The 115,343-nt window shown below is 52.0% G+C and carries 109 protein-coding genes and 3 pseudogenes (1 of these 112 only partly in view); 75 read left to right on the plus strand and 37 right to left on the minus strand.

Going from position 1 to position 115,343, the window contains the following annotated elements:
* The first annotated feature begins 214 nt into the window (after nt 1-214).
* The 27 genes and pseudogenes from EHW56_RS09450 to EHW56_RS09580 all read left to right on the plus strand — a co-directional run bounded on the left by EHW56_RS09450 (nt 215) and on the right by EHW56_RS09580 (nt 27,973).
* Entirely contained in the window at nt 215-1,231 is a 1,017-nt protein-coding gene (locus EHW56_RS09450; protein WP_152795928.1) for a TRAP transporter substrate-binding protein, read from the plus strand.
* Nucleotides 1,232-1,293: 62 nt separating this feature from the next.
* Nucleotides 1,294-1,851, plus strand: a complete 558-nt coding sequence (locus EHW56_RS09455) for a TRAP transporter small permease subunit (protein ID WP_077606753.1) — start codon at nt 1,294-1,296, stop codon at nt 1,849-1,851.
* Complete coding sequence (locus tag EHW56_RS09460; protein WP_152795926.1) at nt 1,844-3,160, plus strand: TRAP transporter large permease subunit; 1,317 nt, start codon at nt 1,844-1,846, stop codon at nt 3,158-3,160. Before EHW56_RS09455 ends, EHW56_RS09460 begins: the two co-directional genes overlap by 8 nt.
* A 79-nt stretch (nt 3,161-3,239) precedes the next feature.
* Nucleotides 3,240-3,740 (plus strand): gluconokinase, encoded by a 501-nt coding sequence (locus tag EHW56_RS09465; protein WP_152795924.1) that lies wholly within the window; start codon nt 3,240-3,242, stop codon nt 3,738-3,740.
* Nucleotides 3,737-5,227, plus strand: a complete 1,491-nt coding sequence (gene gndA, locus EHW56_RS09470) for an NADP-dependent phosphogluconate dehydrogenase (protein WP_152795922.1) — start codon at nt 3,737-3,739, stop codon at nt 5,225-5,227. Before EHW56_RS09465 ends, gndA begins: the two co-directional genes overlap by 4 nt.
* A 109-nt stretch (nt 5,228-5,336) precedes the next feature.
* Nucleotides 5,337-6,338, plus strand: a complete 1,002-nt coding sequence (gntR, locus tag EHW56_RS09475) for a gluconate operon transcriptional repressor GntR (RefSeq protein ID WP_152795920.1) — start codon at nt 5,337-5,339, stop codon at nt 6,336-6,338.
* Between the two features lie 449 nt (nt 6,339-6,787).
* Nucleotides 6,788-7,852, plus strand: a pseudogene (locus EHW56_RS09480) (phospholipase D-like domain-containing protein); the annotation flags it as partial.
* Between the two features lie 492 nt (nt 7,853-8,344).
* Nucleotides 8,345-9,190 carry a hypothetical protein gene (locus EHW56_RS09485; protein WP_152800407.1) on the plus strand — a complete coding sequence of 282 codons (846 nt, stop codon included), beginning with the start codon at nt 8,345-8,347 and terminating at the stop codon, nt 9,188-9,190.
* Entirely contained in the window at nt 9,187-9,618 is a 432-nt protein-coding gene (locus EHW56_RS09490; RefSeq protein ID WP_152800408.1) for a hypothetical protein, read from the plus strand. The genes EHW56_RS09485 and EHW56_RS09490 overlap by 4 nt, the downstream gene beginning before the upstream one ends.
* 267 nt (nt 9,619-9,885) lie before the next feature.
* On the plus strand, nt 9,886-10,185 hold the full coding sequence (locus tag EHW56_RS09500; protein ID WP_025675502.1) for a hypothetical protein: 300 nt from the start codon (nt 9,886-9,888) through the stop codon (nt 10,183-10,185).
* Entirely contained in the window at nt 10,182-10,460 is a 279-nt protein-coding gene (tnpB, locus tag EHW56_RS09505; protein ID WP_152800410.1) for an IS66 family insertion sequence element accessory protein TnpB, read from the plus strand. The genes EHW56_RS09500 and tnpB overlap by 4 nt, the downstream gene beginning before the upstream one ends.
* 1 nt (nt 10,461) lies before the next feature.
* Nucleotides 10,462-11,169, plus strand: a pseudogene (locus EHW56_RS09510) (IS66 family transposase); the annotation flags it as partial.
* A gap of 244 nt (nt 11,170-11,413) precedes the next feature.
* Nucleotides 11,414-11,737 (plus strand): hypothetical protein, encoded by a 324-nt coding sequence (locus EHW56_RS15405; protein ID WP_152800411.1) that lies wholly within the window; start codon nt 11,414-11,416, stop codon nt 11,735-11,737.
* Nucleotides 11,738-11,831: 94 nt separating this feature from the next.
* A complete protein-coding gene (locus EHW56_RS09520; protein ID WP_216644452.1) occupies nt 11,832-12,212 on the plus strand; it encodes a hypothetical protein in 381 nt (126 codons plus the stop codon).
* Nucleotides 12,213-12,332: 120 nt separating this feature from the next.
* Nucleotides 12,333-12,962: a recombinase family protein gene (locus EHW56_RS09525; RefSeq protein ID WP_152800413.1), complete on the plus strand. Its 630-nt coding sequence runs from the start codon at nt 12,333-12,335 to the stop codon at nt 12,960-12,962.
* A 41-nt stretch (nt 12,963-13,003) separates the two neighbouring features.
* Nucleotides 13,004-13,159, plus strand: coding sequence for a hypothetical protein (locus tag EHW56_RS15320; protein ID WP_172970615.1), 156 nt, complete (start codon nt 13,004-13,006; stop codon nt 13,157-13,159).
* Nucleotides 13,160-13,269: 110 nt separating this feature from the next.
* Complete coding sequence (gene mobI, locus EHW56_RS09530; protein ID WP_152800414.1) at nt 13,270-13,842, plus strand: conjugative transfer protein MobI(A/C); 573 nt, start codon at nt 13,270-13,272, stop codon at nt 13,840-13,842.
* A 188-nt stretch (nt 13,843-14,030) separates the two neighbouring features.
* Entirely contained in the window at nt 14,031-14,957 is a 927-nt protein-coding gene (locus tag EHW56_RS15550) for a WYL domain-containing protein (RefSeq protein WP_216644453.1), read from the plus strand.
* Between the two features lie 27 nt (nt 14,958-14,984).
* Entirely contained in the window at nt 14,985-17,243 is a 2,259-nt protein-coding gene (locus EHW56_RS09540; protein ID WP_152800415.1) for a class I SAM-dependent DNA methyltransferase, read from the plus strand.
* Between the two features lie 2 nt (nt 17,244-17,245).
* The gene (locus EHW56_RS09545; protein ID WP_152800416.1) at nt 17,246-18,607 is read left to right on the plus strand and encodes a restriction endonuclease subunit S; all 1,362 of its coding nucleotides are present in this window, start codon (nt 17,246-17,248) and stop codon (nt 18,605-18,607) included.
* Nucleotides 18,600-18,758 carry a hypothetical protein gene (locus EHW56_RS09550; RefSeq protein WP_194163157.1) on the plus strand — a complete coding sequence of 53 codons (159 nt, stop codon included), beginning with the start codon at nt 18,600-18,602 and terminating at the stop codon, nt 18,756-18,758. The genes EHW56_RS09545 and EHW56_RS09550 overlap by 8 nt, the downstream gene beginning before the upstream one ends.
* Before the next feature lie 103 nt (nt 18,759-18,861).
* Entirely contained in the window at nt 18,862-19,731 is an 870-nt protein-coding gene (locus EHW56_RS09555) for a DUF3800 domain-containing protein (RefSeq protein ID WP_152800417.1), read from the plus strand.
* A gap of 96 nt (nt 19,732-19,827) precedes the next feature.
* Nucleotides 19,828-22,866 carry a type I restriction endonuclease subunit R gene (locus tag EHW56_RS09560; RefSeq protein WP_152800418.1) on the plus strand — a complete coding sequence of 1,013 codons (3,039 nt, stop codon included), beginning with the start codon at nt 19,828-19,830 and terminating at the stop codon, nt 22,864-22,866.
* Between the two features lie 27 nt (nt 22,867-22,893).
* Nucleotides 22,894-24,993: a DUF262 domain-containing protein gene (locus EHW56_RS09565; RefSeq protein WP_152800419.1), complete on the plus strand. Its 2,100-nt coding sequence runs from the start codon at nt 22,894-22,896 to the stop codon at nt 24,991-24,993.
* Between the two features lie 815 nt (nt 24,994-25,808).
* Nucleotides 25,809-26,000 (plus strand): AlpA family transcriptional regulator, encoded by a 192-nt coding sequence (locus EHW56_RS09570; protein ID WP_370517634.1) that lies wholly within the window; start codon nt 25,809-25,811, stop codon nt 25,998-26,000.
* A 10-nt stretch (nt 26,001-26,010) separates the two neighbouring features.
* Nucleotides 26,011-27,738 carry a DUF927 domain-containing protein gene (locus EHW56_RS09575; protein WP_152800421.1) on the plus strand — a complete coding sequence of 576 codons (1,728 nt, stop codon included), beginning with the start codon at nt 26,011-26,013 and terminating at the stop codon, nt 27,736-27,738.
* Nucleotides 27,731-27,973, plus strand: a complete 243-nt coding sequence (locus EHW56_RS09580; protein WP_152800422.1) for an AlpA family transcriptional regulator — start codon at nt 27,731-27,733, stop codon at nt 27,971-27,973. The genes EHW56_RS09575 and EHW56_RS09580 overlap by 8 nt, the downstream gene beginning before the upstream one ends.
* An 8-nt stretch (nt 27,974-27,981) precedes the next feature.
* Here the strand turns inward: EHW56_RS09580 and EHW56_RS09585 are convergent, their stop codons facing one another.
* Both EHW56_RS09585 and EHW56_RS09590 read right to left on the minus strand, forming a co-directional pair.
* Nucleotides 27,982-29,223 (minus strand): site-specific integrase, encoded by a 1,242-nt coding sequence (locus tag EHW56_RS09585; RefSeq protein WP_152800423.1) that lies wholly within the window; start codon nt 29,221-29,223, stop codon nt 27,982-27,984.
* A 182-nt stretch (nt 29,224-29,405) separates the two neighbouring features.
* On the minus strand, nt 29,406-30,269 hold the full coding sequence (locus EHW56_RS09590; protein WP_069361928.1) for a YicC/YloC family endoribonuclease: 864 nt from the start codon (nt 30,267-30,269) through the stop codon (nt 29,406-29,408).
* Nucleotides 30,270-30,429: 160 nt separating this feature from the next.
* Between EHW56_RS09590 and rph the strand changes: the two genes are divergently transcribed.
* On the plus strand, nt 30,430-31,149 hold the full coding sequence (gene rph / locus EHW56_RS09595; protein ID WP_069361927.1) for a ribonuclease PH: 720 nt from the start codon (nt 30,430-30,432) through the stop codon (nt 31,147-31,149).
* 95 nt (nt 31,150-31,244) lie between these two features.
* On the plus strand, nt 31,245-31,886 hold the full coding sequence (gene pyrE / locus EHW56_RS09600; RefSeq protein WP_152795919.1) for an orotate phosphoribosyltransferase: 642 nt from the start codon (nt 31,245-31,247) through the stop codon (nt 31,884-31,886).
* Nucleotides 31,887-31,949: 63 nt separating this feature from the next.
* Here pyrE and slmA read toward each other — a convergent pair whose 3' ends face one another.
* Both slmA and coaBC read right to left on the minus strand, forming a co-directional pair.
* Nucleotides 31,950-32,540, minus strand: a complete 591-nt coding sequence (slmA, locus tag EHW56_RS09605; protein WP_077578225.1) for a nucleoid occlusion factor SlmA — start codon at nt 32,538-32,540, stop codon at nt 31,950-31,952.
* Between the two features lie 196 nt (nt 32,541-32,736).
* Nucleotides 32,737-33,987 (minus strand): bifunctional phosphopantothenoylcysteine decarboxylase/phosphopantothenate--cysteine ligase CoaBC, encoded by a 1,251-nt coding sequence (gene coaBC, locus EHW56_RS09610; protein WP_152795917.1) that lies wholly within the window; start codon nt 33,985-33,987, stop codon nt 32,737-32,739.
* Between the two features lie 245 nt (nt 33,988-34,232).
* On the opposite strand from coaBC, the gene radC reads away from it, so the two are divergent.
* From radC to mutM, 5 genes are all read left to right on the plus strand, one after another.
* Nucleotides 34,233-34,916, plus strand: coding sequence for a DNA repair protein RadC (gene radC / locus EHW56_RS09615; protein WP_046074694.1), 684 nt, complete (start codon nt 34,233-34,235; stop codon nt 34,914-34,916).
* Nucleotides 34,917-35,101: 185 nt separating this feature from the next.
* The gene (rpmB, locus tag EHW56_RS09620; protein WP_046074695.1) at nt 35,102-35,338 is read left to right on the plus strand and encodes a 50S ribosomal protein L28; all 237 of its coding nucleotides are present in this window, start codon (nt 35,102-35,104) and stop codon (nt 35,336-35,338) included.
* A gap of 13 nt (nt 35,339-35,351) precedes the next feature.
* Entirely contained in the window at nt 35,352-35,522 is a 171-nt protein-coding gene (rpmG, locus tag EHW56_RS09625) for a 50S ribosomal protein L33 (protein ID WP_046074696.1), read from the plus strand.
* A gap of 116 nt (nt 35,523-35,638) precedes the next feature.
* Nucleotides 35,639-36,118 (plus strand): hypothetical protein, encoded by a 480-nt coding sequence (locus EHW56_RS09630; protein WP_046074697.1) that lies wholly within the window; start codon nt 35,639-35,641, stop codon nt 36,116-36,118.
* Between the two features lie 17 nt (nt 36,119-36,135).
* Complete coding sequence (gene mutM / locus EHW56_RS09635; protein WP_152795915.1) at nt 36,136-36,948, plus strand: bifunctional DNA-formamidopyrimidine glycosylase/DNA-(apurinic or apyrimidinic site) lyase; 813 nt, start codon at nt 36,136-36,138, stop codon at nt 36,946-36,948.
* On the opposite strand, the gene coaD is transcribed toward mutM, so the two are convergent.
* Nucleotides 36,943-37,491: a pantetheine-phosphate adenylyltransferase gene (gene coaD / locus EHW56_RS09640; RefSeq protein WP_370517151.1), complete on the minus strand. Its 549-nt coding sequence runs from the start codon at nt 37,489-37,491 to the stop codon at nt 36,943-36,945. The two genes, mutM and coaD, sit on opposite strands and share 6 nt — an antisense overlap.
* A gap of 119 nt (nt 37,492-37,610) precedes the next feature.
* Here coaD and EHW56_RS09645 point away from each other — a divergent pair, with 119 nt between their 5' ends.
* Nucleotides 37,611-38,321, plus strand: a complete 711-nt coding sequence (locus tag EHW56_RS09645) for a 3-deoxy-D-manno-octulosonic acid kinase (protein ID WP_241828666.1) — start codon at nt 37,611-37,613, stop codon at nt 38,319-38,321.
* Between the two features lie 2 nt (nt 38,322-38,323).
* Here the strand turns inward: EHW56_RS09645 and waaA are convergent, their stop codons facing one another.
* The 6 genes from waaA to rfaD form a co-directional block, all read right to left on the minus strand.
* Entirely contained in the window at nt 38,324-39,583 is a 1,260-nt protein-coding gene (waaA, locus tag EHW56_RS09650; protein WP_172970013.1) for a lipid IV(A) 3-deoxy-D-manno-octulosonic acid transferase, read from the minus strand.
* Nucleotides 39,584-39,679: 96 nt separating this feature from the next.
* The gene (locus EHW56_RS09655; RefSeq protein ID WP_152795913.1) at nt 39,680-40,720 is read right to left on the minus strand and encodes a glycosyltransferase family 4 protein; all 1,041 of its coding nucleotides are present in this window, start codon (nt 40,718-40,720) and stop codon (nt 39,680-39,682) included.
* A gap of 1 nt (nt 40,721) precedes the next feature.
* Nucleotides 40,722-41,501, minus strand: coding sequence for a glycosyltransferase family 2 protein (locus tag EHW56_RS09660; protein ID WP_152795911.1), 780 nt, complete (start codon nt 41,499-41,501; stop codon nt 40,722-40,724).
* Nucleotides 41,498-42,535, minus strand: a complete 1,038-nt coding sequence (gene waaF / locus EHW56_RS09665; protein ID WP_152795909.1) for a lipopolysaccharide heptosyltransferase II — start codon at nt 42,533-42,535, stop codon at nt 41,498-41,500. Before waaF ends, EHW56_RS09660 begins: the two co-directional genes overlap by 4 nt.
* The gene (gene lpxM, locus EHW56_RS09670; RefSeq protein WP_152795907.1) at nt 42,532-43,512 is read right to left on the minus strand and encodes a lauroyl-Kdo(2)-lipid IV(A) myristoyltransferase; all 981 of its coding nucleotides are present in this window, start codon (nt 43,510-43,512) and stop codon (nt 42,532-42,534) included. The genes waaF and lpxM overlap by 4 nt, the downstream gene beginning before the upstream one ends.
* Before the next feature lie 45 nt (nt 43,513-43,557).
* Nucleotides 43,558-44,502 carry an ADP-glyceromanno-heptose 6-epimerase gene (gene rfaD / locus EHW56_RS09675; protein WP_152795905.1) on the minus strand — a complete coding sequence of 315 codons (945 nt, stop codon included), beginning with the start codon at nt 44,500-44,502 and terminating at the stop codon, nt 43,558-43,560.
* A 103-nt stretch (nt 44,503-44,605) separates the two neighbouring features.
* Here rfaD and EHW56_RS09680 point away from each other — a divergent pair, with 103 nt between their 5' ends.
* The 3 genes from EHW56_RS09680 to tdh all read left to right on the plus strand — a co-directional run bounded on the left by EHW56_RS09680 (nt 44,606) and on the right by tdh (nt 47,712).
* Nucleotides 44,606-45,274 (plus strand): TetR/AcrR family transcriptional regulator, encoded by a 669-nt coding sequence (locus EHW56_RS09680; RefSeq protein ID WP_046074708.1) that lies wholly within the window; start codon nt 44,606-44,608, stop codon nt 45,272-45,274.
* A gap of 193 nt (nt 45,275-45,467) precedes the next feature.
* A complete protein-coding gene (locus tag EHW56_RS09685) occupies nt 45,468-46,664 on the plus strand; it encodes a glycine C-acetyltransferase (RefSeq protein WP_046074709.1) in 1,197 nt (398 codons plus the stop codon).
* Nucleotides 46,665-46,683: 19 nt separating this feature from the next.
* A complete protein-coding gene (gene tdh / locus EHW56_RS09690) occupies nt 46,684-47,712 on the plus strand; it encodes an L-threonine 3-dehydrogenase (protein WP_100297960.1) in 1,029 nt (342 codons plus the stop codon).
* An 84-nt stretch (nt 47,713-47,796) separates the two neighbouring features.
* On the opposite strand, the gene EHW56_RS09695 is transcribed toward tdh, so the two are convergent.
* Together EHW56_RS09695 and gpmM are read right to left on the minus strand one after the other, a co-directional pair.
* A complete protein-coding gene (locus EHW56_RS09695) occupies nt 47,797-48,930 on the minus strand; it encodes a peptidoglycan DD-metalloendopeptidase family protein (protein ID WP_152795903.1) in 1,134 nt (377 codons plus the stop codon).
* Nucleotides 48,931-48,937: 7 nt separating this feature from the next.
* Nucleotides 48,938-50,476 carry a 2,3-bisphosphoglycerate-independent phosphoglycerate mutase gene (gene gpmM, locus EHW56_RS09700; RefSeq protein WP_046074712.1) on the minus strand — a complete coding sequence of 513 codons (1,539 nt, stop codon included), beginning with the start codon at nt 50,474-50,476 and terminating at the stop codon, nt 48,938-48,940.
* Nucleotides 50,477-50,954: 478 nt separating this feature from the next.
* Here gpmM and EHW56_RS09705 point away from each other — a divergent pair, with 478 nt between their 5' ends.
* The 4 genes from EHW56_RS09705 to cysE all read left to right on the plus strand — a co-directional run bounded on the left by EHW56_RS09705 (nt 50,955) and on the right by cysE (nt 53,972).
* Entirely contained in the window at nt 50,955-51,416 is a 462-nt protein-coding gene (locus EHW56_RS09705) for a rhodanese-like domain-containing protein (protein ID WP_046074714.1), read from the plus strand.
* A 97-nt stretch (nt 51,417-51,513) separates the two neighbouring features.
* The gene (secB, locus tag EHW56_RS09710) at nt 51,514-51,993 is read left to right on the plus strand and encodes a protein-export chaperone SecB (RefSeq protein WP_077459041.1); all 480 of its coding nucleotides are present in this window, start codon (nt 51,514-51,516) and stop codon (nt 51,991-51,993) included.
* Between the two features lie 9 nt (nt 51,994-52,002).
* Entirely contained in the window at nt 52,003-53,022 is a 1,020-nt protein-coding gene (gene gpsA, locus EHW56_RS09715; protein ID WP_077578239.1) for an NAD(P)H-dependent glycerol-3-phosphate dehydrogenase, read from the plus strand.
* Between the two features lie 116 nt (nt 53,023-53,138).
* Entirely contained in the window at nt 53,139-53,972 is an 834-nt protein-coding gene (cysE, locus tag EHW56_RS09720; RefSeq protein WP_231637427.1) for a serine O-acetyltransferase, read from the plus strand.
* Between the two features lie 130 nt (nt 53,973-54,102).
* On the opposite strand, the gene pfkA is transcribed toward cysE, so the two are convergent.
* The 3 genes from pfkA to EHW56_RS09735 form a co-directional block, all read right to left on the minus strand.
* Complete coding sequence (pfkA, locus tag EHW56_RS09725) at nt 54,103-55,065, minus strand: 6-phosphofructokinase (RefSeq protein ID WP_046074718.1); 963 nt, start codon at nt 55,063-55,065, stop codon at nt 54,103-54,105.
* A 186-nt stretch (nt 55,066-55,251) separates the two neighbouring features.
* Nucleotides 55,252-56,142: a CDF family cation-efflux transporter FieF gene (gene fieF / locus EHW56_RS09730; protein ID WP_152795901.1), complete on the minus strand. Its 891-nt coding sequence runs from the start codon at nt 56,140-56,142 to the stop codon at nt 55,252-55,254.
* 77 nt (nt 56,143-56,219) lie between these two features.
* Nucleotides 56,220-56,675 (minus strand): Spy/CpxP family protein refolding chaperone, encoded by a 456-nt coding sequence (locus EHW56_RS09735; RefSeq protein WP_152795899.1) that lies wholly within the window; start codon nt 56,673-56,675, stop codon nt 56,220-56,222.
* Between the two features lie 167 nt (nt 56,676-56,842).
* Between EHW56_RS09735 and EHW56_RS09740 the strand changes: the two genes are divergently transcribed.
* The 3 genes from EHW56_RS09740 to EHW56_RS09750 all read left to right on the plus strand — a co-directional run bounded on the left by EHW56_RS09740 (nt 56,843) and on the right by EHW56_RS09750 (nt 59,454).
* Nucleotides 56,843-57,538: a response regulator gene (locus EHW56_RS09740; RefSeq protein ID WP_152795897.1), complete on the plus strand. Its 696-nt coding sequence runs from the start codon at nt 56,843-56,845 to the stop codon at nt 57,536-57,538.
* The gene (gene cpxA, locus EHW56_RS09745) at nt 57,526-58,926 is read left to right on the plus strand and encodes an envelope stress sensor histidine kinase CpxA (RefSeq protein WP_077667436.1); all 1,401 of its coding nucleotides are present in this window, start codon (nt 57,526-57,528) and stop codon (nt 58,924-58,926) included. The genes EHW56_RS09740 and cpxA overlap by 13 nt, the downstream gene beginning before the upstream one ends.
* 63 nt (nt 58,927-58,989) lie before the next feature.
* Nucleotides 58,990-59,454, plus strand: a complete 465-nt coding sequence (locus EHW56_RS09750) for a tRNA (cytidine(34)-2'-O)-methyltransferase (protein ID WP_046074722.1) — start codon at nt 58,990-58,992, stop codon at nt 59,452-59,454.
* A 56-nt stretch (nt 59,455-59,510) separates the two neighbouring features.
* On the opposite strand, the gene tpiA is transcribed toward EHW56_RS09750, so the two are convergent.
* Nucleotides 59,511-60,278, minus strand: coding sequence for a triose-phosphate isomerase (gene tpiA / locus EHW56_RS09755; protein WP_046074723.1), 768 nt, complete (start codon nt 60,276-60,278; stop codon nt 59,511-59,513).
* A 264-nt stretch (nt 60,279-60,542) separates the two neighbouring features.
* Between tpiA and EHW56_RS09760 the strand changes: the two genes are divergently transcribed.
* Nucleotides 60,543-60,905 carry a 5-carboxymethyl-2-hydroxymuconate Delta-isomerase gene (locus EHW56_RS09760; protein ID WP_152795894.1) on the plus strand — a complete coding sequence of 121 codons (363 nt, stop codon included), beginning with the start codon at nt 60,543-60,545 and terminating at the stop codon, nt 60,903-60,905.
* Between the two features lie 2 nt (nt 60,906-60,907).
* Here the strand turns inward: EHW56_RS09760 and EHW56_RS09765 are convergent, their stop codons facing one another.
* The 4 genes from EHW56_RS09765 to glpX form a co-directional block, all read right to left on the minus strand.
* Nucleotides 60,908-61,261: a DUF3135 domain-containing protein gene (locus EHW56_RS09765; RefSeq protein WP_152795893.1), complete on the minus strand. Its 354-nt coding sequence runs from the start codon at nt 61,259-61,261 to the stop codon at nt 60,908-60,910.
* A gap of 237 nt (nt 61,262-61,498) precedes the next feature.
* A complete protein-coding gene (locus EHW56_RS09770) occupies nt 61,499-62,242 on the minus strand; it encodes a ferredoxin--NADP reductase (RefSeq protein WP_046074726.1) in 744 nt (247 codons plus the stop codon).
* Between the two features lie 9 nt (nt 62,243-62,251).
* Nucleotides 62,252-62,872 carry a metalloregulator ArsR/SmtB family transcription factor gene (locus EHW56_RS09775; protein WP_152795890.1) on the minus strand — a complete coding sequence of 207 codons (621 nt, stop codon included), beginning with the start codon at nt 62,870-62,872 and terminating at the stop codon, nt 62,252-62,254.
* Between the two features lie 119 nt (nt 62,873-62,991).
* The gene (glpX, locus tag EHW56_RS09780; RefSeq protein ID WP_152795888.1) at nt 62,992-63,999 is read right to left on the minus strand and encodes a class II fructose-bisphosphatase; all 1,008 of its coding nucleotides are present in this window, start codon (nt 63,997-63,999) and stop codon (nt 62,992-62,994) included.
* Between the two features lie 291 nt (nt 64,000-64,290).
* On the opposite strand from glpX, the gene zapB reads away from it, so the two are divergent.
* The gene (gene zapB / locus EHW56_RS09785) at nt 64,291-64,533 is read left to right on the plus strand and encodes a cell division protein ZapB (protein WP_046074728.1); all 243 of its coding nucleotides are present in this window, start codon (nt 64,291-64,293) and stop codon (nt 64,531-64,533) included.
* A 52-nt stretch (nt 64,534-64,585) separates the two neighbouring features.
* On the opposite strand, the gene rraA is transcribed toward zapB, so the two are convergent.
* From rraA to priA, 7 genes and pseudogenes are all read right to left on the minus strand, one after another.
* Nucleotides 64,586-65,104: a ribonuclease E activity regulator RraA gene (gene rraA, locus EHW56_RS09790; protein WP_046074729.1), complete on the minus strand. Its 519-nt coding sequence runs from the start codon at nt 65,102-65,104 to the stop codon at nt 64,586-64,588.
* Nucleotides 65,105-65,223: 119 nt separating this feature from the next.
* Nucleotides 65,224-66,129, minus strand: a complete 906-nt coding sequence (locus tag EHW56_RS09795) for a 1,4-dihydroxy-2-naphthoate polyprenyltransferase (RefSeq protein ID WP_152795886.1) — start codon at nt 66,127-66,129, stop codon at nt 65,224-65,226.
* 160 nt (nt 66,130-66,289) lie between these two features.
* Nucleotides 66,290-67,621, minus strand: coding sequence for an HslU--HslV peptidase ATPase subunit (gene hslU / locus EHW56_RS09800; protein ID WP_152799578.1), 1,332 nt, complete (start codon nt 67,619-67,621; stop codon nt 66,290-66,292).
* A gap of 2 nt (nt 67,622-67,623) precedes the next feature.
* On the minus strand, nt 67,624-68,160 hold the full coding sequence (gene hslV / locus EHW56_RS09805) for an ATP-dependent protease subunit HslV (RefSeq protein ID WP_069361883.1): 537 nt from the start codon (nt 68,158-68,160) through the stop codon (nt 67,624-67,626).
* A 150-nt stretch (nt 68,161-68,310) separates the two neighbouring features.
* Nucleotides 68,311-68,868, minus strand: a complete 558-nt coding sequence (locus EHW56_RS09810) for an SPOR domain-containing protein (RefSeq protein WP_077578246.1) — start codon at nt 68,866-68,868, stop codon at nt 68,311-68,313.
* 72 nt (nt 68,869-68,940) lie between these two features.
* A pseudogene (gene cytR / locus EHW56_RS09815) lies at nt 68,941-69,951 on the minus strand (DNA-binding transcriptional regulator CytR); the annotation flags it as partial.
* Between the two features lie 169 nt (nt 69,952-70,120).
* On the minus strand, nt 70,121-72,322 hold the full coding sequence (gene priA, locus EHW56_RS09820) for a primosomal protein N' (protein WP_172970012.1): 2,202 nt from the start codon (nt 72,320-72,322) through the stop codon (nt 70,121-70,123).
* A 216-nt stretch (nt 72,323-72,538) separates the two neighbouring features.
* Between priA and rpmE the strand changes: the two genes are divergently transcribed.
* A complete protein-coding gene (gene rpmE / locus EHW56_RS09825) occupies nt 72,539-72,754 on the plus strand; it encodes a 50S ribosomal protein L31 (protein WP_046074736.1) in 216 nt (71 codons plus the stop codon).
* Between the two features lie 254 nt (nt 72,755-73,008).
* A complete protein-coding gene (locus tag EHW56_RS09830) occupies nt 73,009-74,262 on the plus strand; it encodes a malic enzyme-like NAD(P)-binding protein (RefSeq protein WP_046074737.1) in 1,254 nt (417 codons plus the stop codon).
* 95 nt (nt 74,263-74,357) lie between these two features.
* Here the strand turns inward: EHW56_RS09830 and metJ are convergent, their stop codons facing one another.
* The gene (gene metJ, locus EHW56_RS09835; protein ID WP_046074738.1) at nt 74,358-74,675 is read right to left on the minus strand and encodes a met regulon transcriptional regulator MetJ; all 318 of its coding nucleotides are present in this window, start codon (nt 74,673-74,675) and stop codon (nt 74,358-74,360) included.
* 186 nt (nt 74,676-74,861) lie between these two features.
* Here metJ and metB point away from each other — a divergent pair, with 186 nt between their 5' ends.
* From metB to metF, 3 genes are all read left to right on the plus strand, one after another.
* The gene (gene metB, locus EHW56_RS09840; RefSeq protein WP_152799576.1) at nt 74,862-76,028 is read left to right on the plus strand and encodes a cystathionine gamma-synthase; all 1,167 of its coding nucleotides are present in this window, start codon (nt 74,862-74,864) and stop codon (nt 76,026-76,028) included.
* 61 nt (nt 76,029-76,089) lie between these two features.
* Nucleotides 76,090-78,531: a bifunctional aspartate kinase/homoserine dehydrogenase II gene (locus EHW56_RS09845; protein WP_152799574.1), complete on the plus strand. Its 2,442-nt coding sequence runs from the start codon at nt 76,090-76,092 to the stop codon at nt 78,529-78,531.
* Nucleotides 78,532-78,792: 261 nt separating this feature from the next.
* A complete protein-coding gene (metF, locus tag EHW56_RS09850; RefSeq protein WP_077638702.1) occupies nt 78,793-79,692 on the plus strand; it encodes a methylenetetrahydrofolate reductase in 900 nt (299 codons plus the stop codon).
* 60 nt (nt 79,693-79,752) lie between these two features.
* Here metF and EHW56_RS09855 read toward each other — a convergent pair whose 3' ends face one another.
* The 3 genes from EHW56_RS09855 to ppc form a co-directional block, all read right to left on the minus strand.
* Nucleotides 79,753-80,301 (minus strand): PadR family transcriptional regulator, encoded by a 549-nt coding sequence (locus EHW56_RS09855; RefSeq protein WP_046074742.1) that lies wholly within the window; start codon nt 80,299-80,301, stop codon nt 79,753-79,755.
* 64 nt (nt 80,302-80,365) lie between these two features.
* Nucleotides 80,366-81,643: an O-acetylhomoserine aminocarboxypropyltransferase/cysteine synthase family protein gene (locus EHW56_RS09860; protein WP_077638701.1), complete on the minus strand. Its 1,278-nt coding sequence runs from the start codon at nt 81,641-81,643 to the stop codon at nt 80,366-80,368.
* Between the two features lie 184 nt (nt 81,644-81,827).
* Complete coding sequence (ppc, locus tag EHW56_RS09865; protein ID WP_152799572.1) at nt 81,828-84,461, minus strand: phosphoenolpyruvate carboxylase; 2,634 nt, start codon at nt 84,459-84,461, stop codon at nt 81,828-81,830.
* Between the two features lie 529 nt (nt 84,462-84,990).
* Between ppc and argC the strand changes: the two genes are divergently transcribed.
* Genes argC through argH form a run of 4 tightly spaced genes read left to right on the plus strand, consistent with a single transcriptional unit; the run spans nt 84,991 to nt 89,972 of the window.
* Nucleotides 84,991-86,001: an N-acetyl-gamma-glutamyl-phosphate reductase gene (gene argC / locus EHW56_RS09870; RefSeq protein ID WP_077638699.1), complete on the plus strand. Its 1,011-nt coding sequence runs from the start codon at nt 84,991-84,993 to the stop codon at nt 85,999-86,001.
* 9 nt (nt 86,002-86,010) lie between these two features.
* A complete protein-coding gene (gene argB, locus EHW56_RS09875) occupies nt 86,011-86,790 on the plus strand; it encodes an acetylglutamate kinase (protein WP_152799570.1) in 780 nt (259 codons plus the stop codon).
* Between the two features lie 54 nt (nt 86,791-86,844).
* On the plus strand, nt 86,845-88,056 hold the full coding sequence (locus EHW56_RS09880; RefSeq protein ID WP_046074747.1) for an argininosuccinate synthase: 1,212 nt from the start codon (nt 86,845-86,847) through the stop codon (nt 88,054-88,056).
* Nucleotides 88,057-88,091: 35 nt separating this feature from the next.
* Nucleotides 88,092-89,972, plus strand: coding sequence for an argininosuccinate lyase (argH, locus tag EHW56_RS09885; protein WP_152799567.1), 1,881 nt, complete (start codon nt 88,092-88,094; stop codon nt 89,970-89,972).
* 14 nt (nt 89,973-89,986) lie between these two features.
* On the opposite strand, the gene EHW56_RS09890 is transcribed toward argH, so the two are convergent.
* The 3 genes from EHW56_RS09890 to EHW56_RS09900 form a co-directional block, all read right to left on the minus strand.
* Nucleotides 89,987-90,226, minus strand: coding sequence for a DUF3624 domain-containing protein (locus tag EHW56_RS09890; RefSeq protein ID WP_152799565.1), 240 nt, complete (start codon nt 90,224-90,226; stop codon nt 89,987-89,989).
* Between the two features lie 161 nt (nt 90,227-90,387).
* The gene (locus EHW56_RS09895) at nt 90,388-91,839 is read right to left on the minus strand and encodes a dihydrolipoyl dehydrogenase (protein WP_152799563.1); all 1,452 of its coding nucleotides are present in this window, start codon (nt 91,837-91,839) and stop codon (nt 90,388-90,390) included.
* Between the two features lie 52 nt (nt 91,840-91,891).
* Nucleotides 91,892-92,623: a glutathione peroxidase gene (locus EHW56_RS09900; protein WP_152799561.1), complete on the minus strand. Its 732-nt coding sequence runs from the start codon at nt 92,621-92,623 to the stop codon at nt 91,892-91,894.
* Nucleotides 92,624-92,770: 147 nt separating this feature from the next.
* On the opposite strand from EHW56_RS09900, the gene oxyR reads away from it, so the two are divergent.
* The gene (gene oxyR, locus EHW56_RS09905; RefSeq protein ID WP_152799559.1) at nt 92,771-93,679 is read left to right on the plus strand and encodes a DNA-binding transcriptional regulator OxyR; all 909 of its coding nucleotides are present in this window, start codon (nt 92,771-92,773) and stop codon (nt 93,677-93,679) included.
* Between the two features lie 87 nt (nt 93,680-93,766).
* Here the strand turns inward: oxyR and EHW56_RS09910 are convergent, their stop codons facing one another.
* Complete coding sequence (locus EHW56_RS09910; protein WP_172970011.1) at nt 93,767-96,259, minus strand: PBP1A family penicillin-binding protein; 2,493 nt, start codon at nt 96,257-96,259, stop codon at nt 93,767-93,769.
* Nucleotides 96,260-96,401: 142 nt separating this feature from the next.
* On the opposite strand from EHW56_RS09910, the gene pilM reads away from it, so the two are divergent.
* The 9 genes from pilM to dam all read left to right on the plus strand — a co-directional run bounded on the left by pilM (nt 96,402) and on the right by dam (nt 105,075).
* Complete coding sequence (gene pilM, locus EHW56_RS09915; RefSeq protein ID WP_152799557.1) at nt 96,402-97,316, plus strand: pilus assembly protein PilM; 915 nt, start codon at nt 96,402-96,404, stop codon at nt 97,314-97,316.
* The gene (locus EHW56_RS09920; protein ID WP_152799555.1) at nt 97,307-97,885 is read left to right on the plus strand and encodes a PilN domain-containing protein; all 579 of its coding nucleotides are present in this window, start codon (nt 97,307-97,309) and stop codon (nt 97,883-97,885) included. Before pilM ends, EHW56_RS09920 begins: the two co-directional genes overlap by 10 nt.
* On the plus strand, nt 97,882-98,493 hold the full coding sequence (locus tag EHW56_RS09925) for a type 4a pilus biogenesis protein PilO (protein ID WP_152799553.1): 612 nt from the start codon (nt 97,882-97,884) through the stop codon (nt 98,491-98,493). Before EHW56_RS09920 ends, EHW56_RS09925 begins: the two co-directional genes overlap by 4 nt.
* Nucleotides 98,490-99,002, plus strand: a complete 513-nt coding sequence (locus EHW56_RS09930; protein WP_046074758.1) for a pilus assembly protein PilP — start codon at nt 98,490-98,492, stop codon at nt 99,000-99,002. Before EHW56_RS09925 ends, EHW56_RS09930 begins: the two co-directional genes overlap by 4 nt.
* Nucleotides 99,003-99,015: 13 nt before the next feature.
* Entirely contained in the window at nt 99,016-100,764 is a 1,749-nt protein-coding gene (locus tag EHW56_RS09935; RefSeq protein ID WP_152795859.1) for a type IV pilus secretin PilQ, read from the plus strand.
* A gap of 144 nt (nt 100,765-100,908) precedes the next feature.
* Nucleotides 100,909-101,427, plus strand: coding sequence for a shikimate kinase AroK (gene aroK, locus EHW56_RS09940; RefSeq protein WP_025739049.1), 519 nt, complete (start codon nt 100,909-100,911; stop codon nt 101,425-101,427).
* A 19-nt stretch (nt 101,428-101,446) separates the two neighbouring features.
* The gene (gene aroB, locus EHW56_RS09945) at nt 101,447-102,526 is read left to right on the plus strand and encodes a 3-dehydroquinate synthase (protein WP_077578255.1); all 1,080 of its coding nucleotides are present in this window, start codon (nt 101,447-101,449) and stop codon (nt 102,524-102,526) included.
* Nucleotides 102,527-102,537: 11 nt separating this feature from the next.
* Complete coding sequence (locus EHW56_RS09950; RefSeq protein ID WP_152795857.1) at nt 102,538-104,172, plus strand: AAA family ATPase; 1,635 nt, start codon at nt 102,538-102,540, stop codon at nt 104,170-104,172.
* Nucleotides 104,173-104,244: 72 nt separating this feature from the next.
* Nucleotides 104,245-105,075: an adenine-specific DNA-methyltransferase gene (dam, locus tag EHW56_RS09955; protein ID WP_046074762.1), complete on the plus strand. Its 831-nt coding sequence runs from the start codon at nt 104,245-104,247 to the stop codon at nt 105,073-105,075.
* 23 nt (nt 105,076-105,098) lie between these two features.
* Here dam and EHW56_RS09960 read toward each other — a convergent pair whose 3' ends face one another.
* Complete coding sequence (locus tag EHW56_RS09960; protein WP_046074763.1) at nt 105,099-105,287, minus strand: DUF2970 domain-containing protein; 189 nt, start codon at nt 105,285-105,287, stop codon at nt 105,099-105,101.
* Nucleotides 105,288-105,437: 150 nt separating this feature from the next.
* On the opposite strand from EHW56_RS09960, the gene rpe reads away from it, so the two are divergent.
* The 9 genes from rpe to EHW56_RS10005 form a co-directional block, all read left to right on the plus strand.
* Nucleotides 105,438-106,112: a ribulose-phosphate 3-epimerase gene (gene rpe, locus EHW56_RS09965; protein ID WP_152799551.1), complete on the plus strand. Its 675-nt coding sequence runs from the start codon at nt 105,438-105,440 to the stop codon at nt 106,110-106,112.
* Between the two features lie 10 nt (nt 106,113-106,122).
* Entirely contained in the window at nt 106,123-106,803 is a 681-nt protein-coding gene (locus tag EHW56_RS09970) for a phosphoglycolate phosphatase (protein ID WP_077578257.1), read from the plus strand.
* Between the two features lie 60 nt (nt 106,804-106,863).
* On the plus strand, nt 106,864-107,877 hold the full coding sequence (trpS, locus tag EHW56_RS09975) for a tryptophan--tRNA ligase (RefSeq protein WP_077578258.1): 1,014 nt from the start codon (nt 106,864-106,866) through the stop codon (nt 107,875-107,877).
* Between the two features lie 199 nt (nt 107,878-108,076).
* Nucleotides 108,077-110,419 (plus strand): ExeM/NucH family extracellular endonuclease, encoded by a 2,343-nt coding sequence (locus EHW56_RS09980; RefSeq protein WP_152800424.1) that lies wholly within the window; start codon nt 108,077-108,079, stop codon nt 110,417-110,419.
* Between the two features lie 92 nt (nt 110,420-110,511).
* Nucleotides 110,512-111,087: an aminodeoxychorismate/anthranilate synthase component II gene (locus EHW56_RS09985; protein ID WP_077578260.1), complete on the plus strand. Its 576-nt coding sequence runs from the start codon at nt 110,512-110,514 to the stop codon at nt 111,085-111,087.
* Nucleotides 111,088-111,456: 369 nt separating this feature from the next.
* On the plus strand, nt 111,457-112,674 hold the full coding sequence (locus EHW56_RS09990) for an aspartate aminotransferase family protein (RefSeq protein ID WP_046074769.1): 1,218 nt from the start codon (nt 111,457-111,459) through the stop codon (nt 112,672-112,674).
* Between the two features lie 29 nt (nt 112,675-112,703).
* Entirely contained in the window at nt 112,704-113,726 is a 1,023-nt protein-coding gene (astA, locus tag EHW56_RS09995; RefSeq protein WP_046074770.1) for an arginine N-succinyltransferase, read from the plus strand.
* A 1-nt stretch (nt 113,727) separates the two neighbouring features.
* Complete coding sequence (gene astD, locus EHW56_RS10000; protein WP_152799547.1) at nt 113,728-115,209, plus strand: succinylglutamate-semialdehyde dehydrogenase; 1,482 nt, start codon at nt 113,728-113,730, stop codon at nt 115,207-115,209.
* A 10-nt stretch (nt 115,210-115,219) separates the two neighbouring features.
* On the plus strand, nt 115,220-115,343 hold the beginning of the coding sequence (locus EHW56_RS10005) for a DUF1338 domain-containing protein (protein ID WP_046074772.1). It continues 668 nt past the right edge of the window; only the first 124 of its 792 coding nucleotides appear in the window; its start codon is at nt 115,220-115,222; the stop codon falls past the right edge of the window.

The raw sequence follows: 115,343 nt of genomic DNA on the forward strand, positions 1-115,343 counted from the left end.
ACCGCCAATGTGGTGTGCCTCACACTTCTTCCTCTTTGCTTTATCCTTGTGACAGATTAATCAATAACTGTGAGTGCGATCTCTGTTCATGCATCAGTGTTACCGGTAACTTTACGACGTAGAACGTTGGTAACATAACTATTACATCCAGTGTTTCGACCAATCGCATTCCAGGACTTTGGAATAAGTGGAAATAAAACAAGGACATCCTACTATGAAAGCAATAACGAAAACCCTGCTCGCTGCCTCTATCTCTGGCTTGTTCTCTGTGTCAGCGATGGCGGCGGATTTTAATCTGAAAATCCAATCCTCTGATCCCTCTGGTGATCTCAACTTTAAGGTTCAGCAGCGCTGGGCGGATCGTGTTGAGACCATGTCTGATGGCCAAATCAATATCGATTTATTGCCTGTCGGCTCTGTGGTGAAACACACCGAGACTCTTGGGGCGATAAAAATGGGGGTCCTGGACGGCCATGTCACCGCCACGGGCTACTTTTCGGGCAAAGATCCGGCCTTTGGCTTGATTGGTAATATGGTCGGTGCCTGGTCCGATACCACCCAGCTGCTGCAATACATGAATTACGGTGGCGGGAATGAGCTGATGACTGAGCTTTACGCTCCGTACGGCGTGCAGTTTGTAGGCGCATCGACCACAGGCGTTGAGTCGTTTATTTCCAAAAAACCGATTGATGGCGTGGCTGATCTGAAAGGGCTCAAACTGCGTGCCCCGGAAGGCTTGGTGCAGCAAGTGTTTGCCGCCGCTGGCGCCACACCGGTTAACTTGCCGGGCTCGGAAGTCTTTACCGGTCTGAGTAAAGGGGTGATTGATGCGGCCGATTACACCGTGTTTTCCACCAACCAAAAAGCGGGCATGAATGATATTGCACCGCACCCAGTGCAACCAGGCTTCCACTCGCTGCCACTGATTGATATCTCTATTGCGCAGAAAAAATGGGACAAGATGCCGGAAGACTTGCAGACCATTTTGAAAACCTCTGTTCGTGACTTTTCTTACGACATGACCACCCAACTGAAAATGGCAGATATGGCAGCCGTGAAAGAGGCCAAAGCCAACCCAGAGATCACTATCCACGATTGGTCTGACGAAGAGCGCAAGAAGTTTCGTGAAATTGCCAAAACCCAATGGAAAGTGTTTGCCGAGCGCTCACCGAATGCGCAAAAAGTGTATGACTCAGTGACCGAGTTCTTAGAAACCAATGGCTTGTTGTAAGCATTCATCCTTGTCTTGTCAGTGATAGGAGGGCATCGCCCTCCTGATTGTGGACCTATTTTATGACTGAACAAACACCTCATACCCCGCCCGAGCCCGACGAGCACCCAAGAAACGTACTCGATAGAGCGATCATTAAGGTGAGCCACCTATTAAGTTGGTTGTTTATCGCCACCGTCTTTATCTCTTTTTATGAAGTGGTGATGCGCTACCTGTTTGATTCGCCCACCACCTGGGTGCATGAAACGGCCTCATTTATCGGCGGCTCTTTGTTCATTATCGGTGGGATTTATGCCTTCGCGGCCAATCGCCATGTGCGTGTCGTCCTGGTTTACGACGCGGTGTCGTCACAAACGCGCAAATACCTCAACCTAGTTCATCACCTCGTGGGGCTCGCGTTTGCCAGTATGCTGGCTTATTCATCCTACTCACTTGCCAAGGAAGCTTGGTTTGCACCTTGGGGCGAATTACGGCTTGAGACCTCGGGGTCTGTGCTTAATGCGCCCTATCCGGCGCTGCTTAAAGGGCTGATTTTTATCGCGCTGTGTATTCTCGTGATCCAGTTTGTATTGCATCTCATCCAAGAACTGATGGGACTGAGGAACAAAGACGATGTTTGATTTATCTTCGATTGGACTGGCATGGGGAAGCCTGCTCATGCTGGTGATGCTGATTGGACTGCTGCTCACTGGGATGCAATTGGCGTTTGTGTCTGGGTTTGTGGCGATCTTTTTTACCCTCTTTTGGTTTGGCCCCGAGGCGATGCCATTAATTGCCAGCCGTACCTACAGTTTTGCCTCTGGTTACGTCTTTTTAGCCGTGCCGATGTTCGTGTTGATGGCAGCACTGCTTGACCGTTCAGGCATTGCCAAAGATCTTTTCGATGCCATGAAGTCCCTAGGGCGCAAGGTGAGAGGCGGGGTCGCGGTACAAACCATTTTAGTCGCGGTGTTGCTGGCTTCTATGTCTGGCGTGATTGGCGGTGAAACCGTGTTATTGGGGATCTTGGCGTTACCGCAAATGCTCCGCCTTGGTTATGATCGCAAACTGGCGATCGGGACCACCTGTGCCGGGGGCGCGCTCGGGACCATGCTGCCGCCCAGTATCGTACTGATTATTTACGGCATGACCGCCAGTGTATCGATTGGCGATTTGTTCAAGGCATCCTTTCTCCCCGCCTTTATTCTTGCCGCCTGTTACATCGCTTATGTGTTGGTTCGCTGTAAGTTAAACCCATCTCTGGCACCGATCCCAAGCGACAGCGGCGAAGAAGAGGAGCCGCAAGTGAGCTACTTTAAGGCGCTGTTTTTCCCGCTTTTCTCGGTAGCGGTGGTGCTTGGCAGTATTTACACCGGGGTGGCCTCGGTCACTGAAGCCTCGGCGCTTGGTGTGGTGGGGATCATGCTGTCTGCGATTGTCCGTGGTGAGATGAACCTTTCGATGCTCAAAGAGAGCGCGATTGCCACTATGCGCACTTGCGGGATGATCATGTGGATTGGCATTGGTGCCAGCGCCCTGGTGGGAATCTACAACCTGATGGGCGGGATTGATTTTGTTGAACAAGTGATCCTGAGCCTAAGTGGCGGCAGTGCGATAGGTACCTTGCTTATCATGATGGTGATCTTACTCGTCTTAGGGATGTTTCTAGACTGGGTCGGGGTGGCGCTGTTAACCATGCCGATTTTTGTGCCCATCATCACCGGGCTTGGTTTTGACCCCATTTGGTTCGGGGTGGTGTTCTGCCTCAACATGCAGGTGTCGTTCCTTTCGCCACCATTTGGACCCGCTGCCTTCTACCTTAAATCGGTCGCCCCGAAAGACATTAGTCTTGGTGAGATTTTTACCTCACTCCTGCCTTTTATCGCCCTGCAAGTGTTCGTGCTGTCATTGGTGATTATCTTCCCTGAGTTGGCAATGTGGTGGCAATGATCATGGTATTAAAACAGCAATATCGAGTTATCAAGATGTTATCGCTGGCTTGTGGCCTGGCTAAGGGTTGTGGTGTGTAATGAAAGTAAAAAAACTATTAATCATGGGGGTTTCAGGGTGCGGCAAAAGCCTGATTGGCAGTGAAATTGCCCGTGCACTCGACCTGCCTTTTTATGACGGTGACGATTATCATCCCGCTGACAATGTAGAAAAAATGCGGCAAGGGATCCCACTGACTGATGCTGACCGTAGTGGCTGGTTGCGCACCTTGAACCGTCTGTACACCGACAACGAAGCGGCGGTGATTGCCTGCTCAGCATTAAAACCGGAGTACCGTGACGTTCTGCGACAAAACAACCCAGAGTTAGTGATTGTCTACCTGCAAGGGGATTACGCCACGATTTGGTCACGGCTACAAAATCGGGCTAACCACTATTTTCATGGTGAAGCCATGCTGCGTAGCCAATTTGACGCCTTGGTCGAGCCCAGTGCTGAAGAGGCTTTGTTTGTCGATATCTCTTACCCCGTCGACACCGTGGTCGCGCACGCGTTGCAACAAATAAAGGAGATGGAGTCATGATGCCATCACAGATAAGTCTGGTTGGATTAGGTGTGATGGGGAAAAGCCTGGCTTTAAACCTTGTCGATCATGGCTTTAATGTCGCAGGCTTTGATATTAACCCGCATCACCGGCAAGCGGCGCGCGAGGCCGCGTTACCCCTGAATCAGGCGTCGGGAAAAGGCCAGCTAACGGTGGTCGATTCGCTATCTCAGCTGCTGGCCAGTTTGCAAACGCCGCGTGTTATCGCCTTGTCGGTGCCCGCCGGCGAGGTTGTTGATCGGGTGATCGATGAGTTGTTGGCGGCGGGTCTTGCACCTGACGATATTGTTATCGATACCGGCAACAGCCTGTGGACAGATAGTGAGCGGCGCGCCCGCGACTACCAAGGGCAGTTGCGCTTTTTTAACACCGCCATCTCCGGTGGGGAAGTGGGCGCGCGTACCGGCCCCTCGCTGATGGCCAGTGGCGATGCGTCAGCGTGGGCGCAGGTTAAACCCATGTGGTTGGCGATTGCGGCAAAAGTGGATCACGCCGGTCAGCCTGTGGGCCAGTTTGAGCTGGGGGAGCCGTGTGCCGCTTACTTGGGCGGTGCGGGTGTGGGTCATTATGTCAAGATGGTACATAACGGCATTGAATATGCGGACATGCAGTTAATTGCGGAAGCGTATCATTTTATGTCGCAAGCACTAGGACTGTCGGCGGTAGAAATTGGCCAATGTTTTGCTCGTTGGAACCAAGGGCCGCTCAATAGCTACTTGATGGCAATCAGCGCCGAGATCTTACAAACCCCAGACCCTATCACAGGTAAGCCGTTCGTCGAGGTGGTGCTGGATAAAGCTGGCCAAAAGGGAACAGGCATGTGGACGGCAGTGAATGCGCTGCAAACTGGTGTCGCGGCCCCGACCATTGCCCAGGCGGTGTTTGCACGCGCCCAAAGTGGCTTAAAAGCGGTGCGAGTGGCGGCAGCGAAAACTCGTACCAACTCAGCGGCTGTTGCGTATGATGATATTGATACGCAGCTTGAAAACCTACACGACGCCCTGTATTGCGCCAAACTATCGGTGTATGCCCAAGGGTTTGATCTGATCAACTCCACCGCGCAGCAACAAGGCTGGACACTGGATTTTGCGCAAATTGCCAAGATTTGGCGCGCAGGGTGCATTATCCGCGCGCAATGTTTAAGCGAGATTGCCAGCGCGTATCAACAGACGCCAGATGTCGCTAACTTGCTTCTTGTCGCGCCCTTTGCCGAGGCGGTGAGTCGCCAAGCTTCCGGCTGGCGTGCGACCGTTGCCAGTGCCGCGCAAGCGGCGGTGCCTATTCCCGCGATGGCGGCGTCATTGAGCTATTTTGATGCTCTTCATAGCGAGGTGTTACCCGCTAACTTGCTTCAGGCTCAGCGCGACTATTTTGGCGCCCATGGTTATGCACGTGTCGATGATGATGGATCACGCCAGTACCATTTGACTTGGAGTGACCAGCCAAAGCGACAACAAACACGATAAGCCAACGCGCGCTGTGATGGGCGCGCCTTTTTGTTACACGTAACAACAAAAAGGGCCAAAGAGTGGGTATGATGGAGCCAAAACAAGACTGCATCAACGAAAGACCCAGATGGCGAATAAGAAAAAGCGACCGACATTACAAGACATTGCCGATCGAGTCGGCGTCACCAAAATGACAGTAAGCCGCTGTTTACGCGACCCGGCGATGGTCTCGGACGCCGCCCGTGAAAAAATCCAATTGGCGGTAGAGGAACTGGGTTACATTCCCAATCGTGCCCCCGATATTCTCTCCAATGCAAAATCCCATGCAATTGGCGTACTGGTGCCTTCCCTGACCAACCAAGTCTTTGCCGAAGTGATCCGCGGGATTGAATCCGTCACCTCACCAGAGGGCTATCAAACCATGATTGCCCACTACAGCTACAGCGCCGCGCTCGAAGAGCAGAGCATTGAGTCTTTGCTCTCGTATAACGTCGATGCGATCATTTTGTCCGAAAATGTGCATACCGATAGAGCGCGTAAAATGCTGCAAACCGCCTCGATTCCGGTGATTGAAATAATGGATAGCGTATCTCCACGCCTCGAGCAAGCGGTCGGTTTTGACAACACTAAAGCCTCGCGCGATATGACTAAGGCCCTGATTGAAAAAGGCCGCCAATGCATCGCGTATTTTGCCGCCCGTATGGATGAACGCACGCGCCTAAAGCTTGAGGGCTATCATCAAGCGATTGCTCAAACCCAGCAAACGCCGATCAGCCTGCAGACTGAAGACGCCTCATCATTTACCTTAGGGGCCAAGTTACTCGGTCAGCTGCTTGAATTACATCCCGAGGTGGATGGCATTGTTTGCACCAACGATGACTTGGCGATTGGCGCTTTATATGAGTGCCAACGACGCGGGTTCAAGGTGCCGGAACACATTGCGATTGCCGGTTTTCACGGCCACGACATCAGCCAAGCCATGCTCCCCAAATTGGCGACAGTGATTACCCCCCGAGAAGAAATCGGCCGCGTCGCCGCCACCGAGCTTATCGCCCGACTCCGCGGCGCCGACACCTGGCCGAGCCACATCGATCTTGGCTACCGCATCGAACACGGGGAGAGTATTTGAGGCAGGGATCATGACACAGCGATGAGGCGTTGTCTGCGAACGCGTTAACCGCTATTTATCGCTAGCGTGAGTATGGCTGCCAGCAAACGTACGAGCAAGCAAATCAGACTTGCCCCAGTGGCGATGATGCGGCATCACGCTATTTGCATCAGCTGCACGATTATTCTGCGTTCTTTTAATTGCGGTTTAAGCGCTTTGTAGCAGCCAATAGCCGTCGTGAAGCGTTGTTCGCAAAAAATATCGTTGAGTTTTGATTGGTTGAGAGTCTTTATGTCCGCCTATAGGTCTACACATTGTTACCTATGAAGTCACTTTGTGTAGACCTCAGACGAGAGTGTGACTTAACTCTTTGTTACTATTGTTTGAAAAGTATAGAAAAGTGATCTTTTCATAGTGCCTACAATCCGTGGTTTGTAAGGTGAAACTGGCTTACCGCGTGGAAGGAAAAAATGCAGCAGGTCGGAATTTATGAGCAGCTGGTAACGCAGCTTATTGAGAGCCGTATTGATCGAGAACGATTCTATGTGGGTGAGCGAGAGCTTACCAGCAACGAGGCGTCCGTTTGGTTGTCTCGCTTTTTATCGCATGTTTTACATCATGTGCTCGACGCGGTGCCCGCCAGTGACGATCGCCTAGCTCAGCAGATTTCGCTATCCAACCAATTCTTGCTGTGGCTGAAAACCCAGATCCACGATAAAGACATTATCGACGATAATCTGCTCGCGAGTCAGGGGAAAATACTGACGGCCCTTTATGAGTTTGAAAACCCGATAGCATCTGATTTACCGCGTTATGTGCAAGATGTTTTCCCGCTAACCGGCTTAACGCAAAGTGAGCTTTTTTGTGGCAGTAATGCGGGCCTTTCATTGGAGTCAGAGCTGAAAAGAGAGATTTTATCCGCAGACAAAATCTATTGGTTGGTGTCATTCATCAAATGGGCAGGGATAAGAATTTTCCGCAAAGAGCTGGAAGCCTTTACCCGTAGTGGACGCGAGTTAAAAGTTATCACTACGTCATACATGGGCGCGACAGATGCGAAAGCGGTGGAGTACTTAGCCAGCTTACCCAATACCGAGGTGAAGTTAAGCTACAATACTGAGCGCGAGCGCCTTCACGCAAAAAGCTATTTGTTTTTACGCGAGACCGGCTATCACACCGGTTATATCGGATCGTCAAACCTCTCTCATTCTGCACTGACGAATGGTTTGGAGTGGAACCTAAAAATTACCTCGCAAGAAATTCCCCACATTATCAATAAATCACTCAGCACCTTTGAAACGTATTGGGCGTCGCATGAATTTGAGCGGTTTGATGGAGATGTAAAAAGTACCGAAAAACTGAATCAAGCCCTTCGGCAGCAGCGCGGTGGCGAAGAAGATGGCGCTACGTTTTTCTTCGACCTGACCCCTTTTCCTCACCAGCGTGAAATCCTGGAGCAGCTGACGGTTGAGCGCCAGACGCATCAACGTTTTCGCAATTTAGTGGTGGCGGCAACAGGCACTGGTAAGACACTGACTCGCATAACGCTATAGGCGATACAAAACAACCCGACATGTAGAGCCGAGCTGTCTTTATATAACAGATAGTTGAGCGCCGCGAACCGCTATTTATCACTCAATATTCTGGATCTGCTCAAAGAATAAAAATTAAAAGCCTTTAAAAACAATCAATTAATACTATTTTTGAATTATTATACCCACAACTACCCACTATACTACCCATTGATAGAAATTTCATATCTGAGTAGCTTCTTTGTTCACTACCCATGATTATAAACTGGGATAAGTGGGAAACTGGGAATTCCTAAGCCTTTTCCTGTCACCTCGTCTCACCCGAAGAAAACCTACCCGCAAGTCTAGCAATAGCGGTGCTCCCAGCTCACATCTGCTGATATATTGAAGTTTGTGATAACAGAACAAAGTGTTGATTTAATTAACTATTTTTTGATTTTACTCTTGCGTGTTTGAAGATTCGTGCCAGTATTTTAGAAAATGCAGGAGTTCAAAATGACTAAATTGAAGACCATTTTTTTTGCTGCAACCACAGCCGCGCTGGCGGGTTGCGCAGCTACGCCTCGGAAGTATGACGACGAATCATCCCGTGCACTGAACCTGGCCCGAGCAGGCGGTGTCTATGATCAAGATCTGCGGGACTCATCAGATGGTACTCGCTCTTACCGCAAAGGCTTGTTCACAACGTTTTTAGATGTCGCCAGCTTGGCGACTTCATTTGATGCCCCACTTCGACATTTGTCTGGAACTCAGACTTTTATGTTCAACGCGACTGACATTATGGCGACGCCGGATAATCCTTCGGCGCGCCCCAGTCTTATTGGCTGGATGCCGGGATCACTGGCGGCGAATGAGGATGACGCCTATAAGCACTATGTTGCCGTCGTAGATAAGGCCATCACTCAAGCAGCCGAATCGATGGCAATTACGGCAACGAAACTCACAGACGTGAAGACGCCGGAGATTGACGGGCACCCTCTCATGCTGTGGTCGGTAACAGCCGAGCGATATGGCTGTGCCGATAGCAACTGCATCATCGCCTACAACATCCAACAACCGAATCACTGGAAGACTCCAAGCTATGTCACTGGGAGAGAAGCTGCCAGTTATAATATCGCTGCCAACCATCCCGAGGAATATTCTCGGCTGATATTTCGGCAGTCCGGTGACGAACGCACCTTTCCAGTAGGTGAGTTTTATAGTGCTGTCAGCGCCGACATGCCTCCCTGGATAGTGATGTACTTTCCACCAAAGCATGTGGTGAAGAATGGCCAATCTCTCCCATATCCAGTGTTGTATGAGCAAGGAGAACAACTGCTGTTTAAGGAGCCTGCATTATGAAAAGTGAATATCAGGATCTAGACAATATTGTTTTGGCGATGGATGAAGTCCAAACGGATCCCATAATTCTTACTTACCTGATCAGTCATCTATTGACGAGAAATTCGGTGTTTCATCAGCCTAGAGTTGGATGTGTCAAATGCAAGAGCACGGGAGAATTAGTCTATCCCCATAGCTGGATTGAGCTTCCAGGTGGTTGGACTGTTGATCTTAGACTGAATCAGGCTTTCAACACGTTCGACCGTTATCCGCAAGGCATTTTCGAGCCATCATCCTACCGGAACCTTCAGTATTTCGGTATGCCCCTTACCGTGCCCGAATTCGAACCATCTGAATTCGATGAAATGACTGATTTTATGTTTTCCAAGTTATTCAGTGTGCAAGGACTGGATACTCGAGTGAGCGGAGGTTGCTATGACTGCATTTGAGTGGGGAATGCTTGGGCTATTCCTATTTTTTAGTTTGGTCACCTTCTGGTGTCTTTACAGCTATAGGGCCAACCAGAAATTGTCAGGCCAAGGCAAACCTCAAGCTGAAGAGTGGGAGGGAAAACATGAGTCAAAATCTCAAAAATGATTTAGTAAATATAATGTTGCTTGGTGTTCTGCTATTCGGATTGATGGTAAGCGGTCAATAAACCCCACATACCCATAAGACACGGGCTTTGCCATAGTACCTTTTTAAGCGGAGGTACCATGAAACAAGCACAAAAACGCGCGCACTGGGCGGCGATCATTGAACAACAAAAGCAAAGCACAGTATCCATCAAGCAGTTTTGCCAAGACAATGCTATTCCCTATCAAACTTTCTATTATTGGTCGAAGCGATTACGTGAGCACGAGCAAGCGCAAACCGTGCAGCCGGTCGTGGTCGAGGCATCCGGTCACTTACCTGGGGCGTCCGTCGTGCTTGTCTTTGCCAATGGCATTCGCGCCGAGTTACCCGCCACGCTCAACGCGGCGCAAATCAAACACTGGGTGGATGCACTGCAATGACCCCTTCTGGCAAGGTATTCTTGGTCTCTGGCGTCACCGATATGCGCAAGTCGATTGACGGTCTATCATTGATCGTGGCCGAGCAGCTTGAGATGGATCCCTTTAGTGAAGCCTGGTTTATCTTCTGTAATCGTGGTCGCGATAAGCTCAAAATCTTATTCTGGGATACCAATGGGTTTTGGCTGTATTACCGCCGCCTAGAAAAGGGCACCTTCAAGTGGCCTCGCCCAAGCCCTGACGGCGTGATTACCCTGAGTAAACCTGTAGTGGCATAGTGAATTTACCGACCACCCAGTGGTGATTTATGATTATCAACTCAGTCGAGCCGGCGCGTGTGTGCGTGAGTTCCTGGGCGATTATCAGGGTTATCTTCTGTCCGATGGTTACAGTGCTTACGACACGGTAGACGGTGTGACGCAAGCAGCGTGTATGGCCCATGTTCGCCGTAAATTTACCGATGCGCAAAAGGCGTCGCCCTCGAAAAAAGCCGGCAAGCCAGAAAAAGCGCTGACCTTCATCAGCAAGCTTTACGGCATCGAGCGACGCGGGAAACACTTATCGGCCGAGGCTCGGCAACAACTCAGACAGCAAGAAAGTCTGCCTCTGTTAAATGACTTTAAACGCTGGCTTGATAGTATGCATGTGTTACCCAAAGGCGCCTTAGGCCAGGCCATCACGTATGCGAAAAATCAGTGGCCCAAGCTGCTGACCTATCTGGAAGATGGGCGTATTAGCATCGACAACAATGTGACAGAGCGAGACATCCGCCCGTTCGCCACGGGTCGAAAGAACTGGATGTTCTCGACATCTGTCGGTGGAGCAAAAGCGAGTGCTAATCTGTATAGCTTGGTAATGACATGCCGTGCCAATGACATCAATCCCTATTATTACTTCCGGTACCTGTTCGCTGAATTACCTAAGCGCTCGCCATCGGATGATATGTCAGATCTGATGCCATGGTGTGTGGAACTCAGTGATGTGTAGGCGTTCACCGGTTTATTGACCGCTTACGGAATTCCTGAGCCTTTTCCGGTTTCCTGTCACCTCGTCTCACCCGAAGAAAACCTACCCGCAAGTCTAGCAAGAGCGGTGCTCCCAGCTCACATATGCTGATATATTGGAGTTTGTTCCAACAGTACAAAGTATTGATTTAAATAACTATTTTTTGATTTTACTCTTGCGTGTTTGAAAATTCGTGCCAGTATTTTAGAAAACGCAGGAGTTCAAAATGACTAAATTGAAGACCATTTTTTTTGCTGCAACCACAGCCGCGCTGGCGGGTTGCGCAGCTACGCCTCGGAAGTATGACGACGAATCATCCCGTGCACTGAACCTGGCCCGTGCCGGTGGCGTTTACGATCAGGATCTGCGGCTCAGACAGTGGCTGGGCGATGAGGACGACCTCCCTCATGGCGTATTCCAGCAATCCAACTATCCGCGAGTTCGATATCAAGGCACTGCGTGGATGATTTCAAGCCTGGACACGGAGGATTTGAGGGCGATGACAAATGATGCTTATAGCAAGGTGAAACTTCCATGGCTGGCCGGGTAAGCCGCTGCGGCCTGACGCCGGGTAAAACTTGTATTTTCTCAGGTTCTGGTATCTTCGAAGTAAAGAGTTATCGGGGACTGAAACCATGGTGAGGGTGACAAAAATAGTAGCAGTGGGGCTCGCCGGGATCGGCGTTGTGGAGCTCGCCTTAAGGGGTACCGATGCAGCGCTTTACGCATGGTATCTATTGTTCGTGCTCTGGGTGGTCGCACTGTTCATTCGCTTCGCATTGGCCGTAGTCGATGCTTACAAGACGGTTTTCGCCAAGGGACCCGATGGGGAAATGACGATTCCTGAATTTGAGAAAAAGATGGCGTCGTTTAGTCGAGGCGGTGGTAGGGAAGAAAATGGTCCAAGTAGCACGACAACCTCCAGCACCGGGAGTCAAGAAGGCGCAGGCGATCTGTTCGATGACTTCAGAGTCAATCCGATCTTCCGGGAAGACGATCCGTTCGGGGAGTTTTTCGACTCTTGAGGTGGTTCCTGATGGGTACACATCAGGAGAACCAACAATGCAGGCCGTTCAACATGATAAGGAACCATTTAAAACAGACCGGCCAGGCGGAACCACTTATAACAGACTGAGGAGGCCTTAATGTTTATACGCGCCTATTTGAGAGCATCGACCCAGGAACAAAATGCCGCGAGGGCCAAAGCATCGCTAATCCAGTTTGCCGAGCAACACGATCAGCGCATTGCTGCCTTTTATACCGAGAACGTCTCCGGTGCCACGCTGCATCGCCCCGAACTGATGCGACTGATCGCCGAATCTGGTGAGGGTGACATTGTGCTGGTAGAACAGATAGACCGGCTTGCCCGTCTGAAAAAGCAGGACTGGGACACGCTCAAACAGAAGCTGGCAGCCAAGCGATTGGCGATTGTCTCGCCAGAACTGCCCACGAGTTGGCTTGCACTGGACAAGAAGGATGACTCCGGCTTTACCGATTCCATATTGCAGGCTGTCAACAGCATGATGCTCGACATGCTGGCAGCGGTAGCTCGCAAAGATTACGAGGATAGGCGTCGACGCCAGAACCAAGGGATCAACAAGGCTCGCAGCGAGGGTAAGTATCAGGGGCGTCAACCTGATCTGAAGAAGCGACAACACATCGCCAGTTTACTGCGCTCCGGTCATAGCTATAGTGAAATCCAGGACATCCTGGGTTGTTCGCGCCATCTGATTGCCTCTGTCGCAAAGGAACAAAGGGAGTCAGATGCAGCATAGGCTGAAATTTGCACTCAAAGAACGAAAACAGGAGAACTCACATGATCGATATGTCCGTCACACTCATTGCTTTCCTCGGCTTTGTTGCCGTTATCCTGGCGATCTGCGGCATCACATATCTGAATGCTGACAAGCTGGAAGCATTTCTCAACCGGAAGCTTAAAACTCGCCGCCCGGTCGATAAAAATTCCAGATAATTTGGGGTAAACGGCTACTTTTGCCCAAATTGGTAAATTAGGGAGCCGTGGGTTTGTCTGCACTACCAGTAGCATTTCTCTTGAACATCAACCAACACAGGAGAGAGCTAATGAACAAACCCAAAACTATCCAGGAAATTACTGAGCAGTGGCATGAGATGGCGCGTGCCAAGGAATTTGATCATTACCAGGGGCGGCGAATGGCGCTTGATCACTGTCGACAGTACTTACAATCGCTATTCAAAAGCTTGGATATGGAGCGAGCGCGTCTACGCTATCTCGCTCAGCGACTGTCGGACCATTTTTGGGCACACAATGAGGCTCATCGAACCAAGGAAACGAGAGGCTACCCTGGCCATCACGGCTGCCGGGTAAGAATGCTGCGTGGTAGTTTAGAAATGCATTGGTACTACAACACCTTTGTACGGGTGAAAAACGGTAAGGGACATGCAGTTTTCAGTGAACATATCCGCCGAGCCCTGAAGCACCGCTATTCAAAGCCCGCCTTTAACCGAGCACACGATTGGGAAAGGCCGATCATTGAGGAGACCGAAGCCGGATTTGAGATGGTGCGTATCATAAATGCAAACCTCACTCACATGCGACGTCTCGTCAGAGCAAACCTAAAGCAGTTGGATCGCTTGGAGGCGCATTTAGATAGCCTTCAGCCTCCGGAATCCTAAACAAAAGCCGTTCAGGCCCGTCCCCTTCCGGCGGGCTTTACGCACCCATTTTTTCCATCTGGAAAGGAGTCAACACTTTCACATGTGAAAGCTCTAAAGGACGAATCAAAATGATTGCATGATATAGGTTTGTGTAATAAGGTGGCTAACATTCTCGAATAGAAAGTTTAGTCAAAAAAGGTGCGAACGTGCCTGGAAACGCCGCCTTAAAGCTTAAAAATCACTCACACGCCCAGCGCGAGCGCTTGGCGTTCATTGATTTCTGCCTGCAATACCATGGCTCAGTGGGCCGTAGTGAGCTGATGGCGCACTTCGGCACCGCAGTCGCCTCCAGCACCCGGGACTTCACACTCTACCGTGAGCTAGCCCACGAGAACTTGATCCTCCGTCACGAAAACAAGCGCTACTACCGTACCGACAACTATCAGCCTCTGTTCTACCATGAGCCCCATGCCGCCTTGAAAACCCTGGCTCACGGCTTTGGCGACGGGTTATCGATGACTCCTGGCCAGTCTGGTTTCTGTGAGGATGCACCAGATTTGATCGCGCCACCACAGGATGTGCTGGCGACAGTGAGCCGGGCCATCAGCCAACAACAGGCTGTGCGGATGATCTACCAGTCCCTCAGTTCAGGCGCTAGCGAGCGTGTGGTTGTGCCGCACAGCATCGTCAACAACGGCCAGCGTTGGCACATGCGCGGCTACTGCCGAAAACGCGATGCGTTCCGAGATTTTGTCTGCAATCGCATCACCAGTGTGAGTATCGCCAAAGCGGATATCGCAGAGCATGAGCATCAAATGTCGGATGCCGAATGGAATGAGCAACTGACCTTAGAGCTCATCCCGCACCCGTGCCACAGCCATCCGGAGGCTATTGCGCTGGATTTTAACATGTCCCGGCAGAACAACCAGCCGGTCTGGCAGCTCAGCGTCCGTGCCGCTCGTGCTGGTTACCTGCTACGCCATTGGAACGTGGACTGTAGCCCCGATCATCGGTTGCCAGAGCAGGAATATCACCTGTGGCTGCGTAATCACAACATTCTTGAACACTGCGCTAACGCTGTCCTGGCTCCTGGCTATATCGACACGCATGGCAAGGCAGCGCCAAGTCGTTAACAACAGATATTAAATAGCGAGAACAGCATGCAACAAAACCATCATCAAAATCTTGTCGGCTTCATCTGGAACATCGCTAACAAGCTCCGAGGCCCGTATCGGCCACCCCAGTACCGGCGGGTAATGCTACCAATGATCGTCTTGCGTCGTTTTGACTTGGTATTGGCGGAAAACCAGAAAAAAGTACTGGCTGAGAAGGAACGCCTGGAAGCGCGTGGCATAACCGGCCCGGCACTGGAAAAGGCGCTTTCACGTATTGCCACCAGTGGCCGCAAACAGGAACTGTTCAATACCAGCGGCTTCACCTTCGATAAGCTGCTGGCCGATCCGCCTAACATTGCGGGCAACATGATTGCCTACATCCAAGGTTTCTCACCCCGCGCTCGGGACATCTTTGACAAGTTCGATTTCGAGGCGGAAATCGCCAAACTGGACGAGGCCAACCGCCTTTTTCTGATTCTCACAGAATTCTGTAGAAACGAAATTGATCTCTCACCTAAGGCCCTCAGCAACCTACAGATGGGCTATTTGTTTGAAGAGCTGGTCAGAAAGTTTAACGAACAGGCTAACGAAGAGGCCGGGGACCACTTTACCCCCCGCGAAGTCATCCGATTGATGGTGCAGCTGCTGTTTACCGATGAAGAAGGTGTCTTCGCGCCAGGCATTTACCGCAGCATTTACGACCCAACTGCAGGTACCGGTGGCATGCTCTCGGAAGCGGAAAAATACATTTGTGGCGATGGTACACACAACGGCTTAAACCCAGATGCCCACATCGAGCTTTTTGGCCAGGAGTACAACCCGGAATCCTACGCCATTTGTTGCTCAGACCTCCTGATCAAAGACGAACCCATCGACAACCTCATCTATGGGGACACGCTGGGCATGAAAGACGCCAAGAACAAAAACAATGGCTTCGTACCTTACGATGGCCACCAGGAGAATAAGTTCCACTACATGCTTTCCAACCCACCTTTTGGGGTGGAGTGGAAGCCAGAAGAAGGTTTTGTGCGTGAAGAATATAAGAATCAGGGGTTTTCTGGCCGCTTTGGTGCCGGTCTACCCCGCATCAATGACGGCTCGCTGCTGTTTCTGCAGCACATGATCGCCAAGATGCACAACCCGCCGAAAATAGTGGGTGATATCAATGAAGGTGGCGACGGCTCCAAGATTGCCGTGGTCTTTAACGGCTCCCCCTTGTTTACGGGCGATGCCGGTAGCGGAGAAAGCAATATTCGCCGCTGGATTATCGAAAACGACCTGCTTGATGCCATCGTGGCCCTGCCAGATCAGATGTTCTACAACACCGGCATTTACACCTACATCTGGATTGTCAGTAACCGAAAGCCAGAATACCGCCGTGGGAAAGTGCAACTAATCGACGGCACCCGTCATTACAAAAAGATGGACAAAAGTCTGGGTAACAAGCGAAACGAGCTGGCCGAGGAGCATATCCGCGAGCTGGTGCGCCTCTACGCCGAATATCAGCATGAGGCGACCTCTGTAGCGCCGGTACATACCAAAGGGTCATCAAAACCAACCGGAACCGAAACCCGTACCGCCAGCAAGATCTTTAATAACCACGAGTTTGGCTATCTGAAGATCACAGTGGAACGCCCTTTACGGCTGAATTTCCAAGCTAGTCCTGAGCGCATTGTTCGACTCGACGAGAAGATGGCTTTTGCCAACCTGGCTACCAGTAAAAAGCGTAAAAACCCAGCGGTCTATCAGGCGGAAATTGAGGCGGGCAAACAGACTCAAGCTGCCATCAAGGACCTGCTGGAAGAACTGGATGGCAACATCCTTTATCGGAACCGAGACGAGTTCGAAACTGTATTGAATAAGGCTTTGAAAAAAGCCGATCTCAAGGTGGGAGCTCCAGCCAAGAAGGCGATATTGGCCGCGCTGTCAGAACGAGATCCGCAAGCCGACATTTGCCGTGATAAGAAAGGCAATCCAGAGGCTGATCCAGAACTGCGTGATACCGAAAATGTGCAGCTACCTGCTGATATCAGCCTGCCCTTGCCGCTGAAATACGACAACGAAACCGGTCATGACAAGCTGCTTGCGTTGGTAAAGGACCATTGTGAGGCCTACCTCGCTGCGGAGGTTTTGCCGCATGTACCTGATGCCTGGATTGACCATAGCAAAACCAAAGTGGGTTACGAGATTCCGCTGAATCGCCATTTCTATGTCTATGAGCCACCACGTCCACTGGAAGAAATCGCTGGTGAGATTAGTCAGTTGGAAAAGGAAATCGTCGCTATGTTGGCGGAGGTGGTTTGATAATGAAGCAAGTAGGATACCCAAGCTATAAAACGACAAAATCTCCGTGGCTTGCATTTATACCGGAACATTGGGAAGAGAAGCGTCTCAAAGATGTCGCCACATACAATGACGAGAGTTTGGATGAAAAAACCGATCCAGACTTTGAAATTGAGTATGTCGATATCTCCAGTGTGTCATTGACACATGGTATCGAAAAAACCGAATTATTAGCTTTTGAGAAAGCGCCATCCCGTGCGCGTCGCAAAGTCAGACATGGCGATGTCATAGTTTCGACTGTACGCACATATCTCAAAGCAATTGCTCCTATAAAGAACCCTCCTCTCAATATGGTTGTCTCGACGGGATTTGCAGTAATTCGCCCTCGTCCGAGTTTAGATGCCCGATTTGCTGGTTACATGTTGCAGTCCAATGGATTCGTCGGCGACGTTGTCGCTAACTCGGTTGGAGTGAGTTATCCAGCGATCAATGCGAGTGACCTAGCTCGTTTACCATTTGCAGAACCACCATTGCCTGAACAAATAAGAATATCAGACTTCCTTGACCACAAAACTGCTCAGATTGATGCACTGATTGCCAAAAAGCAGTCTCTATTGAACAAGCTGGCTGAGCAACGCACGGCTTTAATCAGTCAGGCAGTTACCAAAGGGCTTGATCCCTCGGTATCTATGAAAGACTCAGGGGTTGATTGGTTGGGAGAGATTCCTGCGCACTGGAGTTATAAAAGACTAAAGTTTTTGGTTGCTGTGCAAGGTGGAGGCACTCCAAATACAGGCAAGCCTGAGTATTGGAATGGTGATATCCCTTGGGTTTCACCAAAAGATATGAAATACGATTTCATCGATACAACAGAGGATTACCTGACCCAGAAAGGCGTTGAAGAAAGTGCCACTAGGTTGATTAATTCGAATGCAGTATTGATTGTAGTTCGCTCAGGAATATTACGACACACGATTCCAGTCGCAAGAAATACGTGCGTGGTCTCGCTTAATCAAGACATGAAAGCTCTAACAACCAATACAGAACTTAATCCAGGTTATTTGCACTGGTTTATTAACGGGCTGCAAAAAGGTCTCTTACCTTTATGGAGTAAGCCAGGCTGCACAGTAGAAAGTATAGAATTAAACTATTTGCTGAACACCCATATCCCTCTACCGCCTCATGACGAACAACAGCAAATAGAGGATTATGTTGCCGATATTCGTGACGACTTCAATAATCGTATGGCGAAAGTTGAAAAAGTTATTCAAAAACTAAATGAATACCGCTCAGCCCTGATTACTAACGCCGTCACCGGCAAAATCGACGTGCGGGGCTTCTGCATACCCACTTCCGCTGAGCAAAAGGAGGTTGCCCATGGCTGATACACTGTCCACCAATACCCACCATGAAAGCTTTGAAGGCATCCGCAGAGAGGATGAGCATTGTAACGACGTCGCAGAGCATTTTGTCGATGTGCGCAAAATGGTTGGTATCGGCCGCGTCTTTAAGTTAAAGGAAACACTACATCTTTAGCTTAGCACCGGGTAAGTTAAGGCAATAGGATAGTAATAATATGCCAGATAACAACGCCAATAACACTGAAGAGCTGGCTTCAACGACATACGAAGGCTGAATAATGACTGATAAACAACAGCTACCTTTGTTCGAACAGGATCCCTCTGCTGGTTCAGATAATGAAGCAAAGCCTTCTGAAAAAGACCAGGCTGAAAGTATCTTCAGTAAATACATTGTGTACGTGGATGAAAGCGGTGACCATGGTATGGAAACCATTGATCCACAGTACCCCCTGTTTGTTCTGGCTTTCTGTGTGTTCCAAAAGCGACATTACAGTGAGCAGGTTGTCTCGGCACTGGAAAAGTTCAAGTTCAATCATTTTGGGCATGATCAGGTGGTATTGCATGAAAATGAAATTCGTAAGGAAAAAGGGCAGTTCAATATTTTTCGCAGCCGGGAACAGAAGCACCAGTTCCTACATGAACTGACTGAAATAATTGAGCACAGCAACTTCATTCTTATTAGTTGCGTCATTGATAAACGGCGCCTTAAAAAGCAGGATTCCGCGGAAGGAAACCCCTACCACATCGCCCTCGGCTTTTGTCTTGAAAAACTCTATGAGTTCCTGCTGGAAAAGGAACAGCAAACATTGCTAACCCATGTCGTGGTCGAACGGCGCGGCCCCAGGGAAGATGACGAGCTGGAACTCGAATTTCGGCGGATTTGTGATCGCAACAACACGAGAGGTATCCCATTGCCTTTTGATGTCTTGTTTGCTGATAAGAAAGTGATGTCGTCTGGGCTACAGCTTGCTGATTTGGTCGCCCGCCCTATAGGAATTAGCATTTTAAGACCCGAACAGATGAACAGAGCATTCGATGTACTCAAATATAAGTTTTACTGCGACGGAGGAAGGCATTGTGTTGGAGAAGGATATGAAGACATGGGCTTGATGATTTATCCGCCTCCAAAAAGCGAAAAGCCCCGATGAAACTCACCGAGGCCTAAACGCCGACCGGGCACCCCCAATCCATTTGAGTAGAATTATAGTCAGGGATTTACCCAAGATGCAACAGGAATTCATAAAATGCACAAAGAAATCGACTTTGAAAACGCCATCGAGCAGGCGCTGATCACCCAGGGTGGCTATCAAAAGGGAGATCCTACCAGTTTCGATGCTGAAACCGCCTTGTTCCCGGCGGATGTCGTAAGCTTTGTGCAAAAGACACAACCCAAGATCTGGGATCGGTTGAACAACCTGGATGCGAGCAAGGCCGAGAGCATGCTCCTTGATGCCCTAACTAAGGAACTGGCCACAAAAGGCGCCCTGACCGTGCTGCGCGAGGGCTTCAAGTGCGTCGGCAAGTCGGTGAAGCTGGCTTATTTTGCTCCCAATACCAGTATTGATACCGGCGCGGCTGAACGATACGCCGCGAACAGGCTTACCGTGGTTCGTCAGGTACATACTAAGACGGGCGCAATTCCTGACATGGTACTGGCTGTGAATGGTCTCCCAGTTGCCACACTGGAGCTGAAAAATGCCATGTCGGCGACCGGGTGGACCGTTGAAAATGCCAAGTCCCAGTACCGTTTCGAACGAAACCCTAAAGACCCGCTGTTCGCCTTCAAGAATCGCTGCCTGGTGCATTTTGCAGTAGATACCGAGCAAGCGTTTATGACGACCCACCTGGAGGGTAAGGATACCTTTTTCCTACCCTTCAACCGGGGTTTTAATCACGGCGCTGGCAATCCGCCCATGGAAGGTGATGTTCGTACCGCTTACCTCTGGGAAGAGGTGCTGGAGAGGGACAGCCTGATGGATATCCTCGCCCGTTTTCTGCACCTTCAGGTAGAGGAGAAAACGGTCGTGACCGAAAAGGGTATCAAGCGCCACCGCAAGGAAACGCTGATTTTCCCCCGGTATCACCAACTGGATGCCGTAAGGTCTCTGACCCAGCACGCAAAAGCCAAGGGCTCCGGCCATAACTATCTCGTACAGCACTCTGCGGGTTCCGGTAAATCCAACTCCATTGCCTGGTTGGCCCATCGCTTGTCCAGTCTGCACGATGCTAATAACGAGAAAGTATTCCATTCTGTGGTGGTGATTACTGACCGCCGGGTACTCGACCAGCAATTGCAGAACACCATCTTCCAGTTCGAGCACAAGTTGGGCGTTGTACAGAAGATCGACGAGAATACTCAGCAACTGGCCAAGGCACTGGCTGACGGCGTGCCTATCATCATCTCGACGATCCAGAAATTCCCCTTCATCAGTCAGGCCATCCGCACGCTGGAGCAAAAAGGCAAAGGCATCTCAATTTCGACGGAAGGCAAACGCTTCGCGGTGATTGTGGATGAGGCACACAGCTCGCAGAGTGGTGAAACCGCTATGGAGCTGCGGAAAATCCTCAACAAGGATGGCATCGAGTCAGCCATCGCTGAGCAGTTGCTGGACATGGAGGATGAGAGCCTTAGCGAAGAGGCGAAAAAGGAGCTCATCCGGGAGCAGCTCAAACGTGCCAAACAGCCCAACCTGAGCTTTTTCGCGTTCACCGCTACCCCCAAGTTTAAGACCATGGCTGTATTCAACGAGCCGGGACGAAACGGAGAAGCTCCGTTCCATCACTACAGTATGCGGCAGGCCATTGAGGAGGGCTTTATTCATGACGTTTTGGCCCACTACTCCTGCTACAAGCGTTATTACAAGCTGATCCAGAAGGTGGAGGATGATCCTGAAGTACCTCGTCGCAAAGCTGCGCGGGCGCTGGCTCGTTTTGTTTCCTTTCACGATTATGAGATAGCGCAGAAGGTTGAGGTGATCGTTGAACACTTCCGCACTCATACCCGTCACAAGATCGGTGGCCGTGCAAAGGCCATGGTAGTGACCAGCTCTCGTGAACATGCGGTGCGCTACAAGCTGGGCTTCGACAAGTACATCAAATCTAAAGGCTATACGGATGTGAAGTCCCTTGTAGCCTTCTCGGGAGAGATCGCGCTCAAGGAATATGCTGACAAGACATTTACCGAAGTCGGTATGAACGAGGGCATTAAGGAGTCTGAGCTACCGGATAAATTCAACACCGAGGAATACCAGGTATTGTTGGTTGCTGAAAAATACCAAACCGGCTTTGACGAGCCACTGCTTCACAGCATGTATGTGGATAAGAAGCTATCAGGCATTCAGGCGGTACAAACGCTGTCACGACTTAACCGAACAGCCAGGGGCAAGACAGATACCTTTGTCCTGGACTTCGTGAATGAGCCGGATGAAATCTACAAGGCGTTCAAACCCTACTACGAGGTGACCACCAAGGAAGAGGATACCGACCCTCAGCAGCTCAATAACCTGGCCCACACCCTGTCCACCTGGCAGATTTTTACGGAGGGTGAGGTGAGCGCTTGGAGCGAGATCTGGTTCCGTAACCGACTGAACTCGACGGGCGGCGAGCACAAGAAGCTGAACAGTCTGATTGACTTGGCTGTCGAGCGTTTCAAGAAATTGAGCGAGGAAGACCAAGCTCTGTTCAAGGGGCAGTTGGTCAGCTTTCGTAATCTGTATGGATTCGTTGCCCAGATTATTCCTTATCAGGACTCGGATCACGAGAAGCTGTACACCTATTCTCGTTTCTTGCTCACCAAGCTGCCTTATACTGCCGATACGCGCACGGTGCAGGTCGATGATGAGGTAGAGCTGAAGTACTACCGACTGCAGAAAATCAGTGAGGGAGCTATCGACCTGAAGACAGGAGAACCGGAAGCCCTGTATGGCCCGACAGAGGTCGGTACTGGCCAGGCAGACGAGGAAGTGCAGTTATCGACACTGGTTGACAAGCTAAACGACCGATTTGGTACTGAGTTTACCCCGGCGGATCAGCTGTTTTTCGATCAGGTGAAGGAAACTGCCGTTGCCAATGAACAGTTACGCCAAGCCGTCATGGCTAATAGCCTGGAGAACTTCGAACCGGTATTTAACAAGCAGCTTGAAAACTTGTTTGTAGAGCGAATGGACGGCAACGAGGACATCTTCATACGCCTGATGAACGACGAGTCCTTCCGCAATATTGCCTCTCAGTATCTGATGCGGGCTGTGTATAACCAAGTCAAAACCAACGTTGGCTCGCATTAACAGAACAAAAGAGGGATAACGTCCGTTATGAAAGCTACAGAAGCCAAGTTGCTCGACTTCCTGAAGAAGTCGCCACAATTTGTCATTCCGATCTACCAGAGAACGTATTCTTGGTCTGAGCAGCAATGTCGCCAACTGTGGGACGACATTATGCGAGCCGGTACCAACGATGATATATCAGCACATTTCATTGGCTCGGTGGTCTACATCGAGAAGGGGCTTTATCAAGTGTCCAGTCAATCACCATTGCTGGTCATTGATGGGCAACAGCGACTGACTACCACCATGCTGATTCTTGAGGCGCTATCTCGGCACCTTGGGAACACAGAGCCTCTGGAGGGGTTTTCGGCTAAGAAGCTGCGCAATTACTACCTGCTTAACCCTTTGGAAGACGGTGAGCGAGCTTACAAACTGCTATTGACCCAGACGGACAAAGAGAGCCTGCTGGCGTTGGTCACGCAGAAGCCGTTACCTGATGACGGTTCTCTTCGAATTCAGGAAAACTTCGAGTTCTTCAACAGCCAAATTGAGCGGCTAAACGGGGAACTGGAAACCCTCTGCCGGGGCCTTTCAAAGCTCATCATCGTTGATATTGCGCTGAGCCGAGACCAGGATAACCCGCAACTCATTTTTGAGAGCATGAATTCCACAGGAAAAGCTTTGAGCCAGGCTGACCTGATCCGGAACTATGTGCTGATGGGACTGGAGCCGGAGCATCAGACTCGGCTCTATCGCGATCACTGGCGTCCGATGGAGGTGGAATTCGGGCAAGAAGGCTATGGCGTTTACTTTGATAGCTTCATGCGCCACTACCTCACGGTTAAAACCGGGGAAATTCCACGGTTAGACGAGGTATACGAGGCTTTCAAACAGCATTCACGTCGCGCCGAAGTTGCGAGTGCTGGTGTCGATTCATTGGTTGCTGAAATACATGCTTTCGCTCGGTATTTTTGTGCGATGGCATTGGGGAAAGAAACAGATAAACAGCTCGGAATGGCATTTAAGGACCTGCGGGAGCTAAAAGTCGACGTGGCATATCCGTTTCTGCTGGAACTTTACCATGATTACCAACAGGACAATCTGTCCCGAGATGACTTTCATAGCGCTATTCGGCTGATCGAGGCTTATGTGTTCCGTCGTGCCGTTTGTGCCATCCCCACAAACTCGCTGAACAAGACCTTTGCGACCTTTCACAAATCATTGCAGAAGAACCGTTACCTGGAGAGCATCAAGGCTCACCTGCTCGGTTTGAAGTCATACCGGCGTTTTCCGAATGACGAAGAGTTCAAAAGGGAACTGGCAGTACGCGATCTCTATAATTTCCGCAGTCGGAGTTACTGGTTACGCCGCCTGGAGAATTTCGAGCGCAAGGAACGGGTTCCGGTCGACGAATACACGATTGAACACATCATGCCGCAGAATGAGAATCTGTCTGTTAGATGGAAGGATGAGCTAGGTCCGGAATGGAAGCGTGTGCATGAAACCTGGCTGCATACGCTGGGTAACCTGACTCTTACGGGCTACAACTCAGAGTACAGCGACCGAGCGTTCATCGAGAAGCGCGATATGCAGGGCGGATTCAAACAAAGCCCTCTACGGCTCAACGAGGGCCTGGGAGCTGTAGAAGCATGGAATGAGGACTCAATTAAGAATCGGGCCGCCAAGCTGGCCCAGGAAGCGGTGCGGGTTTGGGCGGCTCCGGTATTGCCGGACGAGATCCTCGATACCTACCGCAACGTGGCCGTTAAACCAGAAGCCTACAACCTTGAGGATCACCCTCAACTAGCAAACGGGACCCCAATGCGCGCTCTATTTGAGCAGCTCCGAAAGGAAGTCCTGGCGCTCGACCCTAGCGTCACTGAAGAAGTCCTCAAGCTCTATATAGCGTTCAAAGCCGAGACGAACTTTGTCGATGTGGTCCCGCAAAAGAGCCGTTTGCGACTGTCTCTGAATATGCCGTTTCACGAGTTGAGCGATCCGAAAGGGATGGCTCGTGACGTGACCAATCTCGGACGTTGGGGAAATGGCGATGTGGAAGTAGGGTTAAGTGAGGAATCTGAGCTGGCCTATGTAATGGGGCTCATTCGACAGGCGTTCGAAAAGCAGATGGGGAACGATGCTGATTGAGCAGTGAGAACAGCGCCCCGGCAACTGGGGCGGAAAGTAGTGGCTGGATGATCACAATGAGCGAGAGTTCTCCAACAGCGGTCGGGGACTCTCCTGGAGGACTTTCCAATCGCTACACATACCTATCTGATTTGGATAACTTTGAGCTCATTCCATGCGCGCTAATAGGCCGCCTCTTGGAGATATGAGCAGCACATACGCTATTAATCTGGATAAGCTGTCGCCGGAATCCCAGTGCGTAAGTTTTCCAAATCAGATGGAGCCGATGAGCGTTCAGTCCAGTGACCTCCCTACCAGCGCTTCTGCGACTGGTGCACCCTAAAGCGCCTCGAAAAAGACCCGCTGGGCTCTTGTTGATGTTTTCCAGACTCGGCGTTTACTGATAAGACGTGAATGGGCCTCTGAAAGGGCCTTCATGAGGCTGTTTGGGTAAGGGAGCACCTGTTGCTTTCAGCCTAGCTCGAAACGGCCTCACAAAGGCCTTTTTTAAAGAAGAATGTGTGGTTCGAACTCGTACAGTCATCAGTGAATCAAAATATGATTCTGAGACCGGAAAATGACTTTCACATGTGAAAGTCATGCAGCTAACTTGGTCATTAAATGTACAAAATACGCTCATGTAAGCCCTGATTTTGCGATTATGACGTTTTTTTCTGGTTTCTTGTGATTTTTATCTCTTAATAATCAATGATTTATTGGCCAGTCTCTCCTTTGCGCCCTTTTTGGGCAATTCCGCGGTTCTGGTGTTTCTTTATGATTATTCATAATCACTCCTGTCCGTTAGACAACGAATAAGGAGTTGCATAATGAAATACATGTTTTCCACCGACAACAACGAGCGTCTGCTCACCTATGAAGAGGTCTGTACCGTTACTCAGCTTTCCCAAGCCACACTGCGTCGCTATGTCCGCTCTGGTCGCTTTCCCGCTCCTATCAAACCCAACCCTAGTGGCCGAGCTGTCAGGTTTCGGATTCAGGACGTCCGTGACTGGCTCGATCAGCTATAAGGGGGGGCAAATGAAATTTCAATTGAGAGACTCTGGCCTGTACTGCTTCATCTCTGATGAATGGCAAAGAATTGGTGGATGGATTGAGATTATTGCCAGAACCCGACTTTCCAACAAGAAGCACGGCCATGGTGCACTCCTGCAGTGGAAAAATATGGATAACGTCCTTCTCCGCGAGGTGGTTTACGCGCGACACTTGAACGGCGATAACGCTCGTCAGATACGAGAGTTATTGGTGGACACCGGTTATCCGCTCGAACCAGGCACTACCAGCTGGGCACGCCTGCAGCGCTATTTGCTTGAGGAGATGGCAAAGGCGCCGCCGGCCACAACCGTCGACCGTACCGGTTGGCATGGCCCGGTGTTCGCAACGAGCAGCTGGACGGCAGGTCACGCGGATGAGCAGCACCACTTTGTCGGGCAGCTATCTACCTCGCCGCTACTGCAGGAAAGCGGGTCGCTGCAGGAGTGGAAAGATCAAGTAGGGAGTCTGTGTGACGGGAACCCGCTGGCGATCCTCAGCGTCGGGGTGGCACTCGCAGCGCCCTTGCTAAAGCATGCGGAGCTTGAAAATGGGGCCTTTCACTTGGTTGGTAATAGCTCCACCGGGAAAACGACGTTGCTGCAGGTGGCCGCGAGTGTTTGTGGAGCACCAGAATTTTTACGAAGCTGGGTATCCACTGCCAACGGACTGGCCGCTGTAGCGGCTGAGCATAATGATATGTTACTAGCTCTAGATGAGATCGGCTTGGCTCGGGCTGAAGATGTGGACGTCGCGATTTATCACATCATGAATGGTGCAAGTAAGCTTAGAGCGACTATTTCCGGCGAGCTGGCATCACAAGCGCACTGGCGGACACTGGCCTTGAGCTCTGGTGAGATCTGGCTTTCTGAGGTTTTTCAGCAGATGGGAAAATCGGTGAGGGCCGGGCAGGAGACTCGTCTAGTTGAGATCCCTGTTTTTGGACGATTTGGCGCATTTGATGAATTGCATGGGTTTGCCAGCTCCCAGGAACTGGTCGATGCACTGAAAAGTCGCTCCAAACATCAGCATGGCACGTTATTTCGGCAGTGGGTCGAGCTGCTGACAGAAAATACGGAGGAGTTGCCCGGCTATATCCAGAGTGAGGTTGCCCGGTTGACGGAGCAATGGAAGACCCCTCATATGGCCTCGCAAGTTGTCCGAGTGATCAGACGGTTCGCACTTATCACCGCTGCACTGTGCCTGGCCTGTCGAAATTACCTGTTGCCCTGGGCCGAGGCAGAATCTGAGCGAGCAATGTATCAAGTAGCTGACGCCTGGATAAAAAACAGGGGGCACATATTCAATAAGGAAGATCATCGGATCCTGTTGAAACTTAACGAGTATATGAATTCCCGGAAATTCAGCTTCGCCCCTATCGAGACGGGCATCGCCGAATCGCACTACGAAGGATTCAAGCGAACGGTGAACGGTGAAAAGCAGCTACTAGTAAAGAAAGCCAATTTCATAAGGTTTTTTGGGCTGCCCACTCGGTATATGCGTGAAATCGAATTCTTGATCCAGAAAGACCTGTTGGAAACCAACGAAAGGAGTCGTGGAACCCTGAGAGTCAAAATAAATGGTAAGTTTGAACGATTTTTCGCTCTATGGCCTGAGCGAATCAGAAACTATCTAAATTCGATGTCAGATCTTGACGGGCTTTCCCAGTTTCCCACTTATCCCAGTGTTGATTCGGAGGTAACGGAGAATGAGTGACAAAACCTTCAATTCGCCGTCGGAGGAGATGCGTACCAAGCTGCTGGCTCGTTCTGGACAGTGTGAGCGGCTGGTTCGGGAGCCGGACCGCCGAGCGATTACAGGTGTCAGCCGGACGCAGTGGTGGACAATGGAACGAAAGAAAGCGGCTCCTACACGACTCAAACTAGGCTGTAATTCAGTGGCGTGGCGGCTGTCAGATTTGCTCGCGTGGATTGACCAACAAGGGGCTTGAAAGTCCCTTTACTCTCCAGAACTAATCTCACCCTTGACGATGGGGGCAAGCCAGTCACAGAGCGCCTCGTGAGCCGCTCTTCGCTCTTCAAAATACGCATGCTTGTTATAAACCTGGTCCGTCCGGTTGCCAGGCAACTGATTTAGACATCGTTGGGCTAGGTTGTCGTCGAAACCGAGCTTGCCTAGCTTCGTTCGGGCCGTGCCACGCAGATCGTGCACGCGGCGGGTATCAAATGAGAAGAAATTGTCCTCAAAAAGTTTTTTAAGTGCGTGGTTCAGCGTGTTTTCGCATACGTGCGGAGTCCGGGCCTTTTTGCTGATCCTGCGGGCTGGGAAGACCCACTCACTGCCGCATGAGCGCATCTTCAGTTCATTTAGCCATTCCACTGCCGGTTCTGCCAAAGGAATATCGATGGCTCTTCTTTTTTTTGTCCTCTCTTCGGGCAGGTACCAAATACGGTTTTCCAGATCGAATTCTGACCAAGGCGCGGCCAGCAATTCCATCTTTCTCGTACAAGTCGCAATCAACAAAGCACAGGCCAGGTAGTTTTCACGACTGAACTGCGCTGGAATTAACCGGAGTTTGGAGAAGAATTCGGTGACTTCGTCTTCACTCATTGGGTAGTTGGCGGCCTTCTCCTCCCCACCGGCATCCCTGGGGCGGAATGGCGAGGCTGGATTGAACCTGGTGACGTCCAGTTTGATGCCATGATCAAACAGGTTCCTCAGCAGGCGCATCAAATCATTTGAGAGTGTCGGGCGGGCCTTTTTGTCGTCATAGCCATTGGCCACGTCGCGCAGGATTTCACTGATATCGACAGGACGGATCTTTTCCAGCTCCAACTTGCCAATACGCCAGGCTACCTCACGCTCGTACAGGCTCTTTTCTTTTTGGTGAGACGCGATCTCTCGTTTGCGAAGCGCGTAGTAGTCGGCGTAAAGATCATTAAGCGTTTTGAAGGGGTTTTGGTTGACCTTGTGCCGCTCCTGAACCGGATCAGCACCCTCACGCTTGATCGCCAACCTCAGTTTCGCCGCCTCATCACGAGCATCTGCCAGTGACCAGTCTTCCACCTTGCCGATGGTGTATTCCCGCCGGAGCTTTGTGGCCGGTGTGGTGTAACGCAGCATCCAGTAGGCATCGCCGCGCTTTGGTGTCATTAGGTAGAGGCCGTTACCGTCGGCATGCCGAACAGCTGGCTTTTCTCGGATAAGTTTCTTTACGGTTTTATCGTATAGCTTGCCCATTGCTCTGCCTTAAAAATTGGGGAGTACAATTTCGCCGCTACAATATAGCGAGAAAATACTCCCCAATCTACTACCCACTACTACCCAAACTAGGCAGAGCTTACACGAACACCATGACCGTCAAAAATAAATAAACATTTGATTATTATGACTTTAATGACATCAGCGAACACTGATAAACATCATTCGATATTCTGGATCTGCTCGCGCATTTGCTCGATAAGCACTTTGAGCTCGACGCCGGAGGCGGTGATTTCGGTGCTGATTGATTTGGAGGCGAGGGTGTTGGCTTCGCGGTTGAACTCTTGCATCATAAAGTCCAAGCGTCGGCCGCAGGCGCCGCCTTTTTTGAGGATTTTATGTGCTTCTGAAACGTGTGAGTCCAAGCGGTCAAGCTCTTCTGCGACGTCGACTTTTTGCGCCAGCATCACCATTTCTTGCTCAACGCGGGCTGGATCGAGTTCCACTTGTGCTTCTTCTAAGCGTGTGGTTAAACGTTCACGCTGCCACTCAATCACGGTGGGCATCTTTTCACGCACTTTGATCACTTCGGCGCTAATGGCATCGAGTCGCTGCTCAATCAGGGCTTTCATGTTCTCGCCTTCGCTGGCACGTGCGGCGATAAAGGCATCGAGTGCTTCATCAAGACCAGCTAATAAGGCGCGGTGTAGCTCGTCGGTGTCTTGCTCCGGCGCTTCCATCACGCCTGGCCAGTTCAGGACTTGAAACGGATTGATGTTGCCTTCACCCGCGGTCTCTTTCACCCATTTGGCGGCGTGAATCACTTGCTTGGCCAAGGCTTCATTGATGGTGAGCTTATCTTGGCTGGCTTGTGAGGTATCAAAGCGCAGGTTGCATTCCACTTTTCCGCGGGCTAGGCGCTTGCGGAAACGCTCGCGTACCACAGGCTCAAGGCTACGTAGCTGCTCAGGCATGCGAATGTAGGTTTCGAGATAGCGCTGGTTAACGGAGCGGATTTCCCAAACCGCGTTGCCCCAATCGCCCTTGAGTTCTTGTCGGGCGTAGGCGGTCATACTGTGGATCATGTGTACCTGCTCTTGTGTGCTGAAGGTGAATGGCAAAGATTATACGCATCCGCGCCCCTGTCGTCAGCTGTCTTGGTCTGTCGGGCGGACAGGGATCGCAAGCGGGCGGAGAAACACGTATAATCGCGCCCACATTCTGTCAGTCAATAAGGTAACTTGCATGCGCCCAAGTGGAAGAGCACTCGACCAAATTCGTCCCGTTAGCTTTACCCGAGGTTTTACGGCCCACGCAGAAGGCTCTGTGTTGGTGTGCTTTGGTGATACCAAGGTGATTTGTAACGCCACGATTGAAGAGGGCGTGCCGCGCTTTTTAAAAGGCAAGGGCCAAGGTTGGGTGACTGCCGAGTATGGCATGTTGCCACGTGCAACCCACACCCGTAACCGTCGTGAAGCGTCCAGCGGTAAACAAGGTGGCCGTACCGTCGAAATTCAACGTTTGATTGGCCGCAGTTTGCGCGCCGCGGTCGATTTAAAAGCACTGGGTGAGCGCACCATTACCGTTGACTGTGACGTGATTCAAGCCGACGGCGGCACGCGCACGGCGTCCATTTCGGGGGCGAGTGTAGCACTGGCGGACGCGCTTAACGCGCTGGTACGCGAGGGCAAGCTTGCGGCTAACCCGATGCGTGGGCATGTGGCTGCTGTATCAGTGGGCATTTATCAGCAAACGCCAATTTGCGATCTGGAATACGTGGAAGACTCGGCGGCCGATACCGATATGAATGTGGTGATGCTCGAAGATGGCCGCATGATTGAGGTGCAGGGCACCGCCGAAGCGGAGCCGTTTACCCCCGATGAGCTAAACGCGATGCTCGCGTTGGCCAGTAAGGGCATTGATGACATTGTCGTCGCGCAAAAATCGGCACTCGCCGACGCATAACAGATTGAATAGCTCCCACATCGGGGGCTATTTTTTTATCTATCCGACCCCGGGTGACATGTGGCGTGTCACCAAGACAACCAAGAGAGGAACGAATGAAAGCCTATCAGCGCCAGTTTATTGAGTTTGCCCTTGAGCGAGAGGCATTAAAGTTTGGCGAGTTTACGCTTAAATCAGGGCGGAAAAGTCCGTACTTTTTTAACGCCGGCTTGTTTAACACCGGGCGTGACTTGGCAAAACTGGGTGAATTTTATGCGGCCGCGTTGATGGATGCAGGGATTGATTACGATGTTTTGTTTGGTCCTGCGTACAAAGGGATCCCGATTGCGACCACCACCGCGGTAGCACTTGCTGCGCACCATAATGTGGATACGCCTTATTGTTTCAACCGTAAAGAAGCCAAAGACCATGGTGAGGGCGGCAACTTGGTCGGCAGCGCGCTGAGTGGCCGTGTGATGTTGGTGGATGATGTGATAACCGCAGGCACTGCCATTCGCGAGTCAATGACACTGATTCAAGCGCAAGGGGCGCAGCTTGCTGGGGTGTTGGTGGCAATTGACCGCCAAGAGCGTGGTCAAAGTGAGCTGTCGGCGATTCAAGAAGTGGAGCGTGACTTCGATTGTCAGGTGGTTTCTATCATTAGCTTGTCGGACTTGGTCGCCTATTTGGAGCAAAGCCAAGCGGATCCGGCTCATCTAGAGGCGGTGAAAGCGTACCAGGCGAGCGACGGGATTTAAGTTACAGGTGTGCAGCTGGCTGGCTTGAGTGCGCCAGCTGCACTACGCTCGTTGCACTGCTATTCACTGCAGTTGATTGGTGAGTAGTTGCCAGTATTGCTCGAAATTGGCGGTCGGCAGCTGTTTAAATGACGAGCGTACGTAGCGACAAAAGCCGCCTTCCACTTGGCTAATCAATTGGCTGGCAAGCACCGCCTCATCCAATGGAAACCCTTTTCCCTCACGTAAACGACGCTCGCGCAGTACTTGCTTAAGCTGTGCCTCGACGCGCTCAAACAGCTGGTTGATACGCGCTTGCAACCTATCTTGCTCAAACATCAATGCATGACCTGTCATAATGCGCGTGAGCCCCGGGTTGCGCTCACCAAAGGCCAGCAATAATTGCAAGATCAGTTTGAGGCGCACCAAGGTGTCCTTTTCTTCCTCAATGATCAGGTTGATGCGGGATAACAGTGAATCTTCAATAAATTCGATTAACCCCTCAAACATCCGCGCTTTACTGGGGAAGTGGCGATAGAGTGCCGCCTCAGACACCCCGACTTGTTCGGCGAGTTTGGCCGTGGTGATGCGTTGGCTGCCTTGGGTTGACTCCAGCATCTGCGCGAGCGCTTGGAGGATCTCTTCGCGGCGATTACTTTTTTTTGGGGCTGCCATGGGTGCGATTCCTTTGTCTTTTTATCTATCACACTGGCGACCAGTAAAGGAGGCATCATGGAGAGGTGCCGCCCAGTGTGAGTCTTTCCTCCTATCTTAGCGACGAGGTCTCTGTATTAAAAGCAAAAAGCGTGGCCATGGCGCACGCTTTTGAACTTGTATTTTTGCTCAATATAAGCTGTTTGTATTGTGTGGTTCAGGGTTGCTTCTGACAGGTTTGTTGTAAATAGCGCGCGTGAATGTGTGCCATGACATTGCGCGCTAATAAGCGTTTTTCCTCGACGGGCAGCGCCTGATCGCCGCCAGGCCAGAACAGATGTAAGGCATTGCGGTCGCTGTTAAAGCCTTGATCGGATTGAGACACATCGTTAGCACAAATCATATCAAGCTTTTTGCGCGCCAGCTTGTCACGCGCGTAGGTCGCGACATCTTGGGTTTCGGCGGCAAAGCCGACCGTAAATGGACGATGTGACGTTAAGCCCGCTACCGAAGCAATAATATCGGGATTTTTTACCATGGTGACGGTCATCGCGTCTTTATCCACTTGCTTTTTCATCTTCTGTTCGGCGATGTGCTGTGGACGGTAGTCCGCGACCGCGGCACAGCCGATAAAAATATCTTGGTCGGTGATGCGCTCATGCACCGCATCATGCATCTGTTGGGCGCTGGTGACATCAATACGCGTGATTCCTGCTGGCGCTGACAGCGCAACCGGGCCAGAGACTAAGGTGACGTCGGCCCCTAAACTGGCTGCCGCCTCGGCGAGGGCATAGCCCATTTTCCCTGAACTATGGTTAGAGAGATAACGAACAGGGTCTAAGGCTTCGCGGGTAGGGCCGGCGGTAATCATCACGCGCTTGCCTGAAAGCGGTTTAGGGCCGGCCCAACGTTCGCATTCCGCCACTAAGGCCAGCGGCTCGAGCATGCGCCCAAGGCCCACATCGCCGCAAGCTTGCGCGCCACTGGCGGGGCCCCATATCAAGCAGCCGCGTGCACGCAGTCCACGTAAGTTCGCCTGAGTGGCTTGGGCGCGGTACATTTGCTGGTTCATTGCTGGCGCAATCGCCAGAGGCGCATCGGTGGCCAAGCATACGGTGGTGAGCAAATCATTGCCCATGCCTGCGTGGATCCGGGCAATCAAATCGGCAGTTGCCGGGGCAATCAGCACGAGATCCGCCCATTTAGCCAGTTCAATGTGTCCCATTGAGGCCTCGGCAGCCGGGTCGAGCAAGCTATCAGACACGGGATGCCCAGAAACGGCTTGCATGGTCAATGGCGTAATAAACTCTTTTGCGGCATGGGTCATCACCACCTTGACGGTGGCCCCACGCTCGATGAGGCGGCGGGTGAGATCGGCACACTTATATGCGGCAATCCCGCCACCCATGCCAAGCAGAATACGTTTACCGGCCAGCGTCTGGGCTGGCTGCTGTGAACTATTGGCCATAATGCTCTGTGTGTTTGAACGACAATGACGAAACCATACCATAATCCTTAGTGCAAAAAGCTTGTTTGAGCGCATGAATCCGTATGGGGTGTGACGTGCGTTGGATGTGATATGGCTAGCGCGTGGCTGAAAGCATTGACGGTAGCACATGATAAAACCACGAGCGCGCCGCAGTTACATGGAAAAGCTATTGCGGCGTGAAAGAGGCTTACTTTAACTGGCGGCAACGTTGAAGAGGGATCACCATGAGCCTAAAAACCTTGCCGCAAGACTGTCGACCCAGAGAGCGTTTATTAGCGCGAGGGGCGGAAAGCTTATCGGACGCCGAGCTGTTGGCGATTTTTCTACGCACCGGCGTCACAGGGATGAGTGCGGTAGCGCTGGCTGACCACCTGTTGCAGGATTTTGGCTCGCTCCGGGCGCTGATGGGCGCCGACCAAGGGGCGTTTTGTCAGCGAAAAGGACTGGGTAGCGCCAAATATGCCCAACTTCAAGCTGTGCTTGAGCTGAGCCGGCGCTATTTAAAAGAAACCTTAAGCAAAACTGACGCACTGACCAGCCCGGACCATACTCGCCGTTATCTCTCGACGTTACTGCGCGACCGGCCTCGCGAGGCCTTTTACGTTTTATTTCTCGATAATCAGCATCGCGTGATCGCCGATGAGCAACTTTTTGAAGGCACGCACAATGCGGCGAGTGTTTACCCACGAGAAATTGTCCGCCGCGCGCTCGAATTGCATGCCGCTGCACTGATTTTGGCCCATAACCACCCATCGGGCGTGGCAGAGCCGAGCCAGGCAGACCGACATATTACCGATAGAATTGCCAATGCCTTGTCATTAGTGGATGTTCGCGTGCTTGATCACCTAGTGATTGGGGACGGAGATGTGGTATCGTTCGCCGAACGAGGTTGGTTGTTATCCCCTTAAGGATCGCCATTGGCGAAAAAAACGATCAAAAAGCGCATAAAAGGATCTGCTCGGGACTTGAGCAATGTGAATTCAGTTAGTATAATGCGCCACCTTTGATAGCCTTGACCTTCGACCTGGCCTTAACGATGCAGGACTGGCGGACAAGGTTGATATCGAGCCGAAACGATTTTGGAGAGACTTTCATGTCACGAGTATGCCAAGTAACTGGCAAGCGTCCTGTAGTTGGTAACAACCGCTCTCACGCTAATAACGCCACCAAGCGTCGTTTTCTGCCGAACCTGCAAACTCATCGTTTCTGGGTAGAAAGCGAAAAACGCTTCGTTAAACTGCGTCTATCTACTAAAGGTATGCGCATCATCGACAAAAAAGGCATTGATTCTGTACTTACAGAAATGCGTGCCCGCGGTGAGAACGTATAAGAGGAATTAGAGAATGGCTAAAAACGGCGTTCGTGAGAAGATTCGTCTAGTATCCTCTGCAGGTACTGGTCACTTCTACACCACAGACAAGAACAAACGTAACATGCCTAGCAAATTCGAGATCAAAAAATTTGATCCTGTAGTTCGCAAGCACGTTATGTATAAAGAAGCCAAAATCAAGTAAATTGATCGACGCTTTGAGAAAGACCCAGCTTCGGCTGGGTTTTTTTATAACTAAAATCTGGCCGCATTTGCGGTTATACTGCGGAGGACACGCGTAACGTCCTCAGGTGAACCGACATGAAGCTAAAGCGGCAGACATGGAATAACATCCTGATTTTCTCAGTGGTGGTTTTTTTTGGCTTAATGCTGCTGCCAGATTATTTGCGCCATCAGCGCCAAGCACGGGCGACGCCTGAGGGGGTAATCGCGCTGGTTGAATCGCGCAGTGAAGTGCTGTCGTTGCGGTTCTCCCATTTAACACTGACGCGTACGTTAGAGGGGTGGCAATCGGATAAACCCCTGGTAATTAGTCCGACAGAGCTCGCTCAGCGCTGGTTGGGGCTGACTGGGACACAAATCGATGACACCACCTTGCAGTCGCTGCGACCCCAATTAACCTCTCCCCGTACGTTGGAGCTTACTCGCAGCCCCGACCAAGAGCCCATTCGCATTACCTATTATCAACAACCTCAGTTTTGGTTGATGCAAAACGAACACGGCCAATGGTTAGCTGTGTCAGTGGATAGTCGGTATCTTTTCCCGCTATCAAAGTCGTAAATATTAAGAGCTGTGTTATGCCCGAGTTACCTGAAGTAGAAGTAAGCCGTTTAGGTATCATGCCGTATGTCGAAGGGCAAACGGTCACCGAGATTACCATTCGTCAGCCCAAGCTACGCTGGCCCATTCCCGAAACGTTACAACAGTTGAAAGGCCAGGTGATACGTCGCGTCACGCGTCGCGCCAAGTATCTTTTATTGGAGACGGATGTCGGTACTGCGATTGTGCATTTGGGGATGTCAGGCAGTTTGCGGGTGCTGCCCACGTCACTGGCACCGGAAAAGCATGATCATGTTGATGTGACACTCAGCAATGGTCGCTTAATTCGTTACCACGATCCGCGGCGTTTTGGCGCCTGGTTGTGGCAGGAGGGAGATTTGCCGCATCCCGTGTTGGGAAAGCTCGGCCCTGAACCACTCACCGATGCGTTCAATTCAGATTATTTGCTGGACAAGGCGGCAGGCAAAAAAATGGCGATGAAAAGCTTTATTATGGACAACGCCGTCGTGGTGGGCGTGGGGAATATTTACGCCAATGAATCGCTGTTTTGTGCTGGTATCCACCCTAAACGTCCTGCCGGTAGCCTGACGCAAACAGAAGCGACGGCGCTGGTGGATGAGATAAAAACGGTGTTGGCCGCGGCGATCACGCAAGGCGGTACGACGCTAAAAGACTTTACGCAGGTAGACGGGAAGGCCGGTTACTTTGCTCAAGCGCTACGCGTTTACGGAAAGTCGGGTGAGCCGTGTCCAGCCTGTGACACGACCCTTGAGCGCATAGTCATCGGCCAGCGGGCAACTGTCTTTTGCCCACAATGCCAGCCCTTATGACGACGTCTTGCCTTGCAGCTTTTCTTGTAAGGCCGTTAGCACGCTAGGCGCGACAAACTCACTGGTATCACCGCCGTGCAACGCGACCTCTTTGACCAAGGTAGACGAAATAAACGAATGCTCCTCTGACGGAGTCAGAAAGACGCTTTCCAGTGCGGGCATCAGTCGACGATTCATATTGGCGAGTTGGAATTCATACTCAAAGTCGGAGACCGCACGCAAACCGCGCACCAGAATATTGGCTTGGTACTGTTTGGCAAAATTGACCAGCAACCCTGAAAACCCAACCACAGAGACATTGGGAAGGTGCGCGGTAACCGCTTGCGTGAGTGCCACTCGCTCATCCAGATCGAACAATGGTTTTTTGCTTGGGCTAGCCGCAATCCCTACAATCACATCATCAAACATCCTTGCTGCCCGCTCAATCAGGTCCAAATGACCATTCGTGATGGGATCAAATGTGCCTGGGTAAATCACGCGTGTATGCTGTTTGTGTGTCACGAGCTTTTCCTTAAAAACGTTGATCTGGAAAGAGGTTATCAAATCCTTGTCCATCACGCATTGTTCTTACGGTCCCGTGAGGTATCGCCTGTGAATCCATTGACGAGCAAGGTACACTAATGTGCGCTAGCGTGAGTGCGCAAACAGGAAAAACCGTGAGTATAGAAGTAGAGCAACGCGAAAACGAGTGTATTTGGTACGATCCGGCTTTAGTGGAGGGCGACCCTCGCCAGTATTTTGATATTCATTTTTGGCACCAGCAAGCCGCTGTCACCGGTTCAGCCAAAGGGCGCGGTACCACGTTCTTTATCCGAGGGCCGAAAATGGAGATGGCGTTACGTCATTACTATCGCGGTGGTTTGTTCGGTAAATTCGTGAAGGATCAGTATTGGTTTCAAGGGTGGGAGGCGACCCGTTGTGGCGCTGAGCTCAACTTACTGGCCTATCTTCGCGAGAAAAAAATGCCTGTGCCTCGTCCTGTCGCTGCACGCGCGGTAAAAAACGGCCGTACCTATCGTGCTGATATCTTGGTGGAGAAAATTCCAGGTGCACGCGATCTGGTCGCTATCTTGAGTGAAAATAGCTTACTTGCCCATGATTATCGTGCCATTGGTCGTTTGGTTCGCCGCCTACACGACGCAGGCGTGTGCCATACCGATCTGAATATCCACAACATCCTGCGTGATAGAAAAGGAAAGCTGTGGCTGATTGACTTCGATAAGTGCCAACAGCGCGATGGCGAACAGTGGAAAGAGGATAACCTTGCCCGCCTTCATCGCTCGTTTAAAAAAGAAAAAGAGAAGCGTCAGATCCGTTGGCAACCCGAGGATTGGGCTGCCGTATTAAAAGGCTACAACCATATCCGCAAGTAGCACTAGCGTGGATGATTAAGCCAGGGCGCGATCGCCTGCAAAGTGCGCTCGACCGCGCCGCGATTTTGCTCTACCACAGAGAGCCCAGCGTTGCCGGCTTGTGCGGCAAGGGCGGGTGCACTGAAAAAAGCCCCGATTTTGGCAGCGAGATCTTGGCTGTCGTTACACACCTGTAGGGCGCCAGCGTCAATCAGAGCATCACCAATCACTTGGAAATTATAATAGCTTGGGCCTGTTAAAAGGGGCTTGCCTAACGCCGCGGGTTCAAGCAGGTTATGCCCACCCACTTTGGTACCCAGAAAACTGCCCGCCATCACTACCACATCTGCGCCAGCAAGGTAGGTCATCATCTCTCCCATGGTGTCGCCAAGATAAACTTGAGTACTGAGTGCCAGCGGCTCACCCTCGGTGCGTCGTTGCACACTGAGGCCTTGGCTAGCCACTAGCTGGGCAACATCATCAAAACGTTCAGGGTGGCGAGGGACCAGTATCAGTAGCGCGTCTGGGTAATCGCGCAGTAGTACACTGTGAGCGGCGAGCAAGGTGGCGTCTTCTCCCGCGTGAGTACTGGCACCTATCCAGCAAGGGCGATCACCGCGCGCTTGGCGAAGTGTGGCACCCAACGCCGGATCCACGGCTTTAATATCAAATTTCACCGAGCCAGCCACCGCAAGCTTGTCGTCAGCGACACCGAGGCTTGCAAAGCGCGCTTGGTCGTTTTGATGCTGACAAACGATTAAGTCGATATGTTTACTCATGGCTTGAAAGAGCGGTGCGATTTTCTGATAGCGTTGGCAAGCTTTTTGAGAAAGCCGGGCGTTGATAACCGTAATGGGAATGCCCGCTCGACCCACATGATGCAAGGTATTCGGCCAAAGCTCAGTTTCCATGATCACGCACACCCGTGGTGACACCGCGCGGAGAAAGCCTTTTACCGCAAATGGAAAATCAACCGGCATATAGCGGTGTATGATCCCATCAAGACGCCTGGCCTGCTCTGCGCCGGTGGCGGTAGTGGTGGTGACCAAGATCGGCACGTCTGGATAGGCTTGTTGCAGCGCGCTGATCACCGGCTTTGCCGCGAGAACTTCCCCCACCGACACCGCATGGAGCCAAATAGGCTGACCGTCTACGTTGGGCGTACCGCCAAAGTGCTCACGCCATCGCTCGCCAACAGAAGGCTTACCAGGCCGTTTACGGTACAGCCCAATAAGCAAAAAAGGGGCGGCAAGCGTGAGTAAGAGTGTATATATCCAGCGCACAAGTTAGGTCCTGTTGAAGATTTGGTGAGACAAACATTGGGACAATTTTTACCGATCCTCTATAACCCAAACCTTTATGGTTGCTGGGCTGTCAAGCTAAGATTCGTCCTTTACTTTTTGATACAGAGTTTGGTAGGTCAAGGCGGTTTGACTGACATCGAAAGTTTTCGCTTGTTCGAGACTGCCAGTAATAAGGTGATCTCTAAAAGCGGTATCAGTGGCAATATTTGTGATAAATTTTGCTAATTGGCTGCTGGCTCCAACTTCGATAAGTAGTCCAGAAATACCATCTGTAATGATATCAGGGATCCCGCCGGCTCGAGCGCCTATCACGGGTAGCCCTGCTGCCATCGCTTCTAAAATAACTGATCCCAATCCCTCTGTATAAGAAGGGTGGATAAGCAAATCGGCCGCCGCGAACCAATCTCCCATATTAGTTTGTTTACCTATAAACTGCACATTCGTGATCCCTTGGGCTTGCGCCTCTAGTGACGCTCGCTCTTTGCCGTCACCGAGTAAGCAAAACTGAATGTTAGGTGATGTGTCAGCCAGTAACCGTGCAGCTTCAATCGTGACATCAAAGCCTTTATGCGCATACATATTGGCGGCATGAAGCACCAAGAACTTCCCACGAAAGTGCGCTTTGATTTGCTCAACCTTATCTTGTGAGACAGGGTAGGTGACAGGAGAGCTAGGGATTTTGACTAACTTGGCATCAGGGTGGCGTTTTTCTAGTTGATGGATAATCTCCGAACTCAAACCGACCAGCGCGCTGGCTTCGCGGTACGCCAGTTGAGATAACCACTTTTTCTTTAAAGGGTTATCAATGCGGCGTGTCACTATGTAGGGAACACGATGCAATAGGTGTTGAAGCAACGCCCAATAAATGGCGCGGCCTTCGTGGACATGGACCAGATCGCATGTTGCGGTGATTGAGCGCCCGTGTCGCCGAGTATAGTGCGGACAAAGCACGATCTGGCATTGAGGTATCGCACGAAGTTCGTTGACCAGCGGGCTTTTGGGGTTCACCACTGCGGTGAGCTGATAGCCCATTTGGGCTTGTTGCTGGATCAAGGTGAGGGTTTGACGTTCACCACCGCTAAAACCTGATGCGAGATTGATGTGACAAATGTGCATTTTAACGCTGCTTTTTAACATAGTCTCTCAGCCATAAGTCGGCATAACGCGTAAATACAACATTGGCACTGAGTAACGCGAGGATAAACCCATGTCGGCCATCTAAAAATCCTTTTTTAAAGAAATACATCTTAATAAACCGAAAGATCGCATGCCCGACAGCTTTCGAAACGCTTGACGATTTTTTCCCTTCTCGCTGATCGCTCCATAGTCTAATGTATTGATTTGTTTTAGCCGTATACTCATGAAGATAATTAAACGTGTTATGTCGCAGGACACCGTTTAAATAAACTTTTTTATGTGTATCAGGGACTACAACGTGCTCATGTACCAGTGAGTCAGAATAATGCATTTCTGATGTTTTATAGAGGCGGCAGATCCAATCTGGATGCCAGCCGGAATATTTGATTTCTTTACCAAAGGCGTTAGAAAGCCTATTTATATAGTAGGCGCAGTGGGATTGGCCATGATTGATAGCGTTTAGGATGTTTGCTTTTAGTTCAGGCGTTACTTGTTCATCGGCATCGAGCCAAAAGATGAACTCACTTTCTACATAAGACTGAGCACGCTGGCGTTGTTTACCGAAACCGGGCCAGTCAGATGCTATATAAACTTTATCTGTATATTTTTTGGCTATTTCAGGTGTGTTGTCTGTGCTCCCTGCATCCATCACCACAATTTCATCTACCCAGTCGTGCACTGATTGTAAGCATGACTCAATATTATGTATTTCGTTTTTAACGATGAGTGCGGCGGCAATCTTTTTGTTCCCTTTGCTCATGGTGCTTTATCCGTTTCAATTAAAGAAGACACTCGGCTCGGGGCGAGATCGTTTAAACATTTTAAGTGCCCTAGGGGACATTCGCGCTGGAAGCAAGGACGGCACTCGATATCCGTGTGCACAATATCGACCTTACTGGTCAGCGGCGGGGTGTAATCGGGGGATGTTGAGCCGTAGATGGCTATCACTTGGCAGTTGACTGCCGCGGCGATGTGCATCAACCCCGAGTCATTGCTGACCACGGTTTGACACGCGCCTAAAAGGTCGACGGCTTCGATTAAGTTGGTTTTGCCTGCCAATACATGAATATTAGGCGCATGCTCTGCGATAGCGGCAATTTTTTCACAGGTTTCAACATCTTTCGCCGAGCCAAAAAGCCAAATTTGGTAGCCTTGTTGATGCGCTTGGCGTGCGACCTCAGCATAGTGCTGTTCTGGCCACTTTTTGGCAGGCCCGAACTCGGCCCCCGGGCATAAACCAATCACAGGTTTGTCTTGGTTTAATCCCAGTTTGGCGATGACAGCCGCTTGGGCGTCTGGATCGATGTCTAGCGCCGGCTTAGGGAGGTTGTCGAGCCCTCCCAGCGAGGAAGAGCTTTGCATCTCGGTGCGCGGGTGACCGAGGGCAACATAACGCTCAACCATGTATTGAAACGCTTTCTTGTTGGGACGCAGGTCGTTGAGCAAGCCATAACGCATTTCACCTTTCCAACCCGTACGCGTCGGGATCCCCGCAAACCACGGGATCAGTGCGGATTTAGCGGAATTAGGTAACACGTAGGCGCGATCATAACCGTGCTTTGCTAAGCGTTTCCCCAGTTGGTAGCGCTTACCAAGTGCCAATTCGCCATGGCCGAGTGGCATTTCAATGCTGCGATTAACCTCGGGCATGCGCGCGAGAATTGGCGCGCACCAAGCGGGCGCCATCACATCAATCTTGGCATCCGGGTGCTGTTGCTTGAGGGTTTTATACAAAGACTGCGACATCACCATATCGCCGACCCATGATGGGCCAATGATTAATACGCTGGTCATGATGCCCGTTTCCTCTTTGCTTCTTGGTAGATATTACGGCCGTCCTCGCGGGTACGAAGTAGCTGCAAGATCCACATGTATTGATCCAGCTGACCGTCGAGCATGGTTTCTATTTGTTGGTTCATCATGCGTGCGTCGATGCAACTGTCTCCCGTTGGGAAGTCGTTAAACGCAGGGTGAATCTCGATGACGAACCGACCCGTCTGGGCATCAAAGCCTGACAGCACAGGGACAATATGCGAGCGGGTGACTTTGCTTAACTTGCCTAGACTCGGCAAGGTCGCTTTGGTGGTGGCAAAAAACGGCACGAACTCGCTGCTCTCATCTCGCATATCTTCGTCGGGCAAGTAATATCCCAAAAATCCGCGCTTAACTGCACGGATAAAGGGCTTAATCCCTGCTTCGCGCTCATAACAGTTACCGCCATATTGTACGCGTTGGCGATGCATCAGCCAGTCTAGTAGCGGGTTTTTTTGTCGTTTTGAGAATGCCGCCACGGGGAGCCCTTGCGAGGCAAATAAAATCGCGGCTGCATCGATGGCCCAAGTATGGGGCACAAAGAGGATCACCGCTTCGTCGTTATCAGTGTGCCGAGTGATATGTTCCATGCCAGTCACATCACAGTGGTGTTGAAACCACTGGCGACTGCGCAAGGTGATCAGCGGAAAGCTCAGCAAAAAAGCCCCTGCGGTGGTCAAGGTGTCGACTAATATGGCTTCGCGTGCTTGCGCGGATTTCTCGGGAAAGCAGGCTTCCAAATTAAGCCAGGCGTTAAGGATCGTGCCTTTTTTCTTTTTAACCAGTTTGCGCGCCACCCATTGTGCGAAGCGATGCTTACCGCGCGCCGGCACCAGAAGGCTGAAAGGCATTGCGATGAGTAGCATCAGCCACGTGCCCCAGAATTTAGGCGCTAAGTAAGCACGCGAGAACTCTGGGTTATACGCGTGCGCGTCGTAATCGTGTCGCTGTTTTGTCATTGCTCTTTCTCGCGTCCCACTATCAAGGGGGACGAATTGCTTTTATTAGCGATTGATTTCGGCTAGGTAAGCGGCGACACCTTCAGCCACGGTCTTAAAGGAGGCGGTGTATCCCGCTTCACGCACCTTGGTCAGATCGGCTTGTGTGTACGCTTGGTAGCGACCTTTTAGGTGGTCGGGGAAGGGGATCTCTTCAATCTCTCCTTGACCGTGGAAATTAATCACCGCATTGGCAACCGCACTAAAAGGCTCGGCGCGGCCGGTACCACAGTTGTAGATCCCGCTGATCTGTTGCTGCCAGAACCAAATATTCATTGCGCAGACATCACCGACATAGACAAAGTCACGCTTGAAGGTATCACTGCCCTCAAAAAGTTTGGGGTTCTCGCCTTTTAGAATTTGTTGATTGAGGTGATAAGCCACTGACGCCATGCTGCCTTTGTGCTGTTCGCGCGGACCATACACATTAAAATAACGGAAGCCAGTAATCGGTGGCAGTGTCTCGCCATGGGCTTTGGCATCTTCTTGCACACGACGGACATAGTTGTCGAACTGCTGCTTGGAATACCCATAGACATTCAGCGCGCCTTCATACTCTGGCGCTTCAATGAAGTTACTGTCGCGGCCGCCATAGGTGGCTGCTGACGAGGCGTAGAGAAAGGGGATATCGCGGTCAATACAATAATGCAACAGTTCTTTCGAGTACTCGTAGTTGTTGAGCATCATGTATTTGCCGTCCCACTCTGTGGTCGCTGAGCAAGCGCCTTGGTGGAAAATGGCTTCGATAGGGCCGAAGTTCTCTCCGGCCATGATTTGGGTAAGAAAATCTTCCTTATCCATATAGTCCGCGATGTCGAGGTCAACCAGGTTAACGAATTTGGTGCCGTCTTTGAGGTTATCGACCACCACGATGTCACGGTAGCCTTGCTCGTTCAGTGCTTTTACTAAGTTGCTGCCAATCATGCCAGCACCACCAGTCACAAAAATCATATCGTTACCTAATTCATCTCTATCTGACGACAGACCCCGTCGCCATCACTGTTGACTGTGATAGTATGGTCAAGCATCAACCGGGCAGAGGACTGAACCATACATGAAAACCCGAGACCGAATTATCCATGCTGCACTGGCTTTATTCAATCAACATGGTGAACCGAATATCACCACCAACCATATCGCAGCAGAACTCGGGATTAGCCCGGGCAACCTTTACTATCACTTCCGTAATAAAGAAGCGATTATACACAGTATATTCGACCAATACGCACAAGATCTTGCCCTTGCCTTTGATCCTAGTCAGCCTCGTGATGATACCCAAGCCTTGCTGCAGCATTACTTGGACGCGACCTTTAGCTTGATGTGGCGTTATCGGTTTTTTTACGCCAATTTGCCGGACATTTTGCGTCGTGACGAAGCACTGCAACAAAAATATCTTGGGGCGCAGCAACAGCTACAAACCAACTTGATGACCATTTTGCATCATTACCGTCAAGCCGGTTGGCTGAGTCTCAATGACAGTGCTTTGTCTGCGGTCGGAGAAACGCTTAAGCAAGTGGCGTCGAGCTGGATTTTTTATCAAAGTGCACAAGCTCCCCAAACGCAAATTCATGCAGGGGTGATCTACAAAGGTATTTTGCAGATGCTGGCATTGTTACATCCTCTGACATCGGCACAGGGACAAATGGCCATCACTGCGTTAATAGACCACTACGAGCAGCAGTTAGTTCGCCAAGACTCACGCTCGCTGGACACATTGAACTGAGCTATCTCTCTAGGCGGTGGTGGCATTGCGCGATATTCGCCCAGCTTGTCAGTGATTACACGATATGAATCACTGTCTCGCGCCCCTTATTGGCACAAAACGCGCGAACGTGCCATGATAGCAAGCATTCATTCGTCGTACACAATGTGTGCGGCGGCCTTCCCAAAGTAATCATCACAGCACGGAGATTGCGATGACGGCTGCCTTCTACCAGCAAATCCGTCATCAGCTTGAGCAAGTTAAAGCTGATGGCTTGTACAAAAGTGAACGCCTTATCACCTCACCACAAGCGGCCAGTGTGGCCGTCAATCATGAACAGCAGGTATTGAACTTTTGCGCCAATAACTATTTGGGGCTCGCTAACCATCCCGAGTTGGTGGACGCTGCCAAAGCAGGCATGGATGAGCACGGCTTTGGTATGGCGTCGGTACGGTTTATTTGTGGGACGCAAGATGCGCACAAAACCCTGGAAGCCAAGTTATCTGACTTTCTCGGGATGGAAGATACCATCCTGTATTCCTCATGCTTTGACGCCAATGCGGGATTATTCGAAACCATTCTCGGCCCAGACGATGCCATTATTTCTGATGCGCTAAATCATGCGTCGATTATCGATGGCGTGCGCTTATGTAAAGCCAAGCGTTTCCGTTATGCCAACAACGATATGGACGAGTTGGAAGCCCAGCTAAAAGCGGCGAAAGCGGCCGGTGTGGCGAATATCTTGATTGTGACTGATGGTGTCTTCTCGATGGACGGCGTGGTAGCGAATTTGCCGGCTGTGTGCGATCTGGCGGAGCAATATGGTGCGTTGGTGATGGTGGATGACTCTCACGCGGTCGGCTTTATGGGCCAGAACGGTCGAGGCACCCACGAATATCATCAAGTGATGGATCGTGTCGACATCATCACTGGTACCTTGGGCAAAGCCATGGGCGGCGCGTCAGGAGGCTACACCTCAGGCAAAAAAGAGGTGATTGATTGGTTGCGTCAACGTTCGCGCCCTTACCTTTTCTCCAACTCGCTGGCACCGGCGATTGTATCTGCCTCTATTCGCGTACTGGATATGCTGGCCGAAAGTGATCACTTGCGTGAGCAGCTTTGGGACAACAGCCAACACTTCCGTGCACGCATGACGGAAGCTGGCTTTACCTTAGCGGGCGCTGATCATGCCATTATTCCTGTGATGCTCGGTGATGCCAAAGTGGCCAGTGAGTTTGCCGAGCGGATGATGGAAGAGGGTGTCTATGTGGTGGGCTTCTCCTACCCAGTGGTGCCCAAAGGGCAAGCACGTATTCGTACCCAGATGTCAGCCGCGCATACGCGTGAGCAACTGGACCGTGCCATTGATGCCTTCATCAAAGTGGGCAAAGAGATGAAATTGATTGGGTAATGTCATGACACAAACAACCATGAAAGCCTTGGCCAAACTCAAGGCGGAGCCCGGCATTTGGATGACGGAGGCCGAGCTTCCTGAGCTGGGGCATAACGATCTGCTGATCAAAATTCGTAAAACGGCCATCTGTGGCACCGATGTGCATATTTATAAGTGGGACGAGTGGTCACAAAATACCATCCCTGTTCCTATGGTGGTCGGCCATGAATATGTCGGTGAAGTCGTCGGCATTGGTCAAGAAGTGCGTGGCTTTTCACTGGGTGACCGTGTTTCTGGTGAGGGCCATATCACCTGTGGGCACTGCCGGAACTGCCGTGGCGGTCGTACCCACCTATGTCGTAATACCGTCGGGGTGGGGGTTAATCGCGAAGGGGCGTTTGCCGAGTATTTGGTGATCCCTGCGTATAATGCGTTCAAAATCCCCGATGAGATTTCGGATGACTTAGCCTCGATTTTTGACCCGTTTGGCAACGCCGTCCACACCGCGCTCTCGTTTGATTTGGTGGGCGAGGATGTGCTGATCACCGGTGCAGGTCCGATTGGGATCATGGCCGCTGCGGTGGCGCGCCATGTCGGGGCGCGTCATGTGGTGATCACCGATGTGAACGAGTATCGCCTCGAGCTTGCCCGCAAAATGGGGGTGACTCGTGCGGTCAATGTCGCCAATACCTCGCTGGAATCCGTGATGGAAGAGCTGGGGATGAGTGAAGGCTTTGATGTTGGCCTCGAAATGTCTGGTGTGCCGGCGGCGTTTAATAGCATGCTGACGGCCATGAATCACGGTGGCAACATAGCGCTGCTTGGGATCCCACCCAGTGATATGGGGATTGATTGGAACCAAGTGATTTTTAAAGGCTTGGTGATCAAAGGTATCTATGGCCGTGAGATGTTCGAAACCTGGTACAAGATGGCGTCGTTAATCCAATCAGGGTTGGATTTAACCCCGATCATCACCCATCACTACAGCGTGGATGACTTTCAACAAGGCTTTGATGTGATGTGCTCAGGCCAATCAGGCAAGGTGATCCTCGATTGGCAGAACTAAATGCCACGATTGCCGCGTCCATGTTGAACCATGGCGATGGGCTCTGTTAGATGACAAACGCGCCCGCCGATGAGGTGGGCGTGTTTAATCCAGCCAAGGCACGGGGTTGATGGTGTTGCCTTTACGGCGAATTTCGAAATACAGAGAAGGGGTGGATTGTCCACCACTGTCACCGACCAAGGCGATAGCTTCCCCGGCAGTGACCGTATCGCCTACGTCTTTTAGCAAAGCTTGGTTGTAGCCATACAAGGTCATGTCACCTTTACCGTGGTCCACGGCAATCAATAGGCCATAGCCACGCAACCAGCTCGATAGCACCACTTTACCCGCATGCGCCGCTTTGACCTCGGTACCGCGTTTGGCCCCAATTACGATACCATTCCACGAGACTTCACCTGACTGACGCTCACCAAAACGGTGGAGCAGCTTCCCTTGGGTGGGCCAGTGAAGTTTGCCTTTGGCTTTTCCAATGCCCGCCATTTTTACTTGTGCACGGCGCGCGGCCGCGGCAATTTGTTCTTGCAGCCGTTGCTTATTTGTCTTGAGCTCAGCTAAATAAGCATTGTCGCTGGCAATTTTGGCCCGGATTTTTTTCGCGGTCTGGCTTTGCGAGGCTTGCTCCCGCTCCAGTGCTTGTTTTTTCTCGGTTAACTCTGCCACCAAGCTAGCCTGCTTATCACGTTGTTGTTTGAGCTGGTGGGCCGTGAGTTGATAATCGGTGCGGGTCGCAGCTAATGATTCGATCGCCTCCTGCATGGTGCTTGCTAGCACTTCAGCATACTTCGTGAGTCGGTCGAGCTTGGTAGGTGATTCTTGGCTAAGTAGGCGTTTGAGCTGATCATGCTCGCCTTGGCGATATTGGGCGTCGATCAATTCGGCTAACTGTGCCTGCTGGGCAATCATCTCTTGTTTGAGTCGCGCTTGCTTTTTGCTTAGGCGCGTGATTTGAGCATCAGTCTGCTGCAGGGTTTGCTGAGCTTGGCGCGTTTTTTTAGACAGGGTATCAATGCGTTTCGACTGTGCTTTTAGATCGCTTTGTAACGCATTGAGCTTTTTATTGTGCGCCGCCAATTGCGATTGTTGGCGGGCAATTTCATCGCTCACTCCCTCTAGCTCAGAGTTGGCATTGGCTGAGCCAATCAACAGGCAGAGAAAAACGCCAGTGCATAATGCACTGGCGCGGAGGGTTTGGCTTAAGCGTGTTCGTTTCTCCCGCATAGGGGGATTATTTCAGATCGAACAGTGGCTTGCCAGTCATCTCTTCAGGAATCTCCATACCGGTTAATGCCAGCATAGTCGGTGCAAGGTCAGAGAGCTTACCGCCTTCTTTCAAGCTTACCGGCTGACTCCCCACATACATCAGCGGGACAGGCAGGTTGGTGTGTGCCGTATACGCACCGCCGGTCTCTTCGTTGACCATCATCTCAGCGTTACCGTGGTCGGCGGTGATCAGCATCTGACCATCGACTTCTTTGATGGCTTCCAAGACACGGCCGATGCAGTGATCGACGGCTTCGCAGGCCTGTACTGCAGCGTCATACACCCCAGTGTGGCCAACCATGTCGCCGTTTGGATAGTTACAGATGATCATATCGAACTTACCAGACTTAATCGCATCAACGAGCTTGTCGGTCAGCTCTTCTGAACTCATTTCTGGTTGCAGATCATAGGTAGCCACTTTTGGTGAGGCGACCAAGGCACGCTCTTCGCCTTCAAACACGGTCTCGATACCGCCGTTGAAGAAGAAAGTCACGTGTGCGTACTTCTCGGTTTCAGAGATACGCAGCTGAGTTTTACCATTTTTTGATAGCCACTCGCCAAGCGTGTTGGAGAGGCTTTCAGGTGGGAAGGCCACCGTGGTATCGATGTCGGCTGCATATTCTGTCAGCATCACAAAGTCAGACAGTTCCGCGTATTTTTTACGCGCAAAGCCATCAAAATCCGGCATAAAGGCGCGCGTCATTTGACGAGCACGGTCGGCACGGAAATTCATGAAAACGACCGCATCGCCATCGTTGATGGTCGCTTTGTTGTCACCGTCACGGTAAATTTCTGTTGGGGCGACAAATTCATCATTTTCTTCACGTGCGTAAGCCGCTTCCAAGCCTTCTACAGCGCTGGTCGCAGTGAATTCGCCTTGCGCTTGGGTGAGCAAATCATAAGCGCGCTCGACACGGTCCCAGTTGTTGTCACGGTCCATGGCGTAGTAGCGACCAACCAGTGATGCGGTACGGCCTTTACCCAGCTTTTCAAACAGGGCATCGAAGCGCTCTAGCGATGCTTTTGCACTGCGTGGCGGCGTATCACGGCCATCCAGGAAGCAGTGTAGATAAATCTGATCGGCACCGCGCTCTGCGGCCAGTTCAACCATGGCGGCAATATGATCTTCATGGCTGTGTACACCGCCAGGCGACATCAGACCCATAATATGCACGGCTTTGCCTTTATCGACGGCTTTATCAACGGCGGCCGTCAGTGCTGGGGTTTGGTTAAACTCACCGTCCGCAATGGATTTGCCAATACGGGTCAAGTCTTGGTAAACCACGCGACCTGCGCCGATGTTGACATGGCCAACTTCTGAGTTACCCATTTGCCCATCAGGCAGACCCACATCGAAACCGGACGCTGAAATCAGTGTGCTGTTCTCGGCCATGAGGCTGTCGATCACAGGGGTGTTGGCGTTGGTAATCGCGTTATCGCTTTGTGGGTCGCGATAACCCCAGCCATCGAGAATCACCAGTGCAAGTGGTTTTTTCGCAGACATGTTACGTCCTCTTAATTCAAGCAAAAGACTGACATTGGATGCCAATGACATTGGATGTCATGGAGCAACCACTGAGGCATGGAGCCAGATGCATGGCTAGCTTCAGGGCTCAGTGTGTGCGTAATTTTACAACATTTTACGGGCTGATATGTAGGCTAAGATCAATTATCCCAGCTGACAAGTTAACCAGCAAGCCTTGGTTCACTTGCCTTCGACCCTTGACTCCCCTCATTATGGCGAAGATCGCCGCTGTGCGCGAATGGCTTGGCTCGATTTCTGCGATTGATGAAACCTTCTTTCTTTTCAAGTTATTGAGCGGAAGGTGAAAACGCGGGGACGTGCGTATGAGTGAGCAAACGCGCGATTTCGTCTCGGCAGGCTGTAAAACCATGGCGAGCAGGTTATACTCGACACCATTTTCACCCCTTGATGGACTCTCGCCCTCGGCGAGACAAGCAAGCAGTATAGAGCAAAGGTTATGCAGGAATATATTGATTTTGTCTCCAATAACATGATTCTCACCCTTGTCTGGGTAGGCTTGGCGGCCGCTTTACTGATGTCGCTGATTAAACAAAAAACGGCTGCCTATAAAGTGGTAGGCCCTAATGACGCGGCGATCCTTAACAACCGAGAAAATGGGGTATTCGTCGACATTCGTGGCCATGATGATTTTCGCGCCGGCCATATCACGGGGGCGATTAATGTGTTGCCGAGTGAAATCAAATCACAGTCGTTTGGTGAGCTTGAAAAACACAAAAATGACCCCATCATTGTGGTATGCAAAACCGGTCAAACGGCGGCAGACAGTGCCAATCAACTGGCAAAAGCAGGCTTCGAGTCCGTTTATATTCTTAAAGACGGTTTGACCTCTTGGAACGATGCCAAAATGCCGCTGGTCCGTGCCAAAAGCGGTAAGGGCAAGAGCAAAAAGAAAAAGTGATCCTTCACTCAATTCTCGAGCGACCGCATGACGCGGTGGCTCGCATTTTTTAATGTGCCAAGCGCATTTGCAATTTTTAAAATAAGGACGAACCATCATGGCTGAAGCCGAAAACAACCAACAAGCCGAGCAAAATTTTGCCATTCAACGCGTTTTTCTCAAGGACGTGTCTTTTGAAGCGCCAAACTCTCCAGAAGTGTTCCAACAAGATTGGGCGCCAGACGTTAACCTTGATTTGGACACGCAAAGCCGCGAGTTGGGTGAAGGCATCTATGAAGTGATCTTGCGTTTGACCGTGACGGTGAAAAACCAAGAAAGTAATGCCTTCCTTTGTGAAGTGCAGCAGGGTGGTATTTTCTCTGTGTCAGGCATGGAATCGCCACAATTGGCACATTGCCTGGGCGCTTTCTGTCCTAACATTCTTTTTCCTTATGCGCGTGAAACGATTTCGAGCTTGGTCGTTAAAGGAACCTTCCCGCAACTGAACCTGGCACCGGTTAACTTTGATGCCTTGTTCATGAACTACCTGCAGCAGCAGGCGGGCGAAACAGCTAGCGAAGAAGACGCGCAAGCGTAAGGTGTGATGATGACAGATCTTGCTCCTACTCAAGATGCGGCCATTACGGTACTGGGCGCCGGCTCTTACGGGACGGCGCTAGCAATCTCGTTGGCCAGAAATGGCGCCAACGTGGTGTTATGGGGGCACGATCCGAGTCATATCGCACAGCTGGAAATTGATCGCGCCAACCAAGCGTTTCTTCCCGATGTGGCGTTTCCAGACTCATTAGTGCTCTGTGCGGATCTATCTGTTGCGGTCAATGCCAGTCGCGATTTGCTTGTGGTCGTCCCCAGCCATGTATTTGGTGATGTACTGAGCCAAGTGCGCCCTCACTTACGGGCCGACTCTCGTGTGTGTTGGGCGACTAAAGGCCTAGAGCCGGAAACCGGTCGTTTATTGCAAGACGTGGCACGTGAACAATTGAGCGACGATATACCGCTCGCGGTGTTATCGGGGCCTACGTTTGCTAAAGAGCTTGCCGCGGGCATGCCTACCGCGATTTCGGTGGCCTCGCCCGACGCAGAGTTCGTGAGTGATTTACAAGAAACCATTCATTGCCAACATAGCTTCCGTGTGTATGGCAATCATGATTTTATTGGCATGCAACTTGGCGGCGCGGTGAAAAATGTGATTGCCATTGGCGCAGGGATTTCCGATGGCATTGGCTTTGGCGCCAACGCACGGACGGCCTTGATCACGCGGGGCTTGGCGGAAATGACCCGGTTAGGTGAAGCGCTGGGTGCGTCCCGTGATACCTTTATGGGGATGGCGGGGTTGGGAGATTTGGTGCTGACGTGCACCGATAACCAGTCGCGTAACCGTCGCTTTGGCCTGGCATTAGGCCAAGGTGAGGATGTGCAAGGTGCCCAAGACAACATCGGCCAAGTGGTCGAGGGGTATCGCAACACCAAAGAAGTATGGGCACTGGCCCAGCGCGCGGGCGTCGAGATGCCTATTGTAGAGCAGATTTATCAAGTGCTCTATCAAGGTAAATTGGCCCATCATGCCGCGCGCGATTTGCTGGCACGAGACAAGAAGTCCGAATAACAGCAAAAATCGAAGAGAGTAACGCGCGGGGTGAGAACCGCGCGTTTTTTTTATACACTGGCGTGAGGCGGTGTTGTCGCCTGAGTGGTAGATCATTTGGGATAAGGATGAAGGCAGTGAATCAGGCCAAAAAACAATGCCAACAAGATCGTGTCTGGCAAGCAGTGAAAAAAGAAGCGCGTGAGCATTCAGAGCGTGAGCCGATGTTAGCGAGTTTTTACCATGCCACCATTATTAAGCACGACAATTTAGCCAGTGCGCTTAGCTATATTCTCGCCAACAAGCTTTCCACCCCCTCGATGCCCTCAATGGCGGTGCGAGAGGTGATAGAAGAAGTGTATGCCAATGATGCTTGCGTGGCGGAATCAGCCGCGTGCGATATTTGTGCCACCGTTGAACGTGATCCTGCCGTTGAGCTGTATTCAACGCCACTTTTGTACCTAAAGGGCTTTCATGCATTACAAGGTTTTCGGGTTGCGAACTGGCTATGGCGTCAAGGACGAAAAGAACTCGCGACCTACCTGCAAAACCAAATCTCGGTGACCAGTCAAGTGGATGTTCATCCCGCTGCCTGCATAGGTCGTGGCATTATGTTTGACCATGCAACGGGTATCGTGATCGGTGAAACGGCCGTTATCGAAGACAATGTGTCTATTTTGCAAGATGTGACCTTGGGCGGGACAGGCAAAGAAGGCGGCGATCGCCATCCGAAGATCCGCACAGGGGTGATGATTGGCGCAGGGGCAAAAATACTGGGTAATATTGATATTGGTGAAGGCGCGAAAATTGGCTCCTGCTCTGTGGTGCTTAACCCTGTTCCACCTCACACCACGGTGGCAGGCGTGCCGGCCAAGATTGTGGGTCGACCCAGCTCGCACATGCCATCGCTGGATATGGATCAAGAATTTAATGGCTCGCACAAGACATTTATCTCGGGAGATGGGATCTAATGCGGCTTGCACAAGCGCGGCTTGCATAAGTGCGGCTTGCATAAGTGCGGCTTGCACCCAAGCTATCTCAGAATAAAAAAACGGAGCCGTGGGCTCCGTTTTTAGCAATAGATGAAAGCTTGGCCGCGAGTTAGAACAGTTTTTCGGCAACTTCGTACAAGTCGTCGCGGAATGGGCGCTTCATGTTTTCAATCGCGTCAACGATGTCATGATGCACCATTTTGTCATTCTGAATACCGACACAACGGCCACCTTCACCTTGTTGCAGAAGGTCAACGGCGTAAGCGCCCATGCGCGAGGCAAGAATGCGGTCAAAGGCACCGGGTTGGCCGCCACGTTGAATATGGCCAAGAATGGTCGCGCGTGTTTCGCGGCCGGTTTCGCTCTCGATGAACTTCGCGAGTTCATTGGCGTCGGTCATCAGCTCCGTGATCGCGATGATCGCGTGCTTCTTACCTTTGTAGATGCCTTCTTTCACTTTGGCGAGAAGCTTGTCTTTATCCAGCCCAATCTCTGGGGTAATAATGTATTCACAGCCACCAGCAATCGACGCCATCAGGGTCAGATCGCCGCAATGACGGCCCATGACTTCAACAATAGAGATACGCTGGTGAGAAGACGAGGTGTCGCGCAGGCGGTCAATGGCGTCAATCACCGTGTTCATCGCCGTCATATAGCCGATGGTGTAGTCCGTCCCCGCAACATCATTATCAATGGTGCCCGGCAGGCCAATACAGGGGTAACCCATTTCGGTCAGTTTCTTTGCCCCCATGAATGAGCCGTCACCACCAATGACGACCAAGGCGTCGATGCCGTGCATTTTCAGGTTCTGAATCGCTTGCTCACGCACTTTCTCGTCGGCAAATTCAGGAAAACGCGCTGAACCTAGGAAGGTGCCGCCGCGGTTAATCACGTCAGAAACGCTTGTGCGATTGAGGCGCTCAATGCGGTTTTGATGCAGGCCGAGAAAACCATCATAAATACCATATACTTCTAAGCCTTCGCTGAGCGCGCTGCGAACCACACCGCGAATCGCTGCGTTCATACCTGGCGCATCACCGCCACTGGTCAAAACACCAATTTTTCTAACCATGGTTACCCTCTAACTGTTCGTCACTTAATTCGTGCCGATTGCGGTAATGGCAACCTGCTTGCCCCAGTGAACCCGCAATGACGATCGCTTAAACTGTAATTTTCCTACTTCTGTAATAGTATTACAATTGCTATAGAAAAAAAGTTGATACATGTCAGCCCGATGAGCTTTTGTTCATGCCGCCCTTCACGCTTTTGCCTCCTTTGGCACCACGGATTTGGGGTCTTGATGGATGATCACATCTGCCCCGGGAAAGGCGACGAGCAATCTATCTTCCACTTCATCGGCAATAGTATGTGCATCCACTAAGGGTAGCTCGTCATCAAGCTCTATGTGTAATTGGATAAACTTTGTCATGCCCGCCTGACGAGTGCGCAGTTGATGAATGCCATGCACCCCTACCACTGAGCTCGAGAGCACCGCTATTTTTTCTTGCTCTTCAAGCGGTAACTGCCTATCGAGCAGTGATTGGATGGCCTCGTAAGCCATTTTAAGTGCTTGCGATAAAATAAACAGGCTGATGGCAATCGCAAACCAGGCATCGGCCTGTGTCCAGCCGTACCAACTCAGTCCAAGGGCAATAATGATCGCGACATTCATTAACAAATCAGATTGATAGTGAAGGGCATCGGCGGCGATGGCGGGACTGGCGGTTTTGCGGATCACCCATTTTTGAAACAGCACCAAGCCGAAGGTGATCATGGTAGCGCCAACGCTGACCATAATGCCAAGTTCAGGGGCGGCAATCGGTACGGGCTTGAACAAACGTTCGAGTCCACTGAGCAGCAAGAAGGAGGCGGAGCCAATAATGAAGGTGGATTGCGCCAAGGCGGCCAATGATTCCGCTTTACCATGACCAAAGCTGTGTTCACTGTCCGCGGGCTGAACCGCGTAGCGCACCACGAGTAAGTTGGTGAGCGAGGCGAGCAAATCGAGCAATGAGTCAACAAACGAGGCCAGCACACTGACCGAGCCGGTGAGCCACCACGCGATGAGTTTGGCTAATAGGAGGAGGGCCGCCACACAGGTGGCTGCCCACGCCGCGGCTTCGACCCAAAACGCATACTTTTTTGTCATACAGAGGGCAGTCGGTTAATCAACACTGCCCTCAAGTATATATGCCATTGACGGCAAACGTATGACACGGCGCAGGTTTAGCGCCAACAGTCGCCTTTTTGACCCGGTTGGCGATGCTCCCCTTTACCTCGGTGACCGTGACCGCGTTGCGCCCGCTTTTCCATCATCGCATCAAAAAAGGCGCTTTGTTGCTCAGCGGTCAGCACTTGTAACATCGCATGCTGATGGCGGGCGTGCTTAACGCGACGCTCAAGATTTGGCTGTGGTTGAGACGCCAAGAGATCGCGCACTGCCGCTTCATCGAACGTCTGTTGGGTGAGTAAAGCATGCATGTTGGCATGGAAATCGTCTCGTGCCTGTTGACGCTGGGCACGATAGTCATCACGAAGCGCTTGAATTTGCGCTTTTTGCTCATCAGTTAAATCCAGATCGCGCCACAGACTGCGGTCCATGCCACCACTAAAGTGCGGGGCAGCCAAGGTGGGAAGGGTCACTGCCGCAAGTGCTAAGCCAATCGTAAAGCGTTTCATCATCTCTCTCCTGAATGGAATGTTTACCCTGTTAGCCTACGTGTTGGGATGTAAAGTGACGTTATTGGGTGTAAAGATGGGTAAAGTCACGCATGTGTGTGAGCCGCTATGATAAAAATACACCCTGTTCGGTGTCACAAACACGCCACCCTGGGAGTGAGTGTAAAAGCATGTATCAGGTTTTAATCATCGATGATGACACAGCGTTAACGGACCTTCTCAGCGAACTGCTGTCCTTGGAGGGGTTTTCGGTGCGCTGCGCGGATAACGGCCAAGTGGGTTTGGAGATGGCGAATGCGTCACCGCCTGATATCATTTTGCTGGATGTGATGATGCCTGTGCTCAACGGGATGGAAGCCTTGCGTCAGCTACGCGCGACCTCAAACGTGGCGATTTTGATGCTCACTGCGCGAGGTGAGGAAGTGGATCGTGTGATGGGGCTAGAATTAGGCGCGGACGACTATTTGGCTAAACCCTTTAGTGATCGTGAACTGCTTGCCCGAATGCGAGCGATTTTACGCCGGACGCAGGGAGAGGGTGTCGAGCCGACGCAATCGGACGAAGAACCTGTCCTCGCCCATCATGACGTGCGGGTCTACCCACGCCGGCTGGAAACCCTCTGTCAAGACAGACCCGTGGAGCTAACGGGGATGGAAACCGAAATGCTCGCTTGTTTACTTCATCACCCAGGCGAAGTGGTGAGCAAAGCCCTGCTGAGCGAACAAGTGCTCGGTAAACGCTTAATGCCGTTTGATAGGGCAGTCGATGTACACATTTCCAATCTGCGCAAAAAACTGCCTGAGCGCCTTGATGGCAAGCCAAGGATCAAGACCTTGAGAGGTAAGGGTTACTTATGGGTCGATTAGTGACGTGGCGACAACGAGCCGGGGCACGTTGGGCGCGGGTGCCTTTTCTCGGCAGCTTATACGGTCGGGTTTTTATTATTTTCTGGCTTACGTTGCTGGTGGTATTAGCCGCAGTGATGTGGGCGCAGCGTGGTGATCCGCGTAGCCTGCATGCGATCCCGTCCCCAGAAAAGGCGCGCATACAAGCTCAGATTGAGAAATTGATGGCCGTCGCGCAAGGTCGCGATATACCGCTTTCCGTGTTGGTTGCACGGCAAAATCAACATCATGGACACCGTCGCACCCCCTACAAGCTCTACTGGGTGCCTGACAGCGCACCGCTCGACTCGCTTCCTCGCGAGTTACGTCACTTTATGTCACGGACGTCAGACACTGCCGAGCCCTTGCAACGCCTCTATCATCGTTACATGCTGGCGGGGCCATTTCCGATTGTGACTTCACGTGAAGCCGGCCGTTTTTACCACGCCAGACGCTGGCAACCTAGGTTGCCCTTTGTTCTCAAAATATTGGAAAAGCCGGAGCATCTATTGGGTGTGACCATGTTGGTGAGCACGCCTTTATTATTGTGGTTAGCGTATACTTTAACGCGCCCTGCTCGGCGCTTTCAGGCGGCAAGTCAACGGGTGGCGCACGGTGAATTGGTGACAGACTCTGATCTTGAGCGAGGTCCGCGGGAGTTTCGCGACGCAGGGCGGGGGTTTAACCAAATGGTCACCGCGCTTAATCAGATGGTGACCGGACAGCAGCAATTGGTCTCAGATATTTCCCATGAGTTACGTTCGCCACTCACCCGTCTGCAGATGGCGCGTGCCTTGGCGGTACGTGAGCTGGGGGACAGCGAGGCGTTAGCGCGGATTGAGCAAGAGGCGAGCCAACTAGAGTCGCTGATCAGCGAGTTACTGACCTTGTCACGTTTACAATCCCAAGGCCATCTCGAGCGAGAAAGAATCAGTGCCGATGCCTTGTGGCAAACAGTGATAGAGGATGCCCAATTTGAAGCAGGCCAACAAGGTAAGCAGGTCACCAGCAATGGGATCCCAGATGCCATGCTGACCGTTAATGTGCGCCTGGCGCGTAGTGCTTTAGATAACGTATTACGCAATGCCATTCACTATGCCGACCAACAAATTCGCATCACCATGGAACGAGACGAGGGACAGCTCTGCCTCTCCATTGACGATGATGGACCTGGGGTGCCAGACAGCATGTTAAAAGACATTTTTCGCCCGTTTTATCGGGTATCGGCCGCGCGTGATCGCCAAAGTGGCGGCTCAGGACTTGGGCTGGCGATTACCGCACAAGCGATTCAACAGCACGGTGGGCAGGTTAACGCGGCCAATCGCCCACAAGGTGGACTGGCGGTGTGTTTATATTGGCCATGTAGTTAATATTGCGCAATCGAAAAGCGGTTGCGACAATACCGCCTTTGCTGGATTTTGCAGGTCACTGCCATGTTTGATATTGCGCTCTATGAGCCTGAAATTGCACCGAATACGGGCAATATTATTCGTCTGTGTGCTAATTGCGGCGCGCACTTACATCTGATTGAGCCCTTAGGCTTTGATCTTGACGAAAAGAAAGTTCGTCGCGCGGGGTTGGATTATCACGATCTGGCGCGTGTGACGCGTCATCAGGACTATGCGGCGTTTGCAAAAGCAATGGCTGGCCGACGGATCTTTGCGTGTACCACCAAAGCAACCCAATTTCATACTCAGGCGCAATTCCAAGCGGGTGATGTGTTGCTATTTGGCCCCGAAACCCGAGGGTTACCCGATGCGCTGATCCAAGCGTTACCCGACGCGCAGCGGTTACGCATTCCGATGCAGCCAGAGGCACGCAGCCTTAACCTTTCTAACGCCGTGGCGATTATTGGGTATGAAGCGTGGCGGCAGTTTGGTTTTAATGGCGCGCAATAAAAAACGCCCCCAGCGATGGCTGAGGGCGTGGGTCTTTTGTGTCTTCGGCGCGTAATTTACGCGTTTTTCGCCTCAGCCGCGGCTTTGGCAATCGCCGCAAAGCCAGCGGCGTCAAGTGCAGCACCGCCAACTAGCGCGCCGTCGATATCCGGCATCGCGAATAGCTCAGCCGCGTTGCCTGCTTTCACAGAGCCGCCGTACTGAATCACCACTTTGCTTGCGACATCTTCACTGTAAGATGCAATGTGCTTACGAATTGCAGCATGGATATCTTGTGCTTGCTGCGCGGTTGCCGCTTTACCCGTACCGATAGCCCAGATAGGCTCGTAAGCGATCACAGCATCGTTCAAGGCTTCAACACCTTGTGATTGGATCACTGCATCCAGTTGGCGAGCACAAACGGCCAGCGTTTCACCCGCTTCATTCTGTGCGTCAGACTCACCAATGCATAATACAGGCGTGAGGCCATTTTCTTTCAAGAAAGCAAATTTCTTTGCCACAAACTCGTCAGACTCTTGATGGTATTCACGACGCTCTGAGTGGCCGATAATGATGTGCGTGGCACCAAAGTCTTTCAGCATGTCTGCAGAGATATCACCGGTGAATGCGCCGCTGTTATTGATGTCTACGTTTTGCGCACCGAGTTTAATGGCGCTGTCAGCCAGCAGTTGCTCGGCTTGTGCCAAATACATCACCGGTGGTGCAACGGCAACGTCGACGCCTTCAACATTTTGTAGTTCGGCGTTCAGGCCGTTAAGCAGTTCAGTGACCATGGCTTTGCTGCCATTGAGTTTCCAGTTACCCATTACCAATGGACGGCGCATAGGAATTCCTCCGCGGTTTAGTTGATTTGAAGTCAAAAGATGTAAAGAAGGTAGTCTATTGTAGCGCGGCCTTCTCTGTTTAAAATCATAGAATGGCGAGAATGCTTTCGTTTTTACCCGTTTTAGGCGTAAAAGGGAACCTTAAGGTAGTAAATTTTCATCATAATGGCGGCGAGAGACGGACGAAAGTGTGAGCCATGCGCTCGTGCAATACGCAACGTTTCGGCACTATGCAGGCTGACGATGATAATGGAGGGAGGTTTTATGCCCCATCTGGTGATGGAATACACAGACGCACTGGCAGAGCGCGTCAATATTGATCAACTGGTGGATGATCTTCATCGTGCCGCGATTTCGACGGGAAGCTTCGATCCCGAGGCCTTAAAATCACGCGCGGTGCCTTGCGGTGTGTGGCGTGTCGGAGCGCAGGCAGATCGTAGTGAGTTTGTTCATGTTGAATTTCGGTTACTCGCGGGACGCAGTGCCCAGCAAAAAGAAGCAATCAGTGACGCCCTAACAGCCCCATTGCGTGAGCACGCCGGCCATGTCAGCAGTCTTACGGTAGAAGTCCGAGATATGGACACCAGCAGCTACCGTAAGTGGGTGGGCGACAAGCAAGCGATGTAAACCTAGCTTGGACGCTCGGGCGCATCGGCTGTCGCTTTTCTGGCGGCTTGGCCGACGCGAAAGTCCATAATGTCTGCTTGATGACTGCGCAACTCTTCCGGGGCCGTAAAGGCGGTGGCAAAGCGTGAGTACTGGCGCGTGAGTGCCTGGAACAACATCATGTTAACGTGAAGCGGGTTCTTACCATGGTCAATCATTCGATTGATGTGGCTTAACATCGCGTGGAGTTGAGGCTGGGTGGCATATGAGGCGTTAGCGATAACATCTTCACTCATTGACAGTCTCAGCGCTTCTAATGCATGCGGGTCTGACTCAGCCAGTGCCGCCAATTCGTCGAAAGAGGGTAGGGTCTTCATCGCTTACTCCTTACACGCCGCCGATCATCTGATCGTGTTACCAAAGCGTTAATCTAACTATGAGCCGTGGGCTGGAGGGGATCAAATAAGCGGTGTCTGGCTATATTGACGGCCTGAATGGAGATGCAGACGGAGGCGGGGGCAATCGACTGAATCCGAATTGGTTTTTGTGGTTAATTCTCGTCGATAAAAATGCCCTGCTTTACCGTATGCGTGTCAGCAAAGCAGGGGAGCAGCTTACCAGTAGTGCTCGGTGGTGACGTTGCCTGGCTTACGGCGCAGGTTTTTGCTGAGTCCTTTGCCTTCCAAGAGTGTTTTCACTTCTTTGACCATGGCGGGGTTGCCACACAGCATCACTTGGCTGTGTTCAGGCGTGAGGGGCAGACCAACCACCCGTTCGAGTAGTCCATCCTCAAGTGCGTGGGTCACACGCCCAGAGAGCGCACCCGCGGTCGGCTCACGACTGACAAATGGCTGCACCACTAGTTGGTCAGGGTATTGCTCTTGCAGCGCGTTAATGCGTGCTTGGTAGGTTAAATCGGCCGCGAAGCGTACCGCATGCACCAGTATCACTTTACGAAAACGTGACCACAGATCGCCTTGTTCCATCAGTGAGATGTAAGGGCCGATTGCCGTCCCAGTGGCAAACATCCAAAGGTGTTGGCCTTGTGGCACTTCATCGAGGGTAAAGTAGCCGGCCGGATCTTGCGTGATCATCACGCTGTCGCCTGGCTCGAGTGCATGGAGGCGGGGTGACATTATCCCGTCGGCGACACGCGTGGCATAGACTTCTAAGTATTTACTTTGTGGAGGATTCACGAACGAGTAGGCACGCTGGATCAACTTACCATCGATCTCCATGCCGAGTTTTGTGAATTGGCCTGCCTTAAACGGCTCGACAGGGGCGGATAACACCAGGCTGAAGAGATCCTTTGTCCAATGTTGGTTCTCCACTACCTCAGCCTTGATCCAAGTGGCCATATTACCTCCTCACGTCTTCTCTCCAATACGATATGTGCAGCGGCGCTGTCCAGAGACGATATGCTCTTCGCGTTCGACCCGGTAGGCCTCACCGAGTAGGTGGCGGAATAACTGGATTTCTGAGCGGCATAATGCCGGACAGGACTTCGCTGCATGACAGATAGGGCAGTGATGTTCAATCAGTATATAGTCGGTGCCGTCTTGATGAAGCTCGGCCATATATCCCTCGCTCTCTCTAAGATACGCCAAGGTTCGCAATTTAGCCTCTAAATTATCGCAATCTTTGAGCGCGTCTTGATATTGGGCAAAGGTGGCGGCTTCACGTTGAGCAATGACTTTTGCAACACCTTGCTCGCCAAAAACGTCTTGCACGGAATCGATAAGGGTAATCGATAAATCATGGTGGCTGTCGGCAAAGCGGCGGTGACCATGGGCGGTTAGGGACCAATGACGAGAAGGTCTGCCCACTTTGGCGCGGATATCCTCAAAGTCGACCAAGCCATCGCGCTCTAAGCTTTGCAAATGTTGACGTGCGCCCATGGTGGTCATGCCAAGCTCATCAGCCAGGGATTTCGTACTTACGCTGCCTTCGCGTTTGATGGTGTGTAGAATGCGGTCAGTGGACTTCATGATTCGATTTCGATTACCCCAATCGTGTCGTCGCAAATAAATAAAGTAAACTATTTATAAAAGGGTAATCGAAATCGACGGGCTTGACCAGTCAGTGGCCGTATTCACGGCCACTGAGGTTACAGGATGTGCGGTTTGATCGCCGCATCTTTGCGGCTTAAATAATGGGTCGAGCGGATCCGACGAATGGTGCGGCACTGTCCGCGCACCACCAAGGTTTCAGTGGTGGCTAAATCCCCGTGTCGGGTAATGCCATCGAGCAGATCGCCTTTGGTGATCCCGGTCGCCGCAAATACCACATTATCACTGCTGGCCATGTCCGATAGCGTTAACACCTGATGAGCGGTAATCCCCATTTGCGTACATCGTGTCATTTCTTGTTCACCGAGCAAGCGGTTGTCTGGGGTATCCCCTTTCACGTCGTGGCGTGGTAGCAATCGCCCTTGCATATCGCCGCCCAGCGCCCGGATCACGGCTGCGGACACCACGCCTTCTGGCGCACCGCCAATGCCAACCATCACATCCACTTCACTTTCAGGCATACAGGTCAGAATGGAGGCCGCCACATCCCCATCGGGGAACGCAAAGACGCGGATCCCTTTCGCCTGCATGGTGGCAATGATCTCATCATGGCGTGGCTTGGCCAAGGTGGCCACCACCAAGGTATCGAGTGTTTTATCCAGCGCCACCGCAATGCGCTCAAGGTTATCGATTAAAGGTTTACTGAGGTCAATCGCGCCTTTGGCGTCGGGGCCGACAACCAGTTTTTCCATGTACATATCAGGGGCTTTCAAAAAGCTGCCTTTCTCGCCGGCGGCGAGCACCGCGAGCGCGTTGGCTTGCCCCATGGCCGTCATTCGTGTGCCTTCTATCGGGTCAACGGCAATATCGACCGCATCGCCACCCAACCCGACGTGTTCGCCAATGTAGAGCATCGGGGCATCATCGATTTCACCTTCCCCTATCACGATTTCACCGTCGATATCGGTGAGGTTAAGTAAGGTGCGCATTACTTCAACAGCCGCGCCATCGGCCGCGTTCTTGTCTCCTCGTCCCAGCCATTTGTACCCAGCCAATGCTGCGCCTTCGGTCACACGCGAGAAAGCCAATGCGAGATCACGTTTCATCAGTACTCCGGAAATGTCAGCCACATTAAGACAGGCCTTAGCCCAATTTGCGCGCAAGTCTACCAGAAAGGGAAAACGTTTGCGTTGGGTCAGGTCGGGTGTTTTTGCCGAATCTGAAACGGTGATGACAAAAGGCGCTGCATTTTTGCGCACTTGTACGCGGGCAGGTAGCGAGAACAGTGGCAGTCTGGTATCACCTGAGTACAATAAAGCCGGGGTGCACGTTCAGTTGCACGGGTTGCTGCGCATTAGGCAGTAACGGGATCAATCGTCAGAAATAAGGTGGCCTTGATGTCATTGGAAGTATTAGAACAACTCGAAGCTAAAGTACAAATGGCGGTGGATACCATTTCGCTGCTACAAATGGAAATCGAAGAGCTCAAAGAAAAGAACGGGTCACTCGAGCAAGATGCCGTCGCGGAAAAAGAGCGCCGTGAGCAGCTTGAGCAGGAAAACGCCAAACTGCGCGACGAGCAGCAAGCATGGCAAGATCGCATCCGGAGCTTGTTAGGTAAGATTGAGAACGTCGAATAAACAAAAACAGAGCCAATTGGCTCTGTTTTGCTATTCGGTGTCAGGCGACGAGTCAGTCGTCGTCTTCCGCCTCATCGATGTCCGCGTCTGCCATGGTCAGCGCATCAGGTGAAAGGATCACGCCGGTGGTGTCGGCATAGACATGATCATCAGGCAAGAAGGTAACGCCGCCAAAGTTCACTGGCACGTCCGTTTCACCGACACCTTGCTCGTCAGCCCCCACAGGAATTGAAGCCAGTGCTTGAATGCCGATATCGATTTCATCAATGGTATCGACATCACGGACACACCCATAAACAATCATGCCAGCCCAGTCGTTGTCAGCGGCAAGCTGCGCAATCTCGCCGTCAATAAGGGCGCGACGTAACGAACCGCCGCCATCAATCAGCATAATTCGCTGCTCGCCGTCTTGTTCGGCCATTTCACGAATTAACCCATTGTCCTCAAAGCATTTTACTGTGGTAATTTGGCCACCAAACGAGCTGCGGCCCCCATAAGAGCTAAACATTGGCTCCACGACATCCACGTGTTCGGGGTACATGTCGCATAGTTCCGAGGTATTATATTCCATAGTCTAACTTCTTGTTGAGGCAGAAAAAGGCTGGCAAGCTAGTGTTGCCAACATGGCAAGTCCAAGTATAACGAGCCCATAAGGGTTTGCAATGTTAAAGCGGACAATCTGTGGCCTGATTAGACTAACAGCATACCCGTCATAAACAGGCCATTGGTGATCAGTGCACAACGCACCATGGCTCCCATCATGGGACGCAGGGCGTTGGCATTGGTGGCTTGGTAAACGTCACGCCCATGGCGCACCAGTAAGGGCACACTGGCAAGGAACAACCAACCCAACCAGGCTTGCAAGGTGAGGGCGGCAAATAAGGAATAACACGCAACCGCCCCGGCCAGTAAAATCACATGATACTGACGTCCGCGCTCCGGGCCTAAACGCACCACTAAGGTATGCTTACCACACGCGCGATCGTTATCAATATCTCGTAAGTTATTGATATTGAGAACGCCGACCGCTAATAAGCCACAAGCCGTCGCGGGTAAAATGACCAAGGAATCAATGTGGCCGACCTGCAAATAATAAGTGCCTGCCACCCCGAGCCAACCAAAGAAGATCAGCACCGACACATCTCCTAAACCGCGATAGCCATACGGCTTGTTGCCCACGGTGTAGGTAATGGCCGCGACAATCGCCATCACACCGAGCAGCAAGAAACTAATAATGTCAGTCGGCTGTTGGCAGGCAATCGCAATCAGTGACCCACCACTGAGTAGGGTTAAACCAATATTAAGTATGAGCGCGCGGCGCATGGTGGTCAGGCTGACGTGGCCGGATTGGATCGCGCGCATGGGACCGATACGCGTCGCGTTATCCGTGCCTTTTATCGCATCACCATAGTCATTCGCGAGGTTAGACAGGATCTGCAGCAATAGGGCAGTGACGAGCGCCATCAAGCTGATTGACCATGACAGGCTCCCTTGCGAGGCAGCGACCGCACTGCCGGACAAAATCGAGGTAACGGCCAGCGGTAGCGTTTTAGGTCGCGCCGCATCCAGCCATATCGCGAGAGTAGAAGGCCGCATAGCGATCCTCAAGACGAAAAAACGATGTCACCATTATTGCGCAAGCCAGGGGAGGAGTAACCCATTGTCGGCTGAAATCCGACTTGCTGTTGCGCTAGCTCAAATTTTGATGCAAAAAAGGGCAGCGTTTGCTGCCCTAGTGTTGCGGTCTCGAGCTCGTTTAGAGGATGAAGCGACTCAAGTCTTCGTCATCAACCAGCTCTTCGAGGTGGCGGCGGACATAATCCGCATCAACGGTGACACTTTGACCGGCGCGTTCGCTGGCGTCGTATGAGACCTCTTCCATCAAGCGTTCCATCAAGGTATGCAGGCGACGGGCGCCGATGTTTTCGGTTTTCTCGTTCACCCGCCACGCGGCAGAGGCCAGCTCATCAATACCACTTTCCTCAAACGCCAGATCAATCTCTTCGGTTTTTAGCAGTGCGGTATATTGCTGAGTGAGCGACGCATTTGGCTCGGTGAGGATCCGCTTAAAGTCATCGGTGGATAGCGCTTCAAGCTCAACACGGATGGGCAAGCGCCCTTGCAATTCCGGGATCAGATCAGACGGACGTGATACTTGGAAAGCGCCTGAGGCGATAAACAGAATATGATCGGTTTTGATCATACCGTGTTTGGTGGACACTGTGCTGCCTTCAACCAATGGCAAGAGATCGCGTTGCACCCCTTCGCGAGACACCTCGCCACCACTGGTGTTACCTGACTTACAGATCTTATCGATTTCATCCACGAAAACGATGCCGTTATTCTCCACCATGTGGATGGCTTGCTCTTTAATTTCTTCTTGGTTAACCAGCTTGGCGGCTTCTTCCTCGGTCAGCGCTTTCATGGCGTCTTTGATTTTCATCTTACGCTTTTTGGTGCTGTTGCCACCGAGGTTTTGGAACATGCTTTGAAGCTGGTTGGTCATCTCTTCCATGCCTGGTGGCGACATGATTTCCACTCCCATTTGTGGGGCGGCGACATCGACTTCCACTTCTTTATCATCAAGCTGGCCTTCGCGTAATTTTTTACGGAAGCTTTGCCGTGTTGAAGAGTCCTCTTGGCTGGCCTCATTTTGGCCCCATGCGTCGCGTGCTGGTGGCAGCAAGATATCGAGGATACGATCTTCAGCTTGTTCTTCAGCGCGGAATTTTACCTTTTCCATCGCTTGCTGCTGGGTCATGCTCATCGCCACATCCGCCAGGTCGCGAATAATGGTTTCCACCTCTTTCCCAACATAACCCACTTCGGTGAACTTGGTAGCTTCCACCTTGATAAAAGGCGCGTTGGCAAGGCGTGCTAACCGGCGAGCGATCTCCGTTTTACCCACACCGGTTGGACCAATCATCAAGATGTTTTTCGGGGTGACTTCCGCACGCAGCTCTTCGGCAAGCTGCATTCGGCGCCAGCGGTTTCGCAGTGCGATCGCCACCGCACGTTTGGCATTGTCTTGACCGATAATGTGACGGTCAAGCTCATGCACGATTTCGCGTGGAGTCATTTCAGACATCACTAATCCTGTTTCTTACTCTCGAGTTCTTCAACGGTGTGCTGCTGGTTAGTAAACACACATATATCACCGGCGATGGTTAGCGCTTTCTCTGCGATCTCGCGGGCATCTAACGCCGTGTTTTCAAGCATAGCAACGGCGGCGGCTTGGGCATAGTTGCCGCCAGAGCCAATGGCGATCAAGTCGCGCTCTGGTTCAACCACATCGCCGTTACCGGTAATGATCAATGAGGCGGTTTCATCAGCGACCGCCAGTAGGGCCTCTAATCGACGTAGCGCGCGATCAGTACGCCATTCTTTAGCCAGTTCAACGGCCGCTTTGGTTAGGTGCCCTTGGTGTAATTCAAGCTTGCGCTCGAAGCGCTCAAATAAGGTGAAGGCATCAGCAGTGCCGCCAGCAAATCCGGCGAGAACTTGGCCGTTATACAAACGACGGACTTTTCGGGCATTGCCTTTCATCACGGTATTGCCGAGTGACACTTGGCCATCGCCAGCAATAACCACTTTACCTTCGCGACGAACGGAAACGATTGTAGTCACGGGAACCTCTTTCTTTGTGTCTGGTACACCAGGTGGGTGATTAATGTAAGAGGTTGGGCTTTGCCGCTCACTTTTCAAGGGGAGAAGGAAGGATTTCAATCAAGGCTGGGCAAGGAATAGACTTGGCCCAGCCGATAAAATGTGGCGCTGTTATTCCCAGTACCAAATAGCACAAGGCTCAACCCCGGCGCGGCGGAGCATATTACGGTCACGCTCTGCTTGACGCTTGCGTGGGTAAGGACCTAATACCACCCGGTACCAGGTGCCTTTTTCTCCTTGGCTTATCTTGATTTGGCTTTCTAGCCCTTGAAAAGCGATGATCGCTTTACGTTCATTTGCCTGCTCTTGACTGCGGTACGCACCGCATTGCATCAGGTAAGGACGCGTGGATTGCGGCAATGCTTTGGCCTTCACTTCCACCTCTTTACTCTCCAGCTCTTCGATGTAACTCCATTTTTCTTCAGGCTTTTTAGGCAGATGTGCCTTCTTGCTCTGCGTGGAAGGCTGAGGCTGTGTGTCTGTTGCCGGTTTAGGCGCGGGTGCGTCGGTATTGCTTAATAGGTACAGGCCATAACCAAACGCGCCAACCAAACAGACAGCAAGCAACGCCCATTTTAATGGGAAACGAGCACGCGCTTTAGGTGGTTGGCGGCGGGTATTTTTTTTACGTGGTGCTTTACCACGTTTTACGTAGTCACGAGTTGCCACAGCAAATATTCAATTTCAAAAAGCCAGTAAAGCGCTCATGTTACTGGCTTCGACTCGTGCTGACCAGTCTTACTACCGAGACGGTGGGGCAACGCTCTCACGGATCACTAACTTGGCATCTAAAAGTCGTGATCCTGCATTCACTTCACGCCCTTGCAAGGTGTTGAGCAGCATTAACATCGCCTGACGACCAATGTCGTAGCGAGGTTGGGAGACAGTAGTCAGAGGAGGATCGCAATATTCGGCGAATTGGATGTCATCAAATCCTACAATCGAAATATCTTGCGGCACGCGCATGCCTAGGCGCTTTGCTTGTTGCATGGCACCGACGGCCATCACATCACAATGACAGAATACCGCGGTGGGAGGCTCAGGGAGGGACAATAGATTTGTCATTGCCCGCGCTCCAGAGGCAAAACTGAAATCTCCCACCACGCTGTAGGCTGGGTTGACTGTAATCCCCGCGCGCTGCAGGGCCTGCTGATAGCCTTGTGAGCGGAATTGCGTCAGTGCGGTTTCCGGCACCCCAGTAATATTGGCAATACGGGTGTGGCCGACTTGGGTGAGGTAATTGACCGCCTCAAAAGCGGCAGTCAGGTTGTCGATATGCACCGTCGGCAATTCAAGATCCGGGGCATACTCACATGCCATCACAAGCGGAGGGAGATTTTTCTGCTCGGGCTTACTGACATCAAAGGGGACATCGGAGCCCAGTAGGAGCATGCCATCTGCCTGTTTGGTAAAAACCAAGTTGACGAATGAGTTTTCGCGGTGGTGTTGTTGGGCACTATCTCCGAGCAAAACCAGGTAACCGTGCTCCATCGCCGCTTCTTCGATCCCGCGGATGATCTCACTAAAGTAAGGATCGCAGATGTCTGGGACAATCGCGACGATGGTTTTGGACTCGTTGCGGCGTAGGTTACGTGCAAGTGAGTTAGGGGAATAGCCAGCTTCTACGACCGCTTGCTCAACCTTTTTACGGGTTGTGGCCGAGACCTTCTCAGGGTTCATCAGCGCGCGAGAGACGGTTGCTGTGGATACACCGGCAATGTGGGCAACGTCCTTCATTGTCGCCATAATGACAGTCCTCTTGTTATCTGTATTGTGAGATCAGACAGTTATTAGCTCGTCTGACCTGTTCTCTTAGCCAATTGCGGCCTTATTCTACCTAGCCTTGTCCGATTTAAACACGGACAAGCTAACACTTATTGCAATGAAAGTGTGATTGCTGTCGCTTTACTGCAAGGGAATGTTAAGAAAGGTCTTGCGGCTCGACATCTAATGACCACCTCACTTTACGCGACAGAGGGAGCTGTTGGATGGCCGGGAGCGCCACTTGGAGCCATTGCTGCATGATTTTTCGGCTGGGCGCTTGAATGAGGAGTTGCCACCGATAGCGACCCGCGCGTTTCGCCATGGCGGCGGGCATAGGCCCCATAATATGGCATTCATCCTGTTGAATCGGTGAGGTAGCCAGCGTTTGACGCACCTGTTGTAAAAACTGCTGGACACTGTTTTCTTCATGCCCGTCGGCGCGAAAGAGACTAAGAAACGTGTAAGGCGGCAGCCACGCCTGACGCCGTTCATTTAACGCAGATTCGGCAAAGGCTTGATAACCTTTATGCACTAAAGATTGGATCAGGGTGTGCTCTGGATGGTGGGTTTGTAATAACACGGTACCCGGCTTACTGGCGCGGCCCGCTCGCCCGGCGACTTGCACCATCAATTGGGCCAAACGCTCAGGGGCACGAAAGTCATTACTGAATAGAGCCCCGTCAACATCGACTAAGGCGACCAGGGTGACGTTAGGAAAGTGATGGCCTTTGGCGAGCATTTGTGTGCCCAATAGAATTTGATACTCACCCTTTTCAATGTCGGCCAAGTAACCTTCAAGGCTCCCTTTTCGCCGGGTATTATCGCGATCAATGCGAACGGTATTGTATTCGGGAAACAAGGTACCAAGCTGGGATTCGAGTTGCTCGGTACCGACACCGACACTAATAAGCTGGGTAGAACCACAGTCGCCACATTGGGGAGGCACACGTTTTTGGTGGCCACAGTGATGACAACGCAACTCTTGGTGTTGTTGATGAAGGGTATAGTAGGCATCACAGCGTTGGCAGTTCGCTAGCCAGCCGCATTCGTGACACATCATCGCGGGCGCATAACCGCGGCGATTTAAAAACAGCATCACCTGGTTACCTTGTTGCAGGTGCTGACGCATTTCAGCAATCAGCGGCGCCGACAAGCCAGCTTCGAGGTGATGGCCTTTGATATCGAGCACCCCTTGCCGGGCGGTGACCGCGTTACCAGGACGTTGCGTGAGCTTAAGGTACTGGTATTTGCCGGTTTTGGCGTTGTGTAAGCTCTCCAGTGATGGCGTTGCCGAGCCCAAGATCACCGGCACTTGTTCTTCATGCCCCCGCATGACAGCCAGATCGCGGGCGTGATAGCGAAAGCTATCTTGCTGCTTATAGGAAGGGTCGTGCTCCTCATCGATAATGATGATGCCAAGCTTTGCCATGGGGGTAAAAAGCGCTGAGCGTGTACCAATCACTATCGCGGCTTGATTCTCCCGTGCGGCCAGCCAGGCGTTGAGACGGTCGGTATCGCTGAGCCCTGAATGCATCACGGTCACAGGAACAGCAAAGCGGCGCTCAAAACGGCGAATGGTTTGTGGTGTCAGGCCAATTTCTGGCACCAAGATGAGCGCTTGCTGGCCACGTGCGAGCACCGGCTCAAGCACATTGAGATACACCTCGGTTTTGCCTGAGCCAGTGATCCCCTCTAATAGCGCGCAGGCAAAACCATCGCCAGCATTGAGGGTGGCAACCGCCATCGCTTGCTCGTGGTTTAACGTCGGTTTTTCTTCGGTCACCGCAAAGTTTTTTACCCAAGCATTGGCCTGAGAAGGGGGCGAGTAGGGCGCGATCCAGCCTTTTTCTGCCACCGTTTTTAGCACCGGCGTGCCGATGTCTTGTTCCATCAAGTCGGCTTGAGTGGCTGGACCGTGCGTGAGAAGCTGCAACACTCGGGCTTGTTTGGGGGCGCGGCTCAGACCTGATAGAGGTTGGTTTTGTCCTGACTCGGTGATTTGCCACCATTTTTGTTGCTGCAATGTCGCAGGGCGTCCTTTACGCAGCGAGGTTGGCATCACCGCCCCCATCGCATCTCCTAGCGGATGATGGTAAAAACGGCTCGCCCATTGCAGGAGATTGTATACCGCGGGGGTCCAAACCGGCTGCGTGTCGAGTACGGTATCAATCGCTTTGAGTTGGCTGGCTTCCACACTGGCCGTTGGCGACAAGCCGGTAACGATGCCAACTTTATGCTGGCGTCCAAACGGCACCTTGACGCGCCCTCCGATGATCGGATGCTGATCGTCTGCAATACGGTAATCAAAGGTTTTCGGCAAAGGGACAGGCAAAGCCACCTGAGCAAACTGTTCCATCACAACATCTTATTGGCCAGAAGGAATGTCAGTGTAACGGTTAGCCACACGTTGGCAAAGCCTTGTTGCACCGTAAGAGACACGCGGATTGCACAAAAAAGTTGCGAAAAAGAGGGCGCTTGATTAGAATTGCGCGCCTTAGAAAATGTTTGTTAACGACGTGTGGTGCCCGGCTTAGGATCGGGAGAGCGACACGGCCTTTAAGATGAGGTTATCCCTATGAAAGCTGGTATCCATCCAGAGTACAAAGCCGTCACAGCAAAATGCTCTTGCGGTAACGAATTCGCGTTCAGCACAACCCTAGGCAAAGACATTTACCTAGACGTGTGTGACAAGTGTCACCCATTCTACACTGGTAAGCAGCGTATCCTTGATACCGGTGGCCGTGTTGACCGCTTTAAGAAGCGTTTCGGTGCCCTTAGCAGCAAAAAATAAGCCGCTATTGACCGAATACAGAGAAGGGACGCATCAGCGTCCCTTTTTTGATCGTATCGTCCCTGTCATCGGACAACAGGTCCGAGCATCATCGCGAATGTGCTGTTAGTACTGGTGGACGTTTGCTCCCTGCGTTACCATCTTTTTTATTATACAAACCTTCCCTGTGTGGTTTGTAGAGTGTCTGACTAATATCGGTGACGCTTCCCTGTCGATATTAGTTTCCCCTTCACGATAATAATTAGGAACACTAGATGTCGGACGATAAACGCCAGCAAGCGCTGGATTATCATGCATACCCTACTCCCGGAAAAATTTCTGTTGAATTGAGCAAACCTGCCGACTCGGCCGCGGATCTCGCGTTGGCGTACAGTCCTGGCGTTGCTGAGCCTGTGCGTGAGATAGCGCAAGATGCGGATGCGGTTTACCGCTATACGGGTAAAGGCAACATGGTGGCGGTGGTCTCAAACGGCACCGCGATTTTGGGGCTAGGAAATTTAGGCCCCATGGCTTCTAAGCCTGTCATGGAAGGTAAAGCTTTATTGTTCAAGCGTTTTGCTGGATTGGACTCGATCGACATTGAAGTCAAACACCGTACTATCGATGAATTCGTGGATACCGTGGCGAACATCGCGGATACCTTTGGCGGTATCAATCTCGAAGATATCAAAGCCCCAGATTGTTTTGAGATTGAAAAACAATTAATTGCACGTTGCGAAGTGCCTGTATTTCATGATGATCAACACGGCACTGCCATCGTCACCGCTGCCGGCATGCTTAACGCGCTTGAGCTGCAAGGCAAAGATATCCGCGAGGCGACGGTGGTGTGCATGGGCGCAGGCGCAGCGGCTGTTGCCTGTATGGAGCTATTAATAAAATGTGGCGCTCAGCGGGAAAAAATCTATATGTTGGATCGTAAAGGCGTGATCCATACGCGTCGTGACGACATCAACAAATATAAGCAGCTGTTTGCCAATAACACGGATAAGCGTACCCTCGAAGATGTGATTGAGGGCGCGGATATGTTCGTTGGCGTCTCCGGTCCAGACTTGCTTTCACCCGACGCCTTGAAGCTGATGGCAGATAAACCCGTGGTATTTGCCTGCTCGAACCCAGATCCTGAAATTCATCCGGATGTGGCGCATCAAGTGCGCGATGATCTGATCATGGGAACCGGGCGTTCGGATTACCCGAATCAGGTCAATAACGTGCTCTGCTTCCCGTTTATTTTCCGTGGCGCATTGGATGTACGTGCCAGTGAAATTAACGATGCGATGAAGTTGGCAGCGGTAGAGGCCATTCGCAGCCTAGCCAAAGAGCCTGTCCCACAAACGGTATTAGACGCCGCCGGTTTGTCTTCGCTAAGCTTTGGCCCAGATTACATTATTCCCAAGCCAATGGACGCGCGTTTATTACCTAAGGTTGCCCGCGCGGTAGCGCTGGCCGCCGTGGAAACCGGCGTGGCTCGTATCGAGATGCCAGAAAACTATATGCTCGACAAGGCGTAATGCTTGAGCGTGAGGAAAAGCGCGGTGGAATAGAGCCCGAAAAGGCTGTGCTGAGCACCTATCATTACAGAAAACCCGCCAATCGGCGGGTTTTTTTAGTATTCGCTATCGTCGAACTCGATACCAAGCTCTTCCATGATCCGACGTGCTTCAGCGGGAATGCTGTCGGGTTTATCCTTACGGATATCGTCATCGGTTGGTAGTGGTTGGCCGGTGTAGGCATGAAGAAATGCCTCACACAACAACTCACTGTTGGTCGCATGACGGAGGTTTTGCACCTGACGACGAGTACGCTCGTCGGTAAGAATTTTTAGTACTTTTAATGGGATAGAGACGGTGATCTTCTTTACCTGCTCTTTCTTTTTACCATGTTCGGCATACGGATTAATGTAGTCGCCGTTCCACTGCGCCATGTCTCACCTATCTTGATTATGGAATACCCAGAATGATGCTGCGGAGATTTTAGCTATATTAACCGCCACATGCAAAGGAGTATAGACGTCTAGAAGTGTTGACGTCCCAAAAAGCGCAGGGTAAGGTGGCAGTATGAAACCTGGATCACGCCCACGATGCGCAAACCAGACTAGCAAGGATAGATCATGACTGAGAAAAAAACCGACACTATCGCCGTTCGGACCGGGATTGGGACTGACACCCAGCACCATGCGGTGGTGCCTCCCCTGTACTTATCGACCAATTACCGTTTCCCGGCACTGGGTGATGTGCCTACTTACGACTACGCGCGAGGCGGCAACCCAACGCGTGCGCAGCTCGAACAAGCGCTGACTGACTTAGAAGGGGGCGCAGGTGCGGTGGTGACCAACTGCGGGATGTCGGCGATAAACTTGGTGCTATCTCTGTTGGAGGCTGGCGAGCATATTGTCGCCCCACATGATTGTTATGGCGGCACCTATCGCTTGCTCGAATCGCGTGCCAAACAAGGGATCTGGCAGGTAAGTTTTGTCGATCAATCGGACCATGATGCGTTGGACCAGGCATTGGCCAAACAGCCCAAGCTCGTGCTGGTGGAAACCCCATCCAATCCACTCTTACGCGTGGTCGATATCGCAGAAATATGCCAAAAAGCCCATCAAGTGGGGGCTTGGGTGGTGGTCGACAACACGTTTTTATCGCCAGCTTTGCAAACGCCTTTTGCGCTGGGCGCGGATATGGTGGTGCATTCGACCACCAAATTTATTAATGGCCATTCTGATATTGTCGGTGGCGCGGTGATCGCCGCGACCAGTGAACTTGCCGCGACATTGGCTTGGTGGGGAAATTGCTTAGGGGCGACGGGCAATGCATTTGACAGTTATATGACACTGCGAGGGTTGCGCACATTGGGTGCACGCGTTAAACAACACCAACACAACACTGAAGCGGTACTCAGTTACCTGCAAACGGTGTCGGCAGTGCGGAAAATCTACTACCCCGGGTTGGCCTCTCACCCTGGCCACCAAATTGCTGCGCGCCAGCAAGCGGGGTTTGGTAGCATGCTGAGCTTAGAATTGGATACAGACCAAGCCGGTGTGGCGCGATTTATTGATGGCCTCACGTTATTTGCCCTCGCCGAGTCTCTCGGGGGGGTAGAAAGCTTAGTGACGCATCCTGGTTCGATGACACACAGAGCCATGAGTGACGCCGCGCAAGCGGAGGCGGGCATCGCACCGACCTTGTTGCGTTTTTCCATTGGATTAGAAGATGCGCAAGATTTGGTTGCTGATTTGGCGAACGCCTTTGCCCGTTTAGAGGGTGACACCCCATAGAGGCTGCGCTTCAGTGCGCGCCGCTTTACCGAGATCGATAGACATTAAGAGAGACCTTGCCATGCATGCGCAACCGACGGAAACGTCCCCCGAGTCACCACGCCAATTGCACAAGTTTGGTGGCAGTAGCCTTGCGAGCCCTGATTGCTATCGTCGCGTGGTCGATGTATTGACCGCGCATGCGAGCCAGCAAGACTTAATCGTGGTGTCCGCGGCAGGAAAAACCACTAACCAGCTGATCATGTGGTTAGCACAGTTAGACAAGGATGGGCGAGTGGCGCATGAGACCTTGCAAGTGGTGCGCGCCTTTCAGCAAGACTTGATTGAGAACTTGATTGATGGTGAACCCAAGCAGCAGCTGGTGGATGCGCTTTATGCCGATATCGCAACCATTGCGTCGTTGGGCGATCAGGGCGTGAACGAGAGCGACAAAGCGTACGTGCAAGGTTTTGGAGAGGTCTGGTCGGCGCGTCTGTTGGCCCAGTTATTGAAGCAGCATCGACGTGCCGCGGTGATGTTAGACTCACGCCAATGTTTGCGCGCCGAGCGCGCCGCTCAGCCGGAAGTGGATCGCGGGGCGTCTTGGCCTTTATTGCAAAATCAGCTTTCACAGCATGGCGATACGCATGTGGTGATCACCGGCTTTATGGCACAAAATCAAGCGGGAGAAACGGTGCTGTTAGGGCGCAATGGCTCCGATTACTCGGCCACTGTCTTGGGTGCGCTTGCAGGCGTGAGCCGTGTGACCATTTGGAGTGATGTCGCCGGGGTCTATAGCGCGGACCCACGCCATGTTGATAATGCCTGTTTGCTGCCTTTAATTCGTCTTGACGAGGCGGGAGAACTGGCGCGACTCGCGGCTCCCGTGCTGCATAGCCGAACCTTACAGCCGGTGGCGCAAAGTGCGACCGACCTGACGTTGCGCTGCACCCAAGCGCCGGATAGCGGATCAACACGTATTGAACGCGTGTTAGCCACGGGGCGCGGGGCAAAAATCATTACGGCGTTGGATGAGGTGAGCTTGCTCCAGTTTGATGTCGCGCGAGGACAAGATTTTCAAGCGATAAAACAAGAGCTCAGCCGGATTTTGTCACAGCTAAAAGTACAGCCATTAGCAACGGATTACCAAGACGACCAGTACCGTATTTTGTTAGCGTTTACCACGGAAGTCGTGGCATTGGTAATGGCGCAAATTCAAGACGCCGGCCTCCCAGCTGAACTCAAACTGCGTGAAGGCTTTACCATGGTGGCGGCGGTTGGGGCAGGCGTGGTGAACAACCCCGTACACTGCCATGGCTTCTATCAGCAACTCAAATCACAGCCGGTGGAATTTATCAGTGAGTCGGCCTCTGGGCTGAGCCTGGTTGCTATCCTACGCCACGTCCACACTCAGGCACTGGTTGCCAGTTTGCATGATGCCTTGTTTCAAGCTCAGCGCCGTATCGGCTTGGTGTTGGTGGGCAAAGGCAATATTGGTACCCGTTGGCTAAGCCTTTTTGCCGAACAAAAAGCACACTTGGAAAAGCGTCATGGTAAGGAAGTCTCACTGATTTCAGTGGTGGACAGTCGCAACCAATGGCTTGATTTTGCCGGTATTGATGCCACGCGTGTGTTGGATGGGTTTGACGAGCGTTGCGAGCCTTATTTTGATGACGAGTGGCTCACCCGTCTACTGAATCACCCGTATGACGATGTGATTTTGTTGGATGTCACCGCCAGTGAGTCATTAGCGTACTTGTATCCGCGACTTGCCGAGCATGGCTTTCACTTAATCTCCGCCAACAAAGAGGCGGGCGCCGCACCCGCCGAGCAGTACCACGCGATTCAGCAGGCGTTTAGCAAAACCGGGCGCCATTGGCTCTACAATGCGACCGTGGGCGCCGGGTTACCGATTAACTACGCGGTGCAAGATCTGCGTGAAAGTGGTGACACGATTGTTGCACTGTCTGGGATCTTTTCTGGCACCTTGTCATGGCTGTTTTTGCAATTCAGTGGTGAGGTCCCCTTTAGCGTCCTGCTTGAGCAGGCTTGGCAGCAAGGCCTAACCGAGCCTGACCCACGGGATGATCTTTCTGGGGCTGACGTGGTGCGTAAATTGGTGATTTTGGCACGTGAAGCGGGCATGTCCCTCGAGCCTGAGCAGGTAAAGGTTGAGTCCTTGGTGCCTAAGTCACTGGCTGATCTGTCTTTGGATGCCTTTCTTGATAATGCACACCAAATGGATGAACCGCTACAAGAGCGATTAGACAAAGCGCATAAAAATCGGTCAGTGCTACGTTATGTGGCGCGCTTGGAAGTTAACGGTCACGCCCATGTGAGCCTAGAAACCCTACCCAGCGAGCATCCACTTGCGCATCTATTACCGTGTGACAATGTGTTTGCGATTGAAAGCCAATGGTATCGCGAGAATCCTTTGGTCATTCGTGGGCCAGGGGCGGGACGTGATGTCACCGCAGGCGCCATTCAATCCGATTTAAATCGCTTGATAAGTCGCCTTCACTAACCCGCTAATGGATAACCGTGATCAAGCTGTCTGCGCGCTGCGTAGGCAGCTTTTTTTGTGCCGTTACCCGCGTTGTGAGGTGTGCATTGATGGCTGTGTCGTCTATCTTCATAACACCATGAGTTTTTTTCATGGCTTGCATCGTTGACATTTTAGCCGAATCACGACAATCTTTAGACATATGGACGTCTAAACGTATAAATCAAAAGCAGAGCAGAAACAAGCAGACTGAACAGCGTCGTTCGGTGTCAGGGAGAGGATATGAGCTACACACACGCAGGCCACATTGATGCACTCAATCAGAACATTGCTGACTTAGATGGCGATATTAACGTCTCATTTGAGTTTTTTCCTCCCAGCACCCCAAGTATGGAAGAAACCCTCTGGAACTCAGTACATCGCTTAAAAGCACTCAAACCTAAATTTATGTCGGTGACCTATGGCGCCAACTCCGGGGAGCGTGATCGCACCCATGACATCGTGAAAAGCATTCATGACCAGACTGGTATCGCGGCGGCGCCCCATCTAACCTGCATTGATGCCACTGAAGATGAGCTCCGTCATATTGCCCGTGATTATTGGCAAAATGGCATTCGTGACATTGTGGCGTTGCGTGGCGACTTGCCATCGCCGGAGAAGAAGCCGGATATGTACGCGGTCGATTTAGTCCGTTTGCTCAAAGAAGAGCATGACTTTGATATCTCGGTTGCCGCTTACCCTGAGGTGCACCCAGAAGCGAAAAGCGCGCAGGCGGATTTGATTAACCTCAAGCGCAAAGTGGATGCTGGTGCTAGCCGGGCGATTACGCAGTTTTTCTTCGATGTCGAAAGTTATCTACGTTTTCGTGATCGCTGTGTTGCCGCCGGGATTGATGTGGAAATTGTCCCAGGGATTTTGCCCGTCTCTAACTTTAAGCAGGCGTCGCGCTTTGCCAAGATGACCAATGTGCGTGTGCCGCAGTGGATGCACAAACAGTATCAAGGGCTGGAGGATGATCCTGTCACGCGTCAGATGGTTGGCGCCTCTATTGCGCTTGATATGGTGCGAGTGCTAAGCCGTGAAGGCGTGAAAGATTTTCACTTTTATACCCTCAACCGTGCGGAATTGACGTATGCCCTGTGCCATACCTTAGGGGTTCGCCCGCTTACGGTCACGCCTTAAAAAAATACGCCCCGGTTATGTCGGGGCGTATTAGGTTGCGTGTTGTGTTTGTTGTAGTGATTAAGCACTGGCGGCGAGCATAGTGAGCTCGTCGCGCACTTCCTGCGCCCATGCCATCCATGCACGACGTTGATGGATGCTGCGTCGCAGTGCGAGGCGCATTAAACGTTGTTGTGACGTGAGCAGAGTGACTTGGCCATATTCACGCTGTTCCAGTAGCGTATAGTGATTAAGCAGCTGCTGAGACTCGGCAATCAAGTTATTCACATGATCCAGCATGGGAGCTGGGTCGAGTACATCACAACTGAGTAGTCTGGCGACATACTCGTCACGTGGTGGGGCTAACTTGGGTGTTTGAATAAACCACGCCTCAAGCATCTCAGTGCCGACAGGTGTGATGGCGTAGACCTTCCTATCGGGTTTACCGACTTGCGGCTCCAGGCGGTAGGTGACAGCACCTCGATCGGCGAGCTTATTGAGTTCACGATATACCTGTTGATGGCTGGCTTTCCACACATTGCTGATGGTGGTGGAAAACGCCTTGGTAATATCATAACCCGTGGCCTCGCAGTTGCTTAGCACTGTCAGTATTACATGGGGGAGTGACATCTCTTATATCCACAGTTTTGTTTGTACAACGATTGTTTCCTGGCGGCGGCTAGCCTTCTTTGGGCTATTTCACCGTCGCCAAGGCTTGTTCCAAGTCGGCAATGATGTCATCGATATGCTCAATGCCGACACAAAGACGGATCATCTCTGGCGTTACCCCGGCTTTGGCTTGTTCTTGCTCATTCAGTTGGCGGTGGGTCGTCGAGGCGGGGTGACAAGCCAGCGATTTAGCATCACCGATATTCACTAAACGTTTGAACAGATTAAGCGCATCATAAAATTTCACCCCTTCATCAAAGCCGCCCTTTAAGCCGAATGACAGCAATGACGCGGGCAGCCCGCCGCGTATCAGTGACTGGGCGCGGGTATAATGTGGGTGAGCGGATTGACCCGCATAGTTCACCCACGCGACGGCGGGATGATGGGCAAGGTAATCGGCCACGGCTTTGGCGTTTTCGCAGTGGCGCTCCATCCGCAGACTTAAGGTTTCTAAGCCTTGCATCAACATAAAAGCATTCATCGGCGAGAGGGCTGCGCCACTGTTACGCAGCGGTACCGTACGTGCGCGGGCAATAAACGCCGCAGGACCAAAGGTCTCACTGTAAACCACGCCATGATAGGCCGGTTCCGGTTGTGAGAATTGCGGGAAGCGGGCTTGATGGGCCACCCAGTCAAAGGTACCGCCATCGACAATCATGCCGCCAAGGGTGGTGCCATGGCCGCCAATGTATTTAGTCAGCGAGTGCACCACGATATCGGCGCCATGCTCAATGGGTTTACACAAAACGGGCGTAGCCACGGTATTGTCGACCACCAAAGGGACACCATGCGCGTGTGCGATTTTGGCAAAACCCGGTATATCCGCGATATTGCCAGCAGGGTTGCCAATCGACTCGCAATAGACCGCTTTGGTGTTGTCATCGATCAGCGCCTCAATCGCACTGGCGTCGTCACTCGCGGCAAAACGCACCTCGATGCCTTGCTCGGGAAGCATGTGGGCAAACAAGGTATAGGTGCCACCATAAAGCTGTGGCGTGGCGACGATGTTATCACCGGCCTTGGCAAGTGTTTGAATCGCATAGGTGATGGCGGCTGCACCGGCACTGACGCAAAGCCCTGCGATCCCCCCCTCTAATGCCGCCACCCGTTGTTCCAACACGTCGTTGGTCGGGTTCATGATCCGTGAGTAGATATTGCCTGGCACATCGAGGTTAAATAGATCAGCGCCGTGTTGGGCATTATCAAACTCGTAAGCGACGGTTTGATAGATAGGTGTCGCCACCGATTTGGTGGTGGGGTCGGTCTGGTAGCCGTGATGAATCGAGAGGGTTTCGTCTTTCATGGCAATTCCTTTGCGTTGTTGGGTCGCGTCAGTGCGATCTTCAATAGTAATAATATTATCAATGCAACAGCAAGCATTCGCTGACGCTTTAGCTAAAAAAAACGAGCAGCGGTTGCCGTGACACGACAAATCGATACGGAAACAAAAAAGCCGTACCCTGAGGTACGGCTTGGTGCTCGGTGATTTAACCGGTATTACGTAGGCCGGCGGCAATCCCCGCGATGGAAATCATCAAGGCATCGTCGAGTGATTGGTCCGGATCCTCTTGCTGACGCGTGCGGTATAACAGTTCGGCTTGCAGCATGTTGAGCGGCTCGACATAAATATTACGTAAGCGAATCGCTTCAGCCCCCCACGGGTTTTGCTCCATCAGGTTATCGCTGTTTTCCACCGCCAGCACCACCTGAATATCTTGGCGTAATTGCTCACGCAAGGATTCACCTAGCGGCCAGAGGCTTTCATCGACCAAGCGCTGATCATAGTACTTGGCAATGTCTAGGTTGGTTTTGGTAAACACCATTTCCAGCATCCCGAGACGGGTGGAGAAAAACGGCCATTCGCGGCACATTTCTTCTAGCTGGGCTTTATGGCCTTTTGCAATGGCGTGATCGATCGCTTGTCCAGCGCCTAGCCAAGCCGGCAGCAATAGACGATTTTGACTCCAGGCGAAAATCCAAGGAATCGCGCGCAAGCTCTCGACACCGCCATCGGGATTGCGTTTGGAAGGGCGCGATCCCAGTGGTAGTTTGCCTAATTCAAGCTCAGGGGTGGTGGAGCGGAAGTAAGGCACAAATTGCTCATGACCACGCACCACATCACGATAGGCTTGGCAGGAGATGTCACTCAAGGTGTCCATCAGCTGACGCCATTCCTGCTTAGGCTCCGGCGGTGGCAGCAAGTTCGCTTCCAAAATCGCGCTGGTATACAGGTTTAAGCTGTTAACGGCGACACCAGGCAGCCCCAATTTAAAGCGGATCATCTCGCCTTGTTCGGTCACGCGTAGGCCACCTTTTAGGCTGCGAGGTGGCTGTGAGAGCAAGGCGGCGTGGGCAGGGGCACCTCCCCGGCCAACCGTCCCGCCACGGCCATGGAAAAGGGTGAGATTAACCCCTTGTTCATCACACAAATTGACCAAGGCTTCCATGGCGCGATATTGCGCCCAACCCGCGGACATGACTCCAGCATCTTTGGCGGAGTCCGAGTAACCGATCATCACCATTTGAACGTTCTGGGTAAAGCCTCGGTACCAATCAATGGCCAGCAGCTCACCAATCACCGCCTCGGCATTGTTCAGATCGTCCAGGGTTTCGAATAATGGACACACATCCATGCGGAATGGACAGCCGGCTTCTTTTAGCAATAAATGCACGGCCAGCACGTCGGAAGCGGTGCGAGCCATCGAGATGACATAGGCGCCCAAGGCTTCACGCGGCTGTTCGGCGATCACTCGGCAAGTGTCGATCACCTCTTGGACGTCAGGCGAGGGTGACCAATCACGTGGCAACAACGGACGCTTAGACGCCAGCTCGCGAGTCAGGAAGGCTTGCTTGTCTTGCTCGCTCCATTGGGCGTAATCGCCCATCCCCAAATAACGGGTCACTTCTGAGACTACGTCGGCATGGCGGGTACTTTCTTGGCGAATATCGAGCTTGATCAGGTGCACGCCAAAGCATTGCACGCAGCGAAGTAGGTCAAGCAACTTGCCGTCGGCAATAATGCCCATGCCACATTGATGGAGAGACTGGTAACACGCCAGTAATGGTTGCCACAATTGCTGGGTGTCGGTCAGGATACCTTGTGATGAGGCGCGCTCGCCTTTCAGTTTGGCATCCAAGTAGTTCAAGGTATGAGTTAGCTGACTGCGCATGGTTTTGAGGATGGCGCGATACGGTTCGTGCGCCTCGCCGGCCATCTCACGCACAGTGTCATCACACTGTGTCATTGACAGTTCACTGATCAAATCCTGCACATCGCGCAAATACAAATCCGCTGCTTTCCAGCGTGATAACAGCATCACTTCACGGGTAACCTCGCTGGTGACATAGGGGTTACCGTCACGGTCGCCGCCCATCCAAGAGGAAATTTGTACCGGTTTGGCATCAATGGGTAAGTTGATGTCGAGATGGCTTTCAAGCTGCTGATCAAATTGGCGCAAAAACGCCGGTACTGCTTGCCACAGTGAATTTTCAATCACCGCAAAGCCCCATTTGGCTTCATCAAGTGGGGTAGGTCGCTCTTGGCGGATCACATCGGTGTGCCATGCTTGTGCAATCAACTGCTCAAGACGTTTCTCAGTTTTGGCACGCTCTGCCGCCCCCAAATGTTCACTGAGCTCTAATTTCGATAAACATTTATTAATCTGCACCAAGTTATGAATGGTGGTGCGGCGTGCGATTTCGGTCGGGTGAGCGGTCAGCACTAACTCAATTTTTAAATCGGCGATCGCTTGTTGCGCGTCATTGGCATCAATTTCACCTTGGCTGACACGGCGGAGTAAATCGTCGATAGCGTCCGGGCTGCACTCCAACGCGTCGCATTGACGCGAGACGGTGTGATATTGCTCGGCGATATTAGTCAGATTCAAAAATTGGCTAAAGGCGCGGGCGACCGGAAGCAGTTGGTCAGCCGGCAAGTTTTGCAGCACGGTTTTCAGCTTAGCATGATCGTCCTGATTGCCAGCGGCAGCCGATTTTGAGAGCTGACGAATTTCCTCAACTTTTTCTAAGAGTGCTGGACCATGGGCATCTTGGATGGTGTTACCCAGCAGACGGCCAAGCATACTGACATTGCTTTTTAAGGCAGAGTACTTTTCGTTCATAGCGTATCCATTCTGTAACAAAGTTACATCCTACTGTGACTGTAAAGAACCAATCTAGCGAATATTGCGCGATCGGGTCAACTTAACCGCAAATTAGCGCGAAAACTGGCCACCGGATTTGATGCTTATCATAGCACCACCCTAAAAGCTGAAAAAAAGTTTCAGCTTTTAGGGCTGCCAATCGCGAGAGGCACTCTCCATGCCTGCCATATCGCGATATTCTCGCGAATCGCGATAGGGTAACTTGCATGATTAGATAGAATTATTGCTCTATTATGAATGAATAGACATAAAAAGTGACTTTTTACGCTTTTAGGGCTTGACGGCTAAACGGGAATACGATAAAAAATAACCATTCACTATTTATGAATAAAAATATTTTTGAGAGTTGACCCATGATGCCACTCGCCACCAAATACAACGCCCTTTCTGCTCGACGACGCTAGCCTGCCTTGCGTGGCTATTGGCTACGCCCTCGATACTCTGCTGCCCCGCAGCACACCGTAAACACCCATAAAGAGAGACACCCATGACACGTAACACCATTATTGTCGGTGCCAGTGGCTACACAGGAGCCGAGCTTGTCGCCCTTGTCCATCGCCATCCGCAACTGCACTTGGCCGGTTTATATGTCTCGGCAGGCAGTGAAGACGCCAACCGCCCCGTGAGCGCGTTGCACGGCCAATTGCGTGGTGTAGTGGATATGCCACTGATGCCTTTGACCTCGCCACAGGATGTGGCCAAGCAAGCCGATGTGGTGTTTTTAGCCACTGCGCATGCGGTTAGTCATGAATTGGCGCCGATTTTTCTGGCTCAAGGTTGCGTGGTGTTTGATTTGTCGGGGGCGTATCGGGTCAATCAAGCGGATTTTTATCCTACCCATTACGGCTTTTCGCACCAGTCACCGGCATGGCTGGCGCAAGCCGTGTATGGCTTGGCGGAGTGGCAACAGGAAGCATTATCTGCAGCGCAGCTGGTCGCCGTGCCTGGATGTTACCCGACCGCCAGCCAATTAGCGCTCAAACCTGTGCTGGATGCAGGCTTGTTGGATAAACAAATGTGGCCGGTGATCAATGCCACCAGTGGCGTAACGGGCGCGGGGCGCAAAGCGAGCCTGACCAATAGTTTTTGTGAAGTGAGCCTGAATGCCTATGGGGTGTTTTCTCATCGTCATCAGCCAGAGATTGCCGCACACCTAGATACGCCGGTGATTTTCACCCCACACCTTGGCAGTTACAAACGCGGCATTCTTGCCACCATTACCGCCAAATTAGCGCCAGGTGCTAGTGAGGCCGAGGTGGGGCAGGTACTGAACCAGGCTTATCAGGATGCGCCGCTGGTACGGGTACTTCCTGCCGGTGAGGTGGCCAAGCTGCAAGCGGTGCAACATACCGGCTTTTGCGATATTGGCTATCAGGCCGCGCATGGGCATCTGATCCTTACCAGTGCGATCGATAACTTACTTAAAGGCGCGGCCAGCCAAGCCGTGCAGTGTTTAAACCTTAAGTTTGGCTTTGCCGAAACCACAGCGATTGTCTAGGAGAAACGGATGAAAACGCCATTAGTGATTAAATTAGGCGGCGCAGCACTGAGCTGCAGCGAGACCCTCGCCAAGGTTTTCGGCGCGATGAACACCTATCGCAGTGAGGCTGAGCGCCCGCTAGTGCTGGTGCACGGTGGCGGCTACTTGGTTGATGAACTGCTGAAAAAGCTCGCCCTCACCAGTGTGAAAAAACAAGGCTTACGGGTCACGCCAGTCGACCAGATTGATTATGTCACCGGTGCCTTAGCTGGCACGGCCAATAAGCTGCTGTTAGCTGAGGCGCGTAAGGCGAAGATTAAAAGCTGTGGCTTGAGCTTGGCCGATGGCGGCTTGTGTCAGGTCACCCAACTGGACCCCGAGCTAGGTGCAGTGGGGGAAGCCAGCGCCGGTGATCCGAGTCTGCTGCAAGCGGTACTGGCCGCGGATTGTGTTCCCATTATTAGCTCGATTGGCATCAGTGACCAAGGTGAGCTGATGAACGTCAATGCCGACCAAGCGGCGGTAGCGGTGGCAACCACTCTTGGCGCGGAGCTGGTGTTGCTGTCGGATGTTAGCGGCGTGTTAGACGGCAAAGGGCACTTGCTGCCTTGCCTCACCGAGTTAGATGCGCAGCACTTAATGGAAAAAGGGGTGATCACCGATGGCATGGTGGTCAAGGTCAACGCGGCGTTTGCCGCTGCCCGTGAACTGGGTAAACCAGTGGAGATTGCCACCTGGCGTTACCCAGAAAAACTCACGCAATTATTCGATGGCCAGCAAATCGGCACCCGGTTTAGCGCCAGTTAATTAGACGTATAACGACGCGACGACACCGTCGATTTAGGATTTAAGGAGAGCAAGATGAGCAAGGTAAATAAAGTCGTACTGGCCTATTCGGGTGGATTGGATACTTCGGCCATCATTCCATGGCTAAAAGAAAACTATGACTGTGAAGTGGTGGCCTTTGTCGCTGACGTGGGTCAAGGCGAACAAGAGCTCGAAGGCATTGAGCAAAAAGCACTTGCCTCGGGGGCATCACAGTGTTTTATCGCCGATCTGAAACACGAAATGGTGGCGGATTATATTTACCCCAGCCTGAAAACCGGGGCGGTGTATGAAGGCAAGTATCTACTGGGCACCTCGATGGCACGTCCTATCATTGCCAAAGCGCAGGTCGAATGTGCCCTTGAGGTCGGGGCGGATGCACTTTGCCACGGCTGTACCGGCAAGGGGAACGATCAAGTCCGTTTTGAGAGCACATTCTCCGCGCTGGCGCCGCAACTGAAAGTGATTGCGCCGTGGCGGGAGTGGGATCTTACCAGTCGTGAAGCCTTGCTCGATTACTTGGCCGCCCGTGACATTCCTTGTACGGCGAGCCTTGAGAAAATTTATTCACGTGATGCCAATGCTTGGCACGTTTCCACCGAAGGTGGTGTCCTGGAAGATACTTGGACCGCGGCCAATCAAGATTGCTGGGTATGGACAGTGGCACCGGAAGAGGCGCCCAATACGCCCGAGTTTGTCACCTTGGGAGTACAAAGCGGGGAAGTGGTCTCGGTCGATGGTGAGTCCATGTCGCCTTATGACGTGCTGACGCTGCTGAACGACAAAGGCGCCCAGCATGGCGTGGGACGGATTGATATTGTTGAGAACCGTTTGGTGGGGATGAAATCCCGCGGCTGTTATGAAACCCCGGGTGGTACCATCATCATGGAAGCGCTGCGTGGTGTTGAGCAATTGGTGCTGGATAAAGAGAGTTATCAGTTCCGTGAGGAGCTCGGTTTAAAAGCGTCTCACCTGATTTATGATGGGCGTTGGTTTACCCCGCTTTGCCAGTCGATTGTTGCCGCGGCCAATTCTCTTGCCGCACCGGTAACGGGCGAGGTGGTGATCAAACTCTATAAAGGGCAAGCGACTGTGGTACAAAAGCGCTCGACCAACAGCCTGTACTCGGAAGACTTCGCCACCTTTGGTGATGATGATGTCTACGATCACAGCCATGCCGAAGGCTTTATCCGTTTGTATTCGCTGTCGAGCCGGATTCGGACGCTGAACAAACAAAAACAATCCTAATTAAAAAAGCATCGTGAGCAGTAAGGAGAGACAGCATGGCATTATGGGGCGGACGCTTTAGTCAGGCAGCAGACAAACGGTTTCAAGCGTTTAATGATTCACTGCGCTTTGACTATCGCTTAGCAGAGCAAGACATTGTGGGCTCCATTGCTTGGTCCAAAGCCTTGCGTTCGGTGGGCGTGCTGAGTGATGACGAGCAACAGCAATTAGAGCTCGCGCTCAATGAGCTCAAGCTGTCGGTGATGGAAAACCCGAAGCAAATCTTACGCTCAGAGGCCGAAGACATTCACAGCTGGGTCGAGCAGCAACTGATCGACAAAGTCGGGGATTTGGGCAAAAAGCTGCACACCGGACGCTCGCGTAACGATCAGGTCGCTACGGATCTCAAGCTCTGGTGTCGCCAACAAGGCCAGCAAATCTTGCTGTCTCTCGACAAGCTTCAGCAGCAGCTGGTGGATGTGGCCAGCCAACACCATGATACCGTGCTGCCCGGCTACACCCACTTGCAGCGTGCGCAGCCAGTGACCTTTGCCCATTGGTGTTTGGCCTATCTGGAGATGTTTGAGCGCGACACCACCCGCTTACAAGATGCGCTTAATCGTCTTGATACCTGTCCGTTAGGATCTGGGGCGCTGGCAGGCACGGCGTATCCGATTGATCGCGATGCCTTGGCACAAAATCTGGGATTTAAACGCGCCACCCGTAATAGTTTGGATTCGGTCTCAGACCGAGACCATGTGATGGAGATGATGTCCGCCGCATCCATGTCGATGCTGCATTTATCACGGATGGCCGAAGATATGATCTTCTATAACTCGGGCGAGTCCGGGTTTATCGAGCTGGCGGATACGGTGACGTCAGGCTCATCGTTGATGCCACAAAAGAAAAACCCTGATGCGCTAGAGTTAATACGTGGCCGAACGGGGCGGGTGTACGGTGCTTTGTCGGCGATGATGATGACGGTCAAAGCCTTGCCGCTTGCTTACAACAAGGACATGCAAGAAGACAAGGAAGGACTCTTTGATGCCATGGACACGTGGCATGATTGTTTGGATATGGCCGCCTTGTGTTTTGAAGGTATTACCATTCACAAAGACAAAACCTTGCAAGCGGCGCAGCAAGGTCATGCCAATGCGACCGAGCTCGCGGATTATTTGGTGAGCAAAGGGATCCCGTTCCGTGAAGCGCACCATATTGTGGGTGTGGCGGTGGTGTCCGCTATTGAGCAAGGCTGTGGACTGGAAGATCTACCGCTCGCCACCTTGCAGCAATTCTCGCCGGTGATTGAAGACGATGTGTATGCCATGCTCACGATTGAATCCTGCTTGGCCCAACGTCGTGCACTCGGTGGGGTCGCGCCCGAGCAGGTTAGCTTTGCCATTCAAGAGGCGCAAAAGCGTTTAGATAAGCGCTTTACCCCTAAAGTCACGGTGCGCTCGGCAAGGCTCACCGACCTCGATACCATCGAAGGCATGGTGGTGTATTGGGCGAAGTTGGGGGAGAACTTACCTCGTGATCGCCATGAATTGTTGCGTAATATCGGCCTGTTTGCAGTATCCGAGCACCAAGGGGATCTCACCGGCTGCGGCTCGCTCTATATTTACGACTCAGGGCTGGCAGAAATTCGCTCTTTGGGGATCGAAGCAGGCTGGCAGCGCCAAGGTCACGGTACGGCGCTGATGGTGCACTTGATTAAAAAAGCCAAGCAAATGGCGATTGAGCAAGTCTTTGTCCTCACCCGGGTGCCCGAGTTTTTCACTCAATTGGGTTTTACCCCGGTGTCGAAATCGCAACTGCCTGAGAAAGTGATGAAAGATTGTGAAATCTGTCCGCGCTTTCACGCCTGTGATGAAGTGGCGCTAACTTATAACATTGCTGGGCCAGCCACGATCTCGACCTTCTCGCAGCTCGAGTGAGAGTGAAAGCGGCATTAGTGTCGCTTTTTATCTCGCCGAAATGGATAAATTAATAAATGAAGCGTGAGCAAGGCGCTGGCACTGCCGGCGGCGAACAACAAGGCAATCGACGCCACTTGTCGTGGCGTGTCGGCATAGGCCCACCACCAGAGTGTCCAAAGTAGCGCGCACATGGCGGCCAGTTGTTTCATACAACGGGTACAGCGTCCCAGTTTTTGTTGCCAAATCGCGGACTGACAGTATTTGCAAGCCATGCGGTGTCTCTTGGTCGGTAGTAGCGATAGCTTATTGTGGCGCAGTGGGCCGCCGGATACAAAAAAGCCCTCCAACGAGGAGGGCAAAAGGTAAGCAAGTGCTTGGGGAAGCAACAGGCAGCGCCTGTAAAGCGCCGAACGTCGGCGAAAAGGGCAGTGGATTAGCAGCCTGGGCCGCAGTCCATGCAGTGTTTGATCATTTCAGGGCCGAGTTTGAGCTTGGCATTCACATCTCGCAGCGCGGTGCGCACGCCTTCTTCAATCACTGGGTGATAGAAGGGCATATCTAACATTTGCGAAATGGTCATTTGATTTTGATGTGCCCATGCCAACAAGTGGGCCAAGTGCTCAGCGTTCGGTCCTATCATTTCGGCGCCAAGGAAACGGCCAGTGCCTTGTTCGGCATAAACGTGTAACAAGCCTTTGTTGCGCAGCATTACTCGTGAGCGGCCTTGCCCTTCAAAAGAGACCACGCCGGTTTCAAAGCAGCCGCAGGGGCCGAGACGGTCGGTAATTGCTTTGTAGCTTTCGCCCACCATCGCAATTTGCGGGTCAGAGAAGACCGCAGAGAGCTTGCTGCGGCGCAATCCAGCACGAATATCTTTACCGCGTCCGGCGTTGTCACCGGCGATACGCGCTTGGTCAGCCGCTTCGTGCAGCAACGGAATTTGATTACTGGCGTCACCGGCAATAAAAATGTGCGATGCCGTGGTTTGCAGGGTGTAACTATCGGCAACCGGCACGCCGCGGGCATCTACTTTGATGCTGGTCGCATCGAGGTTTAGCTTGTCGACATTGGGGCGACGACCGGTGGCGGCAACCACATAGTCGACCCAGCGCAGTTGGCTTTCGCCCTCTTTATCACGATAACGGATTTGTACCTTATCGCCTTCACGCACCATCTCTTCCACCTTGGCATCGGCGTCGAGATAAAACTCCTCACTAAAGGTTTTATCCGCATAGGCCATGATGTCCGGATCGGTCAGCGGGCCTACTTGGCCGCCGACGCCAAACATGGTCATCTCGACCCCGAGGCGATGTAGCGCTTGTCCGAGCTCAAGGCCAATCACACCTGGGCCAAATACCGCAACCGAGTTAGGCAGATCGTCCCATTCGAAAATATCATCATTGACCACTAAACGATCGCCAAGGTGATCCCAAGCAGACGGCCAGCTTGGACGAGAGCCTGTGGCGATTACGATGCGATCAGCGTGGATGGTGGTGTGATCGTCGACCATTAAGGTGTGATCATCTACAAAGCGCGCATAGCCGTCGATTTTGTCTTGGGCGGGAATGTCATCGACACTTTCCAGTACAAAGCCGACAAAGCGGTCACGCTCGCGTTTCACCCTATCCATCACCTCACGGCCATTAATTTCCGTGGTGCCGCCGGGGTACACACCGAAGCCGGGCGCTTTGTCGATATGATGCGCCGCTTCAGCCGCCGCAATTAACAGTTTGGAAGGCATGCAGCCAACTCGCGCACACGTGGTGCCATAGGGACCGCCTTCAATCATCACCACGTTATCCGTATGTGCTTTGGCTGCGCGATAAGCACCGAGTCCGGCAGTTCCGCCACCAATCACAGCCACATCAACCGTTAATGTTTTCATTGCTTTCTCCTGGGAAAATAACGGGCGGCAAAGAGGCCGCCCAAACAGCGGATTACTGATTTAGATAGGTGTCGAGCTCTTCACTGCCACCGATATGACGGCCACCGATAAATACTTGTGGCACGGTGGCGCGACCGCTCACCGCACGCAAAGAAACCGTGGTGGCGTCTTTACCGAGGATGATTTCTTCAAACTGAAGGCCTGCGTCGATCAGTGCTTGTTTGGCCTTGGCACAGAATGGGCAGCCTGGCTTACTAAACACAGTGATCGAGTCTTGTAGTTTGTGCTCAGGGGCGATGTAGCCCAGCATGGTGTCGGCATCAGAGACCTTGAACGGGTCGCCTGGTTCGTTAGGTTCGATAAACATTTTCTCGACCACGCCGTTTTTCACCAGCATGCTGTAGCGCCATGAGCGTTTGCCAAAGCCAAGATCGTTTTTATCGACCAGCATCCCCATGCCATCAGTGAACTCGCCGTTGCCGTCAGGCAGGACATGAATGTTGTCAGCGTCTTGGTCAGCTTTCCACGCGTTCATCACAAAGGTGTCGTTGACGGACACACAGACAATGTCATCGACGCCGTACTGTTGAAAAACAGGGTACAGCTCGTTATAGCGTGGCAGGTGTGAAGATGAACACGTTGGGGTAAACGCACCTGGCAAGCTGAATACAATCACGGTTTTGTTGGCAAAAATGTCACCGGTCGTGACGTCTTTCCATTGATCGCCTTCGCGAGTACGGAAAGTAACTTGTGGTACAGGCTGACCTTCTTTTGTTGCTGTCATGAATCGTTCCTTTTGTTTTCAATCTAAGTGGTTAAGCGAGAAGTGACTCGCTGTGTTTTGATGGGTCTAGTATTGCTAAATAAGATTGATAGCTCTAATCGCTTGATGCTATGGTTTTGATAGTTACCCTCTATAGAAGAGACAACGATGAACATTCGTGACTTGGAGTACTTGGTCGCCTTGGCCGAACATCGACATTTTCGTAAAGCGGCCGAAGCCTGCTTTGTTAGCCAACCCACCTTAAGCGGGCAAATTCGCAAGTTGGAAGATGAGCTGGGTGTGAGTTTGTTAGAGCGAACCAGCCGTCGTGTGTTGTTCACCGATGCCGGTATGAGGTTAGTACAACAGGCACGTAACGTCTTGCGGGAGGTCACAATTTTGAACGAATTGGCCAGTGAGCAAGGGGAAAGTATGACCGGCCCTTTGCATATCGGTCTGATCCCTACGGTCGGGCCTTACCTGCTGCCTAAAATCATCCCGCTACTGCGTGATCGTTTCCCTGAGCTGGAGCTGTTTATTCACGAAGGACAGACGCAGCAGTTAGTGCAGCAACTGGAAGAGGGCAAACTCGATTGCATCATTTTGGCCTCTGTAGAAGAAACCCAGCATTTAAAAGAGCTCCCACTTTACAGTGAGCCGATGTTGCTCGCGGTTAATGAAAAGCATCGCCTCGCCGATTGTGCCGAGGTGGCGTTAGATGTATTGCAAGGCGAAACCTTGTTAATGCTCGGCGATGGCCATTGCTTACGTGACCAAGCGATGGGTTTTTGCTTTAAAGTGGGCGCGCGCGAAGATCAGCGCTTTCGTGCCACTAGCTTAGAGACCTTGCGCAACATGGTTGCGGCGGGGAGTGGGATCACCTTGTTGCCTCAATTGTCTGTGCCTGCTGATAAGCGAGATGGTGTGGTGTATATTCCGACGACCTCGCCGACGCCTTCGCGACAAATCACCCTCGACTACCGTCCTGGCTCGCCATTACGTGGCCGTTATGAGCAGTTGGCTGACGCCATCCATGAACAAATGACGGCCGTGATGAATGATCGAACTCGTCACTAGAGCGGCGCGTGACGCGTAGATAAAAAGACGCCCGCATCGTGAATGCGGGCGTCTTGATTTTATGCGGCTATTGACGATGTAACAGAGTTAAAACAGCGACTCTGTGCCTGACTCATAAATGTTGCCATCTGATTGCGACGACACATACTCGGTGGGTTCGGTGCCTTTTATAAAGTACTCGAACATCGAAGTATGATCGGTTTTTCTGGTTAACAGCCCTGTTTCGCGGTCAATGCGCACTTTGACGATCCCCGGTGGCACGGTTTTATTCTGCTCAGGTACGTCCGCGAGTGCATGCTGCATAAAATCAATCCATGCTGGCTCCGCCGTTTTGGCCCCCGACTCCGCGCCGCGAATAGGCTGACGCTCGTCGCCTAAGTTTGTATTACGGGTCGTGCGACCCAGTTTACGGGAGTGATCATCAAAGCCCACCCACACAGTGGTCACAATCCCTGGGCCATAGCCGGTGTACCAGGTATCTTTGGAGTCATTGGTGGTCCCCGTTTTTCCGCCGATATCGCGTCGCTTGAGCGCTTGTGCGCGCCAGCCCGTGCCATTCCAGCCTGTCCCGTAGCGCCAATCACCGCCACCCCAGATATTGCTTTGCATCATTTCGCGTACCAAAAATGCATTTTGCTCATCAATGACTTGTTTGGCATGACGCTGTGTGGTGGTGTCGTTGTTCTCTAGCAAATTCTGCTCATTAAACGGATCGGCCTGTTCTGCTTTTTGTTCGCAGTTATCACAAATGATGGGTGGATTGGCGCGATATATTTCCTCGCCAAAGGGGGTCTCGACCCGATCAATGATAAAGGGCTCCATAAAATAGCCGCCATTGGCAAACACGCTAAAGCCCTGTGCCATTTCAACCGGCGTCAAGCTTCCCGCACCAAGCGCAATGGCTTCTGCACGCGGTAAATCATCTCGTTTAAAGCCAAAGCGGGTGAGATAATCGAGAGCGTCATCCAATCCCACCCGACGTAGGACACGTACGGCCATGACGTTTTTCGACTGTGCCAGACCAAGTCTCGCCCGCAGTGGCCCTTCATAACGTGGTGGCGAGTTTTTCGGCCGCCATGCCACGCCTTGACTGCGATCCCAGCGATTAATGGGGGCGTCGTTAATCAGGGTGGCGAGTGTCATGCCCTCATTCACTGCCGCGGAATAAATAAACGGCTTGATGCTCGAGCCCACCTGACGTACTGACTGTGTGGCACGGTTAAATTTGCTATGGACAAAATTAAATCCGCCCACCAGTGCTTTGATTGCTCCGGTTGCGGGGGACATGGAAACCAGTGCGGTATTGGTCGTCGGGACTTGGGCTAAATGCCAGCTGTTATCCACTTGGCGAATAAACACTTGTTGGCCACTGGCAAGGAATTCATCAGCGCGTTGAGGGGCCGGACCTTGACGGCTATCGGTGATATAAGGGCGCGCCCAGTCAAGTCCCTCCCAAGGCAGTTCGATTTCACGGCCATTGGGGCCGACAACCTGCGCCGATTTAGCTTGGACATCAATCACGACGGCGGGCTCTAGCGGGCCGTAGCTGGGTTGCTTGGCCAAGTGATCAACGATGCGCTGGTGTTGCCAACGTTGGCTAGGGGCTTGCCATAGCGTGGCAACTGGCCCACGGAACCCATGGCGACGGTCGTAGGCGAGAACGTTTTCTACTGCCGCCTCATTTGCGGCGCGTTGCATATCGGCATCGACGCTGGTGAAAATACGCACACCCGAGGTATAAGCGTCTTCGCCAAACTGCTCAACGGCCCATGCGCGTGCCATTTCTGCTACATAAGGTGCGGACAGTTCAATTTCAGCCCCATGATAGCGGGCTACGATCGGCTCGTTCTTCGCTTGTTGATACTCGGCGTTGGAAATGTATCCCTCTTTAAGCATGCGCCCCAGCACCACATTCCGGCGATCGGTGGCGCGCGAAAGCGAATACAAAGGATTCATGGTGGAGGGCGCTTTGGGTAATCCGACAATCACCGCCATCTCACTCAAGGTCAGTTGATCGAGGGTTTTGCCAAAGTACACCTGGGCAGCAGCGCCAACCCCGTAAGCACGATAGCCTAAGAATACTTTGTTGAAATAGAGTTCAAGGATCTCTTCTTTGTTCAACAGCTGTTCGATATGCACGGCGATAAAAATTTCTTTTATCTTGCGCATAATGCGTTTTTCGTTGGAAAGGAAGAAGTTACGCGCCAGCTGCTGGGTGATGGTACTGGCCCCTTGCTTGGCCGTACCTGACATTGCCACCACCACCGCGGCGCGGACAATGCCGATAGGATCAATCCCTGGGTGTTGGTAAAAGCGACTGTCTTCTGTGGCAATCAATGCATCAATCATAGGCTGAGGGATGTCCTCGAGCATGACTGGGATACGACGCTTTTCACCGAACTGGGAGATCAACTCACCATCGGCGCTATAGACCTGCATCGGAGTCTGCAGTTCGACACTTTTTAGTGTCGCTACATCGGGGAGGTCAGGTTTTACATACAGGTAAAACCCAAAGATTGTAGTGACTCCAAGCACTGTGCAAACCAGTGCAAAGATAAGCAAACGCTTTATGAACTTCACCTGAGATTTCCCGTTCTGTTGCCGTTGAGCCGTTCAATAATCATACGTGAGTAGTATAAAGGCACCAGCATTAAAAATAACCCGTGATGAGGCCAGTTTTGTAAATACTGACTTCACGCTGACGTTGGGAGCCTAACACGAAATGATGCGAAGTTCGGCAGTTTTAGGTATCGATATCGGCCGAGATATCATTCACGCCATTGTGGTTCGTGCACATCGACAAGGTATTCAGGTGGCAGGCCATCATCGGGTACCGTATCGTGCGACTGACGATCTCTGTGTCCCGCTTACCGAGATAAAAAAACGATTACTCGCGTGTTTACCTTGGTATCAGCGCCTACACATCTCTGTGGTGGTGGGGGTCGATGAAGAGGCTGTGATCACCAAGCAAATGACGGCGCCACTGATTGACGACGAGATTGAGCAAGAAGCTTTGATCGGCCAAAAGCTGAGTGCCGCCCTCAATATGGACATGGATACATTATATTACGACTTTGCGGTTATGAGCGGCGTGACTGTTCAGCCGGGACAAGTCTGTTATCAAGTGGTGGCATGCCGGCGTCATGCGCTCACTCCGGCCCTAGACGCGCTCAAGCGGGTCGGGTTATCGCCTACGGTGGCAGACATCAACAGCCAAGCCTTAGTCGGCGTTTATCAAGCACTCCGCCCTGTTGCGCAGGCGAACCACTGGCCACTGTGGCTGCACTATCACAGCGGCTTGTTGACTGCGATTCGTCTTTATCCTGATGGGCAAGTTTATCAGCATCGCTGCCGTTTGGGGGAGGGAGAGCGTTATGAACACCGCGAGTCAGTGGCCAACACCTTGGTGCAGCAGCACTTTGATCAGGCTTGTCATCGAGCGCGTGAGCATAATCGACTCTTACCCCTGAGCACGGTTTGGATCAGCGGCGCTTGGCCGGCCACGCTAGCGTCTGAACACCTTACCATCACGCGATTCAATCCAGTGGCGATGTTGGATCAAACGGCGCCGAACATCAGCGATGATGCGTCTATTGCCTTGGGGTTAGCGCTGCGGGGAGAATATTCATGCGTATAAATCTACTCCCTTGGCGAGAAAAAGCGCGCCGCGCGCAGCGTCAAACGTTTATGGTCCATAGTGGTTTGGTACTGCTGGGTGTGGTGCTGATGGTCAGTGCCGTGAACGCGGTCCAGCAGCACTGGCTGACTGAGCAACAGGCACGCAATCAACGCTTAACCGCAGGGGTGAACGATTTTCGTGCCACCTTACAAACCTTTAAGCGCGAAGATAAAAAGCGTGAAGCGCTACAATCGCGCTTACAACTGGTCAACGCCTTACAGCAACAGCGCAATAATGTCACCGCATTGCTGAATTTCATTCCAACCGTGATGCCTGAAGGGGCGTATTTAAGTCGCTTGGCGCAGCAACAGGGGCGTGTCACGGTCGAAGGCTGGGTCACATCCAATGCGGAGATGGCAAGTTTATTGGCAGTGTTAGAGCAAAGTGCGTTGGCCACCGACGTTGATATTGACACTGTGATCACCGAATCAGGATCGCAACGCGCCAACAAACGCTTCACGTTAAGCTTTCGTTTGACCGACTACGTCACACCGCAGTTACCCAAGCCCCAAGGAGTGCAGTCATGATTAGCGCCTTTGCATGGGATTGGCAAAAACTCCCCAGTGCGCCACTCGCCACCCGCGCCATTGTTTGGGCGGTGGGCGCGATCGCGCTATCGATGCTCGCAGCTTTGCTGATTTTGCAGCCCAACCAAGAGGCGCTGGAGGCAGCGACTCAGCGCGAAGCACAACTCAAAGCCGAGTATCGGTTGTTGGCCAATCGCGTCGCCGCTCTGCCCGATGTGGAGGCACAAATGCGCGCGTTAAATCAGCAATATGCCACCTTGATTGCCCAACTGCCGGAAGAAGACGAGCTTTCGGGATTACTCGCCGGGGTTAATGAAGTTGGGATCCGTCATCAGTTAGGTTTCAACACACTGAAGTGGCAGCCAAGAAAGCATGGTAGTTGGCTTGATGCGATCCCGATGACGGTTGTCTTGACCGGGGATTATGCCTCTATTGGTGCATTTAGCGCGGATATTGCCGCCATGACTCGCTTGGTGTCGCTGCAAGATTTTGTCTTAACCCGTACTGAGGACGATGACATTCATGCGCCCCTGCAGCTGTCTGTGTCCGCGACCACATATCGCTATACCGGTGAAGGTATTGCCACTGATAAGGAGTTCGTACAGTGAAGCGTCTTTTGGTGTTGTTATTTGGGTTGAGCTTGGTGGGCTGTGATAGATACCACAGTGATATCGAACAGTTTATGCAACAAACTCAAGCCAGTGCGCAAGTCAATGCGACCCGCATCCCCCCTTCGCCGAATTACCAATCGATAGCCTTTGTCACCGATCAGCGGGATCCCTTTGTGCTACCCGCAATCAATGTTGGTGGACAGGCTTCAACGGGCGACTGTTGGCAGCCCAATTTACAACGGCCTTTAGAGCCGCTTGAGCAATTTCCACTGGCAAGCCTTGCCATGAAAGGCAGCTTAACCAAAGGCGCACAGCAACAAGCCTTAATTGCCCGTCCTGATGGCACCATCACTCAAGTCAGTGAAGGTGCGCATTTAGGCGAAAACCGTGGCCGTGTGGTGGCCGTGAATGCAAATCAGATCGCGATTGAAGAAGCCCTGCCGGATGGGTTGGGGTGTTGGCAGCTTCGCACTGTCACCTTGTCGATGGAAGCAACTTTGCCGTAGTTAGGATACCAATATGATAATACGCCCTTACCTTTCCCGCACGTTTACGCCAAGCGTTCGCTCGGTCTGGCTCATATTATTGACACTGATACTAAGCGTTGGCTCGGCGCAGGTTGCCGCAAAGAGTACGCTGACCGATATCGCGGTGAAGCGCCTCGACAATGGTGATGCTAGCGTCTCGCTGACGTTTTCTGACGCCGCGGTAGCGGCTGACTTTCGCCAACCGACGCCTCAGCAAGTCATGCTACGTTTGCCGAATGTGCAGCTTAAACCGGCACTGCTGGCGGTCCTCGATACTCGCCGTCGTCAGACGCCCGTGACTGAGATTGAAACCTTTCAGGCATCTGAACGTGCCCGCATCGTAATGCGTGCTGAGCAAGCCGTGGAGTTTGATTACCAGCAGCAAGGAAAAGTATTGACCATCCGCGTGTCTGCGGCCAGAAAAGCGCTTTCCGCGACCGCCTTAGCGCAAAAAGGGGCGGCGATCTCGATTAACTTTCAAGATATTCCGGTCCGTACCGTGCTGCAACTGATTGCCGAGCAGAATGATTTTAACCTGGTGACCTCGGACTCGGTGCAAGGCAACATCACCATGCGCATTGATGGTGTGCCTTGGCAAGATGTATTGGATGTGATTTTGCGCGTAAAGGGGCTGGATAAACGCCAACGGGGGCAAGTGATGCTCGTTGCCCCTCGCCGAGAGCTCATGGCACAAGAAAAGCAAGCGCTCGAAATGCGTCAGCAAGCGGACGCCTTACTGCCACTGAGCTCAGAAGTGCTCACGGTGAACTATGCCAAAGCGAGCGATATCGCCGCACTGATTAAAGGACAAGGTGAAGGGGTCAGTTTACTGTCGCCCAGAGGGGCGGTATCGCTTGATGAGCGAACCAATGCGTTGATCATTAAAGATAATCAAAAGAATCTAGCCCGCATTCGCACCTTGGTTCGTCACTTGGATGTGCCCGTTAAGCAAGTCGAAATTGAGGCACGTATTGTGACGGTCGAGCAAGGTTCAGTGGACGAATTAGGCGTGCGTTGGGGGCTGTTGAATCGAAATGGCTCAACCACGGTTGGCCCGTCTGTGGAAGGTAACTTGATGTGGGATAGCAATGTCACTGGGCAAGGACCTGAAAGCTTAAACGATGCGGCGACAGACGGGGCAAATATTGGCGACTTCCTCAGCGTGAACCTGGCCGCTGCTAACCCCTCGGCCTCAAGCATGGCCTTGCAAGTGGCGAAGCTTGGCAATGATCTTCTGCTCGACTTGGAGCTGTCTGCGCTTGAAAGCGAAAGGAAAGCAGAAGTGGTATCGAGCCCCCGACTTATCACCACCAATAAAAAAGCGGCCTATATTGAACAAGGGACTGAGCTACCTTACCTTGAGGCGTCCTCTAGCGGTGCGGTGGCGGTGTCTTTTAAAAAAGCAGTGCTGAGTTTATCGGTGACCCCACAAATCACGCCCAACAATACGCTGGTTTTGGATTTAAAATTAACCCAAGACATGCCCGAAAAAGCCGTGGTGGCCGGGAAAGGCGAAGCGATGTCGATCAGTACCAAGCGCATTAATACCCAAGTGCTGGCGGAAAATGGTGAAACCGTGGTCTTAGGGGGGATCTTTCAGCAAACCATGATCAATAAAGAGACCCAAGTGCCGCTGCTGGGGGATATTCCGTTGGTTGGCAACTTGTTCAAGCACCAATTAAAAGACCATGCAAAACGCGAACTTCTGATCTTTGTGACCCCTAAAATCGTCACAGACTAGGTTAGGTGTTGCCAAAGGGGTCACTGTCCTGAGATAATTTTTAATCTGATCACGAAATATCTGTGAGGAATTGGCGCCTCGGGCTTTTTTCATTAAGCCTGCGGGCGGTGTTGTCTTATTTAACCGCGCGTAAAATTGCTTAAAATGGCTGAAAAACGAAACATCTTTTTGGTAGGCCCTATGGGGGCTGGTAAAAGCACAATTGGTCGTCATCTCGCTCAGCAACTTCATATGGAATTCTATGATTCTGATTCAGTGATTGAAGATCGTACTGGAGCAGACATTGCATGGGTATTTGACGTTGAGGGTGAAGAAGGTTTCCGTAAACGCGAAGAAAACGTGATAAACGACCTCACTGAAGAGCAAGGTATCGTTCTCGCGACTGGCGGTGGCTCGATCATGAGCAAAGAAAGCCGCAACCGTCTCTCTGCTCGTGGTGTTGTGGTGTATTTAGAAACCACCATCGAGAAGCAGCTGGCACGCACCCAACGCGATAAGAAACGACCATTATTACAAACTGACCAACCACGTGAAGTGCTTGAGTCGTTAGCGGAAGAGCGTAATCCTCTTTATCAAGAAATTGCTGATTATGTTGTACGTACTGACGATCAAAGTGCCAAAGTGGTGGCCAATCAAATCATGGCTCTGTTAGAGCAGCAATAACCAAACACAGGACCCGACCATGGAACGGATAGACGTTAACCTAGGGGCACGTAGCTACCCTATCTCGATCGGTGAAGGGCTGTTAGCTGATGCTAGCCTATTTGGGAGCGTCCATTCGCGTCGGGTTGCTGTCATCAGCAACGAGACAGTGATGCCGTTATACGGCGATGCACTGGTCTCAACCTTAAAACAGGCAGGCGCAGCGGATGTCGCTCGCTTGAGCCTACCCGATGGTGAGGCTTACAAGTCTTTAGAGACATTTAACACCATTAACACCTTCCTATTAGAAAACAATTACAACCGTGATGTGGTACTCGTTGCACTGGGCGGCGGCGTGATTGGTGACATCGTTGGCTTTGCTAGCGCCTGTTATCAGCGCGGGGTAGACTTTATCCAAGTGCCCACCACATTACTGGCGCAGGTGGACTCGTCGGTTGGTGGCAAAACCGCCATTAATCATCCACTGGGTAAAAACATGATTGGGGCTTTCTATCAGCCTCAAGCGGTCGTGATTGATACGCAGGTGCTTAGCTCTTTACCGCGTCGTGAATTTGCCGCGGGCATGGCCGAAGTGATTAAGTATGGCATTATTGCCGACGCGCCTTTCTTTGATTGGCTCGATAGCGAAATGGCTGCACTGACAGCGCTCTCGCCGGATGCGCTACGTTATGCGATTCGCCGCTGTTGCCAGATAAAAGCCGATGTGGTCGCACAAGATGAAACCGAGGCGGGTGTCCGTGCACTCTTAAACTTGGGTCATACGTTTGGCCATGCCATTGAGGCAGAAATGGGATACGGCAACTGGCTGCACGGTGAAGCGGTCTCAGCAGGGACGGTGTTGGCGGCTAAAACGGCACAGCAACACGGTCTGATTGAGCCAAAAACTGTGTCACGCATCACTGCCTTGCTGGAAAGTGCTGATCTTCCCATACAGGCACCCAGTGAGATGAACTACGATGCTTTTATTAAGCACATGATGCGTGATAAAAAAGTGCTTTCAGGACAGTTGCGCCTGGTTTTGCCGACAGCGATAGGCCAGGCTCAAGTGGTTGCAGATGTGCCCCATCAGTGTATTGCTGATGTGATTGATGCCGGTTAACCATTGAATGCATGACAGACACTTTTGATACCTTAACCTTGGATCTGGAAAGCCAAACCCAGCTCCTTTCTCGACTGCAATTTATTACCCGCTTTAGTGCCAACTTGATCCAAGTGACTGGGCCTGAGGGGGCGGGTAAAACCTGGCTCAGTGAGCGCTATATGGAGCAGTGGGCAGATGCCCATGTTCATGCATTATTGGCGTGCCACACCGCTCAGAGCGATGCACAGCGCCGCGCTATCTTGCTGCGGCAAATTGTTAAAGATGGGGTGTTTAACGAAGCCGACCCGCTCATTGATAGCCTCACCATGATGCTCGATGGTGGTGGGTGCGATGCCTTATTGGTGATTGATGATGCGCATCGTTTGACCCCCGGTTTGTTGTCAGAGTTGTGGGCCTTGGTACAGCACGCCCAGCACCAAGCCAATTGGCGTATCAACGTGGTGCTTTTCTCGCTACCTGGAAAGTTGAACAAGTGGCTAGGCCAGGTGTCTTACGGGCACGAGCAAAAACCCCTGGAGCTCGAAATCTCTCCCCTCAACGAGGGAGAAGCTGAGATGTTTATTGATGTGCTGGCGGTCACCCAGCGCATCGGTGGCGAGAAAAAGAAACAGTGGTTAGCCAAACTTGCCAATCAAACCGTTTACCCCGGCACCATTATGGGAAAGGACAATCAGGAGACAGGCGCTGTGAGTAAAGATAAGAAAAAGCCCGCTAAAAACAACAAACCCTTCTTAATGCTGCTCCTTGCGGTGGTATTGATGATCGTCGGCGCGGGGGTGATTTGGTGGGTATTTCCAAGCCAGCAAGGTGACGCTGCGTCAGAAGCGGTGCTTCCTGAAGGGCTCAAGAATTTAGATGATTTGCTCAGTGAACAAGAGGAGCAAGCGATCACTGATCCGCAAACCGCGACCCAAACAGGCACACAACCTAGTGCGTCTAACGCGGATGCGGGGAGCGAGACGATGACGTCGCCATCAGCCGATAATGGTGCGGTAACGGAAGATCAGGCGACCCTACCAGACGATATTAATGGTGAAGGGCTGACTGTTGGGCGCAGTGATGAAGGACAGCGTGTTGTGGTGCCCGATGATGTGGTCGATGCGATTATTGACGAACAAGATGCTGGAGGAGACGGCACTGACGCCGTTGATGAGCCATTAGCCAGCGAAATCAGTGAGGCGGTGCCTGCGCCTGCGGCACCACAAACCGCTGCGGATGACGTCGCGAACGCGGGTCAAACAACCGATGAGGGCGCAACGGCATCGGCTACAAATGCCGATTCAGGCAATCGCAGCCAAGACACTCCTAGCCAAAATGAGAGTGGGCGAAATGGGTTGCCTTTAGCGCCACAAGCTTTGCTCAATATCCCTGCCCAGCGTTATGCCCTGCAATTGGCCGCCCTGCAATCTCGGCAAGATGCGGTTGCCTTGATTGAGGATTATCAATTGGCTGATCGCGTGCAGGTGTACCAAACGCAGCGCAATAATGCGACTTGGTATATGGTGCTATTGGGTGACTATGCCAGTGTGACTGAGGCTCGTCGTGCTGAACTAAACTTGGCGGATAATGTCCGTTCACTGCAGCCTTTTGTGAAATCATTCAGTCAGATCCATCGCGAAATTAACCGAGCAAATGGCCAGTAAAATCCGCTGATTGATGAAGCAAAATAGGGTACAATCCGCCCCTTTTCAGACCGCAGAGATAGACTAGGGGCAATGAGAAAGCATCGCGCGTTTCTAAAGTGGGCGGGAGGTAAGTACTCACTGGTCGATGACATTCGTCGTCATCTTCCTGAGGGGAACACGCTGATAGAGCCCTTTGTTGGCGCCGGATCGGTGTTTCTCAATACCGATTATGACCACTATATCTTGGCGGACATCAATCCCGATCTGATCAACTTATACAACATTATCAAGCAAACCCCGATGCGGTTTGTGGCTGATGCGCGCGCGTTTTTTTGCCAAGAGTACAACCAAAAAGAGCGTTATTTGGATGTGCGTCGTGAGTTTAATCTCACCACGGATCCCTACTTACGCTCGTTGTTTTTCCTCTATATGAATCGTCACGGCTTCAATGGCTTGTGTCGTTACAATAAAAAGGGTGGCTTTAATGTGCCCTTTGGCTCCTACAAAAAACCTTACTTTCCGGAAAAAGAGCTCGCGGTTTTTGCCGAAAAAGCGCAACGGGCAGAGTTTGTTTGTGAAGGGTATGCGGAAAGCTTTGCCCGCGCCAAGTTAGGCGACGTGATTTACTGTGATCCGCCCTATGCGCCGCTTACCGCCACGGCGAACTTTACCACCTATGCTACCAATGGCTTTACGCTGGACGATCAAGCCTTACTGGCCGAACACGCTGAACAGGCCTCTGTCAGCCAAGGGATCCCGGTTCTTATCTCCAACCATGATACGCCTTACACGCGTCGGCTATACCGTGGCGCGTCGTTTAACGTGGTGAAAGTCAAGCGTACCATTAGCCGTAATGGACAAGGCCGGAATAAAGTGGACGAGCTACTGGCACTGTTCGACCCGCCATCGCCTACTCTGTGATGCTTCTTATCCGTCTTGGGCCATTAGGTCAACACACTGACTAACGCCAGCAAGGCAGCGACAAAGATCCCAATCATCACCACACCGGTGATGATATACGCCGCCGGCGAATCATGGCCAAAATCTCGTTCGCGATTTTGTTGCGATTGGACGCCAAACAATGCCGCGATGACGCTCTTCATAACGTCAGTGAGTCTAGGTTTGCTGTCCATGATGCCTCCTTTTTTGGCGCCTCTGTTTACTCTAGTCAAGCCACGATAACTTGTCAGTGTTAGCGAGGAGAAAACCGTGAACGGGTAAGACTTCGTGGCCAAAATCGGGTAGAATTGCGGCAACTTTTTGGTAACTGAGGCGACCGTGCTATGAAGGATTTTTTGATCGCGCCATCGATTTTATCTGCTGATTTTGCGCGACTGGGTGAAGAAGTGGACAAGGTGCTCGCCGCGGGGGCGGACGTGGTCCATTTTGATGTGATGGATAATCATTATGTCCCCAATCTCACCTTTGGTGCCCCGGTTTGTCAGGCGTTACGTGACTATGGCATTACCGCCCCCATTGATGTCCACTTGATGGTTAAACCCGTCGACAGGATTATTCCTGATTTTGCCAAAGCGGGCGCCAGCATGGTCACCTTTCATGCAGAAGCCAGTGAGCACATCGATCGTACCTTGCAGTTGATTAAAGAGCATGACATGCAAGCGGGCTTAGTCTTTAACCCGGGCACGCCGTTGCATTATCTCGATTACGTGATGGATAAGCTGGATATGATCTTGCTGATGTCGGTCAACCCAGGCTTTGGGGGGCAGTCGTTCATTCCCACCACGCTTGATAAACTCCGAGCCGTTCGACAGCGTATTGATGCCAGCGGTCGAGACATCCGTCTCGAAATCGATGGTGGCGTAAAAGCGAACAACATTGCTGAGGTTGCTGAGGCAGGCGCAGATATGTTTGTGGCGGGCTCCGCCATTTTTGGTAAGCCAGATTACAAGGCCGCCATTGATGAAATGCGTGCCGAACTGGCAAAAGTAGAAAGGTAGTTGAAGTAGTATGAGCCTGCGTTATATTGCATTTGATTTAGACGGCACCTTAGTCGATAGCGTGCCAGATTTGACCCAAGCGCTGCAGATGATGTTAGCCGATTTGGACAGACCCACAGTGAGCGTTGCGGAGGTCACCGGCTGGATTGGTAATGGTGCCGATATTATGATTCGTCGTGCATTATCGCGTGCACATAATCACGATCCCGATTTAGACCCAGCCTTGGTGGCGCAAGCCAGAGAGCGCTTCAATTTCCATTATGAAAACAATGGGCACGAAAAGACGGTGCTGTACCCTGGGGTGAAAGACACCTTGAATCACTTACACCAGCAAGGCTATCAACTGGGGGTCGTCACCAATAAGCCCTACGCCTTTGTGCCGGCCATTTTAGCTGATTTAGGCCTGGCCGAATTATTTACCGATGTGATCGGTGGCGATAGTTTGTCGACCAGCAAGCCCGATCCTGAAGGCCTACACCTGCTGCGCGACAAGCACGGATTAACCAATGCCCAGATGTTGATGGTCGGTGATTCAAAAAATGATATTTTGGCGGCCCAGAATGCCGGATTCGCCTCCGTCGGCCTGACCTATGGCTACAACTATGGTGAGCCCATCAGTGATAGCCGACCTACCTATATCTTAGACAACTTTAGTGAGTTAGTTTCTGTGGTTGCCAACCACCCCGTATAACGCGTTTAATAAGTCAATAAGACCGCCCCCACGGGCAATATGTAAAGGAATCAAATCATCATGAGTCAACCTTCAAAACCCATTGTATTGAGTGGTGTGCAACCCTCTGGCGAGCTGAGTATTGGTAACTATCTGGGCGCGTTGCGTCAGTGGGAACAGATGCAAGATGATTATGACTGCCAATATTGCGTGGTGGATTTACATGCGATCACCGTCCACCAGGATGCTGACGCGTTACGCGAAGCCACGCTTGATGCCTTAGCGCTTTGCTTGGCAGTGGGGGTGAGCCCAGAAAAAAGTAACCTGTTTGTGCAGTCACACGTGCCTGAACACGCGCAACTGAGTTGGGTACTTAACTGCTACACCCAAATGGGTGAGTTAAACCGGATGACCCAGTTCAAAGACAAGTCGCAGCGTCATGCTGAGAACATTAATGCGGGGCTGTTTGGCTATCCGGTGTTAATGGCGGCAGATATCTTGTTGTATCAAACTAACCAGGTGCCCGTTGGTCATGACCAAAAGCAACACCTGGAGTTGGCGCGCGATGTGGCGACTCGCTTTAACAACCGTTATGGCGATGTGTTTGTGCTCCCAGAGCCCTACACGCCTGATGTCAATGCGCGGGTCATGAGCCTACAAGATCCGACCAAAAAAATGTCTAAATCGGACGATAATCGCAACAATGTGATTGGTTTGCTGGAAGACCCTAAAGTGATCGCGAAAAAGATTAAACGTGCGGTGACTGACTCCGAAGAGCCACCACGGGTGCGTTTCGATATTGCGCAAAAGCCAGGGGTGTCTAATCTGCTTGGACTATTGTCGGGCGCCACGGGTGAGTCGATTGACGCGCTCGAGCAAGCCTACGAGGGCAAGATGTACGGGCATTTGAAAAAGGATACGGCCGATGCGGTGGTCGCTATGCTTGAGCCGTTGCAAGCGCGTTATCACGAGTACCGTGCCGATCGCGCACTGCTTGATAGCGTGATGCAAAAAGGGGCAGCCCATGCTTCGGCGCGCGCGCAAGAGACACTGCGCAAAGTCTATGACGCGGTTGGCTTTGTTCCACGCGTGTAGTGGGTCACTAAAAGATGACAAAAGCAGCGGGTGAAAGCTCGCTGCTTTTTTTTAACATAACTGAACCAGCTTCTCACTTCTAATTACTTCATCAATAATCGCTGATTCCGGTGCGATTCATATCACGTCATATCCTGTATCTATCATGAATAATACACTCGATTTTCGAGTAAACACTCAATTACGTGAAGGAACAGGTATGAAAAAGCCAATGATGTGGTCACCGCTTGCGCTGGTAATGGCGGGGATTGCACTGCCCGCGGCGGCAAAAGCGCCACTTACCGAGAGCTACCAATGTGGGGTGACCACCCCGACCCCCATTTATGCCATTCAAGGCGACGGGGCGCGGAGCCCGCTTGTCCCGGATGGCAAATATAGCTCAGACAAAACTTATGCCGTGCAAGGGGTGGTGACGGCGGTCACTCAGGGATTGTATAAAGGAGTCTGGATTCAAGATCCGCAAGGTGATGGCAACCCTGCCACGTCTGACGGGTTGTTTGTCTATTTGCGTGACGCGCAACACTTAGCGTTGGCGCCCGGCGACACCCTTTGTGCCAGCGGTAAAATTAAAGAGTACTACGGGCATACCCAGCTAGGCGTCACGGATGAACAGGTGGCAAAAGGGCCTTACCAAGGTGATGTGCTACCTACTGCCATCCGTGTGGGGGCAGAGGAAACCCTTGATCAGGCACTGGAGCGCTATGAAGGCATGAAGGTGACCATGGACGCTGACAGTGAATTAGTGATCACCCGTAACTTTGGTTTTGACTACGATGCGTTCCGTAACAACATGGTGTTATCGCATCAGGCACCTTTGTATAAACCGACACAATTGTATCCAGCATTAACACCAGGCGCTGAGGCGTTGGCAGAGAAAAATGCCCAAAACCAGCTTTATATTGAAACCGACCAGAAAGCGAAAGATGGCGAGATCCCGTACTTCCCTGGCCTTGATGCTGAGCAAGGCTATTTGCGGATTGGCGATCGCATCGAACGGTTGAGTGGTGTGCTGGGCTATAGCTACAGCCAGTATCGTCTGGTGGCGACTAACACGATCACCGCTGGGGATACTGTGCATCGCAATGACCGTCAAACGGCGCCTAAGACGGTACCTGGCACAGATATTAAGGTCGCGAGCTTTAATGTGCTTAACTACTTTACTAGCGCCAGTGCGGTCGGTGGCCCACTCAATGTGACCTGTGAAGATCAAGCCGACGCGGATGCGAGCCGTGGCTGTAATCGTGGCGCAAAAACCGCGGCTGAGTTTGAACTGCAACGCTCGAAAATCGTTAACGCATTGACGGCAATGGATGCTGATATCGTTGGGTTGATGGAGATTGAAAACAACGGCTTTGCAGCGGGTAGTGCCATTGATGATCTGGTGACTCAACTCAACGCCCAGTTTGCTGACCCCCGTGATCACTACCAATTTGTTGAACCGAGTGAGGCGGAGAAAAATCAAGGCGCTTACTTTGGCTCTGATGCCATCATGGTAGGCATGATTTATCGTCCTGCGACAGTGGCATTAGCAGGCAATGCCCAGGCTATCCCAATGCCCGAGCAGCATATCAGTGGCGAAAGCCCAGACGGAGAAACCAAGGCACTTGACAAATACCAGCGTGATAGCTTGATCCAACGCTTTATGATTAATGATCAGCCTCTTAGTGTGGTGGTGAATCACTTCAAATCAAAAGGCTCGGGCTGTTATGAAGATTGGGTTGCCGGCGAGTTTGATAGTGAAACGGCTGATCTGCAGGGCCGTTGTAATGAGTTCCGTGTCTCGGCGGCGGTGGCATTACGTGACCGGTTAAACACCGTAGAGGGTGATGTCCTGATCTTAGGTGACTTGAATGCGTACGCGCAAGAAGATCCTGTTCGTGTGCTGACGGACTATCAGCGTCGCGAGGGTCAGCGCGATATTCTCACCGCTGCGGGCACGGAAATTCGTGGTGTGCCTATGCATGCAACCGGCCAACCGGTGGAAGAGGGATTGGGGTATACCAATTTGGCCACCGACTGGTTAGGGGACAAAGCCTATTCGTATTCGTTCTCTGGAGAGCTGGGTGCGCTCGATCATGCTTTGGCCAATGCCAGCTTGGCAAGCAAAGTGGTTGGCGTAGAAGAGTGGCACATTAACTCGGTAGAAAGCACGCTGTTTGAATATAGCCGCCAGTATACGGGTGATTTGGTGAAATCGGACAATGCGTTCTCATCCTCCGATCACGATCCTGTCTTGATCTCGCTTGACTACCCAGAGCCTGTGGTGCCTGTTTCTGTGACCGTGAACAATCGCAGCATTTTACCGATTGTGCCGCTGCTTAACGGACAGAAAAGCCCGGTTCATGCGTGGATGAAATGGCGCGCGACGCGCACGTTCAACCAAGCCAGCCCTTTGGTTCAATCCTTGGCGTTAAGCGCAGATGATCGTATTGCGGTTGCGGTGAAAGCCTTGGGGTTGTTCCCTGTATACTGTGGCAGCGCCCCCGCTGATACACCGATGACAGTGACATACACTGGCTTTCGCTGTCAGTTAAATCGTTAACCAATAAGCGTCGTCCCTAGCTCACGCTAGGATGACGCCCTATAAGCACTGTGTTAGCATCATGCCGGTTTTCAATCGCATGGCCGCGCACAGTGCTTCTTATCATCGATAACTACGACTCGTTTACCTACAACCTGTATCAATACTTTTGTGAATTGGGCGTATCTGTTTGCGTCAAACGCAATGATGCGATTAGCTTGGCGGAGATAGAGGCGATGGCACCCACGCATATCGTGGTCTCGCCAGGCCCGTGTACCCCAGATGAGGCTGGGATCTCGCTGGCGGTGATTGAGCACTTTGCGGGAAAGATCCCCTTGTTAGGTGTCTGTCTGGGCTACCAAGCCCTAGCGCAAGTATTTGGTGCTAAGGTGATACGCGCGAGGGCAGTGATGCATGGTAAAACCTCGCCCGTTGATCACGAAGGACAAGGTGTCTTTGCGCATTTGCCAAGCCCGCTTACCGTCACGCGATATCACTCCTTAGTGGTAGATCCACACAGCTTACCTGCTTGTTTGATGGTAACAGCGACCACCACGGAGGCGGATGGACGTGAGATCATCATGGGGTTAAAACACCGAGAGCTCGCGGTGGAAGGGGTCCAATTTCATCCAGAAAGCATCCTCACCCAAGAGGGACATGCGTTACTGGCTAACTTTCTCCAGCAATAAAGCCGACAGGATCAAGGCGCGACAGTTTTAAGCGCCATTACCTCGGGGCATCCCAGTCGTGCCCGCTATTACACCCTCTTGCACAAAATGGCGATCTTTATCACTAATTTTACATTTCGCGATTTTTGACTGCCTTATCAATGGCTGCAACCTTATGCAACCTGGGTGTTGTCTCCCTTCAGTCTTGCCTATTTGGCATCATAGCCTTGCTCGCTCTGCGCTTCTCTCTGCTCACAGTTTATGCATAACTATCTCTGTAAACTGCATGAGATCGGTTACCCTGCTGAAAACAAAACATAATCTGCTATTGCCGCGGTTAAAATAATGTAAATACTATGCGTCATAGATAAAACACAGAAGGATTGAGTGATGACAATGGAGCACAAAGTAGAACGTAAACTCTTCGATGAAGTCATGGTGCCATGTTACAACCCAATGCCGATGATCCCAGATCATGGTAAAGGGTCGCGCATCTGGGATCAGGAAGGTCGAGAGTATATCGATTTTGCCGGTGGTATCGCGGTGAGCTGTTTAGGCCATTGTCATCCGGTAATGGTGGATGCACTGACCGAACAAGCACAGAAGCTGTGGCACCTGAGTAATGTGATGACCAATGCCCCTGCGTTGCGCCTTGCTAAACGCCTCACCGAGCTGTCTTTTGCCGACCGCGTGTTTTACGCGAACTCAGGCGCCGAGGCGAACGAAGCCGCACTGAAACTGGCGCGTCGCTGGGCAAAAGAAGAGCACGGCGAGCACAAAAGTGAAATCATCGCGTTCACCAAAGGTTTCCACGGTCGTACCTTCTTTACCGTCACGGTAGGGGGACAGCCCGCTTATTCCGATGGCTTTGGCCCCAAGCCTGGCGATGTGACCCACCTTCCCTACAACGACATCGCCGCATTGGCCGACCATATCTCCGATCGCACCTGTGCGGTGATGATGGAGCCATTGCAAGGTGAGGGCGGCATCGTGCCACCGGAGGCAGGCTTTTTGCAGGCCGTGCGCGAGCTGTGTGATAAGCACAATGCGTTGTTGATTTTCGACGAAGTCCAAACCGGCAATGGCCGTACTGGCACCTTCTATGCCTATCAAGAATCAGGGGTCGAGCCGGACATTCTGGCGACCGCTAAATCATTAGGTGGCGGGATCCCCATTGGTGCCATGCTTACCACCGAACGTCTCGCGGCACATATGAAACCTGGCGTTCACGGCTCCACCTATGGCGGCAACCCACTGGCGTGTGCCGTGGCAGAAGCGGTGGTCAATGAAGTGACCAAGCCTGAAGTTTTAGACGGTGTGATTGAGCGAGAGCAATGGTTCCGTGACGGTTTAGAAGCGATTAACGATAAGTACGGTATCTTCAGTGAAGTCCGTGGCAAAGGCTTGCTACTCGGTGCGGCACTGAATCAAGACTGGGAAGGCCGTGCCCGCGATATTTTGGTTGCCGCGGGTGAAGAAGGCCTGTTGGTATTAGTCGCCGGCCCAAATGTGGTGCGTTTTACCCCCTCATTGGTGATTACCAAAGCTGATATTGAAGAAGGGATGGCACGCCTAGAGCGCGCGATTGCGAAGGTCGTTGCAGGATAAGCGACCTCATACACTCGGAGGGATTTGAGATGTTAGTTATTCGGCCTATCCGTGCATCAGATTTTGATGCACTGATGTTGTGTGCGGAAGCGTCCGGCCATGGGTTTACCTCGTTGCCGGTGGATGCCGATTTGCTACAAGGGCGAATTGATAATTCGCTAGAAAGTTTTGCCAAAAAGGTGACAGAGCCTGGCCCGGAAGGCTACTTGATGGTCGCTGAAGATGTAGAAACGGGTGAGATTGCTGGGACAACAGGCATCGAGGCCGCGATTGGCCTCGACAACCCATTTTACAGTTACCACCTGACGAAGGTGGTGCACTCGTCGCGCAAACTGAATGTGCATAACATCGTGGAAGTGCTGACGTTTGGCAACAACTACACCGGCACGACAGAGATCTGCACCTTGTTTATGCGCCCTGAGTTTCGTGGCGGCCTAAACGGCAAGCTCTTGTCCAAGTGTCGATTTTTGATGTTGGCACAATTTCCAGAGCGTTTCGCAGACGTGGTCTTTGCTGAAATGCGTGGTGTGTCTGACGACGAGGGGAACTCGCCGTTTTGGCAATGGTTGAAGGATAACTTCTTTAACATTGACTTCACGTTGGCTGACTATCTCACCGGGATTGGGGCGAAAGGCTTCATTGCTGACCTGATGCCAAAATTGCCGATTTACGTGAGCCTGCTTAGTGAGGAGGCGCGAGCGGTGATCGGGCAAGTGCACCCAAATACCCGCCCAGCGTTGCGCTTGTTGGAAAAAGAAGGCTTTTCGTGCCGTGGTTATGTCGACATCTTTGATGCCGGCCCCACGGTGGAATGCTTACGTCACAATATCGAATCCGTGCGTCATTCTTTTAACGCCTCGGCAAGCGTAAGAGAGCACAGCAGCGCGCAGGACTATTTGATATCGAACACGGACTTTGCCGGTTTCCGCGCCACGGCGGCGAAAGCGGCGGTGGATCATGAAACCAATCAGGTGGTGATCAGCCCCGCGGTAGCAGACGCATTGAATGTAAAAGAAGGCGATCAGCTGCGTTTGATTGCCATGGAGGGATAAGATGACAAAGCAATCAGCAGGCCATCTGATTAACGGTGAATGGGTGAAAGGCGAGGGCGAGGTGATGACCTCGCAAAATCCCTTTGATAGTCAGTGTATTTGGCAAGGTGAAGAAGCGACGCGCCCCCAGGTTGAACAAGCGGTTAGCGCCGCACGTGAAGCCTTTCTTCGTTGGCGTAATACTGAATTTGCCGAGCGCCAAGCGCTGGTTGAGCGCTTTGCCGAGATAGTGAAAGCGAATACGGATGATTTAGCGCGCACCATTGCGGAAGAGACGGGCAAACCATTCTGGGAAACCAAAACCGAAGTCGGTGCCATGGTGGGAAAAGTGGCGATCTCGGTGCGTGCCTACCACGAGAGAACGGGCTCACGCGAGAAGGACGTCAATGGCACGCAAGCCGTGTTGCGCCACCGCCCGTTAGGTGTGATGGCGGTCTTTGGTCCTTACAACTTCCCGGGTCACCTGCCTAATGGTCACATTGTGCCTGCGCTTTTAGCCGGTAACAGTGTGGTATTCAAGCCGTCAGAGTTGACGCCGAAAGTGGCGGAGAAAACACTGGCGTATTGGCTAGAGGCGGGGCTGCCACATGGCCTTATCAATTTGGTGCAAGGTGGCCGTAATACCGGTGAGGCGCTCGCGCAAGCGCGCGGCATCGACGGACTGCTATTTACCGGTAGCGCCAATACTGGCCATATTCTCCACCGCCAGTTTGCCGGTCAGCCTGATAAGATGCTCGCACTTGAAATGGGGGGAAATAACCCCTTAGTGGTCAGTGATCAGTTTGGTGATTTAGAGGCCACCGTGTATACCATCATTCAGTCAGCGTATCTTAGCGCCGGCCAACGCTGTACCTGCGCGCGCCGCTTGCTGCTGCCTGAGGGGGAAGTGGGTGACAAGATCTTGACGCGCCTAGCTGAATGGACAAAAACCGTGCGTGTAGGCGGTCAGTTTGATGATCCGGCCCCGTTTATGGGCGCACAGATCTCAGTGGCAGCAGCGGAAGGCATCCTGGCGACACAACAAAAGCTTGTTGATCTGGGCGCGAAGCCAGTGATTGAGTGTGAACATCAGCATGATGCGGTGATCTCGCCAGGGATCTTGGATGTCAGTGGTATCCAAGACTTACCGGATGAAGAGTATTTTGGCCCGTTGTTGCAAGTGCAGCGTTACCAGGATATGGCCGATGCGGTCACCAAAGCCAATGACACCCGTTATGGATTGTCTGCCGGGCTTATCAGTGAAGACGATGGTGAATGGCAGTATTTCCTTGACCATATTCGTGCAGGGATTGTTAACCGCAATCGTCAACTGACCGGAGCCAGTGGCGATGCGCCATTTGGCGGGCCAGGTGCTTCGGGGAACTTACGCCCTAGCGCGTATTACGCGGCAGATTATTGTGCTTATCCCATGGCATCCATGGAGGGCGAGCAGGTGATGCTTCCCGAGACGTTCGCCCCCGGTATACCGACTCAACAGGACTAAGGAGAGCAACATGGACAGTGGCCAAGCGTTATTCGACAAACTGTGGCAGGACTACATCAACCGCCTGTGCCCTTCGGCACATAAGGTGCATGCCTTATTAGAGGAAGGGCAACCTTTGATCAATGATCATATTG

The organism is Salinivibrio sp. VGrn1 (assembly GCF_009377995.1).
GTDB classification, from domain to species: Bacteria; Pseudomonadota; Gammaproteobacteria; order Enterobacterales; family Vibrionaceae; genus Salinivibrio; species Salinivibrio siamensis.

Bases quoted from the DNA above. Each gene is read 5' to 3' on its own strand.
- EHW56_RS09630 (WP_046074697.1), top strand. From the start codon at position 35,639: ATGAAGCTAAAGCGGCAGACATGGAATAACATCCTGATTTTCTCAGTG.
- EHW56_RS09580 (WP_152800422.1), top strand. From the start codon at position 27,731: ATGAGTGACAAAACCTTCAATTCGCCGTCGGAGGAGATGCGTACCAAG.
- tnpB (WP_152800410.1), top strand. From the start codon at position 10,182: ATGACCCCTTCTGGCAAGGTATTCTTGGTCTCTGGCGTCACCGATATG.
- EHW56_RS09460 (WP_152795926.1), top strand. From the start codon at position 1,844: ATGTTTGATTTATCTTCGATTGGACTGGCATGGGGAAGCCTGCTCATG.
- EHW56_RS09925 (WP_152799553.1), top strand. From the start codon at position 97,882: ATGATTAGCGCCTTTGCATGGGATTGGCAAAAACTCCCCAGTGCGCCA.
- coaBC (WP_152795917.1), bottom strand. From the start codon at position 33,987: ATGGCCAATAGTTCACAGCAGCCAGCCCAGACGCTGGCCGGTAAACGT.
- metJ (WP_046074738.1), bottom strand. From the start codon at position 74,675: ATGGCGCAGTGGAACGGCGACTACATTAATCCGTATGCCGAACATGGT.
- astD (WP_152799547.1), top strand. From the start codon at position 113,728: ATGACAAAGCAATCAGCAGGCCATCTGATTAACGGTGAATGGGTGAAA.
- ppc (WP_152799572.1), bottom strand. From the start codon at position 84,461: ATGAACGAAAAGTACTCTGCCTTAAAAAGCAATGTCAGTATGCTTGGC.
- pilM (WP_152799557.1), top strand. From the start codon at position 96,402: ATGATGCGAAGTTCGGCAGTTTTAGGTATCGATATCGGCCGAGATATC.
- argB (WP_152799570.1), top strand. From the start codon at position 86,011: ATGAAAACGCCATTAGTGATTAAATTAGGCGGCGCAGCACTGAGCTGC.
- EHW56_RS09540 (WP_152800415.1), top strand. From the start codon at position 14,985: ATGCAACAAAACCATCATCAAAATCTTGTCGGCTTCATCTGGAACATC.
- argH (WP_152799567.1), top strand. From the start codon at position 88,092: ATGGCATTATGGGGCGGACGCTTTAGTCAGGCAGCAGACAAACGGTTT.
- EHW56_RS09880 (WP_046074747.1), top strand. From the start codon at position 86,845: ATGAGCAAGGTAAATAAAGTCGTACTGGCCTATTCGGGTGGATTGGAT.
- EHW56_RS09855 (WP_046074742.1), bottom strand. From the start codon at position 80,301: ATGTCACTCCCCCATGTAATACTGACAGTGCTAAGCAACTGCGAGGCC.
- EHW56_RS09545 (WP_152800416.1), top strand. From the start codon at position 17,246: ATGAAGCAAGTAGGATACCCAAGCTATAAAACGACAAAATCTCCGTGG.
- EHW56_RS09695 (WP_152795903.1), bottom strand. From the start codon at position 48,930: ATGCGGGAGAAACGAACACGCTTAAGCCAAACCCTCCGCGCCAGTGCA.
- aroB (WP_077578255.1), top strand. From the start codon at position 101,447: ATGGAACGGATAGACGTTAACCTAGGGGCACGTAGCTACCCTATCTCG.
- tdh (WP_100297960.1), top strand. From the start codon at position 46,684: ATGAAAGCCTTGGCCAAACTCAAGGCGGAGCCCGGCATTTGGATGACG.
- rpe (WP_152799551.1), top strand. From the start codon at position 105,438: ATGAAGGATTTTTTGATCGCGCCATCGATTTTATCTGCTGATTTTGCG.
- EHW56_RS09450 (WP_152795928.1), top strand. From the start codon at position 215: ATGAAAGCAATAACGAAAACCCTGCTCGCTGCCTCTATCTCTGGCTTG.
- EHW56_RS09585 (WP_152800423.1), bottom strand. From the start codon at position 29,223: ATGGGCAAGCTATACGATAAAACCGTAAAGAAACTTATCCGAGAAAAG.
- EHW56_RS09490 (WP_152800408.1), top strand. From the start codon at position 9,187: ATGAAAAGTGAATATCAGGATCTAGACAATATTGTTTTGGCGATGGAT.
- fieF (WP_152795901.1), bottom strand. From the start codon at position 56,142: ATGACAAAAAAGTATGCGTTTTGGGTCGAAGCCGCGGCGTGGGCAGCC.
- EHW56_RS09795 (WP_152795886.1), bottom strand. From the start codon at position 66,129: ATGCGGCCTTCTACTCTCGCGATATGGCTGGATGCGGCGCGACCTAAA.
- EHW56_RS09935 (WP_152795859.1), top strand. From the start codon at position 99,016: ATGATAATACGCCCTTACCTTTCCCGCACGTTTACGCCAAGCGTTCGC.
- EHW56_RS09960 (WP_046074763.1), bottom strand. From the start codon at position 105,287: ATGGACAGCAAACCTAGACTCACTGACGTTATGAAGAGCGTCATCGCG.
- EHW56_RS09560 (WP_152800418.1), top strand. From the start codon at position 19,828: ATGCACAAAGAAATCGACTTTGAAAACGCCATCGAGCAGGCGCTGATC.
- EHW56_RS09565 (WP_152800419.1), top strand. From the start codon at position 22,894: ATGAAAGCTACAGAAGCCAAGTTGCTCGACTTCCTGAAGAAGTCGCCA.
- argC (WP_077638699.1), top strand. From the start codon at position 84,991: ATGACACGTAACACCATTATTGTCGGTGCCAGTGGCTACACAGGAGCC.
- EHW56_RS15405 (WP_152800411.1), top strand. From the start codon at position 11,414: ATGACTAAATTGAAGACCATTTTTTTTGCTGCAACCACAGCCGCGCTG.
- slmA (WP_077578225.1), bottom strand. From the start codon at position 32,540: ATGGCAGCCCCAAAAAAAAGTAATCGCCGCGAAGAGATCCTCCAAGCG.
- EHW56_RS09845 (WP_152799574.1), top strand. From the start codon at position 76,090: ATGCATGCGCAACCGACGGAAACGTCCCCCGAGTCACCACGCCAATTG.
- EHW56_RS09765 (WP_152795893.1), bottom strand. From the start codon at position 61,261: ATGAAGACCCTACCCTCTTTCGACGAATTGGCGGCACTGGCTGAGTCA.
- EHW56_RS09900 (WP_152799561.1), bottom strand. From the start codon at position 92,623: ATGACAGCAACAAAAGAAGGTCAGCCTGTACCACAAGTTACTTTCCGT.
- gpmM (WP_046074712.1), bottom strand. From the start codon at position 50,476: ATGTCTGCGAAAAAACCACTTGCACTGGTGATTCTCGATGGCTGGGGT.
- tpiA (WP_046074723.1), bottom strand. From the start codon at position 60,278: ATGCGCCGTCCATTGGTAATGGGTAACTGGAAACTCAATGGCAGCAAA.
- zapB (WP_046074728.1), top strand. From the start codon at position 64,291: ATGTCATTGGAAGTATTAGAACAACTCGAAGCTAAAGTACAAATGGCG.
- gntR (WP_152795920.1), top strand. From the start codon at position 5,337: ATGGCGAATAAGAAAAAGCGACCGACATTACAAGACATTGCCGATCGA.
- EHW56_RS09735 (WP_152795899.1), bottom strand. From the start codon at position 56,675: ATGATGAAACGCTTTACGATTGGCTTAGCACTTGCGGCAGTGACCCTT.
- EHW56_RS09550 (WP_194163157.1), top strand. From the start codon at position 18,600: ATGGCTGATACACTGTCCACCAATACCCACCATGAAAGCTTTGAAGGC.
- cpxA (WP_077667436.1), top strand. From the start codon at position 57,526: ATGGGTCGATTAGTGACGTGGCGACAACGAGCCGGGGCACGTTGGGCG.
- rph (WP_069361927.1), top strand. From the start codon at position 30,430: ATGCGCCCAAGTGGAAGAGCACTCGACCAAATTCGTCCCGTTAGCTTT.
- EHW56_RS09705 (WP_046074714.1), top strand. From the start codon at position 50,955: ATGCAGGAATATATTGATTTTGTCTCCAATAACATGATTCTCACCCTT.
- EHW56_RS09990 (WP_046074769.1), top strand. From the start codon at position 111,457: ATGACAATGGAGCACAAAGTAGAACGTAAACTCTTCGATGAAGTCATG.
- pfkA (WP_046074718.1), bottom strand. From the start codon at position 55,065: ATGGTTAGAAAAATTGGTGTTTTGACCAGTGGCGGTGATGCGCCAGGT.
- EHW56_RS09970 (WP_077578257.1), top strand. From the start codon at position 106,123: ATGAGCCTGCGTTATATTGCATTTGATTTAGACGGCACCTTAGTCGAT.
- EHW56_RS09465 (WP_152795924.1), top strand. From the start codon at position 3,240: ATGAAAGTAAAAAAACTATTAATCATGGGGGTTTCAGGGTGCGGCAAA.
- lpxM (WP_152795907.1), bottom strand. From the start codon at position 43,512: ATGACAAAACAGCGACACGATTACGACGCGCACGCGTATAACCCAGAG.
- EHW56_RS09740 (WP_152795897.1), top strand. From the start codon at position 56,843: ATGTATCAGGTTTTAATCATCGATGATGACACAGCGTTAACGGACCTT.
- EHW56_RS09685 (WP_046074709.1), top strand. From the start codon at position 45,468: ATGACGGCTGCCTTCTACCAGCAAATCCGTCATCAGCTTGAGCAAGTT.
- metF (WP_077638702.1), top strand. From the start codon at position 78,793: ATGAGCTACACACACGCAGGCCACATTGATGCACTCAATCAGAACATT.
- waaF (WP_152795909.1), bottom strand. From the start codon at position 42,535: ATGACCAGCGTATTAATCATTGGCCCATCATGGGTCGGCGATATGGTG.
- EHW56_RS09775 (WP_152795890.1), bottom strand. From the start codon at position 62,872: ATGAAGTCCACTGACCGCATTCTACACACCATCAAACGCGAAGGCAGC.
- EHW56_RS09950 (WP_152795857.1), top strand. From the start codon at position 102,538: ATGACAGACACTTTTGATACCTTAACCTTGGATCTGGAAAGCCAAACC.
- EHW56_RS09830 (WP_046074737.1), top strand. From the start codon at position 73,009: ATGTCGGACGATAAACGCCAGCAAGCGCTGGATTATCATGCATACCCT.
- rpmE (WP_046074736.1), top strand. From the start codon at position 72,539: ATGAAAGCTGGTATCCATCCAGAGTACAAAGCCGTCACAGCAAAATGC.
- EHW56_RS09895 (WP_152799563.1), bottom strand. From the start codon at position 91,839: ATGAAAACATTAACGGTTGATGTGGCTGTGATTGGTGGCGGAACTGCC.
- EHW56_RS09750 (WP_046074722.1), top strand. From the start codon at position 58,990: ATGTTTGATATTGCGCTCTATGAGCCTGAAATTGCACCGAATACGGGC.
- EHW56_RS09980 (WP_152800424.1), top strand. From the start codon at position 108,077: ATGAAAAAGCCAATGATGTGGTCACCGCTTGCGCTGGTAATGGCGGGG.
- gndA (WP_152795922.1), top strand. From the start codon at position 3,737: ATGATGCCATCACAGATAAGTCTGGTTGGATTAGGTGTGATGGGGAAA.
- EHW56_RS09770 (WP_046074726.1), bottom strand. From the start codon at position 62,242: ATGGCCACTTGGATCAAGGCTGAGGTAGTGGAGAACCAACATTGGACA.
- EHW56_RS09655 (WP_152795913.1), bottom strand. From the start codon at position 40,720: ATGCACATTTGTCACATCAATCTCGCATCAGGTTTTAGCGGTGGTGAA.
- trpS (WP_077578258.1), top strand. From the start codon at position 106,864: ATGAGTCAACCTTCAAAACCCATTGTATTGAGTGGTGTGCAACCCTCT.
- dam (WP_046074762.1), top strand. From the start codon at position 104,245: ATGAGAAAGCATCGCGCGTTTCTAAAGTGGGCGGGAGGTAAGTACTCA.
- EHW56_RS15320 (WP_172970615.1), top strand. From the start codon at position 13,004: ATGATCGATATGTCCGTCACACTCATTGCTTTCCTCGGCTTTGTTGCC.
- EHW56_RS09660 (WP_152795911.1), bottom strand. From the start codon at position 41,501: ATGAGCAAAGGGAACAAAAAGATTGCCGCCGCACTCATCGTTAAAAAC.
- glpX (WP_152795888.1), bottom strand. From the start codon at position 63,999: ATGAAACGTGATCTCGCATTGGCTTTCTCGCGTGTGACCGAAGGCGCA.
- metB (WP_152799576.1), top strand. From the start codon at position 74,862: ATGACTGAGAAAAAAACCGACACTATCGCCGTTCGGACCGGGATTGGG.
- gpsA (WP_077578239.1), top strand. From the start codon at position 52,003: ATGACAGATCTTGCTCCTACTCAAGATGCGGCCATTACGGTACTGGGC.
- EHW56_RS09920 (WP_152799555.1), top strand. From the start codon at position 97,307: ATGCGTATAAATCTACTCCCTTGGCGAGAAAAAGCGCGCCGCGCGCAG.
- EHW56_RS09575 (WP_152800421.1), top strand. From the start codon at position 26,011: ATGAAATTTCAATTGAGAGACTCTGGCCTGTACTGCTTCATCTCTGAT.
- rraA (WP_046074729.1), bottom strand. From the start codon at position 65,104: ATGGAATATAATACCTCGGAACTATGCGACATGTACCCCGAACACGTG.
- EHW56_RS09890 (WP_152799565.1), bottom strand. From the start codon at position 90,226: ATGGCTTGCAAATACTGTCAGTCCGCGATTTGGCAACAAAAACTGGGA.
- aroK (WP_025739049.1), top strand. From the start codon at position 100,909: ATGGCTGAAAAACGAAACATCTTTTTGGTAGGCCCTATGGGGGCTGGT.
- mutM (WP_152795915.1), top strand. From the start codon at position 36,136: ATGCCCGAGTTACCTGAAGTAGAAGTAAGCCGTTTAGGTATCATGCCG.
- mobI (WP_152800414.1), top strand. From the start codon at position 13,270: ATGAACAAACCCAAAACTATCCAGGAAATTACTGAGCAGTGGCATGAG.
- EHW56_RS09760 (WP_152795894.1), top strand. From the start codon at position 60,543: ATGCCCCATCTGGTGATGGAATACACAGACGCACTGGCAGAGCGCGTC.
- EHW56_RS09570 (WP_370517634.1), top strand. From the start codon at position 25,809: ATGTTTTCCACCGACAACAACGAGCGTCTGCTCACCTATGAAGAGGTC.
- rpmB (WP_046074695.1), top strand. From the start codon at position 35,102: ATGTCACGAGTATGCCAAGTAACTGGCAAGCGTCCTGTAGTTGGTAAC.
- hslU (WP_152799578.1), bottom strand. From the start codon at position 67,621: ATGTCTGAAATGACTCCACGCGAAATCGTGCATGAGCTTGACCGTCAC.
- radC (WP_046074694.1), top strand. From the start codon at position 34,233: ATGAGCCTAAAAACCTTGCCGCAAGACTGTCGACCCAGAGAGCGTTTA.
- EHW56_RS09590 (WP_069361928.1), bottom strand. From the start codon at position 30,269: ATGATCCACAGTATGACCGCCTACGCCCGACAAGAACTCAAGGGCGAT.
- rfaD (WP_152795905.1), bottom strand. From the start codon at position 44,502: ATGATTTTTGTGACTGGTGGTGCTGGCATGATTGGCAGCAACTTAGTA.
- rpmG (WP_046074696.1), top strand. From the start codon at position 35,352: ATGGCTAAAAACGGCGTTCGTGAGAAGATTCGTCTAGTATCCTCTGCA.
- oxyR (WP_152799559.1), top strand. From the start codon at position 92,771: ATGAACATTCGTGACTTGGAGTACTTGGTCGCCTTGGCCGAACATCGA.
- secB (WP_077459041.1), top strand. From the start codon at position 51,514: ATGGCTGAAGCCGAAAACAACCAACAAGCCGAGCAAAATTTTGCCATT.
- EHW56_RS09860 (WP_077638701.1), bottom strand. From the start codon at position 81,643: ATGAAAGACGAAACCCTCTCGATTCATCACGGCTACCAGACCGACCCC.
- EHW56_RS09500 (WP_025675502.1), top strand. From the start codon at position 9,886: ATGAAACAAGCACAAAAACGCGCGCACTGGGCGGCGATCATTGAACAA.
- EHW56_RS09680 (WP_046074708.1), top strand. From the start codon at position 44,606: ATGAAAACCCGAGACCGAATTATCCATGCTGCACTGGCTTTATTCAAT.
- EHW56_RS09555 (WP_152800417.1), top strand. From the start codon at position 18,862: ATGACTGATAAACAACAGCTACCTTTGTTCGAACAGGATCCCTCTGCT.
- EHW56_RS09485 (WP_152800407.1), top strand. From the start codon at position 8,345: ATGACTAAATTGAAGACCATTTTTTTTGCTGCAACCACAGCCGCGCTG.
- EHW56_RS09525 (WP_152800413.1), top strand. From the start codon at position 12,333: ATGTTTATACGCGCCTATTTGAGAGCATCGACCCAGGAACAAAATGCC.
- pyrE (WP_152795919.1), top strand. From the start codon at position 31,245: ATGAAAGCCTATCAGCGCCAGTTTATTGAGTTTGCCCTTGAGCGAGAG.
- astA (WP_046074770.1), top strand. From the start codon at position 112,704: ATGTTAGTTATTCGGCCTATCCGTGCATCAGATTTTGATGCACTGATG.
- EHW56_RS09455 (WP_077606753.1), top strand. From the start codon at position 1,294: ATGACTGAACAAACACCTCATACCCCGCCCGAGCCCGACGAGCACCCA.